This window comes from Brevibacterium sp. UBA7493 (assembly GCF_002479565.1).
GTDB classification, from domain to species: domain Bacteria; phylum Actinomycetota; class Actinomycetes; order Actinomycetales; family Brevibacteriaceae; genus Brevibacterium; species Brevibacterium luteolum.
The window spans coordinates 287,099-390,746 of sequence record NZ_DLOD01000015.1; the positions used below are offsets into that span (position 1 = coordinate 287,099).

A 103,648-nucleotide genomic window follows, 5' to 3' on the forward strand; every position below is an offset into this window, starting at 1 on the left:
CGGATGGCGTCGGCGACCTTGAGCAGCAGCGCGCCGCGCTCGGCGGCCGGCACGCTCGACCACACCTGAGCGTCGAAGGCGCGGCGGGCGGCTTCGATCGCCTTGACGGTGTCGTCCTGGGTGGCTTCGTCGACCACGGCCACGAGCTCGCCGTCGGCCGGGCAGTGGATCTCGCGGGTTCCTCCGGCGGAGGCGGAGACCCATTCGCCGTCGATGTACAGGGTTTTCGGCATGGCACTCCTCATTTCTGCACAGCGCTGAGGTCAGCGGTCGCTGGACTCAGTCCGTGTCTTGTCAGGGGTTTCCTCTTCCCAATCTGTGGTGAGGGCGGTGGTCGATGCTGCGGCGACGTCCGGCGGGGTGCCGTCTGAGATCCGCAGGAACTCCAGGTGTGCCTCGAAGCTGCTGAGGACGTCGGAGATGAGCTGTTCCTTGGTGTACCCGAAAACATCGTATCCACGCGATCCCTCGGTGTTGAAGACTTCGAGGCGGTAGTATGCGTCACTGCCTTCGCGGGCGGTGTTGAGGGCGAACGACGGCATCTGCGCGGCCACCGGGTAGACCTGGTAGACACACGGCTCCGCGTCCTCGAACTCGATCGTCAGCGCTGCCTGCGGCAGCTTGTGGGAGACCACTTCCGAGGTGTCGAGGCGGGCGTCTGAGCCGTTGGCGCGCAGCTCCTCGGCCACCTCGGTCAGCGCCGGGATGACAGTGGACTTGAAGTAGCGGGAGGCGGCCCCGCGGCTGGGGAAGCTCGTGGCGCGGCGCAGGCGCTGCTGCCAGGACAGTCCTGCCTGGCCGGACAGGCGGCCGGGCAGGCTGTTGAACCGGCTGTCGGTGACGTCGAGCTCGACCTGCAGCGCCCGGTACAGCGACAGCATGACGAGATAGAGCACGACCGAGAACGGCAGTCCGATGATGAGAGTGGCTCCCTGCAGGGTGGTGACGCCGTCGACGATGAGCATGCCGAGCGTCAGCACGCCGGTGGCGATCGCCCAGAACACGCGCAGCCCCTTGCGGCCGTCGGTGTTCGGGTCATGGGTGTGGGAGGTGAAGTTCGCCAGCACGAGTGCGCCGGAGTCTGCGGATGTGACGTAGAAGAGCAGTCCGACGATGGTGGCCAGGCCGATGACGGCCGGGGCGCCGGGGTACATCTCCAGCAGCGAGTAGAAGGCACGCTCGGGGGTGTTGGCGGCGACGTCGGCGAATTCCAGGTTGCCGTCGAGCACGAGACGCAGCGTGGAGTTGCCGAAGATCGAGATGAAGATGGCGATGAAGGTGAAGGGGACGATGAGCACCCCGATGACGAACTGGCGGATCGTACGGCCGCGGGAGATGCGGGCGAGGAACAGTCCGACGAACGGCGCCCAGGCCACCCACCAGGCCCAGAAGAACAGCGTCCAGCCGGCCATCCAGTCATCGGGCTGGATGAACGGGAAGACGTCGAGGGTCATCCGCGGCAGCTCGTAGAGGTACTCGCCGATGTTGGTCACGAGTGCGTCGAAGAGGAACCGGGTCTTGCCGGTGATGAGAATGTGGGCCAGCAGCACGATGGCGAGGATGACGTTGAGCTCAGACAGACGGCGGATGCCCTTCTCGACACCGGTGACGGTCGAGATCGTGGCCATGAGCACGGCCAGGGCGATGAGGCCGATCTGGGCGCCGACGCCCTCGGGGACGCCGAACATCAGGTGCAGGCCGTAATTGAGCTGCACGACGCCGATGCCCAGTGAGGTAGCGATGCCGAAGACGGTGCCGAGCACTGCGGCGACGTCGATGGTGGAGCCCAGCCAGCCGTTGATGCGCTTGCCGATCGCCCAGTACAGGATCGAGCGGATTGAGAGCGGCATGTTCTTGCGGTAGGCGAAGTAGGCGAACGCCATGCCCATGAGGGCGTACATCGCCCAGCCGGTGATGCCATAGTGGAACAGCGTCCAGATGACGGCCATGCGCGCCCGGCCGTTCGGATCGGTGTCCGGGTTGAGCGGGTCGTCGACCGCGCCCTCTGGCGGGAACAGGAACTGGGAGGCCGGTTCGGAGACCGAGAAGAACATCAGGTCGATGCCGATGCCGGCAGCGAACAGCATCGCCGTCCAGGTGAACAGGCTGAACTGCGGTCGGGAGTGCTGCGGGCCAAGACGGATCTTGCCGGTGCGGCCGGCGGCCATCATGATGACGAAGACGATGATGAGTGTGGCGGTCAGGATGTAGTACCAGCCGAAGTTCGCTGAGATCCAGCCGACGGCGGTGTTGAGCACGAGGTCGGCGTTCTCCGGGGCGATGATCGCCCACAGGGCGATCGCCAGGATGCTGATGCCGGAGATGAGGAAGACCGGCCAGTTGGGCGGAGGCGGGTCTCCCGGCGAACCGTCAGCCGGTGCACGGTCAACCGGTGCCCCTGCAGCATCGGTGGCTGCTGCAGTGGCACCGGGGCGGGCGTCGTGTGGGGCGTTCGAGTCTGAAGGCTCTATCGGATCTGACGGCTGTTTCGAATCGCTCATCTCTTCGTCTCTGCAGTGGTGTGAGTGCAGGCGCAGGGATCCCTGCGCCTGCCGGGCACTTCACACCATAACAAGGCCGCCAGTCCGCTTACCGGCAGGTAATGGCGACGCTCTGCGCGGTGACGCCGTCACCGCGCGCTGTCGCGCACACCCCAGCTGTCTGTCGAAACCACGAGAGCTGTGTCAGGCCACCTGGTCGAGCGCCGCCTCCAGTCGCGCTGCCGCTGCATCAGCATCAGCCCACTTGTCGAGGCCGAACAAGCCGATGCGGAAGGTCTGAAAACCCTCCGGCTCGTCGACCATGAGCGGGACCCCGCCGGCTACCTGCACGCCTGCCTGCGCAAACGCGGCTACCACCTCGGCGGCGGGTCGCTCGGCCTGCACGACGACGACCGTCGGAGACTGCCAGCCCTCTGCGGCAACTGAGGAGTAACCGCGTGAGCTGAGGAGCTCGCGCACCTTGGTGCCGAGCTCGATCTGGCGCTCACGCAGCTGCGGCAGCCCGAACTCGACAGCCTCCTGCATGAGGGTGAGGTTGTGGGTGATCGAGTCAGTCGGCATCGTGGCGTGGTAGCCGTGCTTGCCTTCGGCGTAGCCCTCACAGATCGTCATCCACTTCTTCAGGTCGAGTGCGAAGCTCGAGCTGGTGGTGTCCTCGATCGCCGTGCGAGCGCGCTCACCGAACATGATGTAGCCGGCGCACGGCGTGCCGCTCCAGCCCTTCTGCGGGGCCGAGAGGAGGATGTCGACACCGATGTCGTCCATGTCAACCCACAGCGGGCCGGAGGCGACGCAGTCGAGGACGAACAGGCCGCCCACCTCGTGCACGGCGTCTGCGATCCGGCGCATGTAGTCATCGCTCAGCAGCACGCCCGAGGCGGTCTCGACGTGCGGAGCGAACACGAGCTCGGTGCGCTGCCGGTGGATCGTCTCGACGACCTCCTCGATGGGAGCAGGAGCGAACCCGGCATCGACGTCGCCGCCGGCGGGGCGGGCCTTGAGCACCTCATGTTCGGCAGGGATCTGGCCGGTGTCGAGGATCTGCGACCAGCGGTAGGAGAACTGGCCGTTGCGCACGATGAGGCAGCGCTTGCCGCCGGCGAACTGGCGGGCGACCGATTCCATGCCGTAGGAGCCGCCGCCGGGCACGAGCACCGCGGTCTTGGCGTTGTAGGTGCTGCGCAGGATCGACAGCGTCTCCTCCATCACGGAGACGAAGCGGGCGGACATGTGGTTGAGGGAGCGGTCCGTGAAGACGACGGAGTACTCCAGCAGGCCGTCGGGATCAATATCGCTGTGTGGAAGTTTCATACCATTATCTTAGCTCCCGCAGGCACATCCGTGAGATCCGGGTCACACAGTGGAACGACAGAGCGCCGCCCAGCTTGGGAGGCTGGGCGGCGCGGGGGCGGGGGTGTGGTTGTGTTAGTGGGGTATTCGAGGGTGATCAGGGCCCGCGGTGGCGGGGGCGCGTCAGACGGCGGCGGCGACTGCGTTCTTGATGCGCTCGAAGTCGACGGTGCCCGGGCACGAGGTGGCGACAACGGCGCTGTGTGGGATGAGCGCGACGTGGGGGTCGAGTCCGTAGTCGCGGCAGATGCGTGCGCACAGTGCGATCGAGGTGTTGTAGGTGAACTCGTCGGGGGCGCGGTTCTGGTCTGCGGAGTGCTCGATGCCGATGCTGCGCTGATTCATCGCGAAGCTGCCGGCATGCCAGGCGGTGTCGCCTTCGTTCACGTACTGATGCAGGGCTCCTTCGCCGATGCCGTAGTGAGCGCTGACCTGGGAGGCCGGGTCCTTGAAGGTGGCATCCGCGGCGGCGAGAGTGCCGACGATGTAATGGATGACGATGCGGTCGATGCCGGAGCCTCCACGGCCGTGGTTGAAGTTCGGGCTGCCGATCCAGATGGGTTCTGCCATGGCTCAGTCCTCCAATCCACGGCCGAGCGCGCAGCCGAGGCGGTTGGCCGGATTCGAGGCCTCACCACCATCGGAGTCGGAGGTGCGGAAGCCGGTGGCTTCGGTGATGGGCCGGTTTTCGGCAGCATGGCCGGGTGCGGCACTGAGCAGTACTGCGGATCCGAGGACTGCTGCGCCGGATGCGAACAGTGAGCGGCGGGAGAACGTATTCGTGTCCATGCACACGACGTTAGACACGGTGAGATTGCCCGACAATCCCGCGTTGGTGCTACGACGATCGTTGTATCTGCGGCGTTTCTGATGGTTTGGCCTGGGCGAATGAAGAGGGTCAGGAAAGGACGGCCAGCATGAGCATTTCCCTGCTGCCCGGATGTCGCATGCGCCTCGCCACGTGCGCGCAGAACATGCTGCAGTCTCATGCGCAGATTGAGCAGCTGATTGCATGACTACTTGCTTTACCGATCACGAACATGCATGCTTTCATCAACACGCTTCGACGACGTTGCTCCACCTGTCTTTCTGCGTGACTGTGTTTCTTTCTGTGTGACTGTGTTCGCGCCCGATTCTTAGGAGACCGCCCATGGATGCGCGGCTGATTCTGGCCCTCTTGCTCGGCATCGCCACAATCGTCTTTCTCGTATTGCGCACTCGGCTGGATGCCTTCATCGCTCTGCTGATAGCAGCGCTGGTCACCGGCCTGGTGGCCGGGCAGGAGATGCTCGGTGTCGTGGACTCCGTGACGACTGGCTTCGGCAACACGCTGGCCAGCATCGGAATCGTCATCGGACTCGGTGTTGCGGTCGGAAAGATCTTGGAGGTCTCAGGGGCCGCCGATGCACTGGCACGAGCCTTCCTTCGGGGATTCGGCAAAGGCAGAGAACCCTGGGCGATGAGCACTGTCGGGTCCCTTGTCTCGGTCCCGGTCTTCTGCGACTCCGGCTTCGTGATCATGAACCCTCTGGCCCGCTCGATTGCACGAGTCAAGCGGGGCGGATATGTCACTCTCTGCCTCGCCCTCGGCTGCGGTATGACACTCACCCACCACATGGTGCCGCCGACACCCGGCCCGCTCGCCGTCACCGGCCTTCTCGGGGCAGACCTCGGTGCGGTCATCCTGACCGGCGGCATCTTCACGATCATCCTTCTGCCCGTCGTGGTGTTCTACGCCAGGTGGATGGGCCCTAAGCTCGAATCGCAGGTCGTCCCCGAGGTCGCTGCAGAGGTCTACGGCGAGAATCACGACGTGAAACTTGCCGAGAACGGCGGAGAAGACGTTGCATCTCACCTCGACGCGATCAAGACCTATCGGTCTGAGGACTACCTCGGTGAGACCCCGGCAGGTCGCAAGCCGCACCGCATCAATGCGGCTCTCGGTTCTCTTCCGCTTCTCGTTCCGCTCCTGCTGATTGTGGCCAACACTGTGACCTCGGCTATCGACAAATCGGCCACGGGTCAGATCAATGCTGAAGAGTATGCTGCCTCCGACTGGGTCAAACCGCTCCTCTTTCTTGGAAATCCTGTGGTCGCGCTGATCATCGGCATCATTTTGGCGGTCTACGTTCTGCTCCCCCGGTGGACGCCGCGGAAGAAGACACACGCCTGGCTGGCTCAGGCCGCCGAATCCGCAGGCCTGATTCTCCTCATCACCGGTGCTGGCGGAGGTTTCGGCCAGGTGCTGAGAGACTCTGGGGTCGGTGACGCTTTAGCCGAGGCCATCGCCGGCATGGCGCTGCCTGCGTTCCTCATCCCGTTCCTTATCGCTTCCATGGTGCGAATCGCTCAGGGCTCCGGAACCGTGGCCATGATCACCGCTGCCTCTGTCACCGCCCCGCTCGTTGATTCCTTGGGAGTCTCTCCTCTCATCGCAGTCATGGCATGTGTCTGCGGTTCGATGGTCTTCTCCTACTTCAACGACTCCTACTTCTGGGTTGTCACACGGTTCACGGGGCTGACCGGCACTGCCGCTCTCAAAGGCTGGTCGGGTATCACCACCGCCGTCTGGCTCGGATCGATCCCACTGCTCTTCCTGGCAAACCTGCTCATCGGGTGACCATGACACGCATACTCGTCGTCGCGGACGACCTCACCGGAGGCAACGGCTGTGCTGCGGGCTTCGCACGCTCGGGCCTGCGCGCCGCAAATGTGCACCTGGGACTGCCTCCGGACGAACTCACTGGCCTGCTTGACACCTACGACGTCCTTGTCGTCACGACAGACTCGCGCCATCTGCCGCCTGCAGATGCTGAAGAGACGGTGCGCGGCGTCGTCGCAGCAGCGTGGCCCGCAGACCTCATCTGCTCACGTGCAGACTCGACGCTGCGCGGCAACTTCGGCGCGGAAGCTCAAGCCGTCCTCGCGGCTGTCCGGGAACGTGGTCGTCAGGCTGTCGGTCTGTGTATGCCGGCGTTTCCTCAAGCCGACAGGCAGACCGTCGACGGGCTGCAACTCATGGCCGGCAAGCGGCTGGAAGACACCGAACTCGCTCATGATGTACGCGCACCCGTCGACAACTCCTCCGTCGAGGCCGCGCTGCAGCGCAGCACTGAGCTGCGCACAGCAGTGATAGGACTGGCCGAGGTCACCGGGTCATGGGACGCGCTAGTCGCACGATTCCGTGCAGTTCTCGACGATGGTGTCGATGTCGTCGTCGCAGACGCACTCACTGATGAACACCTCAAGCGGACAGCCGAAGCGGCGGTGGCAGCAGACCCCCGCGTCATGTGGGTGGGGATCGACCCCGGACCAGGCACCCTCGCCATTGCCCACGCTCTCGAAACCAAGCCGACTGGAGGGAGCCTTCCGCTGCTGGCGATTGCCGGCTCAGCGACTGAACTCACGCAGCTTCAGCTGAGACAGCTGTCTGAAACGCGCCCCGTCCACCTTGTCCGCCCTGTTCTCGACAGCAACCGGCCCGTTCCGGACATCTCGTCCACCATCGCCGAGGTCTCAACAGCACTCGAAAACGCTGGCCCCGGGAACATCGTGCTCCTCGCCTCGGTGCTTGAGGAGTCGGACATCCTAGAGCTGACGGCGGAGGAGGCTGAGGAGGTCCCCAGGCGCATTGGCCGAATCACCGCCGGTGTACTCGCGACTGCCCGCATCTCAGGCGATCCAGCCGCCGGCCCGTGCGTTGGAGGTCTCTACACCACAGGTGGCGACATCACCGCCGCAGTGCTTTCCGCTCTGGGGGCCGCAGGCATTGAAGTCCATGAAGAAGTCGTCCCGCTCGCCGCAGCCGGCGTTGTCATCGGCGGAGAGTTCGCGGGCCTGCCGATCGTCACAAAAGGCGGGCTGGTCGGCGGCCCCGACACCGCTGTCGCATGTCTTGACCATCTATCCGCTATGGTTCGCGCACAAGACCGCTTGTACAAGTCCGGTTCTCGAGAAGATTAGGAAAAACCATGACCTCGAATACCCCCGTTCTCGCTGTCACCGTCGGAGATCCAGTCGGCATCGGGCCTGAGATCACCGCAGCGGTACTGCACGAGTTCTCGACCGACAGCTCTCAGCACGGCATCGCCGTCGCCGACCTTGCCGTCATGGAGAAGGCGGTCAAGGTGCTCAACCTCGATGCCGAGGTCCGGGCGGTGTCGTCATGGGACACCGCTCCGGGCGGCGAAGGCGTCATAGATGTCTTCGACATCGAGGTTCTCGGCTCCCAGATTCCCGAATGGGGCAGAGTAGACGAAAGGGCCGGACGAGCAGCCGTCACCGCAATCGAGGTGGCAACGGAAGCTGCACTGAATCAAGAGGTTTCCGGTATCGTCACCGGCCCCATCAATAAGGAAGCGGTGTGGAAGACAGGGTCCAAGCACCTCGGTCATACCGAAATGCTCGGTGAGCTCACTGGGGTCACCAAGCAGGACACGATGTTCGTTGTCGAGAAAACCCATCAGCCCGGACACAAGATGCAGGTGTTCTTCGCTACCCGCCATATGTCACTGCGCAAAGCTCTCGACGCAATCAACATCGACAACCAGGTCGGCTCAATCATGCGAGCCCATCGTGCACTCGAAGTCTACGGTGTGGCGGAACCTCGTCTGGCGACCGCCGCCATCAATCCTCATGGTGGCGAAAACGGTGCGTTTGGTGATGAAGAGATCGAGATCCTCTCCCCAGCCATTGAAGAGGTCCGCTCACGCGGCTTGGATGTGGCGGGCCCGATCCCAGCCGATTCCGTGTTCCACCATGGGCTGTTGGGTCGCTATGACGGGATTCTCTCTCAGTATCACGATCAAGGTCATATCGCTGCGAAGACGTTCGACTTCGATGGGACCATCAGCGTCACTGTTGGACTCCCCATCCTGCGCACATCTGTCGACCATGGCACCGCTTTCGATATCGCCGGCACCGGAAAAGCCGACCCGGGCACAATGCGGTCTGCGTACCGTGCGGCGATCGGCTATGCACCGCATGTCGAAGCGATCCGCGCCGAGTACTTGCCCCGCTGACGAGCCTGGATGCGGTTTGCGCCATTCGTATGAGAAGAGCGTTGGGAGAACCGATGAATCCACGTGAGGCGACTCGCGACAGACGCATGGAAGTTGTGCGACTAGTCCGTTCGGGAATCAATCGTGTCGAGGCTCTGGCCGAGAGACTGTCGACGTCGACGTCCACTATCCGCCGTGATCTCTCCGCGCTTGAGAGAACCGGACAGCTCGCAAGAACCTACGGCGGTGCTACGAGCCTGGCCCCTTACCAGGAGAGAGCGCTGGCGGAGCGGATGTCGATGAATACCCGTGCCAAGGCGGCAATCGGGTCCGTGGCCGCATCGCTCGTGCCGCCCGGTGCCACAATCTTCGTAGACGCAGGTTCCACGACGGCTCACCTCATCGACAACCTCCGCGGCAGCTCTGGTCTCACCGTGGTCACCAGAGGTCTCGAGATCGCTCTTTCTCTGGCCGAAGAAGACGGCATCGACGTCATCGTGGTCGGGGGGCATCTGTCGCGCAATTCCCACGGCACCGCTGGAGCGCTCGCGTCGGATGCACTCAGGCGCTTCACTTTCGACGTCTCCTTCCTGGGCGCCGACGCGGTCGATCCGCGCGATGGCGTAGGCGAACCGACTGTTGAGGAGGCTCTCACCAAAGAACAGGTGGCGCAGCGATCGAGTCGAACGGCTGTGTTGGCCGACTCCTCAAAGCTCGAAGCCCGTCAGGTACCGGCCTGGGCGACCCTTCCGACCGGGTGGACGCTCATCACAGATGCTCGCGACAAGAAGATCGTGAAAGCCTTCGAGAACGCGGGTGTGTCTGTCACATCGGTGACCTCCCAGCGGAGCTGAGATCCCGCTGGAGGCTACCGGAACGATGACGCGAGCCATCAGCCCCAGAACAAAAAGAAATCTCGGGACATCGAGTGAACGATGTCCCGAGACTTCACAATGGTGGAGGTAAGGGGACTCGAACCCCTAACCCTCTGCTTGCAAAGCAGATGCGCTACCAATTGCGCCATACCCCCAAGCGTGGCTCCATTCTACACCTGGTCAGTGTAGGACGACCACTGTTCGTGCTGCCGGCGGCGGTTGCCCCGGAACACCACCAGCACTCCTGCAAGAGCAGAGAGGACGCCGGTCAGCGTCAACCACTTCTTCACGTCATCTCCCGATGTCCGTTTCGAATGATTGCGTGGGCCTAAGAGGACTTGAACCTCTGACCTCTTCGTTATCAGCGAAGCGCTCTAACCGCCTGAGCTATAGGCCCGTGTGGGATGACCCGAGGAACCAATATACACACTGCCCCCGGTCAGTGCAAAATCGGCTTCTCCCCCGCAATGCAAAGGCCGGCACGACGCTCACTGCGCCGCACCGGCCCGTGCTGAGAAGAGGTGCCGATCAGTCGTCGGTGAGCTTGAGGTGGAAACCGCCGACGAGCGTCGAACCGATGTTGTACAGGAACGCGAACAGCGTCGACAGCGCGGTCATCAGCACCATGTTCACCAGCGCGAGGATGACGGCGAAGGACAGCACGCGCCCAAGGCTGAACATGCCGATGACCTTGTCAGCACCCTCGGTGCCAGCCAGCTCGGTCAGCGTCGACTGGATGCCGCTGAGCGTACCGGTGGCCTGCAGCACCAGCCAGAGAACGAGGGCTGCGATGACGGTGGCGATGCCGATCGCCAGCGACAGCAGGAACGACATCTTCATGACCGACCACGGATCGACGGTGGCGACGGTGAGCCGCACGGTGCGCGGGCCCTTCTTCTTCGTCTTCCCACTCATCCGCACCGGTCCAGCCGAGGCGCGCACGGAGCCGTCGGCCTTGGCCGCCTGCTCCTCCGGGACGCCGGCGATGCGCGCGGTGCCCGAGGGCCCGGAACCGGAGGATTCCGCGCTGCGGGGGCCTGATCCGGTCGTCTGGATCGGACCCGAACCCACTGCCGAGGCGGCGGTCCCGCTGGAATTGCTGCCCGCCTCGGTCCCGGAGCCGGCCTTGAGCCGGGTGGTGCCGGCCTTGACGCTGCGCGGCTTGCCCTCTCCGCTGCCGGGGCGCTTGCCGCCGGAGACGGCGGTGCTCGTCGTCGTCTTCGCCGTGCCCGAGGCGGCGGTCTCGGAGTTCTTGCCCTTGCCGCTGGCAGACAGGCGGGTCGAGCCGGACGAGGCCCGGATCACCTTGGCGGGTTTCTGTTCGCTGTCAGTCATGCTTGTCCTTCATCCTCGCGCGCCACCTCTGCGGCTTCGGCTGCTGCCTCGGCCTCAGCATCGACCGGGGTTTCGGCTTCGTCCTCGACGACCTTCTCCGGGCCGCGGGTGACGGCGATGATGCGATCGTTCTTTCCCGGTTTCGCAAATACTACTCCCATAGTATTGCGTCCCTTGGCCGGAACCTCGTCGATCGAGGACCGGACCACCTTACCGCGCTCCATGACGACGAGCACTTCCTCACCGTCGGAGACGATGAGCCCGCCGACCAGGTCGCCGCGCTGTTCGGTGATCTTGGCGACCTTGATGCCGTAGCCGCCGCGGCCCTGCACGCGGTACTCCTCGATCGGGGTGCGCTTGGCGAATCCGGCTTCGGTGACGACGAAGACGTAGCTGTCCGGGGTCATGACGTCCATGGTCAGCAGCTGGTCGTCGTCCTTGAACTTCATGCCGGTCACACCCGAGGTGGCGCGGCCGATCGGCCGGATCGACTCATCGCTGGCCTTGAACCGGATCGACATGCCCTTCCGCGAGACGAGCAGGAGGTCGTCTTCGGGTGAGACGAGGCGGGCGGAGACGAGCTCATCGGGCACGCCGGGGGTGATCTCGCGCAGGTTGATCGCGATGACCCCGCCGGTGCGGTTGGAGTCGTACTCGGCCAGGCGGGTCTTCTTCACCAGGCCACTCTTCGTAGCCAGGGCGAGGTAGTCTGCCTCATCGTAGTCGCGGATCGACAGCACCTGGGCGATCGTCTCATCCGGTTGCAGCGCCAGCAGGTTCGCCACGTGCTGGCCCTTGGCGTCACGGGATCCCTCGGGCAGCTCGTAGGCCTTCGCACGGTAGACCCGGCCGGTGTTGGTGAAGAACAGCAGCCAGTTGTGCGTCGAGGTGACGAAGAAGTGGTCGACGACGTCGTCGCCGCGCAGCCGCGCACCGGTGATGCCCTTGCCGCCACGATGCTGAGCACGGTAGAGCGCCGACTGGGTGCGCTTGGCGTATCCGCCGCGGGTGATGGTGACGACGACCTCCTCTTCGGGGATGAGGTCCTCCATCGAGACGTCCCCGTCGAAGCCGGCGTGGATCCGGGTGCGGCGGTCATCGCCGTAGCGATCGACGATGTCCTGCAGCTCCTCGGAGACGATCTCGCGCTGCCGGGCCGGGGTGTTGAGGATGTGGTGGTATTCCTTGATGAGCTCCTCGATCTTCTTGGCCTCTTCTTCGATCTTGAGGCGTTCGAGAGCGGCCAGGCGGCGCAGCTGCAGGTCGAGGATCGCGTTGGCCTGGATCTCGTCGACATCGAGCAGCTCCATCAGTCCGCTGCGCGCCTCATCGGACGACGGTGAGCGGCGGATCAGCGCGATGACCTCGTCGAGGGCGTTGAGGGCCTTGAGGTAGCCGCGCAGGATGTGGGCGCGCTCCTCGGCCTTCTTCAGGCGGAACTTGGTGCGCCGGACGATGACGTCGATCTGGTGCTTGACCCACAGGCGCAGGAACGAGTCGATCGACAGGGTGCGCGGCACATTGTCGACCAGGGCGAGCATATTGGCCGAGAAGTTCTCCTGCAGCGAGGTGTGCTTGTACAGGTTATTCAGCACGACCTTGGCCACGGCGTCACGCTTGAGCACGATGACCAGCCGCTGGCCGACACGGCCGGAGGACTCATCGCGCAGGTCGGCGATGCCGGCGACCTTGCCGTCCTTGACGTAGGAGGCGATCTTGGTGGCCAGCGAGTCGGGGTTGACGAGGTAGGGCAGCTCCGTGACGACGAGGCAGGTCCGTCCCTGGATCTCCTCGACCTCGACGACGGCGCGCTGGGTGATCGACCCGCGGCCGGTGCGGTAGGCGTCGTCGATGCCCTTGCGGCCGAGGATGGTCGCGCCGTTGGGGAAGTCGGGACCCTGCACGATGCCGAGGATCGCCTCGAGGGCTTCGTCCTTCTCCGCCTCGGGGTTGGCCAGCAGCCATTGGGCGGCTTTGGCGACCTCGCGCAGATTGTGCGGTGGGATGTTCGTCGCCATGCCCACGGCGATGCCGGCCGAGCCGTTGACGAGCAGGTTGGGGAACCGGGCAGGCAGGTAGACCGGCTCGGTGTTGCGCCCGTCGTAGTTGTCCTGGAAGTCGACGGTGTCCTCTTCGATGTCGCGGACCATCTCCATGGCCAGCGGCGCCATCCGGCACTCGGTGTATCGCGGGGCTGCGGCACCGTCGTCGCCGGCGGAGCCGAAGTTGCCCTGCCCGGAGATGAGCGGGTAGCGCAGCGACCACGGCTGCACGAGGCGCACGAGCGCATCGTAGATCGCCGTGTCGCCGTGCGGGTGGTAGTGGCCCATGACATCGCCGACGACGCGCGAGCACTTGTTGAAGGACCGGTCCGGCCGGTAGCCGCCGTCGTACATCGCGTAGAGCACGCGGCGGTGGACGGGCTTGAGGCCGTCGCGCACATCCGGCAGCGCACGCCCGACGATGACGCTCATCGCGTAGTCGAGGTAGGAGCGCTGCATCTCCAGATTGAGGTCGACCTTCTCGACGCGGGCGGCGACGGGGGTGCCGGTCTCCGGGGAGATCACGGGGCCGTCCTCGGGCTGCTGGTCGCCTGGCTGGGTGTTGTCAGTGTCATCGGCCACGGGGCTGTTTACCTCTTGTATTCGTCAGTCGTGTGCAGAAATTCTTCAGTGGCGTCCGGCCTGCTGCGCCGCTCCCGAGGCGGTGGGCGCCTGGGCTGCCGGCGGCAGGCCGGGCCGGTGGGTCAGATGTCGAGGAACCGGACGTCCTTGGCGTTCTCCTGGATGAACTGGCGGCGGGATTCGACATCCTCACCCATGAGCACGGCGAAGATCTCATCGGCCTTCATCGCGTCATCGAGGGTGACCTGCTTGAGCAGCCGGTAGTCCGGGTTCATCGTCGTGTCCCACAGTTCGCTGTAGTTCATCTCGCCCAGGCCCTTGTAGCGCTGGATCGCCTGATCCTTCGGCAGCCGCTTGCCCGAGGCGCGGCCGTCGGTGAGCAGGGCGTCGCGCTCCCGGTCGGAGTAGGCGTATTCGTGTTCGGCGTTCGACCACTTGATCCGGTACAGCGGCGGGGTCGCCAGGTAGACATAGCCGTGCTCGACCAGCGGGCGCATGTAGCGGAAGATGAGCGTCAGCAGCAGCGTGGCGATGTGCTGGCCGTCGACATCAGCGTCGGCCATCAGCACGATCTTGTGATAGCGCAGCTTGTCGAGGTCGAACTCCTCGCCGATGCCGGTGCCGAAGGCGGTGATGAGCGACTGGACCTCCTGGTTGCCCAGGGCGCGGTCGAGGCGGGCCTTCTCGACGTTGAGGATCTTGCCGCGGATCGGCAGGATCGCCTGGTGGATCGCGTCGCGGCCCTGCAGCGCCGAACCGCCGGCGGAGTCGCCCTCGACGATGAAGATCTCCGAGACCGTCGGGTCCTTCGACTGGCAGTCGCGCAGCTTGCCGGGCATCCCGGAGGATTCGAGCAGGCCCTTGCGGCGGGTGGCCTCGCGAGCCTTGCGGGCGGCCATCCGGGCCTGGGAGGCCTGGATCGCCTTGCGCACGACCTCCTTGGCCTGGGCCGGGTTGGATTCGAGCCAGTGGCCGAGCTCATCGCGGACGATGCGCTGGACGAAGGTCTTGGCTTCGGAGTTGCCCAGCTTCGTCTTCGTCTGGCCTTCGAACTGCGGTTCGCCGAGCTTGACGGACACGATGGCGGTCAGGCCCTCGCGGACGTCGTCGCCGGTGAGGTTGGCGTCCTTCTCGCGCAGCAGCTTCTGCTCGCGGGCATAGGCGTTGATGAGGCTGGTGAGTGCGGTGCGGAAGCCCTCTTCGTGCGTGCCGCCCTCGTGGGTGTTGATGGTGTTGGCATAGGTGTGGACTGACTCGGCATAGGAGCTCGTCCACTGCATGGCCACTTCGAGGGCGATCTGCTGCTCGGTGTCCTCAGCTTCGAAGGCGATGACGTCCTCGTGGACGACTTCGGTCTTCTTCGTCGACGTCAGGTGCTTGACGTAGTCGAGCAGGCCGTTCTCGTAGAAGTAGGTGACGCTGCGCGGCTTGACCTCGGCGGTGTCCTCGGCTTCGAGCTGGACGTCCTCGTCGTCGACCTCCTCAGCCCGCTCATCGGTCAGCGAGATCTTCAGGCCCTTGTTGAGGAAGGCCATCTGCTGGAACCGGGAGCGCAGCACCTCGAAGGAGAACTCGGTGGTGTCGAAGATCTCCGGGTCGGGCCAGAAGGTGATGATGGTGCCGGTCTTGTCGGTCGCCTCCCCTTCGGTGACCTCACCGGTCGGCACGCCGCGGCGGTAGTCCTGGCGCCAGACCTTGCCGTCGCGGTGGACCTCGGCGTCGAGCCGCTCGGACAGGGCGTTGACGACCGAGGATCCCACGCCGTGCAGGCCGCCGGAGACGGCATAGCCGCCGCCGCCGAACTTGCCGCCGGCGTGCAGGATCGTCAGCACGACCTGCAGCGTCGGGATTCCCTCGGTCGGGTGCATGGCCACCGGGATGCCGCGGCCGTTGTCGGTGACCTGAACGGAGCCGTCGGCGCGGATGACGACCTCGATGTGGTCGCAGTATCCGGCGAGTGCCTCATCGACGGAGTTGTCGACGATCTCGTAGACAAGGTGGTGCAGGCCGCGTTCGGAGGTGGAGCCGATGTACATGCCAGGCCGTTTGCGAACCGCTTCGAGTCCCTCGAGAACGGTGATATCACCGGCATCGTATTCCCGGTTCTCCTCAGTAGCCATGAGTCTCCTTGTCGCAGTTGAACAACCCTGTTCATTCTACCTGCTCGCGCGGCGAGATTATGCCCTGCGCGGCCCGCAATCGGCCTTTTTCCATGTTTTCAGGCCTGCAAACGTACTCCGACTCGTCTCAGGGGCTCTCAGCGGCTCTCAACGCGGTCTGCGGACTCGGTCTGGGCGCTCGATTTCAGCTCAGCCCAGGACCTGGAGATGGTGCCACACACCCCAGGCGCTCAGGGCGGTGAATCCGGTCATCGCCAGGAGCATGAGCACGATCCATACGCCTGCCGGCACGCGGGTGGCGCGGGCGAGGATCGCGGCATCGGACTGGCCGCGATCGCCCCGGGCGTGGGCACCGAGCAGGTTGCCGAAGGCCTTCCATGCCCCGAGCAGCAGGAACAGCCCCGCGCCGAGCGCGGCATAGGAGGCGATGACCGGTGGCGCCCAGAACACGAGCAACCCGGCGATCACGGCGGTGAGTGCGGTGACGGCCACGGCGAGGAACCCGCGCATGAAGACCAGCGAGATGATCAGCAGCACGGCAGCTGCTGCCAGGGCTGGGGCGGGATAGCCGAAGAGGGCGGCGAAGATGAGCAGGGAGCCGATGAGTGCCGGTGCCGGATATCCCCAGAAGGTCATCCACGGCGCCGAGGTGCCGGTCCCGCGGGAGAGCGCGAGGCCGGATTGGTCAGGTGAGATGCGGATCGCCAGTGCCCGGCGGCCGAGCATGAGGCCGGCGAAGCCGTGCCCGAGTTCGTGGACGACGGTGACGATGAGGCCGGTGATCCGCCACATGCCGCGCGGGATGACGAGCACGGCGGCGATGATCGCGCCGATGAGCAGGAAGATGAGTGTGCCGTGGGCCGGCGGGGTGTGGGCGCTCAGCCGCTCGAGCAGCTCGCCGGTGCGCGTCTGGGCAAGGAGGATGGTGGCAGGCATATCGGTGTGGAGTCTATCCGTAGGTGTCTCGAGGACCCCGACCTCTGACTGAGCGTCTGCCGTGTTTCCACGACCGCTGCACCGGGCCGATGATCTCGATGTCGTCGATGATGCGGCGGCCGAGTTCGCGTTCGAACCGATCGAGCAGCTGGCTGCGCAGGATCGTCAGCTGAGTCGCCCACGTCGTCGAGGAGGCGCGGATGACGAGCACCGGCGGATCGAACTTCTCCGGAGTGCAGTGGGCGGCGACGTTCTTGCCGACGAGCTCGTCCCAGCGGCCGAGCACCGCGCCCACATCGAGGTTGTTCGTCCAGCCCTGGGTCTTCACCAGCGCCTTGAGGCTGGCATCGAGCGGCTGCGGATCGCGCGGGTCCGGCCGGGCGGAGGTGTAGGCGATCTCGGCTCGCCGCATTCCGGCCAGGCTGCGGCGCGGCCCGCGCGACAGCGGCCGGAACTCGGAATCAGCCATCCGCCTGATCCGGTCGAGGGCCTCCAGGCTCGCGACGGGCACGAGGTGCTCAGGACTGCTCATCGGCTCCCGCCTCGGCGACGTGTGCGGGCAGATCGACGATGCGCCCGCTGAGATTGTCTGGGATGTCGCCAGCGACGGCGGCGGTGATGAGCACCTGTTCGGCCCCGTCGACCCGCTCGGCGAGCCGGCGGCGGCGATCGGCGTCGAGTTCGGCGAAGACGTCATCGAGCACGAGCACCGGCTGATCGTCCGGCGCTCCGTCCTCACCGCTGAGCAGCTCCCAGCCGGCCAGCTGCAGGGCCAGGGCCAGTGACCAGGACTCTCCGTGTGAGGCGTACCCTTTGGCCGGCACTCCCCCGATGAGCAGCTCGACGTCATCGCGCTGGGCTCCGACGAGGGTGAGCCCGCGCTCGATCTCAACGCGGCGGCGCTGGGCGAGCCCGGCGACGACCACCTCGGCGGCGGCACGCGCATCGTCGATGCCGCGGTAGTCGAGTCGTGAGATGTATTCGAGGTCGACCTGCTGGCGGGCCTCGGCGGCACCGGAGGCGATGTGGGCGAAGGCGGCGGTGACCGGTGCGCGCAGCTCTTCGAGCAGCTGCCGGCGGCCGAGGACGAGCTGCGCGTTGGCCTCGGCGAATGCCTCATCCCAGATGTCGAGGGTGGCCTCGAGACCGGGATCGCGGTTGGAGCGCAGGCTCTTGAGCAGCGCGTTGCGCTGACGCAGGGCCCGTTGGTGATCTACGATGACCCCGGCGAAGCGCGGCTGGCGGGCGATGAGCAGGTCATCGAGGTACTGGCGGCGCTCGGCCGGATCGCCCTTGACGAGGGCGAGATTCTCCGGGGCGAAGACGACGGCGTGGACGAGGCCGAGGACATCGCGGGCGCGCACCGGTGAGCGGTTGATGCGGGCAAGGTTGGCACCCTTGGACCGGATCGTGACCTCGAGGGTGACCTGGCGGGGCCCGCGGTGGGCGAGAGCTGAGATCGTCGCCTGCTCGGCACCGGTGCGCACGAGCGGCTGATCGCCGGCGACCCGGTGGGAGCGCAGGGCTGCGAGGTAGCCGATCGATTCGACGAGATTCGTCTTCCCCCAGCCGTTGGGTGCGACGAAGGTCGTCACACCCGGCTGCAGATCAAGGCTGAGCTGCGGGTAGGAGCGGAAGTCGCGGAGAAGAAGTCTCGAAACCCACATCAGAACCGCATGACCGGCATGAGCAGGTAGCGGTAGGAGGTGTCGAGTTCGCTGTCGGCTTCGTCCTGGCCGGAGATGACGACCGGCTTCTTCGGCTCGGTCATGGAGAACCGGACGTAGGGCTTGTCGATGGCGGCCAGGCCCTCGGCGATGAAGTGCGGGTTGAAGCCGGTGGAGATGTCCTCACCGCTGATGTCGACCGGCAGCGATTCGCTGGCCTGGGCGTCGTCGCCGGCGCCGGCGCGCAGGGTGAGTGCACCGTCGGCGAACTCGAACTTGATCGGGGTGTTGCGCTCGGCGACGAGGCTGACGCGGCGCACGGCCTCACGCAGCGTGGCGGTCTCGCACACGGCGGTGATGGCGACGTCCTTGGGGAACAGCGAGCGGACCTTCGGGTAGTCGCCCTCGACGAGCAGAGAGGTGGTGACCCTGCCGTTGGCGGAGAAGGCCAGCATCTCCTTGCCACCGGATTCGGCCAGGGCGATCTCGACGTCCCCGCCCATCGCCTTCGCGGCGTCTGAGAGGGTCCGGCCCCTGACCAGGGCCGTGGCCGAGAAGTCCGGTCGGCGCGGGTTCCAGGTGAATTCGCGCACGGCCAGGCGGTAGCGGTCGGTGGCCAGCAGGGTGATCGTCTCGCCTTCGATCTCGACGCGGACCGAGGTGAGGATCGGCAGCGTGTCGTCCTTGGAGGTGGCGATGGTGGCCTGGGAGACGGCGTGCTGGAAGTCGCTGGAGGCGACCATGCCCGAAGTCTCGGGGATCTCCGGCAGGGCCGGGTACTCCTCGACGGGCATCGTCATGAGTGCGAACCGGGAGGAACCGCAGGTCAGGGACACCTTGTTGTCCTGCTGCTCGAGGATCACCGGCTGGTTCGGCAGCGCCTTGGCGATCTCGGCGAGCAGCCGGCCGGAGACGAGCACGGTGCCGGCGGATTCGACCTCAGCGGCGATCTCGGCACGCGAGGAGACCTCGTAGTCGAAGACGGCCAACTGCACCGAGCCGCTGGCATCGGCGGTGATGAGGATACCGGTGAGGACGGGAACAGCGGGACGCTGTGGGAGGCTCTTGGTCGCCCAGGTGACAGCCTCGGCCAGGACGTCGCGATCGACTTTGAACTTCACGGGCTGCGCTGCGTCGGTGTTCACGGTTCTCCTGCGGTATCGAGGGTGCTGGCCGGTGTGGTGAATGGTCTTCTGCCGTGCCCTGGATGCGGACACGACAGCGCACTGAAACTTTACACCGGGCTATCGGCGTGGGCAATTGCATGGAGGCCGAAATCGTGCTTGACCAGGAGCTTTGTCATTGCTGCCGTGCGAAGCACCATGTCACACCGCAGTCAGCATGTCACTCCCCTGTCCGGTCGTTCGCTCATCCACAGCCCGCCGAGCGATGACCGGTGCGCTTCGGAAGCTCGATGGATGAATAGGCAGTCGTGTCAGTAGCACCTGTGGATCCTGTGTAATCACATCGATGTCATCGAGCATCCAGGCGGTCGAGGTCCGATTCAGCCCGGTGGATGAGCTGTTGACAAACTGCACACGGCGCTCCACACCCTGTAAATCACACCGATGTGCTTCCACACGCGTCCACCGACGACCCGGAATCGTACACCGGTCGCACCCCGGTGTGAACCCCCTTACACACAGACTTTTCCACAGCTGTGAAGATCGTGTTCTGTGTCGTTTCAGAGACGGTGCTGCTGTTTGATGCGGTTTGTCAGTTCGGTGACCTGCGTGTAGAGATTGCGCCGCTCGGCCATCTGCGTGCGGATCTTCTTGTTGGCATGCATGACTGTCGTGTGGTCACGGCCGCCGAACTCCTGGCCGATCTTCGGCAGCGACAGATCAGTGAGCTCACGGCACAGGTACATCGCGATCTGCCGGGCAGTCGTCAGCGTCCGTGACCGGCTCGAGCCGCACAGATCCTCGAGCGTGAGCCCGAAGTACGCCGCGGTCTGGCCCATGATGTCGGTCGCGGTGATCTCCGGGGTGTCCTCATGGGTGATGTAGTCCTTAAGCACCGTCTCAGCCAGGGACATGTCGATCTCCTGGTCGTTGAGATTGGCGAAAGCCGTCAGCCGCACGAGCGCGCCCTCGAGTTCGCGGATGTTCGAGGACACCCGCGAGGCGATGTACTCCAGAACGTTGTCAGGCACCTGCAGGCCCTCGGCGATCGACTTGTTGCGCAGAATCGCAAACCGGGTCTCGAGGTCCGGCGGCTGCACATCGGTCAGCAGCCCCCACTCGAAGCGCGAGCGCAGCCGCTCCTCAAAGCCCTTGAGCATCTTCGGCGGCTGGTCGGAGGTGATGACGACCTGCTTGTGCTCGTTGTGCAGGGCGTTGAAGGTATGGAAGAACTCCTCGACGGTGGCGTCCTTGCCCTGCAGGAACTGGATGTCATCAATCATGAGGATGTCGACTTCGCGGTACCGGCGCTGGAACTTCGGGCGCAGCGAACCAGACGTCGAGGAGCCGATGGTGTTGATGAAGTCGTTGACGAACTCCTCGCTGGAGACGTATTTGACCCGGATATTCGGGTAGAGCTGCGCGGCGTAGTGCCCGATCGCATGCAGCAGGTGGGTTTTGCCCAGTCCCGAATCGCCGTAGATGAACAGCGGGTTGTAGGCCTTGGCCGGCGATTCGGCCACGGCGAAGGCAGCGGCGTGGGCGAAGCGGTTCGACGAGCCGATGACGAAGGTGTCGAAGGTGTACTTCTCATTCAGCTGGCTTACTCCCCCGGCCTGGTCTTCCGGGGCAGGTGTGAGCACCTGTTCGATGGCTGCGTCGTCGATCTCATCGCTGGTCGCAGCGGCAGTCTCCGTGCCCGAGGCGGTGGGCGCGTTGGCAGTCGGAGCGGTTGGGGTGGCCGGCCCCGTGGGTTCGGCAGGGGAAGTCTCAGCTGGGGTTTCGCCGGGGCTCTCGCGGGTGGCCAGCGGCGGATCGAGATCCGGTTCGATCGCAATGGCGAAGCTGACATCGTGACCGAGGACGGAGGAGAACTCGGCCGCCAGCGGCTCGCGGAGGTTCCGCTCGAGGGTGGAGCGGGTGAGGTCATCGCGGACTGAGAGGACCACGAGATTGTCCCCGACCATTGCCTTGGGCACTGCCAGCTGCAGGAAGCCCTTCTGCTGGGCTGTGATCGTCGGGTCGTTCAGCAGATTCGCCAGCACCGTGTGCCAGGTGGTCAGCAGGTGCTCGGTGTCCGTGTTCTCGGGCATGAACACTCCCTCCTCAGCTGTGGATAACAAGGGGACATCACTTCCACATAGTTTTCCACAGACGGTGGAAAAAAACGACAAAGGTGCCGGAATCATCCACATCGGTGGAGAAACGTGTGGAAAATACATCGTTGTGAGTTGTGGACGTGGTTGTTCATGGCACTATGTGGATTCAGGTTGACCGCGGTGTGACGCCGGAATGTCCCGTTCATCCCCCGGTGCAACCGAGTTTGACCCTGCCCAGCAGGCGCTCGTAGACTTGAGTGTCCTGTGTTGCGGGCCCACTTGAGTTGTGATTGAGCGAACTTCCCCGTTTGGCCACTCGGCGCAGGAGCGTCACCACCAGCTGCGCTCGCAAGAGCTGAGACCAGCTGCGTGCGAACCGCCCGCATTCCTGCGGCGGCTGAAAGCAACAACAGATAGACGGAGACACTTGTGAGCAAGCACACCTTCCAGCCCAACAACCGTAAGCGCTCGAAGAAGCACGGCTTCCGCCTGCGCATGCGCACCCGCGCCGGCCGCGCCGTTCTGGCTGCCCGCCGCCGCAAGGGACGCAAGGCCCTCTCGGCCTGAGCGCCACAGTCGACGACCCTGCCGCACCCTCACTCCTGCGCATGCGCAGGTACGGGTTCGGGGATCTGAGGACCCTGTGCTCCCTGCGGTGAACCGTATGCGACTGCCCGATGAGTTTCGGTCGGTCTTCCGTGCGGGCACCAAAGCCGGATCCCGTCAGCTGGTCGTCCACTGCCTGCGGACTTCCGACGACGCCCACGCTCCACGCGTGGGTTTCGTCGTTTCCAAGGCAGTGGGCAACGCTGTGGTCCGCAACCGAGTCAAACGCCGGCTGCGGGAGCTCATGCGCCCGCGGCTGCACCATCTCGGGAACGGCACGCTGCTCGTCATCCGTGCGCTGCCGGCCGCGGCCGACGCGGACTTCGCCGCACTCGAGCGTGCCCTGACCAAGGGCATGGACAGGCTCGGACTGACCAGCGAGGAGAAAAGGCGCAGCCGGCATGAAGCACTCAGCTGAGCACACCCGCTCCTCCCTGCCGCTGGCGCCGGCGGGAACCGGCGCCAGGACCCTGCATTGGCTGCGCATCGCCCCGCGGATGCCGTTCGTGTGGTTCATGCGGCTGTACCGGCTGGCGATCTCGCCGCTGTACGGCCAGGTCTGCCGCTACTACCCCAGCTGCTCGAAGTACGCACTCGATGCCTTCGAGGTCAAGGGAGCCGTGCGCGGCACAGTCATGACGATCTGGCGGCTGCTGCGCTGCAACCCCTTCTCCCCCGGCGGAATCGACTACGTCTCCGGCTCTGTTCTGGAGCAGCAGTCGGAGCTTCTGAATAAGGGAACAGCGGCCGGCCGGGAACGGCACCGCAGCCGATCAGGCGATTGATGGTCGGCGCCACAATAGTGGCACAATATACGAGATATAGAACCAGCAGACCGTGCATCGGCCGCGGTCGAGGAGAGAATGAATGAACTGGATTGACAGTGTTCTATGGCCACTGAAGTGGGTCATAGCCTGGATTCTGACAATCTTCCACCAGATCTTCGAGATGCTCGGCATGCCCTCGGACAGCGGGTGGACCTGGGTGCTGTCGATTGCATGCATGACGATGGTCGTGCGGGCGGTCCTCATTCCTCTCTTCGTCTACCAGATCAAGTCGCAGCGCAAGATGCAGCTGCTGCAGCCGGATGTGCAGCGCCTGCAGGCGAAGTACAAGGGCAAGAAGGATCAGTTCTCCCGCCAGGCCATGGCCGAAGAGCAGATGGCCCTGTTCAAGAAGCACGGCACCAATCCGTGGGCTTCGTGCCTGCCGCTGCTGGCACAGCTGCCGATCTTCTTCTCGCTGTACCGCGTCATCTTCAACATGCCGATGGTTGCCCGCGGTGAGACCGACCCCATCGGCGGTCTCACGCAGTCACTGGCCCAGGAGGCCGAGCGCGCCACCATCTTCGGTGTGCAGCTGTCCGAGACCTTCCTCACCGGTGACATCTCAGTCAAGATCCTCACTGCGATCCTCATCATCATCATGGGCGCGACCCAATTCATCACCCAGAAGCAGATGATGAGCAAGAACATGTCGGAAGCTGCCATGAACAACCCGTTCATGCAGCAGCAGAAGATGCTGCTCTACATCATGCCCGTGGTCTTCGCCGTCGGCGGTGTGTACTTCCCGCTCGGTGTGCTCATCTACTGGCTCGTGTCGAACTCCTGGACGATGGTTCAGCAGTTCATCGTCATCCGCAACATGCCTGCTCCCGGCTCGCGCGCCGAAAAGGAGCTCATGGAGCGCCGCGCCCGCAAGGGCAAGTCTCCGCTGCCGGGCTCAAAGCCGATCAGCGAGGAACCCCAGAACCCCCAGCCTGCCTCAGGCCAGCGCAAGCAGCCGGTCGGCAAGGCACGCCAGAAGAAGAAGAGGAAGAGGTAGAGCCGACGCATGTCCGAAGACTCGATGGTCAACACCGCCGACGAACTCAGCACGACGGACACAGACCAGTCCGTTGACACCGCCAACGGTGGCGACAACGCCGACGGGCAGGTCGAAGAGACCAAGCCGACCCGCGCGGAGCTGCTCGAAGAAGAGGGCGAGATCGCGGCCGACTACCTTGAAGAGCTGCTCGATATCGCCGATATCGACGGGGACATCGACATCGATGTCGCCGACAGCCGTGCAGAGGTCGCCATCGTCTGCGACGAGGGCGACAGCAACCTGTCGACTCTGGTCGGCAAGCAGGGTCGTACGCTCTCGGCGCTGCAGGAGCTCACCCGCTTAGCAGTGCAGACGGCGACGGGACAGCGTTCCTGGCTGATGCTCGATATCGACGGCTACCGCGACCAGCGGAAGGAAGACGTCCGCGAGATCGCTCGCAAGGGCATCGAGAAGGTCAAGCAGTCCGGTGACTCGTTCGAGTGCCAGCCGATGAACTCCTTCGAACGCAAGGTCGTGCACGACGAAGTCGCCAAGGCCGGACTGTACTCCGAATCCGCCGGCGAAGGCGATCGTCGTCGTGTGGTCATCCAGACAGCCTGAGTTGGCACGCTGATGGACAGCACCCACTCCCCCGCCGGCGAAGCGCCGGAACTCGAGAACATCGAGTCCGAACCCCAGGCAGCTGCCGAGATCTTCGGTGACCGCATTGAGCTCGCACGCCGCTTCGCCGGCCACCTGGCGACCACCGGAGTCGAGTGGGGTCTTCTCGGTCCTCGCGAGCTCCCTCGTCTGTGGAGCCGCCATATCCTCAACTGCGCCGTCATGGCCAAACTCCTCGACGACAGCGACGTGGTCGGCGATATCGGCTCCGGCGCCGGCCTGCCCGGCATTGCCCTGGCTATCGCGCGACCCAACACTCGTTTCGTGCTCGTGGAGGCGATGGAGCGGCGCGTGGAATGGCTGCAGATGGTCGTCGACGACTTGGACCTCGACAACGTCAGGATCGTCCGTTCCCGAGTCGAAGAGCTCGTTGACGAGGAGATCTTCACCGTCGCTACGGCACGTGCCGTGAAATCACTGCCGGTGCTCATCGAATGGTGCACCCCAGTCCTCGGCCCGGATGGCCGTCTGCTCGCGATCAAGGGCCAGTCCTACGAAGCCGAGATCAAGAAGGCCGCTAAGCACATCAAGCGCTATCGATTGTCCCAGCCGAAGGTTCACACCCTCGGGACAGAGTTGCTCGAGGTGCCTACTACGGTACTTGAACTGCGGCGCCGATGAACCGCTCGTTCTAATAGCGTTCGAATAGGTGGTGCTCTTCGGTCCGCGGGTGGAGCCGAAGGGCAGTCGTGTTTCACGTGAAACATCGAATTCCAGTTGCTCCGGTGGACGATCGGCGCTTCGCCTAGAGTCGTTCGTTTTGACGCCTGAAGTCGCGTGATTCTTGTCTGCTGATGTCCTTGTGCTTGGGTAGACTTAGAGACGGTTTGCGAGCCAGTCGGCTCTTGTTGATGAACGGAGTTCTGTATGCCCATCATGGATGAGTCGACTCCGTTGGGTGCTCAGATCGCGCGGGACCACCGTCGCGCAGAGCGCCTCGCGGCGACGACATTTCCACCCCCCGATTCGACACGGATCTTCACCGTCGCCAACCAGAAGGGCGGGGTGGGCAAGACAACCACGGCGGTGAATATCGCTGCAGCACTCGCTGCTCAGGGCCTGAAGGTTCTCGTCATCGACATTGATCCCCAGGGCAATGCGAGTACAGCTCTCGGCATTGAGCATTCGACAGAGGTCAACAGTATCTACGACGTCCTGATCGAGGATCTGCCCGTCTCGGAAGCCGTGGCGCAATGTTCCGACATCGAAACTCTCACGTGCGTGCCGGCGACCATCGATCTGGCCGGGGCCGAGATTGAACTCGTCTCTCTTGTTGCGCGCGAGCAGCGTCTCGCCCGAGCGCTTCGGGCGTATCTTAAGGAGCGCGAAGATGCGGGAGATCGGGTCGACTACGTCATCATTGACTGTCCCCCATCGTTGGGCTTGCTGACGGTCAACGCGTTTGTTGCGGCAAATGAGGTGCTCATTCCAATTCAGTGCGAATACTATGCTCTTGAGGGCTTGAGCCAGCTGTTGAAGAATATTCAGCTGATCCAGAAGCATCTGAATCCAGCTCTGGAGATCTCGACGATTCTGCTCACCATGTTTGATGGGCGCACCAATCTCAGCCGTCAGGTTGCTGATGATGTACGGGCGCACTTCCCGAACCAAGTACTTGAGGTGACTATCCCCCGATCTGTCCGAATCTCCGAGGCTCCGAGTTACGGACAAACTGTCATTACCTATGAACCTTCATCGTCCGGCGCTCTGTCCTATCGGGAAGCAGCCGAAGAAATTGCACATCGAGGAGTAACAGATCATGGCTGAGCGTAAACGAGGATTGGGTCGGGGTCTGGGAGCCCTCATCCCGGATGTTGTGACTGATGAGCGTCCGGTAGACGTTTTCTTCGGGCAGCAAGGCGAACAAGAAACCGATGTTTCACGTGAAACACCGCGTTCGAAGGATCCGGCTGAAGGCATGCGGAAGGCGCGGGCTGCGAAGCGGACCTCTGCGAAGCCGGCGAAGAAGGGCTCCTCCCCCGCGGTAAAGAACTCTGCGCCCACAGCTGCGAAGAAGACCCAGCGGGCCGATTCGAAAGGGGCACCGACGAAGAAGTCAACGGTCATTCCAAGTGAGTCCGGAACGGATTCGGTCACCCTCGGCACGTCGGATGTTTCACGTGAAACGGTCCTGCAGGAAGTCCCCGGCACAGCTTTCGGTCTGATCCCCCTGGAGCAGATCAGCCCTAACCCACGGCAGCCGCGCCAGGTATTTGATGAAGACGCCCTTGATGAGCTGGTGCATTCGATCCGTGAAGTCGGTGTGCTTCAGCCTGTCGTGGTGCGCCTTGTCGATGAAAAGAAGCCTTCCTACGAGCTCATCATGGGTGAACGGCGTTTCCGGGCGTCAGAGCTTGCTGGAACCACAACAATTCCGGCGATCATCAGAGCAGTCGAAGACACCGAGCTGCTTCGTGACGCACTTCTCGAGAACCTGCACCGTTCTGACCTCAACCCACTCGAAGAAGCCGCGGCCTATGAGCAGCTGCTGAGCGACTTCCAGTGTACTCAGGAGGAGCTGTCTGAACGGATCGGTCGGTCGCGTCCGCAGATCTCGAATACGCTGCGCCTGTTGCGGTTGCCGCCGCTGGTCCAGAGGAGGGTCGCCGCCGGAGTCATCTCGCAGGGACACGCACGTGCGATCCTCGGAGTCGAGGATCCGGCGAATATCGAAGTTCTGGCTCAGCGCATTGTGGCTGAAGGCCTCTCGGTACGGGCAACTGAAGAAGCTGTCGTGTTGCTGAACCGTGGCGAGAAGCCACGCGTTTCACGTGAAACGAAGCAGCTTTCGCCGGAACTGGCGCAGATCGCAGACCGTGTGGGGGATAAGCTCGATACTCGTGTGAACATCGTCATGGGCAAGCGCAAAGGCAAAATCAGCGTGGAGTTTGCGAATCAAGACGATTTGAAGCGAATCCTCACTGCTCTTGGCATCGAATACGAGGCCTAACACAATACAGCTAGATACACGAAGGGCCCCGGCACATGCCGGGGCCCTTCCGTTTCACGTGAAACATCTTTCGGCTGTCGGCCGCATAGAACGCTGACGAGAACGAGCCGTTTGTATTCCGCTCGACGATGGCAGCGAGGCTAGGGTCATCACGAGCTACATCCACCAGGGATGGGCTTGCACTAACTGCGCGGTCGGTGCATCAGTTCATCGAAGCAACAATGATGGCAGCTCTGATGGGTGTTTCACGTGAAACGAGATCAGTTCGTGATCGACTGGATGTTTAATGCCCCCGTCTCGGGATCGGAATCCCGAGCGAGGTAAAGGCGCTGGAGCGCCGCGGCGATGCCATCTGCAATCCGATCCCGGGTGAGGTCGTCAGCGAGCATTTCGCGATCGCGTTCATGGCTGACGTACCCGGCGACAACGTGGACCTTCGGGCTGCGTACTGCTGCCAGGCTCTGCCAGGTCCGGGCGTGAGTTCGGCAGTCGAGGAAGTCGGTGCGGGCGTTGACTTCCTTCTGAACAAGTTCAGCGAGCCGTTTCCCGACGGGGGAGTAGACCTCGTTGTCATCGGCGCGACCGAAGTAGAAGGTTGCAACTCCATTCGGTGAATCCGATAGTGAGGAGTCTTGTGTGATCGTCACGACTGCGGAGGCTTCGAGCTCGTCTGCAAGTGTCTGATGTGCCTCGGGGGAGCTGACGAGAACGGTCGCCGCTCCGAGGGCGCTCAGTCGCCCGTCGAGCCGGCGGGCGATGTCGATCGAGTACTCTTCTTCGAGTCGTCGCTGCTCGGAGGTATAGGGCGTGGCCTTGAAATCTCGTGCGGACGTTGCAGCTTCGATGACGATGACACGTCCTGCAAGCGAAGGACCCGAGGATGTGACGCGAGCGTGCTCTCTCAGCGCGTAGAGGTTCCCGGTACTGTGATTCCGGTTGATCGAGTCAAGTCCAGAGATGGTGTTCGGACCGACAACGCCGTCGGTGCGCAGACCCAGTCCGCTCTGGATCTCCCGGACGGCGGCATCAGTGCCCTCCGCAAAGACACTGTCGATGCGATCGGTGTAGACCCCGAGCTTCGACAAGCGCTTTTGAAGGGTACCGACGTCGTCTCCGACGAGTGGCCGGACAGGGTCGAAGCGCAGCACGCGATCGCCGAAGCGGTAGCGTGCGAGTTCGATCTGCTCGAATGTCTCCGGGCCTAAGATCCCGTCCGTCGTGATGCCGCGACTCTGCTGGAAAGCGAGAATCGCTAATTCGAACGTGCGATCGAATTCGGGCGACGCCACATCGCCGACCTTGATTCCCAGGCGATCCAGCTGTGCCTTAGTGGCCAGCAAGACTGTGCTGGAGTCGCCCCGTGTGAGCGTGGGGTAGGCAGATGGTGAGGTCATATCGTCTCGCTGGGCTAGGAGTCGGGATTGACTGAGTTGTCGCTGGTAGGCCTAACGGCCACTGGCGCCTGTTGATACTACAACAGGCGCCAGTGTGTTAGCTGATAGGAGAATCAGCCGAGGAATTCCTCGAGCTGCTGCATCAGCATGGGCTTCGGCTGGGCACCGATGATCGTCTTGGCGACCTGGCCGTCCTTGAAGACGTACAGTGCCGGGATCGAGGTGATGCCGTAGGTCGAGGCGGTCTGCATATTTTCGTCGGTGTTGACCTTGACGACCTTGAGCTTGTCGGCGTTTTCCTCACCGATCTCGTCGACGATGGGGGAGACCATGCGGCACGGTCCGCACCACGGCGCCCAGAAGTCGACGAGGACGGGCTTGTCTGCCTGGAGGACCTCGGCCTCAAAGTTTGCGTCAGTGACATCTGCAGTCATTGCTGCTCCTTACGTGATTGGCCGGCCGGCCGGCCGGGGTTGAACGACTTGGTTGGACAGGCTGGGTCGTCGAGTGACAACGTCAGCGGTTGGACAGGTAGTGTTCGGCGTCGATGGCAGCCGAACATCCGGATCCGGCTGCGGTGATCGCCTGGCGATAGACCGGGTCAATGAGGTCGCCGGCTGCGAAGACTCCTTCGACGTTCGTCAGCGAAGCGCGTCCGTCGACCTTGAGGTAGCCGTCGGGGCGCAGTTCGAGCTGATCGGCGAAGAGCTCGGTGCGCGGATCCGATCCGATGGCGATGAACAGGCCGGTGACATCAAGCGGCGACTCTTCACCGGTGACGATGTTGCGGACAGTCACTCCGGTCAGTGCGTCATCTCCATGGATCTCGGAGATCTCCGAATCGAGGATGAACTCGATCTTCGGATCGGCTTTCGCACGGTCCTGCATCGCCTGCGAAGCGCGCAGCTCCTGACGGCGGTGGATGACGGAGACCTTGGATGCGAACTTCGTCAGGAAGGTCGCCTCCTCCATAGCTGAATCTCCGCCGCCGACGACGGCGATGTGCTTGTCCTTAAAGAAGAAGCCGTCACAGGTGGCGCACCAGCTGACACCGTGGCCGGAGAGCTTGTCCTCGTTGGGCAGGCCCAGCTTTCGGTAGGCCGAGCCGGTGGCGAGGATGACCGCCTCGGCGGTGTAGCTCTCGCCGAGAGCCGTGGTGATCTTGTGAGCTCCCGGCTGCAGGACGAGTTCCTGTACGTCGTCGTAGATGACGGTCGCGCCGAAGCGCTCTGCCTGCTGGCGCATGTTCTCCATGAGCTCAGGGCCCTGGATCCCGGCAGGAAATCCGGGGAAGTTCTCAACATCTGTCGTATTCATCAGCTCGCCGCCGGCTGTGACGGAACCGGCGATGACGATCGGTTCCAGGCTGGCACGAGCTGCATACACGGCAGCGGTGTAGCCGGCTGGACCCGATCCGACGATGACGAGTCGCTGAGCTGTCATAAAGCCTCCTCTTGGGGATGTTTCCGTTAACCCGAACACTGGGGTTCGGCAGGTTTATTCCACCCTATGTCCCCGGAGGACACTGGGCAGTTCACGCGGATATCCGATACAGAGGAGCTGCAGACTCAGGACAGTCCGACGTGGCTGACGTACGCGCGGTATCCACCGTCGGCAGAGCCGAGCTCGGTGAACCAGATGATGACGACAGATCCCTCGGCGCCGTCATCGAGGTCGACGGTGGTCTTTCCGTCCTCCGTCGTTCCCTTGCCGACAACCGTGGCGTCCTCCGGGTCATCGGAGTCGCCGATCCGGACCTCGAAGTCGCTTCCCTCGTGATCGGAGGTCAGCTCAACCTCGGAGACGGTGGCTGACTCTTCGAGCTCGAGTGCCAGGCCGACACCCGATTTGAGGTTGCCGAACTTCGAGGAATTGTAGCGGTCGGTCCGCCACGCCGAATCATCGTCATCGAGGACATTCGATGCCGCATCGTCGTTCTCGGTCTCGTCGCCTTCAGGATCAAGGGCGGACACATCGGCGATCACCGGCTTCGGGCCCTGCGGCTCCTCTTCGGTCGGAGGCTGCTCCTCAGTCGGTTCGGTCTCGGCCGTCGGCTCCTCAGCGGTGGGCTCATCATCGCCCTGCGTGCCGACGATGATCCCGACGATGAGCGCGCCGACGACCAGCAGTGCCAGGACGCCGATAAGAATCGGGACCAGGGGCCGAGACGGCTTGTCGGCAGACGCATCATCCTCAGCCGGTGGGCGGGATCCCTTGCCACCGGAGCCACCAGCCGCAGCAGCGGGCGCGGCTGCGGCAGCGGAAGTGGCAGCACCACCCGTGGCATTCGGCTTCCGGCCGGGGCCACTCTTCGGCTTGCTCTCGCTGCCAGCAGCAGCGGGAGCAGGATTCGCGGGCTGCTGGTCGCTCTCGCGTTCGGTGGCATCGGACTGTGCGGTGTCGTCTGCGAGATCGGCGCCCAGGCCGGCGGCAGGCGCTGCAGCGGACTTCCGGCGCGACTGCTCCTGGGCGCGTGCCCGCTCCTCAGCTTCCTGCTGCAGGCGGCGCTCGCGCTCGTACTCGGCGCGCTGGCGTTCGAGCTCTTCCTCGCGGGTGGTGAACATGCCGCCGAGGAACCAGGAACCATCGTCCTCGTCCTCGTCGGCTTCAGGGTCCTCAACGGCTTCCTGGTCGATGCTGATGACCTGCGTATCGTCGGCGCTGAGCTCCTCGTCGCTGGTGAACATGCGCGAACGATCGGCGATGCGCTGGGTTTCGTTCGCGTCGGCCTCGGCATCGGCGTACTGCTCATAGGAGGCGAAAGTGTCCTCGGGCTGCCACTCATCGGTTTCAGCCGAGGCGAGCTGTTCGCAGGAGATCGGGAAGACGGCCGCCTGCCGCATCTGCATCCGGTCGTCATACGGGGTCTCGCTGTCAGCCAACCGGCCGGCTGCCAGGCCCGAGGCGCCGGGCCGGGTGAGGCCGATGCGAGTGAGCGCGGCCCGCAGCTGGGCGGGTGTCGCCCGCTTCTCCGGTGCTGGGGCACCTGCCGCTGCAGGCGGCGTGGCCGGCCGTGGTGGGGTGAGAGCAGCCGCTCCCGAGGCGGTGGCCGGGTCGGCCTTGGTCGTCGGGCGGGCCGAGGACGCGCCGGTGGCCGCCTCGGTGCCGGAGAACTTCTCGTCCTCGGTGCGGCGCAGCTCATCGCCGTCCGGGCGCGGGCTGCCCGTCGAGAGCTGGCGCAGCTGGTGGACGTCCCATTCGTCGAGGAAGCGCACCACCTCGCTGGCTGAGCGCGGGCCGGGCTCGATCTTCATGACGACGCCGGAGACGAACTCCTCCAGGTCACTCGGCACCCCGTCGACGAGCTCGGAGACGCGCACAAAGCGGTTGTTGCGCCGCTGGGCCACCGGCAGGCCGGCGCGCGGCTCATCGCTGGGCCAGTGACCGGTGAGCGCGGCGTAGAAGATGTTCATGAGCGCCAGCGCGTCCTCGCGCTTCTTCGCTGCTGTCGGCATCGCCTCAAGATCGAGGCCGTAGGCGGTGTGGGCGACAGCGGCGTCGATGGCGACTCCGGTGACGGTGGCGTCGAAGTTGTCCTTCAGCCCCACGCACTCGGGGCCGAGGCACAGGTGGTACAGGCCGCGGGAGCTGGCGTGGGCCAGTGCGGTGGCGAGCTCGCCGACGAAGGCGCGTGCCGCCTCGGGAGCCAGCGGGCCGTTGCGCAGGATGGCCGGCAGGGGAGTGGCGAAGGAGCGTTCGAAGACGACGAAGTCGAGTCCGTCAGCGCGTCCGACGTCAAGGACGGTGGGGATCCGCGGATCGGTCAGCAGCGCTGAGCGGCGGGCGGCATCGAGCAGGTCGCCGGAGGTCTCCGAGGGCGCGACGTAGAGGGTGACGGCCATGTCGAGGATGGCGTCGAGGGCGATGCAGACGGTGCCGCTGTCGGGGTGGTCGGCGAACCAGGGGCGGACGATGTCGGAGACCACATAGCGCTCGGCGACAACCGTTCCGCGTTCGATGCCGATCACCAGACCCCCTTGTGAATGCGCTGCACAGGTGAGCTGTGCAGGGCGAATAGTCCTTCGCTTCTCAGTCTAGCGCTTCAATTTCCGCCGGACAGTCTCGGCAAGGCTGCGCAGCTCGCTCACACGGAGGATCCAGCAGACGACCAGATAGACCGCAAGCATGACCGGCCCGACCCACGCGATCGTGATGAACGCGGTCGTCCGGGTGTCCCAGGCATCGGTGCCGATCGCGCGGACGATGAACACGCCGACGATGCCGGCCAGCGCACCGGCGATGACGAACTTCAGGTGGGCCAGCAGGATCCGCTTGGTCCCGAGGTGGTGCAGGCGGCGGCGCAGCAGCCAGGCGCTGATGAGGCAGGCGAGACCGTAGCCCAGGCTCATCGACAGGCCGATGCCGGCGACGATGTAGTGCTTGGGCAGCAGCAGGCCAGACGCGATGACCCCGGCGGAGGTGAGGGCGACCTGCGGGACCTGCACCCAGAACGGGGTGCGGGCGTCCTCATAGGCGTAGAACACCCGCTGTAACAGGTAGTTGGCCGAGAACGGGACGAGTCCGAGGATCATGGCGGCGATGACGACGCTGAGCGAGACGGCCTGCTCGACCGAGCCGCGGGCGAGGACCATCGCTGTCTGGGCGCCGAGTGTCATGAAGGCGACGGTGGCGAAGACGTTGACGAAGCCGACGAGCCGGACGCCGAGGCCGAAGGAGGCGCGCACCGCCTCGGTGTCGCGGTCGGCAGCCGAGGTGCTCATCGAGGTGAACAGTGCGGTCGCCAGCGACACCGCGATGAGCGAATGGGGGAGCATGAAGATGAGGTAGCTGTACGTGTAGGCGGCGTTCGATGGGCTCGGGCCGCTGTCGGCGGTCGCTGAGGCCAGAGAGGCGACCTGCGAGATGACGATGAAGCCGAGCTGGCCGATGAGCACCGCACCGAAGGTCCAGGAGGCGACCTTGCCGGCGGTGCCGAGGCCGACACCGCGGAACCCGAAGGTCGGGGTGAAGCGGAAGCCGATGCGACGCAGCGGCCAGATCAGCACGAGCGCCTGGCAGACGACGCCCAGGGTGGCGGATCCGGCGAGCACGGCGATCTTGGTGACGTCCCAGGTGTCGATCGCGTGCTCACCGTACTCACCGGTGCCGAAGAGGGCGATGAAGATGCCGAGCCCGGCGACGGAGACGAGGTTGTTGATGACCGGCGCCCACATGTACGGCCCGAACGACGAGTGGGCGTTGAGGACTTGCCCGAGCATCGTGTACAGGCCGTAGAAGAAGATCTGCGGCAGGCACCAGAACGCGAACGCCACCGCCAGGGCGGTCTGCTCGCTGCTCCAGGTCGACGAGGAGTACACGCGCACGAGCAGGGGAGCGGCGGCCGTGGCGAGCACGGTGACGCCGAACAGGATGAGGATCGCCAGAGTCAGCAGCCGGTTGGTGAAGTCCCTCCCGCCGTCGGGCCGCCGGGTGGCGCGCACGATCTGGGGGACGAGGACCGCATTGAGGATGCCGCCGGCGAGCAGCATGTACAGGTTGTTCGGCACCTTGTTCGCCACGTCGAAGGCGTCAGCGACCCCGCCGTAGGTGACGCCGATCGCCAAGGCGAGCATGCCGGCTTTGACGAATCCGAGCACCCGCGACACGAGAGTGCCGGCGGTCATGATCGCTGAGGACTTCGCCAGCGAGCTCAGCTTCGCACCCCCGCCCGGCGCCTCGGCGGTGGCTTCGGCTTCCGGGTGCCCGGCCGTCTCCGGAGTCACAGCGCCGGCTGCGGTGCTGCCGGCACCGCCGGCCGCGTGCGCGTCAGCGGCGCGGTCCGGTGCGGTCTCGGAGGGGTCGGTGGAGGACAATGCGGCTCCTTGCCGGTCTCAGGGGCGTTGGCGCGTTGGTCGCGCGCGGGGATCGAATCAGCCCGGGTCGTTCTCGTGCGCTCGCGCGACGGCGGCGTCCAGCTGGCTCTTGGGAATCTTACGCCGTCCGCGGGAGACAGACGAATACAGGCCGATGAGCAGCACGATGACGAGACCGGCCCCGATCACCGCAGCCCCGATGTTCTCCCAGTCGGTGCGCACGCGCACCGTCAGCGAGGTCGTCTCCGGCAGCACGAAATGCCCGGCAGCCGCCGCCGGGCCCGGACCGGTTTCCGTCGTGGCTGTGGAATCGCTGTCGCCGGGCGGGGTGGCGGCGACGAGTTCGATGCGGGTCTGCACATCGGCATTGGCCAATCCTTCGACCGGGACCTCGACGCGGGCCTGCTCACCGGGGCTGACGACGACCGGTTCGGACACCTGCGTGCGCAGCTGCGGGGTCGCCGGCACCACCCGGACCATGACATGGGCGGACTCGGCGGTCGTATTGTCGATGCGCACCGGGATCGTCGTCTTCTCACCGGTCACCAGCAGCACAGCCGAGCCCTCCTCGGGCTTCACCCCGCCGGTGAGTGAGCTGACCTCATCGGCGGCCGCGTCGACACAGGAGGAGAAGCCGCCGTCATTGGCCGTCTCACCCCAGGCCGTCGACGTGCACGTCAGGGTGGCCCGGCTCAGGCGGGTGGCCACCGCCTCGGGATCGGCGAAGGCGGTCGACGCCTCAGCGCCGGTGGAGTGCACCTCGCCGAGGCGGTTCAGACCGGCGGCCCGATCCCCGGCCTCGCGGGTGGGTTCGGTCAGCGGGGCGCGCTGGACCGGTTCGGATTCGCTCAGGTCCGCCAGGCTCTGCAGGTCGATCCACGGTGCTGCCGCGGTCTGCCTGATCGCCTCGGCCCAGTGCGGGTCGGCGGCCCGGCGGGGGAGGGTGATGAGCAGGCTGCGCGGGTCGAACGGCCGCTCGGTGGTGATCGCCGAGCTTTCGGCGATGAGCTCGCTGAGCCCGAGCACGCGTGTGTCGTCATGGCCGGCGAGTTCGGCGGCCTCCGACAGGCCGGTGTCGACGGCCAGGGAGTTGAGGCCGTGCTGATCCTCACCGACCGGCAGGGTGGAGGGGGCTGAGGAGGTGTAGCTGCGCACGCTCGGCTGCTGGATGTCGGAGACGAGCATCGTCTTCGCCCCAGCCTGTGCGGCGCGTTCGGCGAAGTCGGGGGTGAGGCTGCCGGAAGCCGGCCAGGTGATGTCGGTGCGGGCTTCGGGCAGTGTGGCCCGCAGGTCATCGGCGGCGGCTTCGGCCGCGCGTGCGAGTTCCGGCTCTTCGGCGGCGGCCAGCGCGGTGAGGTCGGCATCAGCGTAGGGCAGGGCGATGACGGTGCGCTGTTCGGCGGCGGCGATGAAGGAGGTGTACCACTCATTCAGCTGCGGGTAGCGATCGGCCTGCGGGCTCGGCGCTGGCGCGGTCTGCTCACCGCTGGTGTCTTCACCGGGGGCAGTGGTCTCCTCGCCGTCGTCACCCTCTGGGGCCTCGGTGGCATCAGCGGGCGTCTCGTCCGCCGGTGCTGCGCCCGGTTCGTCCGGATCCGCGCCCTTTTCAGTACTCTCCTCAGTGCCCTCCTCGGTGCCGTCGTCAGCGGGATCGCCGGCTCCATCGTCTGGGCCGGCCTCTGGGCGGTCGACGCCGAGCACGTCCTCGATGCTGCCGATGAGCCGCGGGTCGATGGCGAGGGCCACCTCGTCAGCGGCAGTGACGGCGGCCAATGCCGAGGTGAGCTGCCCCTCGGGACCGGCGGCCTGCTCGAGCGTGTCGGCTGCGACCTGCCCGCTGGGGTCGAAGCCCGGCAGCGTGACCGGCACGAGGAACGTCACCTTGCTCGGCAGCAGCTGCGGATCGGGATACCAGGTGGTGAAGGCGGTGCGGGTCAGTGACAGCGACGGCTGCGCGCTGGCTGCTGCTGCTTCGCTGCTGAGCTTGACGGCCAGCCCGTAGGCCCCCCACGAGGTCAGCGGCTGGCTGCGCGGCAGCCCGAGCGTCTCGGCATCGGCGGTGAGGGTGAACGCCGCCTCGCTCTTGGGCGCGACTGACTCCGGCAGCGTCTCGATGTCCATCCTCGGGGCGTTGTCGGCGTCCTCGGCGCCACCGGCGGTGTCCTGCTGGGCAGCCGCGGAGGCGGTGTCGCCGAGCTGCCGGTAGCGCGCCGGCTGGTCCTTCCACTCGTTGATCGCATCGCGGGAGTCGAGCACCCGACGGCTGATGCGGAAGTCCACGCGCGGCTCGGGGATCTCCACGGCACTGGAGTTGATGATCCGGCCCTTGATCGTCAGCGTGCCCTCGGCTGTGACAACCGGGCTGATCTCGTCGAAGGCCAGCTCCACTCCGGCTGCGGCGGTGTCGCTGGCTCCGGGCGACCCCGCAGTCTCCTCGTCCGTACCGTCTCCGGGTGCTGCCGGGACGGGGGAGGGGAAGCTCGGCTGGGTGCCGGCGGCCGTCGCCGAGGCGGTGGGCACTCCGGTGCCCAGCAGCACCGCGATGAGGGTGCAGACAGCAGCCAGCGCCGCACAGCGGCGCGGGTGGGGCAGGTGGCGGGCGGAGATCACGTCGACTGGATGACGGAGTGGTAGTACGGCAGCACGGAGCGGGCAGCGGCGACGATGCGCCGCTCATTGGCGAAGGACAGGTGCTCCGGCAGCGCATCAAGCGGGATCCAGGCGGCGTCGACGGCCTCCTGGTCCGGGTCGTTCACGACGGTGAGGTAGCCGCCGGTGGCGCGCAGCAGGAAATGGTGGACGAGCTTGTGGATGCGGTAGCCGCCGACGGAGAACCAGTAGTCGACGCTGCCGAGGGTGGTGACGACATCGCCGTGCACGCCGGTCTCCTCAGCGACCTCGCGACGGGCCGCCTGGGCGGGTGTCTCGCCGAGCTCCAGGTGACCCTTCGGCAGACACCATTCGAGCCTGCCGGCCCGGTTGATGCGTGCGATGATCGCCACCTCGAAGGTGGGCGAATCGAAGTCGACCATGACGCCGCCCGCGGAGACCTCCTCCACGGTGTTCGAACGCGCCGGCATGACCCCCGGCTTCGGCAATGGTCGAGGCATACCTTCTACTGTATATCCGCAACCTGACGATAACCTTATGCTGAACTGACCCCCTCGAATGGAGATCACGTGTCCCTGGCCGACGCCCATGCACGCCTGCTCGCCGCCCTTGACGCGCACGAGCACATCCTCGGCCCCCTGGCTGAGATGTTCTCCGCCGCCGGCCGGGAGCTCGCCCTCGTCGGCGGTTCGGTGCGCGACGGGCTGCTCGGCCGGCCGATGCCCGATCTCGACTTCACCACCGATGCCGACCCGGATGCGATCCTGGCGATCGTGAATCCGTGGGCTGATGCGGTGTGGGAGATCGGCCGGGCGTTCGGCACCATCGGCCTGCTCAAGGACGAGCTGCAGATCGAGATCACCACCTACCGCGCCGAGGCCTATGACCCGGATTCTCGCAAGCCGACGGTGGCCTTCGGCGACGACCTCGATGACGACCTCGTCCGCCGGGACTTCACGATCGGGGCGATGGCCGTCCGGCTGCCCGAGCGCGTCTTCGTCGACCCCTTCGGCGGGCTCGCCGACCTGACGAACGGGCTTGTGCGCACGCCGGGCAAGGCCGTCGACAGCTTCTCCGATGACCCGCTGCGCATGATGCGCGCCGCCCGCTTCGTCTCCCAGCTCGGCTTCGGCGTCGACGCTGAGGTGCGTGAGGCGATGACCCAGATGGCTGAGCGCATCGACATCATCTCCGCTGAGCGCGTCCGCGACGAACTCGTCAAGCTCATCTGCGGGATCCGGCCGCGGGCCGGCATCGAACTGCTCGTCGAGACCGGGATCGCCGCGCGGATCCTGCCCGAGGTCACCGACATGCAGCTCGAACGCGACGAGCATCACCGGCACAAGGACGTCTACCAGCACAGCCTTACCGTCCTCGACCAGGCCGTCGACCTCGAGGCTGTCTACGCCGCCCGCCAGGCCGCGGCGGCCGCCGAGAAGACCGCCGCCGAGAAGACCGGCACTGAGAAGACTGCCGAGCAGGCAGAGTCCACGCCGCCGGGCGCCGCGCCCGGGGCGGAGGGCGCCGGGGCACAGGACGCGCCTGCCGGGCCGGTCACTGCGGTCGCCGAGGACACCCAGCGCATCGCCGTGCCTGATTTCATCGTCCGGTTCGCTGCCCTCATGCACGACATCGGCAAGCCCTCGACCCGCCGATTCACCCCTGACGGTGCGGTGACCTTCTACCACCACGATGTCGTCGGAGCGAAGATGACGCGTAAGCGGATGAAGGCGCTGCGCTTCGACAAGGCCACGACGAAGGCCGTCAGCCGGCTCGTCGAACTGCACCTGCGCTTCTACGGTTACGGCGATGCCGGCTGGACCGACTCGGCAGTGCGCCGCTACGTCACCGATGCCGGTGAGCTGCTCACCCGCCTGCACATCCTCACCCGCTCCGATGTCACCACCCGCAACCGGCGCAAGGCCGAACGCCTCGCCCACGCCTACGACGACCTCGAGCACCGGATCGAGAAGCTGGCCGAACGCGAGAAGCTCGACGCCGTGCGCCCGGACCTCGACGGCCGGCAGATCATGGACATCCTCGGCATCAGCCCCGGCCCAGCCGTCGGGCAGGCATATGAGTTCCTGCTCGCCCAGCGGATGGAGCACGGCCCGCTCGGTGCGCAGCGCGCCGAAGAGGTGCTGCGCCAGTGGTGGGCCGAACAGGACACCGACGCCTGAGAGCCGAGCTCGGCAGACGGTGTCCACCGGGCTGCGCGAGCTGATCGAGCTGCGCCAGACGACTGCAATGTGACCCGGTTCACCTGACTGCCACAGGCGCCTGTTACCTTGAGACCAATGAATGGGACACGCCGTGAGGAGGCACCATGACGACCGTGACCGAACAGTATCGGGCGGCACGCGACCGGCTGCTGGAGCTGCGCCTGGACTACGCACAGGCAAAGGACGAATTCCAGTGGCCGCACTTCGAGCACTTCAACTTCGGCCTCGACTGGTTCGACGCCATCGCTGAGAACAACGACAAGCCGGCCCTGTGGATCTGCGAACAGGACGGCACGGAGAACATCTACAGCTTCTCCCAGCTCTCCCGCCGCTCGAACCAGGTGGCCAACATGCTCCGCGCTGCCGGTGTCACCCGCGGCAGCCACGTCATGGTGATGCTCGGCAACCAGGTCGAGCTGTGGGAGTCGATGCTCGCCGGGATCAAGCTCGGCGCCGTGCTGCTGCCGACGACCACCCAGCTGGGCCCCATCGACCTGACCGACCGCGCCGAACGCGGAGAAGCCTCCTTCGTCATCGCCGGTGCCGCCGATGCCGCGAAGTTCGACGAGGTCGACGTCGACCTCACCCGGATCGTCGTCGGCGCCGAGCCGGCCCGCGAGAACGACCTCGCCTACACCTCGGCTGCGGATTTCCCCGAGACCTTCGAACCCGACGGCCCGACCCCGGCCGATGACCTGCTGCTGCTGTACTTCACCTCGGGCACGACCTCGAAAGCGAAGATGGTCGCCCACACCCACACCTCGTACCCGGTCGGCCACCTGTCGACGATGTACTGGATGGGCCTCGAGCCCGGCGACATCCACCTCAACGTCGCCTCACCCGGCTGGGCCAAGCACGCCTGGTCGAACATCTTCACCCCGTGGATCGCCGAAGCCTGCGTGTTCCTGTACAACTACACTCGCTTCGATGCGACAGCGATGATGGAGACGATGGGCCGGGTGGGCGTCACGAGCTTCTGCGCCCCGCCGACGGTGTGGCGGATGCTCATCCAGGCCGACCTGTCCCAGCTGACGAACCCGCCGGTCAAGGCGCTCGGCGCCGGTGAGCCGCTCAACCCCGAGGTCATCGACCGGGTCAAGAAGCACTGGAACGTCGACATCCGCGACGGCTTCGGCCAGACCGAGACGACCCTGCAGATCGGCAACCCGCCCGGGGAGCCGATCGTCTACGGCTCGATGGGCAAGCCGTTGCCCGGCTACGACGTCATCCTGCGTGACCCGGCGACCGGGGAGATCGGTGATGAGGGGGAGATCTGCCTGCAGCTCGATCCCCGTCCAGCCGGCCTGACCCAGGGCTACTGGGGAGACGAGGCCAAGACCGCCGAGGCGTTCGCCGACGGCGTCTACCACACCGGCGACGTCGCCAGCCGCGATGCCGAGGGCTACATCACCTATGTGGGCCGCGCCGATGACGTGTTCAAGGCCAGCGACTACCGGCTCTCGCCCTTCGAACTCGAAAGCGTGCTCATCGAACACGAAGCCGTCGCCGAAGCCGCCGTCGTGCCGTCCCCGGACCCGGTGCGCCTGGCGGTGCCGAAGGCCTATGTCGTGCTCACCGCCGGCTGGCGACCCGATGCCGACACCGCCAAGGACATCCTGCGCTTCTGCCGCGAGAACCTCGCCCCCTACAAGCGGATCCGGCGCATCGAATTCACCGAGCTGCCGAAGACGATCTCGGGCAAGATCCGCCGTGTCGAGCTGCGTGCCCGCGAACGCGAACTCCACCCGTTCGAGGGCGGGACGACGGTCGAGCATCAGGAGTGGGCCGACACTGACTTCCCCGACCTCAAGGGCTGAGGAACCGGCTGCCAGCTGAGCATCCCTGCCCTGCCGACGTGTGATTGCTCACGTCCCGGCGCACCGATCAGATGACCCATGGTCTGGTCGGTGCGTCGGGTTGTGCGCTAAAATTGCAGGTCACATGCAGTGCGATTCGGACAAGCACGCGCATGCGGCCTGCCTGCGCTGTGACCGGCGTCAGGTGATCTTCATCGACTTCCAATCTTTGAATGTTTGGCTGAATCGACACACCGCACACTCACTCTTGGGGGATCTGTGGCCAAAACCGCACCGAAGGCGAGCCGAAGCGCGCGCCGGAACGTGAACAAAGGCCTGCTCAACTATCCGCGCCAGGGCGTGACCGGCTGGACTCGCTGGCTGCCCTCGCTGCGGCTCATCGGCGTCGGCATCCTCACCGCCTGCGTCGTCGTCATCGGCCTCTTCAGCATCGGTTATGCCGTCACCGACGTCCCCGAACCGAACAAGGAAGCCGCCGGACAGACCTCGACGGTGTACTACGACGACGGCGAGACCGTGCTCGGGTCCTTCAAGACCGAGGACCGCAAGAACGTCACGATCGACAAGATCTCGACACCGATGCAGCAGGCGGCCATCGCCGCTGAGGACAACAGCTTCTACGAGAACCGCGGCATCTCCATCAAGGGCCTGTCGCGTGCGGTCATCGGTGTGGCCACTGACAATTACGCCGGCGGCGGTTCGACGATCACCCAGCAGTACGTCAAGAACTTCTACCTCACCAATGAGCGCACCCTCGACCGCAAGGTCAAGGAGATGTTCATCGCGCTCAAGATCGACCAGGAGCTGTCGAAGGACGAGATCCTCGCCAACTACCTCAACACCATCTACCTCGGCCGCCAGTCGTACGGCATCGAGGTCGCTTCGAAGAACTACTTCGACAAGCCGGCCAGCGAACTCGACGTGGCCGAAAGCGCACTGCTGGCTGCGATGATCCAGCGTCCGGGTCTGGCGGACCCGGCTGAGGACCCCGGCAAGTACGAGGACCGCTTCAAGTATGTGCTGGGGAACATGGCCGAACTCGGCTACATCACCGAGGATGAGGCCGCCAGCACTGAGATGCCCGAGGTCCGGGCCGCGCAGACCGACAACCAGTTCGCCGGCCCCAATGGCTATCTGCTCGATGAGGTGCGCAAAGAACTCAAGCGCAACGGCATCGAGGACGAGGTCATCGACCGCGGCGGGCTCGAGATCACCACCACCTTCTCGAAGAAGAAGATGGACGCGGCGATCGAGGCCGTCGAGGACCTGCCGAAGCTCAAGGAGGGCATGCACGTCGGACTCGTGTCGATGGACCCGGAGACCGGCGGCATCGTGGCGATGTACGGCGGCAAGGACTTCCTCGAGCGCCAGCACAGTGCTGCGACCGAGGACATCACCCAGGCCGGTTCGACGTTCAAGCCGTTCACGCTGGTGGCCGGCCTGGAGAACGGCTACCGTCTGACCGACTACCTGACCGGCACCTCGGGCACCCCGATGAACTACGAGGGAACCCGCTGGAGCCCGAAGAACTACGGCGGCGCCAGCTACGGCCCGGTCAGCCTGCTCAAGGCGACCCAGAGCTCGGTCAACACCGCCTACGCGCAGCTGAATATCGAGGTCGGCCCGGAGAAGACGGTCGACGTGGCTGAGCGTGCCGGCCTGCCGAAGGACACCGAGGGCCTGGAGAAGAACGCCGCCAACGTGCTCGGCACCGCCAGCCCGACGGTCAAAGACATGGCCACGGCCTACAACACGTTCGCCTCCAACGGCATCACGCACACGCCGCACACCGTCAAGGCCGCGGTCACCCCGGAGGGTGAGAAGCTCTACGAGCCCGATACTGAGGGCAAACGGAACTTCGACAAGAACGTCATGGCCGAGACCACCTACGCGCTCTCGCGCGTGGTGACCGGTGGTTCGGGCTCGTACGCCTCGACGCTGGGCCGTCCGGCAGCCGGCAAGACCGGTACTTCGCAGGACAACTACTCGGCCTGGTTCGCCGGTTACACCCCGAACCTCACGACCACGGTGTCGATCTTCCGCGATGACGGAGAGGGCAATCCGGTCGAGATCGGTCCCTACGGCGGCCGCGGTTCGATCACCGGTGGTTCGTTCCCGACCCAGACGTGGACGAAGTACATGAAGGACGCGCTCAAGGACGAACCGGTCAAACAGTTCCCCAAGCGTGGCAAGCTGCCGCAGGTGGAGAAGCCGAAGCCGAAGTCCGGCGTGCCGAACCAGCGCCCGAAGCCCAAGCCGTCCCCGAAGCCGAAGACTACGCAGGACAAGCCGAAGGACGACAAGCCCAAGGACGACGACAAGCCGAAGGACGATAAGCCTACGGAGGAGCCGAAGCCGGAGCCGACCAAGGAACCGGAACCGAAGCCCGAGCCGACGAAGAAACCGGACCCGAAGCCGACGAAGAAGCCGGATCCCAACCCGGACCCACCCGGTGACAATGAGGGTGCCGGCAGCGGCAACAACGGGGGCTTCAAAGGGTCAGGCTTCATCATGCCCGGCTTCATCCGCCAGGGAACCGTCAGCATCCTGTGAGGCGCGATAGCCTAGGCGCATGCCAGGTGTGACTCCCCTCAGAGCTGCTGAGCCGCTGCTCGGCGGCAGGCCCGGCGCCCATGCGGCGTCGGGCCCTTCGCCGTTCCGGACGGCGGCCGCACTCATGTGCATGCTGGCCGCCTTCGGCACCGCCGGCATCGGCATCCTGCTGCACGGGGCGTGCATGCCCGGCTACGAACTGCCCGGCGCCTCGGCGCGGATGTGCGCCTCACCGGTGGCCAATGCGCTGACCGGCACCGAATTCCCCGCCGGGCCCGGCCGGGCGTCCGGCGCCCCTGCCGCGCTCGACCCGGTGACCGGATGGTTCGTCGAACTCGGCTTCATGCTCAGTGCCGGCCTGGGTGCGGGGGACATGATGGCCCTCCTGCTCGTCATCAACACCATCGCTGTGGCCGCGATGGCGCTCGGTGCTGCCGTGCTCATGCGCCGACTCGCCTGGCTGCCGGTCGCCTGCATCTCCCCGGCGGTCATCTTCTCGATGGGCCAGTCGCTCGACCCCGTCGGCATCGCCTGCCTCGTGTGGGCACTCGTGCTGCTCAACCCGACCGTGGCCGGCCCCCACTCGAACGCCGGGGCCGGTGTGCTCTTCGCCATCGCCGCACTCATCAACCCGCTCGGCATCCTCGCGCTGCTCACCGTCATGGTGCTGCTGTGGCGCGCCGGGCAGCGCTCCGACCTGCTGTCCATCGGCGGGGCGGCTCTCATCGCCGTCGGCCTCGTGCTCGCCATCGACGGGCTCATCTTCCACCGCCTGTCCGTGTGGTGGCAGCAGCCGATCGACCGCGGCTCGCTCGTCTCCCTGCTCGCCTACGGAGAAGGCGCTGATCCGCAGCTGCTGGCAGGTGTCAGCCTCGCCGCCTGCGCGATCGGCGTCATCGCCGCACTCGCCTTCATCACCCGCCGGCCCCGGCCGAACCTGTACGCCGCACTCACGATGGTGCTCGGACTCGCAGTCGTCACACTGCCCTCAGCGCCGATCACCCACGCGCTGTGGCTGCTGCCGGCTGCCGCACTCGCCATCCGCCGGCTCTGGATCTTCATCGCCTGGGCACTGGCCGAGGCGGCCCTCGTCATCGCCGTCAACCTCTCCGACATCACCGCCTTCGACGCCAGCACGGGACTCTCCCCAGCCTGGCTGCTCATCTTCACCTGCCTGAGGCTGGCAGCCGTCGTCGCCGTCATCACCGCCGCCGCCCTCGAACTCGACCGCAGCCCCCAGCCGGCCCCCGAGCCTGAGGCGAGTCCCGCCTCGGGCACGGAGGCAGGCGCCGCGGGCAGGGATGCCACCGCCTCGGGTACGGAAGCAGGCGCCTCAGCTGGCGAGGCGGGCGTCAAGGCACTAGACTGAACCAGTCTGTGTCCGCTGCGGACCGATTCCGCACCCGGCCAGACGCAACGCATATACCCTCCTGCCATGGACCGACCATGGCCGCTGAGACCAGAGGAGGTGGGTGACACGTGCGTCATTACGAGCTGATGCTCATTCTGGATCCGGAACTCGAAGACCGTTCCGTTGACACCACTGTCGAAAAGCTGCTGAAGGTGGTTCCCGCTGACGGCGGAACCGTCGACAATGTCGATGTGTGGGGCCGTCGCCGCTTCGCCTACGAGATCAACAAGAAGGCCGAAGGCACCTACGTTGTGGTGAACTTCCACGCCAAGCCCGACACGACCAAGGAACTCGACCGCCAGCTCGGCCTCAACGAGACCGTTCTGCGCTCGAAGATCCTGCGTCCCGACGCGAAGTAATCCAGCAGATCCGAGCTCGGAACCGCTGACCCCCACGCTGTAAGGAGCATCATGGCAGGCGACACGATCATCACTGTGGTGGGAAACCTCACCGCCGACCCCGAACTGCGCTACACGCCCAACGGGGCTGCGGTCGCGAACTTCACAGTGGCGTCGACCCCGCGCATGTTCGACCGCAAGACCAACGAATGGAAAGACGGCGAGACCCTGTTCCTGCGCTGCAACGCGTGGCGGGATCTTGCTGAGAACGTCACCGAGACCCTGCAGCGCGGCACCCGCACGATTGTGCAGGGCCGGCTGAAGTCGCGCAGCTTCGAGACGAAGGAAGGCGAACGCCGGACCGTCTTCGAGCTCGACGTCGACGAGATCGGCCCGAGCCTGCGCTACGCCACGGCCAACGTGACGAAGAAGGAGTTCTCCGGCGGCGGCTTCTCAGGAGGCGGCCAGGGAGGATTCTCCGGTGGCGGACAGCAAGGCGGCGGTCAGCAGCAGGGCGGCGGCTGGGGACAGAACCCCGGCGGCTTCGGCGGGCAGCAGGGCGGCCAGGGTCAGTCGAACGACCCGTGGGCCAGCTCGAACCCGCAGGCCAACCCCGGCGGAGGCTGGGGCAGCCCGACCTCGGACGAACCACCATTCTGATCACACCCCGGCAGGCGCGTGCCTGCCGCTGATCAACAGATTTTCTGACAGGAGCACATCATGGCAAAGCCGGATCCCCGGAAGCCCATCAAGAAGAAGGCGAACCCGCTGAAGTTCGGCGAGGCAGCCCAGATCGACTACAAGGACACCGCAACCCTGCGCAAGTTCATCTCCGACCGCGGCAAGATCCGCGCTCGTCGCGTGACTGGTGTCAACGTGCAGGAACAGCGCATCATCGCCAAGGCCGTCAAGAACGCCCGCGAGATGGCGCTGCTGCCCTACTCGGGCTCGACCCGATAAGACGAGGGGAGTAGAACAATGGCTACCAAGAAGGTCATTCTCAACCAGGAAGTCGACGGCCTCGGAGCCGCCGGCGACGTCGTCGAGGTCAAGGCCGGCTACGCCCGGAACCTGCTGATCCCGCGCGGCTGGGCCACCACCTGGTCCGCAGGTGCTGAGAAGCAGATCGAGTCGCTGCGCAAGTCGCGCCAGGCCCGCCAGCTGGCCGACCGCGACGAAGCACTCGCACTCAAGGAGAAGCTCGAGGGCAGCTCGGCGAAGATCGAGATGAAGGCCGGACAGAACAACCGCCTGTTCGGCGCTGTCACCGCCGCACTCGTCGCCGACGCACTCTCCGAGGCACACGGCACCACCTTCGATCGCCGGCAGATCGCCCTGCCCGGCCACGTCAAGGAGCCCGGCAGCTACACCGCCACCGTGCGCGTGCACGACGAGATCACCGCGAACGCGAAGTTCGACGTCATCGGCAAGCGCTGAGCCGCTGGTTGACCCGTCACTGAGCTGACGCAGCTCACACAGGCCCCGGAACCCACGCGGTTCCGGGGCCTGAGTGCGTGTGGGGGGTGGGCTTGGCCGCCAGCGGGCCGGGCGGCCACACCCCTGAATTGACCCTCACGCGACGTCAGGGCCGAACGTGGTGGATGTGGACGATACTGAGGGAATGGTCGAGCACACCCCGGAGCTGACAGTCGGCGCGGCCGCCAGGCTGCTCGACGTCAGCGTCCGCACGCTGCACCACTGGGACGCCATCGGGCTGGCCAGCCCGAGCGAACGCACGTGGGCCGGCTACCGCATCTACACGGCAGCCGATATGCAGCGGCTGCGCCGCGTGCTCATCTTCCGCGAACTCGGCCTGCCGCTGGCAGAGATCGGCCGGATCCTCGACGATCCGAGCATCGACCTGGCAGTCGAGCTGGCTGAGCAGCGCGCATCCCTCCTGACACGTATCGACCAGCTGCGGAGAGTCGTCTCTGCAGTCGAACGGATAATGGAGACCACCACCATGGGAAAGAAGCTCACAGCAGCCGAGCAGGCTGAGATCCTCGGCCCGAACTGGAACCCCGACTGGGAGGCCGAAGCGCAGCAGCGCTGGGGCCAGACCGACGAATGGGCCCAGTCCGAGGCGATCAAGCAGACCATGACCACCGCCGACTGGCAGCGGGTAAAGGACGACACTGAGGCCTTCGAGGCCGAACTCGCCGTTGCGTTCACGCGCGGAGTCGAGCCCGGCAGCCAGGAGGCGAACATGCTGGCCGAGCGGCACCGCGCCTCGATCGGCCAGTGGTTCGACATGACCATCGAGAAGCAGGTGTGCATCTCGCGCCTGTACGTCAGCGACCCGCGCTTCGCCGCGCACTACGACGAGCGGGCAGACGGCTTAGCCGCCTGGCTCGTCGAGGTGATCGCTGCCGGCGCCTTCGCCCGAGGTGTGGACCCGGAGACTGCCGAATGGCAGTGAGTTCCGGCCTCAGCCGGTGGCCGTGACCGTATAGACGGCCCGGCATCGACATCGGTGGTTCTCTCCGCCGATACCCCATCGGATAGGTGTTGGTGAAGCCGGTGGTGACTTCCCTGCCGTCGGCGACGATGAAGTGCGCACCGCCCGAGCCCATGCGTGGCGAGCAGCCAGAACTCCTCAGCTCGAGGGTCATCCAGCATCTGCTGATCGGCGGCAAGCCAGCAGAACTGCCGGCTTGCCGCCGAACTCACCCGGGCTGCACCCGCCCGCCCGGGGGAGAGGTGAGGCCGGTGCGTTCGGAGTCGGCGATCTTCTCACTGAGCGCGCGGGCGGATTCCGAGGCCGCCTGCTGATCTGCACCGGCAGCTGCTGAGGATCCGCCGCTGTGCGAAGGTGCTGAGCAGGCGGTGCCGAGCACCGCGATCGAGGCGGCAAGGGCGAGAGCGGGCAGTCGTGTCTTCCGGGTGGGGAGCCCGGGCCGAGGTGTCAGAATAGGGACATGACTCACTCGCCCACCACCTCGGCGGCGGCCGGATCCACCGGACCGACCGCACCGGCGCGCATCGACGACACCTTCGGCGACCTCGAGCGGGCGCGTGCGCTGAGGAAGATGCGCCAGCTGGCGACCGCGCTGCTCGTGCTGGCGGCGTGCATCTTCGTCCTCACCCATGTCTTCACCGATCTGACCGGCGTGTGGGGGTTCGTCGCTCGCGGCTCCGAGGCGGCGATGATCGGCGCGATCGCCGACTGGTTCGCCGTCACCGCGCTGTTCCGCCACCCGCTCGGGCTGCCGATCCCGCACACGGCGATCATTCCGCGCAAGAAGGACGTGCTGGGCGAGAGCATGTCGAACTTCGTCGCCGCGAACTTCCTCACCTCCGTCACCGTCGCCGCGAAGATCCGCAACGCCCAGGTGACCGCGCGCATCGGCGGCTGGCTCAAGGAGCCGGGCAACCAGGAGATCGTCGTCACCCGCGCCGGGCAGGGCCTGGAGTATGTGCTCAGGCGCGTCGACGATGATGCGATCGAGGCGCTGACCCGCGAGGTGCTGGTGCCCAAGCTCGTCGACACGCACAAGTCGCCGGTGCTCGGCCGGCTCGTCCAGGAGATCGTGCAGGACGGCGCCCACCACCGGCTCGTCGACCTCGTCGTCGGGGAGGCGTACACGTGGCTGACGGCCAACCCGCAGGTCATCGACGAGGTCGTCGCCCAGAAGGCTCCGGACTGGGTGCCGTCCTTCGTCAACGAGGGAGTCGCCCGCCGGCTGCGCCGCGAGGTCCTCGAATGGATCGCCGATGTGCGCGACAACCGCTACCACAAGGCCCGCCAGGCCCTCGACCGGTGGCTGCTCGAACTCGCCGCCAACCTGCGCGAGGACACCTCGATCGCCGAGCGGGCCGAGAACGTCATCGACGACCTGCTGCGCGAAGAGGGCGTCGTCCAAGCTGTGCTCGATGTGTGGGCTTCGCTTAAGCGGTTGCTGCGCGGAGCGGTGCTCGACACCTCCGGCGAGGTGCACCTGCGGCTGCGGGCGCTGCTCGACCAGACCGCGACCCGGATGGTCGAAGACGCCGAGTTCTCCCGCGCGATCGACAACCGGCTCGCCATCACCGTCGGCGACCTCGCCGAGTCCTTCGGTCCCGAGATCGCCAGCGTCATCTCCGATACGATCGCCGGCTGGGACGCCAAGGAAGCCTCCGAGCGCATCGAGCTCTACGTCGGCAAGGACCTGCAGTACATCCGCATCAACGGCACCGTCATCGGTGCGCTCGTCGGCCTGTTCCTGCACGGCGTCATCCTGCTGCTGCCCTAACCAGTGCGCGGCGGCAGGCTCCCCGCACGCGTCGCCGGCCCGCCGGGCAGCGCGAGGACGATGAGCGCGGTCGTCAGCAGCACGAGTGAGGCCGGCAGCCAGATGATCGGCACAGCGAAGTTGATGCCGAGCGGATCGGCGATGTTCATGCTGATCGCCACGCCCGCGGCGATCGCCGCGGCCACCGCGACCCCGGCGACTCCCAGCCGCAGCCAGCGCTCGCCGGCCACCGCCTCGCGAGCGGCGCGCAGACTCAGCATGAGGATGAGACCCGCAGCTGCCGCCACCGCTGCGATCGCAGCGAGGTCGGCTGCGATGAGCCCGGCCCGGCTGGGCAGCGTCCCGCCGAGGAACATGAGCGCCACCGAGGCGGCCACGAGCACCGGCGGCAGGATCCGCACCCCGAGCGGTGCGCCCGCCCGGGGTGCGGATGCCGGTTCGCGTGCGGTCACGAGATCGCAGTCTTTCCGGCCACGGCGACGTAGTAGTGTCCGGCGATCACACGGCAGCCGCGGCGCTTGACGCCGGCATCGTAGTAGCCGTAATCGCAGTTCTGCACGAGGTGGTCGAGGAAGGTGCTGTCGCAGACCTTGCGGCGCTCCTTGCGCTCCGGGCGCGGCAGGTCGAGGTCGACCTCGATGCACATGTCGTGCCGGGCGCACGGTCCGCGGAAATCGGCCTTGCCCCACTCATCGGGCGACCAGGTGCAGTAGTCGTGCAGCGACTTCTGCTCATGATCCGGGTCGTATGTAGTCGCTGGGAACGGTGACCTGCTCCGGGCGCTCGATCGCCTCGGCATACGGGGCCAGGCTCGGCGCGCTGCCGGCAGCCTCTGCCGTGTTCGGTGCCGGGGCGGTGCCGTTGCCGAGCACGAGGCCTGCCAGCATCTCCTTCGAGGCGGTGTCGTCGACATCGAGCCCGGTGGGGCTGAAGAGCGGCACGAGCAGCTCGCCCTCACCGGCCGGTGCTGCGGTCGTGATGATCTCGACCTGGCCGTCGGCGATGGTTACCTCGGGTGCGGTGAACCCCGCATCGGTGGTGATCATCGCCGTGAACGCGAACTCACCCAGCCCGTTATCGCAGGTGACCTGCCCACCGTCGCCGAGGCGGCACTCAGCTGGCAGGTCGAAGTCCAGGCGAGTGCTCGTCGCGCCGGGTGGCAGGGTCACCGGATCGGCGATGAGCATGCCGGCGGCATCGTCCTGGGCGGACATCGCGGTGACCGGGACAGACAGCGGTGGTGCGGCTGCGGCCGGTGAGGTGAACAGCGAACCGGTCAGCAGCAGCGCACCGAGAATGGCAAGCAGCTGGAGAAACGCGCGGGGCAAGCAGCGGAGATGGGGATTCGGGTGCGTCGACGGCATGTCGGCCACGAGTCCTTCGGGGTGGGGATCTGATCCTGGCGGATCTGGACGGCCGGACAGCGGCGTACGGGCGGCCGATGCATGGGAGTGATCTGCTGCACACCCGACCATATAACTGCAGCCGCGTCCTCTCAGGGCGTGCCGGCTGTCGCGTTTCTAGCGTGATTGGGGAGCGTGGGACCGTGTCGAATTGGGCTAGGGGTAGAGACAGCTTTGGAAACGTATTCAAAGATTGTTGGGTTGAATGAGTGAGCACGCAGGTGCGGGTAAGGCGAATGTGAGCTATATCAATATATAGCTGTCTGTTATTGTGAAAAGGTAACGAATTTGTAACTATAGCAATGCGAGCATGGTGCGAGCGCGCATGATGGTTTTATGACTGAAAGCTGAATCGTATTCAGGAAGCGCCCTGATATTGTATTTCAACATGCGGAAAAGAAGCTTGTTCTTTTCCAATAGGCGGAATATAATGATATTAATATGTAACGCCTCTACTCCTCCTGCCGAAGGATCCCCATGAAGAAGTTCGCAGTGCTCGGTGCTGCTATTATTGCCCTTTTCAGTCTTGCCCACCCCGCACCCGCGTCGGCGTTCAATCCTGATGATGCGACGAAGAGCCATATAGAAGCTGCCGAGGTGTTTCTGGCAGAAGCGGGGGCGAGCAAGCACGACACTCGCCAGCTGATCAACAAGATTGAACGCAACGAGCCAATTGGAAGTGCCGCCGGATTGCCGATAGTCGCCAAGTGGACTCAGCGCGATGGTGACTTTTTGGTAACTACGGAAACCTACGCTGATGGATCGATTGAAGTTTCCAGCCTAGAGCAGCCTGCGGCTCCTGATGGACTGACTGACGCAGAGTTCGAAGCTGGACGTCCCGCACAGACTGCTGGAGAGACAACGGCTGCGCAGCACAATGAAAGAGGCGGGCTTACCGTGCCTAGCGGAAGAAATGAAATTCACGGTTCCATCAAAGGGTGCAAGGTAAAGGCTGGAAGCGGGTATCGCTCATATCGAGCATGCACTGTGTTGCGACAATCGGCAACAGCTAACATTAGTTTCACTGCAGCTTACACGTTAGTTCAAAAGGGAAATGACTATATTAGTGGTGTGAGTACGCCGATTCATAGGTGTTATGTAGCTTCATGCACCGATGTTAAAACCAAGATCCTTCGAAAGAAGGAGTCGCGGTCCGGCAAGGCCGTGGCGAGAGGATCTATGAATGTGACTGCTCCAGGTGGCTGGGCCTCCAAGAGCTATTGGGTGGAGCTCCGAGTTGGCGGTAACAAAGCGACTGTTGTCAACGGGGGCTAGGATTATGTGGCTCGGATCAAAACTGGTTGAAACTGGACACCTGAATGAGAATCCCGAATTCTCTCGTGGCTACGACATTGCCTTTGTCGTCGTTCCGATTGCCATTGCCGTGATCACGGTTGCGGCAATTGTATTCATCCTCCGCTCGAAACTGACGAACCTGGAGAAGGTCATCTTGGCAGCTGTCTCGGTTGTCGTTCCGTTGGTGGGAGCCGTCACCGCTCTTGCTGTGACAGTCGTCCTTTCACGCCGTTCCCCGGATGGCTCTGACCGGCACGCACCGAGTCGGAGCTAGCGACGTGCGCGGCTGACCGCCGCCGAGGCGGGGGTTGCCAGTTGCAGAAATGGTGGGGGTTTCCTGACCGCGAAGCCAGGAGAACCGCATTCTTCCCAGCCGTCGAGAGACGAAAAATGGAAGCATGAACACTCCGATCCTCACCGCACACGCACTGACCAAGACCTACCAATCGACCCAGGCGCTGGCCGGCATCGACCTCGATGTCACCGAGGGCGAGGCGCTGGCCGTCATGGGTGCCTCGGGTTCGGGGAAGACGACACTCCTGCACGCCCTGGCCGGCATCATCCCCATCACCAGCGGCGCTGTGACTTTGGCCGGCAGCGGCCGGCAGGCCCGGGAGATCAGCAGCCTCGGTGCCGGCAAGCGCACCGACCTGCGCCGCGGCTCGTTCGGGTTCGTCTTCCAGCAGGGCCTGCTCATGCCGGAGCTGACTGCTAAGGAGAACGTCGCGATCGCCGCGATGCTCAACGGGACACCGCGCCGCGAGGCCGAACGCTCGGCGGCAGCCTGGCTGGAGAGCCTCGGACTCGCAGGCCACCTGGACAAGCGCATCGGCCAGCTCTCCGGCGGCCAGCAGCAGCGCGTGGCGATCGCCCGCTCCCAGATGAACGACCCGCTCGTCACCTTCGCCGATGAACCGACCGGCGCCCTGGACTCCACCACCTCGGCCGAGGTGCTCGACGTGCTCCTGCGCTCGACCGTCAAGCGCGGACGCACCCTCATCATGGTCACCCACGATGCCCAGGTCGCAGCGACCTGCTCGCGGGTCGTCACCCTCTCCGACGGCCGGATCACCCACGACACCGCCCACCCGGCACACGGCCACCCGGACCATGCCCAGCCAGCCACCGCCTCGGGCGCGGTGTCCACCGGCTTCGCACACATCCAGCACTGAACGGGAGGACGACATGCGCACCGCACTCACTGTCATGCCCCTGCTGCTCTCGCGCCAGACCTTCGCCGGGGTCCCGGCGATGCTGACGATGCTGGCGTTCATGGCCAGCGCCAGCCTGTTCCTGCTCGTCACCGGCGGGCTGTGGGCGTTCCTGCACTGGAACCCGCCTGGGGTCGGTGAGCTCGCCGAGGTCTACCGGATCCTCGCCGGCATGGCGACCGTCATGCTCATCATCCCGGCCGCCTCCCTCGGCATGGCCTCGGCGAAGCTCTCCGCTCGCCGGCACGATGAACGGCTCTCGACGCTCTCGCTCATGGGCGCTGGCACGGCGACGATCACGGTTCTGGCGATCGCCGAACCGCTCATCCTCGCTGCCGTCGGGCTCATCGCCGGCATCGGCGGGTACTATCTGCTGCTCGTGCCCGTCAGCCAGATCCCGTTCCAAGGCGCCGGCCTGGGCTTTGAGAACATGATGCTGCCGCTGTGGCTGACCGCCTGCGTGCTCGCCGTGCTGCTGCTCATCTGTCTCATCTCCACGCTCACCGGCCTGCGGCGGGTCTCGATCTCCCCACTCGGCGTGCGCGCTCGGGCGCTCGACCGTCGGTTCCCGGTTGGGCGGATCATCGCCGCCGTCGTCATCGCCGTGATGCTCTTCGCCGGCGTGACCGTGGTGCGAATGGTGAGCCTGAGCCAGGGGGTCGTGATGATCATCCTGCTGAGCGTTGTCGCCGGCGGATTCGTCATCATCAACGTCCTCGGCGTCCTCACCGTCCGCCTCATCGCCCACCTGCGGGCCAAGCGAGCACGGACGGCCGAGAAGCTCATCGCTGCCCGGATGCTCTCCGATGAGCCCAAGCAGTACTGGCGCCGCTCGGCCGGCATCGCGATGACCGCCTTCACCGCCACCTTCGCCGGCACCGGTGTCGCGCTCATGCAGACCGCTGACACCTCACACATGTCGCCGTCGGAGGCCCTGCTCGGCGGGGATGTGCTCACCGGGGTGCTGCTGACCCTGAGCATCTCGTTCGTCCTCATCACCGTCTCCGCGGTGCTCAACCAGGCCGTCGACATCTACGACCGCCGCGACACCTACGAGACCCTCGGCGCTGCCGGCATGCAGCCGGCGACGATGCACCGCATCAACGTCGCCGCCGTCATGACCCCGATCGTGTGGGTCTCAGCGATCGCCGGGACCATCGGGCTGCTGCTCGTGGCACCCCTGGCCGGGATGGCTGCGGTGATGTCGCCGGTCACCATGGGCATGATGCTCGCCTCCGTCGTCATCGGCGCGCTCATCGTCCGCGCGGGCCTCTCACTGACCCGGCCGCTGACGGCGAGGATGGCACTGGCAGCCTGATCTCCGCCTCGCAGAAAGGGACCCGATGCCCCGCCGGGCGATGACAGGCGCTAAAGTCAGGTGTCAGAGTCAACGACCATCAGGCTGTGGAACTTCGGCGGAGGAGACCCTCATGGCAGCAGCGGACAGCAAGAAGAAGCGCAAGAAGAAAAAGAAGAAGAGCGGCGGCACCCCGTTCCGCGAATCGCCGTTCTTCAAGCTCGTCTGGATCGTCCCGATCGCACTCGTTGTGCTGGCGATCGCCGGCGTGCTCTCGCGCATGTTCCTCGGCTCGGCCAGCGGCCAGGAGTTCCTCGCCAAGTATCCCGGCCACTCAGAGCTGCCTGCCGGCACCCCGGAGGGCTTCCCGTGGTGGGCGCAGTGGCAGCACTTCTTCAACATCTTCCTCATGGTCCTCATCATCCGCTCCGGGTGGCTCGTGCGCGTGCAGCAGAAACCGGATGCGTACTGGACCCGGACCGTGAAGAAGCAGAAGAAGGGCGCAGCCGAACCGACGAAGATGAGCATCTACCTGTGGCTGCACCTGAGCCTCGATGTGCTGTGGCTGCTCAACGGCTTCATCTTCGTCATTCTGCTGTTCGCCAGCGGCCACTGGGCGCGCGTCGTGCCGGTCAGCTGGGACATCTTCCCGAACATGATCTCAGCCGGCCTGCAGTACCTGTCGTTCGACTGGCCACAGGAGATGGCCTGGGTCAACTACAACGCCCTGCAGGTGATGGCCTACTTCGTCACGATCTTCATCGCCGCCCCGCTGGCAGCGATCTCCGGTGTGCGGATGTCGCCGATCTGGCAGAACACCTGGCCGATCTCCAAGGCCTACCCGGCTCCGGTCGCGCGTGCCATTCACCTGCCGGTGATGTTCTACTTCGTCGGCTTCATCTTCATCCACGTGCTGCTCGTCTTCACCACCGGCATGCGGCACAACCTCAACATGATGTTCTCGTGGACCGGTGACAACGCCACGAGCTGGTGGGGCTTCATCATGTTCGCCATCGCGATGATCGTCGTGGCCGCCGGTTGGATCGCCGCCCGCCCGATGTTCATGCAGGCGATCGCCGGCATCACCGGCAAGGTCACCACCCGCTGACACCGGGGATCCACAGCCCCGTTCCCGAGGTGCCGGTCGCGTCCACATGCGGCCGGCACCTCGCGTGCGGGGCCATTCACACCCGCCTGCAGACGGGTGTGTCGGCACGTGGCTGAGCGGCTACAGTGGGACAGCAGACAGCGGACGGAAAGGCGGCGATGACAGACGATCAGTGGCAGCGGGCAGAGGCCGGAATGCGGACCCCGCCCCAGGATCTCGATGCCGAGGAGTCGATCCTCGGCGGCATGATGCTGTCGAAAGACGCGATCGCTGACGTCGTCGAGACGCTGCGCGGCGAGGACTTCTACAAGCCGGCCAACGAGACGATCTACGACGTCATCCTCGACCTCTACGCCCGCGGCGAGCCTGCCGATGCGGTCACCGTCGCCAACGCCCTGCAGAAGGCCGGGTCGCTGGCCCGAGTGGGCGGAGCAACCTACCTGCACACGCTCATCGCCTCGGTGCCGACTGCGGCGAACGCCGGCTACTATGCCCAGATCGTGCGCGAACGCGCGATGCTGCGCAAGCTGGTCGAAGCCGGCACCCGGATCGTGCAGATGGGTTACGACGCCGAGGGCGACACCGACGATCTGGTCAACCGCGCACAGACTGAGATCTACCAGGTCACCGAGCGGCGCACCGCTGAGGACTATGTGCGCCTCGGCGAGATCATGGAGAGCACTGCCAACGAGATCGAGCGGATGGGCGAGCACGGCGATGACACCGTGGGCGTGCCGACCGGCTTCACCGAGTTCGATGACCTCACCAACGGTCTGCATCCGGGCCAGATGATCGTCATCGCTGCCCGCCCTGGCGTCGGCAAGTCGACGCTGGCCCTCGATATGGCCCGCTCGGCGGCGATCGCCGCGCGTCAGTGCACCGTGATCTTCTCCCTGGAGATGGGCAAGCAGGAGCTGTCGATGCGCCTGCTCAGCGCCGAATCCGGGGTGCCGCTGCAGAACCTGCGCCGGGGTGAGGTCTCCGAACAGGACTGGACGACGCTGGCGGCGAAGATGTCGCGGATGCACGATGCGCCGCTGTACATCGACGACTCGCCGAACATGGCGCTGACCGAGATCCGCGCGAAGTGCCGCCGGCTCAAACAGCAGCACGATCTGCAGCTCATCGTCATCGACTACCTGCAGCTGATGTCATCCGGCAAACGTGTGGAGTCGCGTCAGCAGGAGGTCTCGGAGTTCTCCCGGTCGCTCAAGCTGCTGGCCAAGGAGCTCGAGGTTCCGGTCATCGCGCTCTCGCAGCTCAACCGGTCCTCTGAGCAGCGCACCGACAAGCGGCCGATGATCTCGGATCTGCGCGAGTCCGGTTCGATCGAGCAGGATGCCGATATGGTGCTGCTGATCCACCGTGAGGACATGTACGATCCGGAGTCCCCGCACGCCGGTGAGGCCGACATCATCGTCGCCAAGCACCGCAACGGCCCGACCGGCGAGATCAAGGTCGCCTTCCAGGGTGCGCGCTCGCGCTTTGCGAACATGCCGCACTGACGGGGCGTTCCGGTCGGCGGGCGAACAGAAGTCGTGAAACGCGTCGTGGATCGCGAAGCCGTCACCGATCTGGCTGCCGTGACGTCAGAACACGAGGCGGCGATATTCGGCTCGTGCCTTCATCGCATGGATGATCTCAATCTCTCCGTCGTCCCATATGAGCACCACAATTTCGAGGAGTCTTCCCTTAGTGTCGAGACCGATGCGCAGTTCCCGTCGCGGGTGCTCGTCATCCAGTGGGCCACCGGCGAGAACTGCCGTCGCGGCGCACAAGGCGTCTTCATCGCTGATCCCGTGCTTTCGAGCCGATGGCGAGACGATCACTTTGCTGACCACTCTCGCACTGCAGTGCGGATTGCGGTCGAGCGGTCCATGCCCTCGCGATCCGCGCGCTCCATCAGCTCTGCCAGCTCGGAGTCGGAAAAGCGTGTCGGAATGACCTGGGAGGCCTTCTCAGCACGGGGTGGCCGTCCCCAGCGCCGTTTCAGCTGATCGACGTCGTAACCGGCTTCTGCTTCGTCTGCCCAGGCCTGTACTTGCTCGTCCGAGACTTCATGTCCATTGATAATGCGCTTCGACATACTTCTTATTGTATTACGTAATACGCTTTGAGGGAAGAGGAATTTCTCTATCTTGAGCGTCGGCAATAGACCCGGGGTAGCGGCTGTGGGTCTTGCCTAGAAGTCGGCGGGTCTCGGGGTGAGTCCCCGGTACGACTGACCATGCGGTCCAGTGAATGCGACGGGTTCGCCGTCGACTGCGAGGACGAACCGTCCCTTGGCCTGCTGGGCGACGCTTTCATCGAATTCCGGGAACGCGCCTGCGCCTTCATTGCTGATCCACACCACTGAGGGCTGCGCGGCCATCGAATCAGCAAACTTTCGGCGGGCTTCTGCATTCACGTAGGCGAGCACCGCCGAGTGGAACACAACGACGGTCGCTTCTGCCGGAGCCTCGGCGATGAGGGAATCGAGGTCGGTGAGCAGATTCCCGGTGACAATTCGCGGCGGGTCTGCGGCGACGATCTGAGCGGCTGCCCGCAGTCGTTGCCTTCGAGCCTCGTGCTCGGGCCAGACGAGCGACTCCAGCCATCGCAGATCCGACTCGCCGGTGACGTCGAGGGGGTTGAGATCGAGGCCAGCTGACCAGACCACCGCAGGAACGGACTCGGGAACCCGAGCACCGGAGATCGTGCACGGTCCTGGCTGCCTCTGCAACGACGGGACCGGACGCTGACGGCATGCTGCCAGACTGCGCCAGGACCACCTCGGCGGCGGGGTACTCAGCCCCTATCCGAGCTCAACCATCAGCACACCGGCTGCCACGAGCACAATGCCCAATCCCATCACCCAGGTGAGCTGCTCGCGGAAGAGCAGGTGGGTCAGCACCGCGGTGAGGGCGACGCCGCCGGCGGCCCAGATGCCGTAGGCGACGGACAGATCCATGCCGCTGGCGAGCGTGAGCGACAGGCATGAGAACGCGATGATATAACCGAGACCGACGGCGGCGTACCAGATGCGGCCGCCGGTGACGGCCATGCGCAGGCACAGGGTGCCGGCGACCTCGGAGACGATCGCAGCGGTGAGGAACACCCAGGCGATCATGCCGGCCCCTCAGCGGTTTCGAGCCCATCGACTGAACGGTTCGCGGCGTGGGCGCCGAGTTCGATGCACAGCACCCCGGCGATGATGACGATGATGCCCGCACTCATGAGCCAAGAAAACGGCTCGGCGTAGATGATGACCGAAAACACCGCGGTGAGTGCGACCCCGAAGGCCGCCCACACGCTGTAGGCGACACCGAGGCTGATCCCGGCGCGCAGCACCCCGGCCAGGCACGTGAAGGCGATGAGGAAGCCGGCCACCACGACGGCGTAGAGCGCCGGGTGGGTCAGAGCGCCCTTGAGCGACAGCGAGCCCGACACCTCGGCGATGATCGCGACGATGAGCAGCATCCAGCCGCGCAGCCGCCGTGGTGCTTCAGCCGTCCCGGCCACCGGAATCCTCCCGTCATGTGCAGCGTCATCTCAGGTGCACAGCCCGGGCATCACGCGACCCCAGGCGGCAGCACCTGGGTCAGTGTAGCGGTTCGGCGACGGCAGCGACGGCGCCTGTCAGACGCCGGCCGACGGGCTGCCGGGTGAGTCCGTCTGGCGCTCGCCGTAGACGAGGACGAACTCGTCGATCGCCTCGCGCGTCAGATGCGCGATGTCGGAATGGAGCTTCTCCTCCAGCAGCAGCCGTTCGGCGAGGAGTTCGGCGTGGGATTCGCGGGCTTCGTCAGCGGCTTCGATGAGGGCTTCGCGTTCATCGCCGTCGAGGTTCGGATCACCGGCCGTGATGCGCAGGCACTGTTCGCAGCGGGCGACTTCGCGCCGGGACTGCTCAGCAGATTCGGTGAGGTCGTTGAGGATGGATTGGTTGTCGAGACAGTCTTCCCATTGGATCTGCGGCGTCATGGCTTTCACCTTTCTCGCTCCCCTGACCCAAGCATAAACAACACCGCTGACATTCGAGCTGAGAATCGCTCATTCCCGCCTGTGAGTATCGGCCCGGCACGCCAGCCGGAATTCCGCGATATCGGACAGCGAACCATGCCCGGGCGCTCATAGCTCAGGTGACGTGCGTTACAGTGAGCGGGAAAGCTCCACTGAACCTCCGCGGAGAACCGACCATGACGGCACGCACCGAACCGAGCTCCCCGACCCGGCCGCGGGGCATCTGGCGCATCTTCGTCTTCTCGGCCATCGGCATCTTCATGTTCTTCGTGCCGATCACCATCGCCGGCACCAACACGATCCCACTCGACCACATCGTCACCGGCATCAAGACCTACGCCGCACCGGTCGTGCCCTTCATCGTGCTGGCTCTCATCCTGCTGGGCACCGTACGCCCGTTCCTGACCGGCAGCTGGCGGGACTCGCCGACCCGCACCGTGTTCTCCTTCCTCAACATCGCAGGTCTTATCGTCGCGATCCTCATCCTCACCTCCCCGCCGGCCTGGCTGGCGGCTGAGGACATCGGGCCGTTCCTGTGGGAGAAGCTCGTCATCTCCGTCGGTCTCATCGTCCCGGTCGGTGCGATCTTCCTGGCGATGCTCGTCGGCTACGGGCTCATGGAGTTCATCGGCGTGCTCGTCCAGCCGATCATGCGCCCGGTCTGGCGCACTCCCGGCCGCTCGGCGATCGACGCGGTCGCCTCCTTCGTCGGGTCCTATTCCCTCGGCCTGCTCATCACCAACCGCGTCTACCACCAGGGCAAGTACACCGGCCGTGAGGCCGCGATCATCGCCACCGGCTTCTCGACGGTGTCAGCGACTTTCATGATCATCGTCGCCAGTGCGCTCGATCTCATGGACCACTGGCTGCTGTACTTCTTCACCACCCTGTTCGTCACCTTCCTCGTCACCGCGATCACCGTGCGCATCCCGCCGCTGTCGACGATCCCGCACGACTACTGGCATGAAGCGACCCCGCAGCCGGAGGAGAAGCCTGCCGGATCCCGCCTGCGCGCGGCCTGGGGTGAAGCCCTTGAGGCGCTCGACCGTGCGCCGAGCTTCGGGCGCAACATCTGGCTGAACTTCCGCGACGGCATCTACATGGCCGCCTCGATCCTGCCCTCGATCCTGTCGGTCGGGCTCATCGGCCTGCTGCTGGCAAAGCACACGCCGCTCTTCGAATGGTTCGGCTACCTGTTCTACCCGTTCACCTGGATCACCCGGATGAGCGAACCGCTGCTGACCGGCCAGGCGCTCTCGCTCGGCCTCGTCGAGATGTTCCTGCCCTCCACCCAGGTCGCCGATGTCGACTCGCTCGTCACCCGCTTCGTCGTCGGCATCATCTCGGTCTCAGGCATCATCTTCTTCTCCGCCATGGTGCCGTCGATCCTCGCCACCGACATCCCGATCAAGCTGTGGCACCTCGTGGTCATCTGGTTCGAACGCGTCGCCCTATCGATCCTCATCGCCGCCCCGCTGGCCCACCTGCTGCTCTGACCAGGCGTGCGACACTGATGCCATGACCGAGTCGCTCACCCGCCTGACCACTCGCGATGGTGCAGAGTTCACCGTCCGTCGCGCCAGCGCAGGAGACCTTCCAGCGATCGTCGCGCTGCTCGCCGACGACCCGCTCGGGCAGTCACGCGAGTCCGCTACTGTCGATGACGCTTACCGGCAGGCCTTCGACGCTGTCGATGCCGACCCCGGTCAGCTCCTCCTCGTGATCGAAACTCCTGGCCCCGCGCCCGAGGTGGTGGGCACCTGCCAGCTGACCTTCATTCCCGGCATCTCCCGGCACGGCATGCTGCGTGCCCAGATCGAAGCCGTGCGCATCCGCGCCGACCACAGGGGACAGGGCCTGGGCACGGCGCTGTTCACGTGGGCGATCGCCCACGCCCGCTCCCGCGGCTGTGGTCTCGTTCAGCTCACCACCGATCGCTCCCGCACCGGCGCCCACCGCTTCTACGACCGCCTCGGCTTCACCGCCAGCCACACCGGTTACAAGCTGCTGCTCACCTGAACCCGGCCATCTCGTCTCCAGACACGACCGCGCCCGAGGCGGGTCCCACCTCGGGCGCGGGTCTCATGCACACAGCGTGCGCGGATATGTGCAGGTTACGGGGTGACCGGCGCATCGGAGCCGGCGTTGACGCCCTTGCGCTTAAGCCAGTCGTGCGGATCGATGAACCCGGTGTTCGTCGCGGACGTCCACTTCGCGCCGTTCGGCTCATCGCTGTTGACCATGACACCGAAGTGCAGGTGCGGGCCGGTGCTGTTGCCGGTGTTGCCGGCCTTGCCGACGACCGAACCGGCCTTGACCTTGTCACCGGGCTTGACGTCGACCTCGCTCAGGTGGCCGTAGTAGCTGTACATCTCATCACCGCCGATCTCGCCGTGTTTGACGACGACACCGTTGCCGGTGTGGTGCTTGAGCGCGGAGCTCGGGCTCGTGTCGCCGACCTTCTTGCCGGTCTCGACGCGCAGCACCTCGCCATCGGTCACCGCGGTGATCGGGGTGCCGGTGGCCACCCCGTAATCGGTGCCGAGGTGGAAGGAGTCGCTGCGTGGGCCGAACACGCTGGTCGGGGCGCCGGCACCGGCCGGCACCGGTGAGCTGTAGGTGCGTTCGGCGGCCTGTTCGGCTGACTGCTCGGCGACCGTTCCCGAGGCGGTGGTCGCCTCGGCGGCGTGGGCGGCGGCAGGGGAGAGCCCACCGGCGAGCAGGCCGATGCCTGCAGCGGTGCCAACTGCTGCGGCGAGAAAGGTGCGGCGGCGCTGGGTCGGCGCCGTGGTCGAGGGGGTTGTGGTCGAGGGGGCGGGGATTGCGGAGGACATGGATCCACCTTTCTGACGACTTGGGATCTGTGCGTTCTCCGACCGGCCGTGGGTGACCGGCCATGACCCACACAAGCAAGCGAAGCTGGAATATCAGTCAGCCGGACCTCAGAGTTCCCTGGCCGGACAGCCTGGTCGGACAGTCTGCCCGGGTTCCTGGCAGCGGCCTAGCCTCAGAGGCATGCGCATCTTCACCGACGCCGATATCCGCACCCACCTGACCCCGCGCCTGGCCGTCGACACGATGTGCGCCGCGCTCGCCGCCGATGGACGAGACGAGCTCGCCTGCCCGCCCCGGCTGCGCGCATCGCTGCAGGCGGCCGGCCTCGATGCTGGCACCCTCGTCATCACAGCCGGTGCGACCACCACGCATCTGGGCTACCGGTCCTATGTGCGCGACCGGCAGCTTCCCGGTGGCGCAGAAGAAGAGCAGCTCGTCACGGCCTTCAACCGGGAGACCGGAGCGCTCGAGGCGATCGCGGTGGGCTCCCTGCTCGGCAACCGCCGCACCGGCGCGCTCGGCGGTGCGGCCGCCCGCTATGTCGCAGGCGATGGCCCGCACCGGGTCGCACTCATCGGCGCCGGCCGGCAGGCCGCCCAGCAGCTGTGGGCGCTGCGCGCAGTCGTCGGGATCGAGGACATGCGCATCTACGCGCCGACCCCGCAGCGCCGCGCAGCTCTGGCCGAGCACGCCGCTACCAGCTACGGCATGACCGTCACCGCCGTTGAGACCGCCGAGGAGGCGGTGCGTGAGGCGAGCATTATCGTCCTCGCCACCCGCGCCACCAGCCCCGTCATCGACACCAGCTGGCTTGCCGAGGACTGTCTCATCTCCACGCTCGGCCCGGCCGCCGCCTCGGGCTCGGAGATCCCTGACGACCTGCTCACCGGCGCCTACGTCGTCACCGACGCACGCGACCAGCACCTGGCCGACCCAGAGGCGCTGCTGCCGCCCGGCGGGGCCGAGGCGATCATCCCGCTCGGCCAGATCGCCAACAACGAGGTCCGCCCGCGCACCGACGGCCGCCGCGTCTACCTCTCCCGCGGCTTAGCCGGCACCGAGGTCGCCCTCCTCACCGCGCTCGCCGACGCCGTCGACGGCTGAGTACCGACTTTCCAGATCGTTCGACGCCCCCGACCACGTCCCCGCGGGGACGCAGGAGCAGCCGGTGACCGAGCATGTGACGCGTGACGTAGGCTGAGGCCGTGAACGTCTCAGTCGCACTGTTCGTCCTGGAGCTCGTGGGCGTCTTCGCCTTCGCGATCTCGGGCAATCTGCTGGCCGCGCGCAAGGACTTCGACATCACCGGCGGGGTGGTGCTCGGCTACCTTGCCAGCCTGGGCGGCGGCATCATCCGCGATGTCGTACTCGGGGAGGTGCCGACCTCCCTGCGCGAGCCGATCTACCTGCTCATCCCGCTGCTGGCCGCCCTCCTCGTCTACTTCATCGGCCGGCACACCGAACGCGCTCGCCTGCCGATCGTCATCTTCGACGCCGCCGGCCTCGCGCTGTTCTGCACCACCGGCACGATCATCGCCTTGGAGCACGGCATGAACGTCTACGGGTCGATCATGCTCGGCATCATCACCGCCGTCGGCGGCGGGCTGATGCGCGATGTCGTCGCCAACGAGATCCCGGCCGTGTTCTCCGGCTCCGAGCTCTACATCATCCCCGCCTTCTGCGGTGCACTGCTGGCAGCACTCGGCCAGCAGACGAGCATCTGGAACGTGTGGGTGACGATTGCCGCCGCCAGCGTCGTCTTCGCCTTTCGGCTCACCGCCTGGCTCCGCGGCTGGCGGGCCCCAGGCAGCATCCGCGGATGGAGCTACCGCGGGGTGGGCGCCGGCATGAAGCGCACCGCCTCAGCCTTCCGCGCACCGGTGCGCCGGGCCAAGGAAACCGCCCGAGAGGTCGCCCGCGAGGTCATCGACGAGGTCACCTCCGAGGACACCACCGCCTCGAAAACGGACACCGCGCCCGAGGCGGGGGAGACCGGCGACGATGGCCGCCCGCCCAGTGCCGGCAGGTGACGTCCCCGCGGGGACGTGTCGCCGGATCAGCTCAGCTCGTCGAGCGTGTCGTCGAGCGCTGTGAAGAACACCTCGGCCTCGGGCTCATCGAAGACCAGCGGCGGGCGGATCTTGAGCACATCGGCGCCCGGTCCCGAGGCGGAGATGAGCACCCGGCGTTGGCGCAGCCCGTTGACGATCGCCGCAGCGGCCTCAGCCGGTGGCCGCGCAGCGGACCCGCGCACATCGACACCGACGAACAGCCCGGCCGCCCGCACATCCCCGAGCAGGTCGGTGCGCCCGGCACGAACGGCTAAGCCGTCGGCGAGCACCTGCCCGAGCTGCTCTGCATGCCGGGCCAGCAGCGACCCGGTGACGACATCGAGGACTGCCTGGGCTGCCGCGATGCACACCGGATTGCCGCCGAAGGTGTTGAAATAGCGCACACTCGCGCCGAACGCATCGGAGATCTCCCGCCGGCTGACGACCGCGGAGATCGGCATCCCGTTGCCCATCGGCTTGCCGAGCACCACGAGATCCGGCTCCATGCCGTGCCGGGAGAACCCCCACATCGTACCGGTGCGCCCGAACCCGTCCTGCACCTCATCGGCGATGACACACCCGCCGAAGGCCCGCACCACATCTGCAGCAGCGGCTAAGCCGCCCACCGGTTCGGGCAGCACCCCATCAGAGGAGAAGATCGAATCGAAGATCACCGCAGCCACCCCGTGCCCGCGCGCCTCCAGATCGGCAGCTGCCGCCCGCACCTCAGCGGCCAGCGTCTCCACGCTCATCCCCGGACGCATGTCGACTATCGCCACCGCCTCGGCGATGGGATTGTTGACCCCCAGGCTCGGCGACAGGCTCGCTGCCAGCGCCGTTGTGCCGTGGTAGGCGTTGGCGGAGATGATGACACCCTCACGACCGGTGGCGAACCGGGCCATCCGGACCGCCAGGTCCACCGCCTCGGACCCGGAGCAGGCATAGGTGACCTGGTCCAGCGCCGCCGGGAAGGTCGCCAGCAGGGCCTCGGAGTAGTCGAGGATCCCCTCGGTCAGATACCGGGTGTGCGTGTTGAGCCGGCCCAGCTGCCGGGTCACCGCCTCGGTCACGGCCGGATGCGCATGCCCGATCGCCGGGACGTTGTTGTACATGTCCAGGTGCGGGCGGCCGTCCGAGTCGTACAGCCACGCGCCCTCGGCGCGCACGACCTCGACCGGCTCCCGGTAGAACAGCCGGTAGCTGGCCGAGAGCACGGCCTCGCGCCGGGTGAGCAGCTCGGCGGTGCGAGCCGGCACCTCGGGGACGGATTCGGGATCGAAGGCGTTGGCCATGTGCATCTGCGCCATGAACCCAGCGTCCCACATCCGCGGCCCGGATGGTGCAGATTCCTCACGCCCGACCCGATACCCTGAGCGTATGAACCGGCCGCTGCACACGCTCACCGCCGCGGAGCTCACCGACATCTGCCGCACGCATTTCGGTCTCGACGCCGAGGTCGGCGAGTTCCTGCCCGGCGAGATCGCCATCAACGTGCGCTTGCGCGCCGCCGGCCGCGACTACGTGCTCAAGGCCGAATACCCCACCCGCACGATGGGCCCAGGCCACATCGACTGGATCACCCGCGTGCAGGAGACCGCTGCCCGGGCCGGCCTGCCGGTCGCCGGCCAGACCCCGGCCCGGACGGACGCCGCCGCCGAGGCGGGGGTCGCCGAGGCGGGACTCACCCGGGCGGGGGAGGAGCACCGGCCGTTCGCCGCCAGCGTCGACGTCCCCGCGGGGACGCAGCCAGCACTCATGCGCATCCAGGAGTACCTGCCCGGCCGGGTCGCTGCCGGCGCGCAGCTGCCCGAGGACTACCCCGCCCAGGTGGGCCGGACGGCAGCCGAGGTGGTCAGCGCACTGGCGGGCATGGCCGGGGAACCCGGCCCCATGGTGCACCCGTGGTCGTTCGAGACCACCGGTGCCAACGTCCTGTTCGCCTGTCAGCGCATCGCCAGCCTCGAAGCCGCCGGCCAGGTTGCAGCCGAGGTCAGCGGCCAGCTCTCCGGCGACCTCGCCCTCGCCCGGGCGGCCGCGCAGCGCTTCGAGACGGACATCGTCCCGCAGCTGGACGGGCTTGAGAGGCAGGTCGTCCACCAGGACCTCAACGACTTCAATCTGCTCGTCGGCGACGGGAAGATCACCGGGATCATCGACTTCGGCGATGCGCGCACCGCCCCACGGGTGGCCGAGCTGGCGATCGCTGCGGCCTATACGATGCTCGGCACGGACCGGCCGCTGACAGCGCTGCGCCAGGCCGTGGCCGCCTATCAGACTGCTGCCGCCGGCACGCCCGCCGAGCTGACGGAAACCGAGCTCGGCCTCATCGAGCACGCCGCGTTCACCCGGCTGTGCCTCAATGCCTGCATCTGGACCTCCCGCACACTCACCGCCCGGGCCGATGATCCGCGCGCCGCCTACGGACGGGAGCGGATGAAGCGCACCTGGCCGGTGCTGCGCGAGGTGCTCTCATGACGCCACCGGACGGCTGGCGGGCAGCGCTGGTCGAGACGCTGGGCATCGAGCTGTGGCGGATCCCGATCGTCATCGCCTCTGCGATCCTCATCTACTTCGTCTTCGTCATCCTGCTGCGGATCTTCGGCGCCCGCATCCTCTCCGGCATCACGAGCTTCGACGCCGTGGTCGTCATCATGATCGGTGCGGTCGCCGGCCGTGTCATCATCGGCCACCCGCCGACGGTGGCAGCCGGGGCGATCGGGCTGGTGACGCTCATGTGCATGGAGGCGCTGTTCGGGTCGCTGCGCGGTCTGCTGCCGATGCACCGGGCGCTGAACAACCAGCCGATCCTCGTCGTCGCCCACGGCGCGATGCTCACCCGGGTCATGCGGCGCGTGCACGTCAGCCCCGATGACGTGCAGATCGCCATCCGCAAGGCAGGGCTGGGCCGGCTGCAGGATGCCCAATGTGTCATCCTGGAGCCGAGCGGAGCGCTCAGCGTCATCCCCGTCGGCACCCCGGTCGACCGGACGATGATGCAGGGAGTGGACGAGGCCAACGAGCTGCGCGGGAACTGGACGAGCCCCGGCGGGCGCAGCCGCCTCGTCGTCGAGGACACCGTCACCCCACAGGGGGAGAGCACGACAGGAGAAGGAAACGCATGAGCAACGAGATGAGCCGCAGGCGCATGGTGCAGCTGTCAGCCCTGGCCGGAGGAGCCGCCAGCATCGGCGGCACCGCAGCGCTGTCAGGCTGCTCGGGCACCGACGACGATGTCGTCGAGCCCTCGACAGTGGCCGCCGCCGAGGTGCCGGTCGGCTCAGGTGTCGTCGTCGACGACCGCTATGTCGTCGCCCAGCCGACGGAGGGCGATTTCCACGCCTTCAACGCGATCTGCCCGCACCAGGGCTGCTTGGTGCAGACGGTGACCGAAGAGGAGATCATCTGCCCGTGCCACAGCTCCCGGTTCGATCCGAAGACCGGCGAGCCGCTCTCCGGGCCGGCCGAAACCGGCTTAGCCGCCGCGCAGATCAAGCAGTCCGGTGACGAGCTGAGGATCAGCATGACCGAAGACGCCTGAGGCACTAGCACGAACCGCTGGTCTTCGAGGCGGCGGCGAGGCCCATCGCCGCACTCACAGGCAGCGCGAAGGCGATGCCGAGCGGGATGCTGAGATCCATGATGACCAGCGCGATGATGAGGCCGACGACCAGGCCGACGACCGCGTTGACGGCGATCGAGAGGTGGGAAGAGGGCCTCTTCTTCTGCGGGGCTGACATGGCACACTCCTTCGTTCTACGGCGACAGGAAATCCTCGCTGGCGGAGGCCGGTTTCCTCGCACGGCGGACCAGCCAGCCGATTGCCACGCCGATGACGGCGCCTGCGATCATCCCGATGACGGCCCCGGCCATGAGGTCCGCGCCCATGAGCTCTGCGATGACGATCCCGAGCACGATGCCGATGCCCTCGCCGATGGCAAACGCGACGAACGGGAACTGCTTCTGCGGTTTCTGCTGCGGTGCGGGCATGGACGACTCCCTTGCTGTGTGGTGACGGTGGGGTTTCAGCGCTGGGCCATGACGACCGAGGCGACCACGGCAGCGATGACGAGCAGCGTGAACGTCACTTCGGTCACGGCTGAGCCGATGTCAGAACGCCGGTGGCCGGGCCTGAGCCACGGCAGCTGCGGGCCGATGCGCGCGGCCTCGAACGCGGCGACCACGACGACCAGCGCCGCTGGAACCCAGACGATAAGCGCCCAGACCGGCATGCTGATGAGCAGCCACTGCATGATGAACACGGTGACCGCAGCGATGATACCGACGACGAGGCCGACCCGCGACACCGGCACCGCGGGAGCTTCCGGCACTAAGGCGCCCACCGCCTCGTGCCCGGTTGCTGCCCCTGTCTGGGAGACCGCCCGGGAGACTGCCCGGCGCGCCTGGAGCACCCGCCACAGGGCCGAACCGGCGTAGGCGACGATGAGGACGAGGAAGAAGACGACGGCGATCGGGTTCATGATGCGTCCTTCCCGCCGATGAGCGTGCTGAGCGCGTCGTCGACGTCGCGGGTGGTGTCGGAGAGGACGATGAGCCCATCGCCCTCGGGCGTGTAGCCGACGATCGCGCTGTATCCGCCGGTGCCGCCGTTGTGGTAGATGACGTGGGGTTCGCTGCCCTCGGGCAGGCGCATCATCCAGCCGAAGCCGATCTCACGGTCCTCCTCCAGCAGCGCCTGCCGGGTGGTGGCCAGTTCGCTGCCGGCCAGATCCGTGCCCATGACCGCCTGCACGTAGCGGGCCATATCGGCAGCCGTTGACCGGATGCCGCCGGCCGGGGCGCTTCCGTTGAGCGTCCACGCCGAGGCGGGCACGCCGCCTGCCGCGTATCCGTGCGGCGCGTCGTCGGCTAAGCCGTCGCGGGTGACGGGCAGATAGGTGTCATCCATGCCGAGCGGATCGAAGATCCGCTCCTCAAGCAGCGTCGCGTAGTCAGTGCCGGCGGCCTCGGCGAGGGCGATGCCGAGCAGCGCGACCCCGTAGTTCGAGTAGGAGGCATCGCCGGCCTCCGGGTCGACCGGGGTCGGGGTGTCGATCTCCCGCAGCCCGGCCAGCAGCTCGGACTCGGACTTGCGGTAGGGGTCGGTGTGCAGCACCCGGCTCACGAGTGAGTCGAGCAGCCCGCCGGGTTCGAGCCGCGGCAGCCCCGAGGTGTGTGTCGACAGCTGCATGAGCGTGACCTCGGTTGCCGCTCCGGCTGCGGAGTCGAGCAGCTCACCCAGCGTCGTCTCGGGTGCCACCTCACCCTTCTCGATCGCCTGGGCGAGCAGCACGCCGGTGAAGCTCTTCGTCACCGAGCCGATCTCGAACTCAGTGTGCTCATCGGCACCGAAACCGGCGAAGCGCGGCTCGGGATCGCCCGCGTTCAGCTGCGCGATCGCGACATGGTGGCGGTTGTGGGAGCCGAGCGCGTCGATGACGTCCTGTCCGAGGGCCGCATCACCGGTCGCGGCCCCGAGGCGCGGGAACAGCGGTGAGAACGCCGTGAGCACGAGCGCGGTCGCCAGCGCTGCTGCCGCCGGCCACAGCCAGCGGCGACACGGGGGAGAGGGGGTGGTCGAGTGAGCCATGGGGCCTCCGTTGCTGCTCAGCCGAGGGCGGCGAGGATGATCGTGAGGACGGGCACGAGTCGGTGGGCGGGGATCCGCCACTGCCCGCGGTGGGGTGATTCGAGCCAGCCGGCGCTCGCCAGCTGCTGCAGGTGGTGGTAGATCTGCCCGGTCGAGCCGAAGACGCCGAGTTCGGACAGCCCCGCGACCGAGGTGGTGCCGCGGTGGATCTCCTGCAGCAGTCCCAGCCGCACCGGGTGCCCGAGCGCGTCGAGACTGCCGGCAGCGGTGGTGAAGTCGAGGCTGTCGAAATGGGCGGCCGGCCGGCCGTACTGCCACGACACGGGACCGGCAGCCGTCTGCGGCAGGTCCCCGGCGAAGACGATCCCGCCACCGGCGCCGGCCTGCTCCTGCAGTCCCTTCAGCGCCCACATCGGGTCAGCGTTCGCAGAATCCTGCGGTGTGCGTGTGCCCTGAGGTACGTCTGCGGTCACCGCGCCCGAGGCGGTGGTCGCCTCTTCCTCGCTGGCCTGCTGGGCTTCGAGGGCGGCGATGCGGTCCTCGAGGGCGCGCAGCCGCTCATCAAGCGTGGGATCGTCCATACCCACAGTTATACAAGAAATACGGAATTATCAAAAGGCCAGAGTTTCGGGTGGTTCAGCGGCGGGTGCTGCGGCGCCACACCCACCACACGACAGCGGCGACGATGATGAGGATGCCGATGGTGGCGAACTGCGTCCACAGCGGCATCCCGCGCACATTCAGCAGCCCGGCCAGCAGCAGCGCACCGACGATGATGAGCACGATCGACCACACAGGGTTCGGGACAAAAGACGGACGGCGAGTCATGCCGCCAGACTAGGCCGGCCGGGCTGGGGCCGATACCGGCACGAGATGAACACCTGGCCACATCTGCGCCTCGAGCGCAGGCGGCTACACTTGTGCGGTGATGTCTGATACCCCCGCAGGAACCCCCGAGCCCGACGAGACTGCCAGCACGGAAGCAACGCAGAGCCCCGCCGAGATCCGCGCCGGCCAGTCCGCTCGCGGCACGTGGATGTTCGCCCGCGGTGCCGCGGCCTTCATCTTCGGCATCGTCACCGTCTTCTTCCCCCGCGAGCAGATCGGCGGGCCCGCTCAGCTCGCCCTGCGCGTCGACACCGCCGACTACCTGCTCATCGGCTACCTCGTCGTCCAGGGTCTGCTCATCCTCGGCTTCGCCCGCGCCGTCACCACCTCCGCCCGCACCCCGGTGCTCGGCCAGGCGGTCATCGTCATCCCGGCGATCATCTTCCTGTTCCTCGCCGAACAGCCCGGCCAGCTGCGCGCCGCCGTCGCAGTGTGGGCGCTGCTGCACGCCGCCTGCGAACTGTGGCTGTGGTCGCTGGTGCGCAGCCTGCCGAGCTCCTCGGACTTCCTCATCGTCGGCGGCATCCACGCCCTCATCGGCATCATCATCGCCTTCGGCGACGATATGGGAGCACTGACCGTCATCGGCTTCACCGGCGCCGGCATGCTCGCCTCCGGCGTGCTCTACATGCTCGGCGGCTACTCCCGCCGCTCCCAGGCCCGCCGCACCACCGCCTCGGGACCGGCCACCGACCCCGCCGCGAACCCCGATGCCTAGACTGGGCACATGAGCGACGCGACCAATCCCCTGCTCGGCACCGACGAATCCACTGCCCGCGACGAGGCCGGCCGCCCGGCGATGAACTTCCACACCCGCAAATGGGTGCGGCCCGAAGACCTCAACGCCAACGGCACCCTGTTCGGCGGCTCGCTGCTGCGCTGGATCGACGACGAAGCCGTCGTCTACGCGATGATCCAGCTGGGCAACCAGCGGATCGTGACGAAGTTCATCTCCGAGATCAACTTCCTCGCCTCCGCCACCCAGGGCGACATCATCGAGATCGGGCTGGTGGCCGTGAAGTTCGGGCGCACCTCCCTGACGATGCGCTGCCAGGTCCGCAACATCATCACCGGGGAGATCATCCTCTCGATCGACAAGATCGTCTTCGTCGGCCTCGACGAGCACGGCCAGCCCGTCGAACACGGCTACGACACCGTCACCTACGAACGCGACCGCTTCCCCGACCATCTGCTCGGCAGGCGCTGAGCCACCGGTCGCAGGCGGCCGTTCGCCTGGGGCCGGGCAAGCCACTACACTGAATGCGCTTTGCCCGCCGGGCGCCCCCGCACCACCTGCACCACGAGGACACCATGACCGCATCTCTCGACCTGCTCGACTCCTGGGATCCCGCAGCCCCGACCTCGGGCCCGCTCGGCGACCTCGCCGAGGCCGCCCGCACCCTTGATGCCGAGCTGTTCGCAGAGATCGTCCGACTGGCCCGGACTCCCAAGCTGCTCATCGCCACCGACTACGACGGCACCATCGCCCCGATCGTCGAGAAGCCCACCCACGCCTACCCGCTGCCCATCAGCCTCATCAGCATGCGTGCGCTCGCCGCCCTGCCCGACACCAACGCTGCCGTCATCTCCGGCCGGTCCCTGCGCGACCTCGCAGCGATGTCGCGGCTGCCGCGCGAGGTCCACCTCGTCGGCTCCCACGGCTCCGAGACCGACATCGACGCGATCGACGCCCTCGACGCTGAGGCCACCGCAGCGCTGAAGGATCTGCAGCAGTCGGTGGCCTCCCTGGCGCGGATGGTGCCCGAGGCGCAGTTCGAGCTCAAACCCACCGGTGTGGCTGTGCACCTGCGCGGCCTCGACCCCGATGCCCGCGCCGTCGTCGAAGCCGGCATCACGCAGATGGCTCGGCACGTCGCCGTGTCCGTCGTCCGCGGCAAAGAGGTCGCCGACCTCACCGTCGTCGAATCCACCAAGGGCGAGGCGCTGAATGGGCTGCGCAAACGCCTCGGAGCGGCCGCGGTCGTCTACATCGGCGACGACACCTCAGATGAGCGGGCTCTGGAGACTCTGACGACCACCGACCTGGGCATCACGGTCGCCCCGCTCGACTGCCGCAAGGCCGTCTCCGGGCGCCCCTGCGTCGACACCGCCGCAGGCTTCCAGCTCGCCGACCCCGAGACCGTTTCGCTCGTGCTCTCGAGCATCTTCGAGCTGCGTCGCTCCTGGCTGTTCGGCCAGACCGCCGTGCCGATCGAACGGCACTCGATACTCGCCAACGGGCAGTCGACCGCGCTCATCGACCCCGGCGGCCGGATCTGCTGGATGCCGCACCCACTGCCCCACTCGGCCTCCCTGTTCTCCGAGATCCTCGGCTCAGCAGCCGCCGGCTACTACTCGGTCGCCCCAGCCACCGCCTCGGGCGCGGATGCCCGCAAGCAGAAGTCGCTGACCCAGCGCTATCAGCGCGACACCACCATCGTCGAGACCCGGTGGGCGGGGCTGACCGCCCGCGACTACCTCGCCCCGGTGTCCGAGGACAGCCTCGACACCGTGCTCGTGCGCGTGCTCACCGGCGACGCCGAGGCAGAGATCCGCTTCGCCCCGCGCCCGGACTTCGGCTCGTACCCGATCCGGCTGGAGAAGGTCGGCGACGGTGTGCGGGTGCTCGGCACCTCGGAGCCGGTGATGCTCCACGCTCCCGGCGTCGACTTCGACATCATCAGCGAAGACGGCTCCGACACCGCCGTGGCCCGCGTCGTGCCGACCACGCAGGAGCGCGCCAAGCTCGTGCTGGTGCTCGTGTGCGGCGGGTCGTTCGCCGATACCGACTACCTGCTCGCCGGCGGGGAGTCCTTCGTGCGTCGGCGCGCGGCCGGCTACTGGCGCAACTGGGTCGCCGGCCTCACCCTGCCCGAACTCAAGACCGACGAGGTCACCCGCTCGGCGATCACCCTGCGCGCCCTGTGCCACGTGCCCACTGGCGGCGTGCTCGCCGCCGCGACCTCCTCCCTGCCTGAGGGGATCGGCGGCATCCGCAACTGGGACTACCGCTACTGCTGGCTGCGCGACGGCTCGATGACCGTGCGCACCTTGCTGAGCCTGGGCTCCACCGCCGAGGCGGAGGGCTTCCTGGCATGGCTGGCCGGGATCCTGGAGATGACGGTCGGGCCAGAGCAGCTGCATCCCCTCTACGCCGTCGACGGCTCAGCGCTCACGACCGAGGCAGTGCTGGAGCATCTGCCCGGCTATGCCGGCTCCCGGCCGGTGCGGGTGGGCAACGCCGCTGAACACCAGGTGCAGCTCGATGTGTTCGGCCCGGTCACCGAGCTGCTCGATGACTTCACCGCGGCCGTCGGCACGCTGTCGGAGGAGAACTGGAAGCTCACCTGCGATATGGTCACCGCCGTTGAGCGCCGCTGGCACGAACCCGACCACGGCATCTGGGAGGCCCGCCGGGCCCCGAAGCACAACGTGTACACCAAGGTGATGTGCTGGGTGACCGTCGACCGCGCGATCCGCATCGCCGAGCGGTTCAGCCGCACGATGCCCGGGGCGTGGCGACGGCTGCGCGAAACCATCGCCGAGGACGTCATCACCCGCGGCTGGAACGAGAAGGTCGGCGCCTACACAGTGGCCTACGGCGAGGACGACCTCGACGCGGCCTGCCTGTTCGTCGGGCTCTCCGGCCTGCTGCCGGCAGACGATGAGCGGTTCATCGCCACCGTCGACGCGATCGAACGCGACCTGCGGGTCGGGCCGACGGTGTTCCGCTACCACTACGACGACGGGCTGCCCGGGCTCGAGGGCGGCTTCCACATCTGCACCACCTGGCTCATCGAGGCCTTCATCAAGGTCGGGCGGATCGCCGATGCCCGTGATCTGTTCCGGCGGCTCGACAACCTCATGGGGCCCACCGGCCTGTTCCCCGAGGAGTACGAGCCGGTCGCCGAACAGCACCTGGGCAACCACCCGCAGGCCTACTCGCACCTGGGCTACATCCGGGTTGCCCAGCAGCTCGACGAGCTGTTCGATGTGGCCTCGGATGCCGAACTCGACGACGGCCTCGACGAAGTCGACATCGACACCACCGCCTCGGGACCGGTATCATCAGTGTCATCATGATGTCAGCAACTGAGGCTATCGTTTGGGGCCGTCTCCGCTTCTGAGTGGCGGACCCTTCTTCGAATTCCCCATTCCCAGGTTTCGCCGCTTAGCTGTGACCAGCCGGGCGGAGACATTGTGCTGCCCGGACGCCAGACTTCTTCGGAGCGTCCCACATCATGCCCACGTATCGTGGCGGCCGTCATGAGCACGGCCAGAACTACCTCATCGACTCACACACCATCACCACCCTCATCGGCGCCGTCGCCGAATCCCGCGGACCGATCATCGAGATCGGGCCCGGGCGCGGCGCCCTGACCCACCGGCTCGCCGCGCTCGGCCGGCCTCTCACTGCCGTGGAGATCGACCCGCGCAACGCCGCCGCGCTGCGCCGCGAGCTCACCGCACCCAGCGGCGGGCCGCCGGTCGAGATCGTCACCGCCGACTTCCTGCGCTGGCATCTGCCGGCCGGCAGATGCGTCATCGTCGGCAATCTGCCGTACCACCTGACGACGGCGATGCTGCGCCACATCCTGCCGATCCCGCACTGGCAGGAGGCGGTGCTCCTCGTGCAGTGGGAGGTCGCCCGGCGCCGGGCCGGGGTGGGCGGTGCCTCGATGATGACCGCCCAATGGTGGCCGTGGATCGACTTCACGCTGCTCGGCCGGGTGCCGCGCAGCGCCTTCCGGCCGATGCCGAGCGTCGACGGCGGGATGCTGCGGATGACTCGGCGCGCTGCGCCCCTGCTCGCCGAAAGCGACCGGCGGGCCTACCGCGGGTTCGTCCACGCGGTGTTCACCGGCCGCGGGCGCGGACTGCCCGAGATCCTCAGCCGGACCGTCGGGCAGCGCGCCCGTCAGGCGGTCAAGGGCTGGCTGGCGCGTGAGGGCCTCGGCGCGAGCACCCTGCCCAAGGACCTGTCGGCTGAGCAGTGGGCTGGCCTCTACGCGCTGGTCGCTGGCTGTGGCTGGTCACCGCGTGGCGGCACCGGTTCCCAAGGCGACCGTTCCCGAGGTGGCCGTTCCCGAGGTGGTGGCCGCCGCTGAGCTGACTGGCCGGCGGGTTCCCCGCTCGCCATCATCGCCCCAGGTCAGCCCACGATGTCAGTGCCGGAGTCTAGCGTGGATGTACGTATCGAATGGGCAGGTGACTGCCCGGTGACAGGGGACCGTGATGGCGATGACGGATATGACCGAGACGGACGAGACCGATACCGCGACCGGCAGAGCAACCGGGGCCGATGAGCTCGGCGCACGGCTGAGCACGATCGAGGGCTTTCCCTCCCTGGGGGTGGCCGGTGAGGATCCGGATGCCCTCGTGCTCGCCGTCAAACAGGCGATTGCGCACGTCTCGCAGTGTCAGGCCAGGCTGCTGGCGCTGCTCGACGAGGTCGAGCGCAGCCGCATCTGGGAAGGCTGGATCGGCATCCGCAGCCTGGCGCACTGGGTGTCATTCGTGTGCGAAGTGCAGGTGCACACCGCACGCGAATACCTGCGCGTCATGCGCGCGCTGCGCAAGCTGCCGGAGGTGGCCTCGCTGTTCGCCGTCGGACGGGTCTCGTATTCGAAGGTCCGGGCGATCACCCGGGTCGCCGATCGCATCGACCGCAGGCGAGCGGCCGAGATCGTCGTCCTCGCCACCGCCGAGCAGCTGTCGAAGATGGTGAGCACGTACTCACTGCTCGTCAAGCACGACGAGCGGCAGGAGCTGATCAGCGGGGACAAGGACCGGTTCACCGTCCTGCCGAACGGGCAGGGGCGGGCACGGATCCTCATCGACGTGCCCGAGACCGAGGCCGCGGAGATCCTCGCTGCGGTCAACGCCGCCCATGACCGGCTCGTCCGCGAGCAGGCCGAAGCCGCCACGGAAGCAGCCGCTGCCGGGGAACCGGAGGCACCGGAGAACCCCAGCAGCGTCCACGCCGACGGCTTCCCCACCCAAGCCGAGGCGCTGATGGAGCTCGTGCGCTGCGGCTCCGATGCAGCCAACGGCTCACGCACCGATGCGGCTCGCGCGACGATGGTCGTCCACGTCTCACCCGACACCCTCGCGCAGGCCCAGGCGCAGGCGCAGATACAGGCGAAGCTGCAGGCACAGCCGGTACCCGACGATGCCGGAGACGTCCCCGCGGGGACGTCTGCAGCAGAGCAGAAGAGCTACGTCGACGGGTACGGGGCGATCTCTGCGGAGTCGTCTGCCCGGCTGGCGTGCACCTCGGCGATCATCGGTGCCGCACTCGACCGATTCGGTGACGTGCTGGTGCTCGGGCGGACGAAGCGGCTGGCGAGCTCTCGACAGCGTCTGGCCCTCAGCGTTCGGGACCTGGGACTGTGCCAGTTCCCCGGCTGCGGCAGACGCCGCCGGTTGGAGGCGCACCACCGCCAGCCTTGGTCGGAAGGAGGGCCGACTGACCTCGACAACCTCATCCTGCTGTGCCGCTCCCACCACATCGCCGTGCATGAGCACCACCTGCGCATCGCCCGCACCGATGCACCGCACTCCGGGGCCCGGCAGGGAAGCACCGGGTTCGTCTTCCTCACCGAAGACGGCCGGGATGTCGGCAAGTTCGAAACCCATCTGCTCCTGGCACCCCCAGGACACACGCAGGACACCATCGACTGGACGCCGTCGGAGCACCCGCCCGACGACCTCGACGAGGTCACCGAGGTCATGTCAGAGCCGCTGAATCTCACGGCCTGCCCGTTCGAGCAGCTCTACGGACCTGATCGCATCAGCACCTTCGGCGGCGGTTACGGCTTCAATCTCGCAGAGTGCGTCTCCTGGCTCTTCGACGTGGAGAAACCACAGGATGACCTCGGCTTAGCCGCCTAGTCAGGATGCTCTCCCACCGCGTCTGCTCTAGGGCTGCGTGTCGTAGGTGACCCAGTTCGTCTGAACTGCCAACTGGTCGTACAGCGACCGGGCAGTAGAGTTGTCTTCGGCGGTGATCCACCGGACGACCGAGCAGCTCTGTGCGCGCGCTTCGGCGCGGATCTGGTCGATGAGCGCGCTGCCGGCGCCGAGCCCGCGGGCCTCGGGAGCGGTGAAGAGATCATCGAGCCACAACCCGACCGAACCCGTCGAAGGGCGGGCGAACCGGCGGAAATGCCCGATCCCCACAATCGACTCACCTCGTCTGCCTGCGGATTCGGCTGAATCGGTGAGAGCCACCAGCCCGCGCAGCTCATGGCCCTCATCGTTGAGCCACGCCCACACCCGGTCGACGACCGACTCATCAGGAGTGAGCCGGTAGAAGTCCCGGTAGGCAGCGAACAGCTGCCGCCACTGCGGCTCGTCCGCCTCAGCCACCTCTCGAACACGCACACGGGGCGCGCGATCGCCATTGGTGTACTCGTCTGCTGTCATGCTCATGGTGCCTCCTCTGTGCTGTCCAGGCGAGACGTCTCCGTGCCGACGCCCCCGCTCAGACGTCCCCGCGGGGACGTCACTGACCCGCCCCGGGCACGGCGCTTCGCCCACCTCGGGCCCGGCGCTTCAGCCCACCTCGGGCAGCGCGCCGGTATGGGTTTTGACGATCTCCTCCTCAACCCGCGCCTCGGGGAAGACGACTTCGGTGACCGCCCCGCCGTCTGGAGCATTGCGGAACAGCAGGTGCATGCCCAGCAGCTTCGCCTGGCCCTGGGCGATGACGAGTCCCAGGCCCATGCCGCCGCCGCCGGAGGAGACGAACCGGGTCGGGCCCGAGGCGAGGATATCGGCCGGATACCCGGATCCGGCATCGCTGACGATGACCGAGCTCTGGGTCGTCCGCACCACGATCGGCGCCTTGCCGTGACGCACGGAGTTGACGATGAGGTTGGAGATGATGCGTTCGAAGCGCCGCTGATCGGTCATCACCGTCCGCCCGTCGGAATCGCAGACCACCTCGATCTCCTGGCCGGTCAGAGCACCGGAGCCCTGCAGCGTCGAGACGAGCGAGCGGATGGAGTTGTCGACGTTCATCGGCGCAATCGACGGGGTCGCCCGCCCCGCATCCAAGCGCGAGACCTCCAGCAGGTCCTCGACGAGCACCTGCAGCCGGCTCACCCGCTCCTTGACGAGTTCAGCAGGACGGGAATCCTCCTCCAGCAGGTTCGCCGCATTCACCAGACCGGTGAGCGGCGTGCGCATCTCATGTGCGAGGTCAGCGGTGAATCGCTGTTCGGAGTCCAGTCGTTCGACCAGCCGTGACACGGCGGTGTCGGCAGCTTCAGCGAAGGCGGCGACCTCATCATCACCAGCCTCGATGACGTCCGAGATCCGCACCGAGGTGTCCCCGCCGGCGATCTTGCGGGCCGCCTGCGCGCCGAGCGTCAGGCGCCTGGAGATCTGCCCGGCAGCCAGCGAACCGATGCCGCCGATGACGACGGCTGCGCCGATCATCCCGAGCAGGATCGCCCGGTCGATCTCGTTGAGCAGGTTCTGTGACTCCTCCGTCGAGTTGCGCACGGATATGACCGCAGTGTGCGATCCGACCTGGATCGGCGCGGCCGCCCACATCGTCTCCTGCCAGTCGACCGTCGAGCGGATCGTGACGCTTTCGCCCTTGCGGGCGGCAGTCTGCGCCTCATCGGGAAGCTCGGGGTCGTCGACGGTGGCGTTGAGGGTCAGCACACCGGTGTCGGAGTAGATCGAGATCGCGTCTTCGAGCTGGTCGGAGACCCGCTGTCGCATCCGGTCGTCCTCGGCAGCCGCCGCGGACGACCGCACGATGACACCGCAGGACAGCACCGCGATGATGACGGAGACGACGATGAGGAGCACGATCTTCCACCTGAGGGACACGCGCGCCCCTACCCGGCGAACCTGTAGCCGAAGCCGCGCACCGTCTCGATCATCCGCGCGCCGATCTTCTTGCGCAGCCGCTGGATGTGGACATCTACAACCCGCGAATCACCGGCCCACTCGTATCCCCACACGGTGTAGGCGATCTTCTCCCGCGAGTACACATGTCCCGGCTCCTCGGTCAGCAGGAGCAGCACCCGCAGCTCGGTCGGCGTCAGATGCACCTCCTTGTCATCGACGAGCACGGTCAGCCGTGCGCTGTCGAGCACCAGCGAACCCAGCCGCGTGCGGTAGTGCCCGCGGTCAGCGGCATCCGTGCCCGAGGCGGGGGTCGCCTGGCCGGTGCGGGACCCGGCTGCAGCGGCCTGGGCGGCAGGTGCGGCAACGGAAGCGGGGGACGATTCGGCAGCTGCGGTGTGCGAACCCGGGTTCGACAGTCCCGGTGAGGGACCGAGCACCTCGGGAATCCCGTCGAGGCCGACGGTCGTGCCGACATCGCTGCCGGCCTTCTCGGCCGGCGGGCCGATCTCGTCGGGGGAGAAGCCCATCGGCTCGTTGCCGGCGGTGATGAACCGGCGCACCACGGCGCGGATGCGGGCGTTGAGGACCTGCATGTCGAAGGGTTTGATGAGGTAGTCATCGGCGCCGGCCTCAAGAGACTGGACGATATCGATCGGCTCAGAGCGGGCGGAGATGATGATGATCGGCACGGTCGACTTCTCGCGGATCGCCCGGCAGATCGACGCGCCGTTCATCGTCGGCAGCATGAGGTCGAGCAGCACCACGTCAGCGCCGTGGGAGGCGACGAACTCGTAGCCGTCGCGGCCGTCTTCGAACGCGCTGACGGTGTAGCCGAAGCGCTCCAGAGAGATCTGTGTGGTCTCGCGGATGACCTCATCGTCTTCGACCAGCACGATATGCATGAGGGACCTCGTTTCGCTGCATATGAATCGCGGTACTGAAGGGGTGTGCAATACAGCTTAACGGGGCGGGCCCCTGACTGCGGGTCTCAGACGGGATGAGTCACTTCCCGCCGTCGCGGCTGATCCGCTGCCCGCCCTCGAACCGGCCGTCATGATACCGGTACACGCGCACCGACCAGCCTGAGGGACAGCAGCGCTTGTCGCCGTCGCGATACAGCGACTCCTGGGCCACGAGCGTACCGCCCTGCCCGGGGGTGAGCGTCAGGTCTGTGCCGGAGACGACGAGCTTGACCGCAGGCTTGCCGTCCTCATTCCCCACGACGAGCCCGGCGAAGCGCTGGTCGTCGCGCGGCGTGGTCACCCGGGCGATCTGGTACTTCGTCTCTCCGACCATGAGCGGTTCGCCCAGGGTCAGGCAGTCGGTGCAGTACAGCAGGGTCTCAAGCACCTGGGCATGCGCGGCGTCGGCGGCCAGTGTGGCGTCATCGACGGCGGCCTCCCGGATCTCATCGGCAGAGAACGGCTCGTCGACAGGCAGGTTCTCCGACGGCCGGGTGGCGCTGGGCACCGGCTGGCCGCTGGGGCTTTCGACGCGCAGCCCACCGTCGGGACTGCAGCCGGTGAGCAGGAAGACACCGGCGCTCAGCACCGCGGCTGCGCGCACGCCGCTGCTGCGCATCCAGGCTGCGGGGCTGGCGGGTGTTCGTCCTGTCATGTCACTAGTGTGCCAGGCTGTGCCCGGCCTCGCCCGCCGCAGGCGCACCGAGTAGAATGGCGGGCACTATGGCTCATCAACAGGACTCCCACTCCCCGGCATACCCGTCGAACACGACCGTGAGCTACAAGGACTCGTTCATGTTCGGCGCCGTCGCCGCTGGCATCGTCCTCATCTCGACGATCTTCTTCACCGCCGCGTGGTCCAGCCTCAAGGCGATCGGCCTCGTCGGCCTCTACACCGTCATCACGTTCATCGTCGTCTTCGGCGTGACCGCGCTGCTCAACTGGATCAGCACCCGCAAGGACGACCGCGATCAGAAGTCCTTCCCGGTTCTGAAGTAGCGCGTGTGCGCACACATCAGGCGTCCACCGGCCCCGAGGCGGTGGGCGCCTGATGCGTGTGACCTCACGTCCGGGAGACCGGATGCGACTCTCGCGCAAGCAGCGACTGCTTGATGTGCGTCCCCCACGCGAACCCGCCCAGACTGCCGCCACCGCGCAGAACGCGGTGGCAGGGGACGAAGAGCGCTGCGGCGTTGCGGGCGCAGACGGATGCAGCTGCGCGCGCCGCGGTCGGCCTGCGCAGTGCTGTCGCGAACTCCGTGTAGCTCATGGTCGCACCGGCAGGAAGGTCCCGCAGCAGCTTCCATCCGCTCTGCTGCAGGGCGGTGCCCGGCTGCAGGACCGGCACCGCCCTCACAGCATCCCAGTCGCCGCTGTAGTACGCCTCGACTGCTGCCGCCGCCCGCGCCAGCCCGGCAGACGCGGCTTGTGTCAGCCGGGCAGATGCGGCCGGTTCGAGCATGGACTCGCCGCGTGCTGCTGGGGCGATGCTGGTCGGTCGCTGATGCGGGCCGATCCGCAGAACGAGTCCGTCGGGATCATCGGTCCAGCCCGAGGCGAGCACGTGTCCGTTGGCAGCGCACACGATTGTGAACAGACCGTCTGGGGTGGCAATGGTCTGCACGGCGGCGGTTCGAGCCGGGGATGTGGGAGGGACTGAAGTCATGAGCTGGTCTCCTTGCTGGTGTGGGGTGTGGGCGAGCTGTGCCGAGCTTCCGGACTCGGCGCATTCCACAGATGCGCGGTGAGGTAGCTGCGCCATGGGGCGAGGGCAGCCGCCCATGCCGAGAGTGCCTGCGGGGCGGTGGGCAGGCCGGCCCTGGCTGCCCCTGCTCGCACCGCACTGTCACCGGGCAGGAAGACATCGGGATCGCCGAGCACGCGCATGCGGACATAGTCTGCCGTCCACGGGCCGATGCCCGGCTGGGCGAGCAGGGCTGTGCGCTGCTCGGCCCCGTCATCGGCGCTGCTGAGCAGCAGCGACCCCTCGGCGAGGGCACCGGCGGCGTGGGTGATGGCGTGGATGCGCGCCCGCGGTCCGCGCAGGATCTCCGCGCCGTGCGCAGCGATCGCCGTCATGGTGGGAAACATCAGGTCCGGCTCCCCAGCCGGAGTGTCGATCCGGTCTCCCAGGTTCGCCACGAGTGCGGTTGTGGCGGTGCGCGCTGAGGCGACGGAGATCTGCTGGCCGATCATCGTGCGGATGAGCATCTCGTGCGCATCAGCGGCGCCGGGACTGCGGATGCCGGGGGTGCGCGTCACAAGTGGGGCCACCTCCGGCTGGCCGGAGAGCGCTGCGTCCACAGCACGCGGGTCGGCATCGAGGTCGAAGAGACGCCGGACCGTCGTCACCAGCAGGCCCAGATCGCCGAATTGCGTCACCTGTGCCCGCATCCGCACGCCGCCGGAGCTGCCGGGCTCTGCGCGGACTTCGAACCACGCCGGTCCGCCGGGCAGCCTGAGCGTGCGGGCATAGCGCGTGGTTCCCGCGCTCTCCATCCCGGCCACCGCGCGGGCGGCCAGCCACCCGAAGACGCCGCGCGCATCGAAGGGCTCGCGTGCCGGCAGCGCGACGTCGATCGACCCGGGCGCCGGCGGATCATCGCGGCGGCGCTTGCGCAGCTGGCCGGGCGTCATGCCGAAGATCTCGCGGATCGTGTCGTTGTACTGGCGGAGGCTGCTGAACCCGGCGGAGAAGGCGACCTCGGAGACGGTGAGGTCGGTGCCGGTGAGCAGCAGCCGGGCGGTGTGAGCGCGCTGCGCTCGGGCCAGCGCGAGCGGTCCGGCTCCGAGCTCAGCTGTGAGCAGACGCGTGAGATGTCGCGTGGAGTAGCCCAGCCGCGTGGCGAGTCCATCGACGCCGTCGCGGTCGACGACGCCGTCGGCGATCAGCCGCATGGCTCGTGCGGCGACATCGCTGCGCAGGTTCCATTCCGGCGAACCGGGGGCCGCCTCGGGAAGGCAGCGCTTGCATGCCCGGAACCCGGCCTCGTGAGCGGCCGCGCTCGTGAGGAAGAACGCGACGTTCGACCGCTTCGGAGTGCGCGCCGGGCACGACGGCCGGCAGTAGATGCCCGTCGTGCGCACCGCGACGATGAACTGGCCGTCGAAGCGGCGGTCCCGCGCGGCGACGGCGCTGTAGCGCTCGTCGAAACCTGTCAGCGAGGTGGTCATGACCTCAGCTTGGCATGGTTCACGGCAGAGAACTCGCGGAAATCGGACATCACCGTGAACCGTCACGCACCGACACCACCACCCGGACATTGAAAGATTCAGGCGAAATCTTTCAATGTCCGGGCAACAGTGCAAGCGGTTTTACATATCCCCGGTGAGTGCGCCCCTCCCCGTAAGTGCGCGCCTCCTCCCTGCGCCCCGGCGGGCATACCCCGGTGGGCGCAGCTCAACGGAAGCGCAGCAGGCGCAGGCTGTTGAGCACGACGAATATCGAGCTCAGCGCCATCGCCGCACCGGCGATCATCGGGTTCAGCAGCCCGAGCGCGGCGATCGGGATCGCAGCGGTGTTGTAGGCGAAGGCCCAGAACAGGTTGCCGCGGATGATCGCCAGGGTCCGCCGGGACAGCCGGATGGCCTGCGGGATCTGTGCGAGGTCATCGCGCACGAGCGTGATGTCCGAGGCCGCGATCGCGGTGTCCGTGCCCGAGCCCATCGCCAAGCCGATATCGGCCTGCGTCAGGGCGGCGGCATCGTTGACGCCATCGCCGACCATCGCCACCGACCGCCCCTCAGCCTGCAGCGCGGAGACCACCTCGACCTTCCCGTCGGGACGGACATCGGCATGCACCTGTTCGATCCCGACCTCGGCGGCGACCGCCTCGGCGACCCGGACGTTGTCGCCGGTGAGCAGGATCGGCTCGAGCCCGAGGCCGCGCAGCTGACTGATTGCAGCGGCCGCAGAGTCCTTGAGCGCATCGGCGACGGCGATGCAGCCGGCGAACCGGCCGTCGATGCCGACGGCGACGATCGTCGCCGGCAGGTCCGGGACCTCGGCGGCGGGCACGTCGATGCCGTGCTCGCGCAGCAGGTCCGGCCGCCCGATGAGCACTGCGTGGGCAGCGCCGGCAGACGCCCCCGTTCCCGAGGCGGTGGTCGCGGTGGCGCGCACCCCGCCGCCGGGAATGTTGGCGAAGTCGGTGACCTCGATCGCCGGAGCGGCCGCAGCAGAGGTGCCGGGCGCACCAGCGGGGGCTGCGTATCCGGCGGCGGCGATGGCCTGGGCGATCGGGTGCTCCGAATGCGCCTCGACAGCCGCGGCGATCGCGTAGTCGTCGTCTGACAGCTGGGACTCGGTCACCTGCATGCGGCCCTCGGTGATCGTGCCGGTCTTGTCGAGCACGATCGTGTCGAGGCTGCGGGTCGATTCCATCACCTCGGGCCCGGAGACGAGGATCCCCAGCTGGGAGCCGCGCCCGGAGGACACCGCGACCGCCGTCGGGGTCGCCAGGCCGAGTGCACACGGGCAGGCGATGATGAGCACCGTCGTCGCGGCGATGAGCCCACCGGACCAGGAGCCTGCCGCCAGGCCCCAGATGAGCAGGGTCGCTGCGGCGATGACGAAGACGATCGGCACGAACACTGCCGAGATCCGGTCGGCCAGCCGCTGCACCGGCGGTTTGCCGGTCTGGGCGCGGGTGACGAGCTCGGCCATCTGCGCCAGCGTCGTCTCCGCACCCACCCGGGTGGCGCGCACCGTGAGCGAGCCGGAGGTGTTGATCGTCGCCCCGGTCACCGTGTCACCGGGACCCACCTCGACGGGCACCGATTCGCCGGTGAGCATCGACTCATCGACCGCCGAATGCCCGCTCACCACCTCACCGTCCGTGGCGACCTTCTCACCCGGGCGGACGCGGAACACCTCGCCGGCGGCAAGCTGCTCGATCGGCACCTCGACCTCACCGTCGGCGCGGATCACCCGCACTTCGCTGGCACCGAGGCTGAGCAGCTCGCGCAGCGCGGCCGTCGCCCGGCCCTTGGCGCGCTCCTCGATGAGCCGGCCGGTGAGCAGGAACACGATGATCGCCACCGCGGCTTCGAACCACACGTGGTAGTCATGCGGGATGTGCCACAGGTGCCCGGCCGCCGCAGCCCGGGCGAGTGCGACGAGTGAGACGACGGTGGCGATGATGACACCGACGCTCACGAGCGTGTCCATCGTCGTCGACCAGCCGCGGGCGGCCTTGTAGGCGGCCGTGTAGAACGGCCACGCACCCCAGGTGACGACCGGCAGGCTCAGGGCGGCGACGAGCCACTGCCAGCCGGGGATCCCCAGGCCCATCCCCATCGAGATGACGACGACGGGCACGCCGAGGATCGCCGAGCCGATGAGCCGCGGGCGCAGGTGCCGCGGATCGTAGTCGATGACCTCCGGGCCGCGGCCGGGTGCGAGCGGGGCCCGCACGCTGGCGCCGTAACCGGCCTTGGCGACGGTGTCGGTCAGCTGCTCGTCGGTCACCGCCGAGTCGACAGTGACGTGGGCGGAGTTGAGCGGCAGATTCACGCTCGCGCTCACCCCGTCGAGCCGGTTGAGCTTCTTCTCGATCCGCGCCGAGCACGCCGCACACGTCATGCCGGTGATGTCGAGGTCGACGGTGCGCGGCTGAACGTCAGCACCGGCGCTCATCAGCGGACCTCGTAACCGGCTTCGTCGACGGCTGATGCGATGGCGAAGGCCGAGAGCTCAGCATCGGATTCGATGCGTACGGTCGAGTCGCCGCCGGCGACCAGGTCGACGTCGACGCTGCGGACGCCGTCGAGTTCGCTGAGCTCGGCCTTCACGGCACGCTCACAGTGCTCGCAGGTCATTCCAGAAACGGTGATGGTGGTGGTGTGCATGGGGTTCTCCCTTCTCAGCTCTTGATGAGCCGGCGGATGGCGGCGGTGGCCTCATCGACTTTGGCGGCCGCTGCCTCCGGGGACTCCTGGGCGGCGGAGACGACGCAGTGGCCCATATGCTCGCGCAGCAGCTCGACCGACACCGAGTGCAGGGCGGCGGTGGCGGCAGAGATCTGCGTGAGGATGTCGATGCAGTAGGTGTCCTCTTCGATCATCCGGCCGATCCCGCGCACCTGCCCTTCGATGCGCTTGACCCGGTTGCGGAAGGCCTGCTTGTCCTTCAGGTAGCCCGGGGGCGCCGAGGTGTCGGCACCGGCTGCCGGGGTGCCCGTGTCCGGGCCCGAGGCGAGGGTTGCGGGGTCCGGGTGCGTCTCTGTCATGCCGCTACTGTATACCCTGCAGGGGTATGTGCTCAAGGGTCGGTGCGGTGTGAGTTCGCTTTCAGCCTCAGCGCATGCGCAGGGCCCGCAGCGCGGCGAGCGCGGTCGTCATCGTGTGCTGGAAGCGCTTCGCCGGCAGCCGGCCGCTGGGGGCCAGCGGGTGCAGCGCCTGCCGCGCGATGGTGCGGGTGCGGGTGAAGGCGAGCAGCGCCTCGGTGCCGTGCCGGTGCCCGAGCCCGGAGTCCTTGATGCCCCCAGACGGTGCTGCGATCGAACCCCACACCGCGGCGAAGGCCTCGTTGATGTTCACCATCCCGGCCTCGACCTGCCGGGCGACCTGCCAGCCGTGGGACGCCGAGGCGGAGATGACGCTGGCATTGAGCCCGACGTCGAGGCTGTTGGCCGCCTCGATCGCCTCGGCATCGGAGGCCACCGGGTAGACGCTGACCACCGGCCCGAAGGTCTCCGCGGCGAAGAGGTCGGCGTCGGATGTGACGTCGGTGAGCACCGTCGGCGCGTACATCCACGGCCCAACCGCCGTGCGCAGGAAGCCGCCGCAGCGCACCGTGGCACCTGCCGCGCGGGCCTGCTCGACATGACCGTGGACCTTCTTCACCTGCGCAGCCGACGTCAGCGAGCCGAGCTCGCGCGAATAGTCGAACGCCGCGCCCTGCCGCAGGGACTCAGCAGCGGAGACGAGCCGATCGACGAACTCCCCGTAGCGTTCGCCGACGACGTAGATCCGCTCGATCGACAGGCACAGCTGCCCGGCAGAGGAGAACGCCCCGCGCACAGCACAGTCCACGGCGGTGTCCATGTCCGCATCGGCGCACACGATCATTGCGTTCTTGCCCCCGAGCTCCTGGACAGCCGGAATGAGCCGGCCGGCCACCGCCTCGGCGACGAAGCGCCCGGCCGCTGTCGACCCGGTGAACGACAGCCCGTCGACCCCGGCCAGCAGCGGTTCGGAGACCTCCTCGACCGCACCGGGCACCAGCTGCCACAGATCGCGCGGCAGGCCCGCTTCAATCGCGAGCCGGCGCACGAGCACCGCTGAGAGCACCGTCTGCGAATCGGGCTTGTGCACCACCGCGTTGCCGGCGATGAGGGAGGCGATGAGGTCGTTGGCGCCCAGGGACAGCGGATAGTTCCACGGTGAGACGAACCCGATGACCCCGAGCGGCGCGTAATCGACCTCGGTGCGGGTCAGCCCGGGCACAGCACCGCGCCGGCGCGTCGCGCGCAGTGTGCGCGGGGCGGCAAGCGCGGTGAATCGGCAGACGTTGTAGGAGTCGAGCACCTCGTCGTAGGCGTGCTGGCGGGCCTTGCCGGTCTCGGCTTGGACGACGTCGAGGAGCAGCTCCTCGCTGCGCCGGATCAGATCGTGCAGGGTGAGGAACACTGCCGCGCGCTCACGCACACTGCGGGCAGCCCACGCCGTCTGCGCGCGTGAGGCGCGGGCGATCGCAGCCTCCACATCAGCGGCGCTCGCCCCGGCGAAAGCCGTCAGCGGCTCACCGGTGAAAGGCAGGTTCGCGATGGTCTGCGCGCCGGTTCCGGCGGCGTCTCGCAGTGGGTCGCCTGCGAGGAATTCACGCAGTCGGGCCGGCAGCTCGATCGGATGGGCAGCCGCCCGGGTGTCGGTCAGCTGGGCGGTCTCCTCGGCGCCTGTGCTCATGTGCCCAGTGTCTCATCCATTTCCGGTGAGGCGGCCGGACTGCGCCCGTGGCCACACCGATCCCAGCCCCAGACTGGGTGACGGTGGCAGGCGGAGGTTGGGTCGCCCCGTATGCGGCCGGCACCGACAGGCTGCCCGCCGTCGTCCGGCCGACCGGCCTCGCCGGCAGCCCCGCTGAGGGACCGAGGAGGTTCAGACCTCGCTGAACGGCTGTGGAGTCCGGGCGCTGCGCCTCGGCTATCACGTGTGCGTCCGGCATGTCAGAGCCGGTGAGCTCGCTGGACACATCGGCCGCATCCACATCGTCGCAGGCGATCAGCTCGCTGGAACCTGAGAGACCTGCCGGGGCTCGGGTGGAACGTCGAAACCGGGATGACCCACCCGGAGCACATCCCTTCTCCGGGGGCTCTCGGCGCCTCAGATGCCTGGCAGCCGTAGGCCGGCATGAGCCCGGGTCAGATGGCACCGTGGCGCGTCTGCTACATCCCTTTTCATGCGTGGCCGATCATCGTGGCGGCCGCGCAGATCGGCTATTGGGTGCGCCGCCGCTGAGGACCGCTGCCGGTCATCGGCGCGGTCGCAGGTAGCGTAGGACCAAGTCGAAGGAGGAAGCAGGTTCATGCACGAGGCTCACATGCTCGTCGACAATCTCCTGTCAATGTGGTGGATCGCGATCGCCGCCGTGTTTGCGCCGATCCTCGCGCTCACTACCAGGCGCGTAGTGCCCGATGTCGTGTGGCTGCTGGTGTTCGGTGTCCTCATCGGGCCGCACGCGCTCGGCCTGGCCGACAGCACCGAGGCGGTTGAATTCCTCCGCGAACTCGGCATCGGATTCCTCTTCCTGCTCGCCGGCTTCGAAGTCAACACCTCGGACATGCGCGGCCGTCAGGGCCGGCACGCGGCAATGACGTGGGGCCTGTGTGCTCTGCTCGGCGTCGGTGCGGGATTCCTCGCGCTCCAGGGTGACTGGCGGGTCGCGATCGTCTTCGGCATCGCCTCCACCTCGACTGCTCTCGGCACGCTGCTGCCGATCCTCAAGGATTCCGGCATGATGGACTCTCCGCTCGGCCGGGCCGCCATGGTCCACGGGGCATACGGCGAGCTGCTGCCGATCGTGGCGATGTCCGTGCTGCTGTCCACCCGCGGCACCTGGCAGGCAGCGCTGGTCCTTCTGTTCTTCGCTGCCGCCGCAGTGGTGACTGTCGCGATCCCGGCGCGGATCTTCCGCCGGATCCCACTGCTCGGACGGGCATTTGGGGCGGCGTCGAACTCGACGATGCAGACAACGCTGCGCGTCACCGTTTGGGTGCTCGTGACCCTCATGCTGCTGACGGCACTGCTGGAACTCGATGTCGCTCTCGGCGCATTTGCCGCCGGGCTCCTCATGAACGCGTCCCTGCGCGCGGCCTCGCCCAGCCACGCCGAGGAGGTCATGCACAAGATCGAAATCGTCGGATTCAGCTTCCTCATCCCGGTCTTCTTCGTCACCAGCGGAATGACCATCGATCTTGCTGCCGTACTCGCTCAGTGGCCGCTTCTCATCGGTTTCGTGATGGTCATCGGATTGGTGCGCGGTTTGCCGGTCTTCCTGCGCGAGCAGCTGACATCGACGCATTCCGAGCTGGGATCGGTCCGTGAGAGGGCAGCACTGGGTTTCTACTCGGCGACCGGTTTGCCCATCATCGTCGCTGTCACCCAGATCGCAGCATCGTCGGGCCTCATTTCCACGACGATGGCCTCGACCATGGTCACCGGAGGAGCGGTGACGGTGCTTGTATTCCCGTTCATCGCCTCTCGTCTCACGCCGCGTCCGGCGGGGTGAGACAGGGGCGGTGAGTCACGGGGTCGTCGTCACCGCGTTCAGCGCGCGACTGCACGCCAGGCGGACACCGCCTCGGCTGCGATCTTGGCGGCCAGGCCGGTGTAGGTCGCCGGGCTGAGCGCAGCGAGGCGGTCCGCGTCCTCCTGCGGCAGCCCGAGGCTGTGGACGAAGGACTGCAGTTCGGCCCGGTCGACGCGGTGCCCGCGGGTGAGGTCCTTGAGTTTCTCGTACGGGTTGTCCATACCCGGCACTCCGGTGAGATAGGCCGCACGCATGACCGACTGGATCGCCTCGGCGAGCACCTCCCAGTTGCTCTCAAGGTCCGCATCGAGGGCGTCGGTGTCGATCGCGAGCTTCTCCAGGCCCTTGACGAGGTTGCCCAGCGCGAGCACCGAGTGGCCGAGCGCCACGCCGATGTTGCGCTGGCTGGTCGAGTCGGTGAGATCGCGCTGCATCCGCGAGGTGACGAGCGTCTCAGCGAGCGTGTCGAGCAGTGAGCAAGAGATCTCGAGGTTCGCCTCGGCGTTTTCGAACCGGATCGGGTTGACCTTGTGCGGCATCGTCGACGAGCCGGTCGCGCCCTCGACGGGGATCTGCTTGAAGTAGTGGATCGAGATGTAGGTCCACAAATCGGTGGCGAGGTTGTGAGCGATCCGGTTGAACCGGGCGATGTCGGCAAACAGCTCCGCCTGCCAGTCATGCGATTCGATCTGCGTGGTCACCGGGTTGAATGTCAGCCCGAGCTTCTCGACGAACTCGCGTGCAAGGGCAGGCCAGTCCGCCTCGGGAACGGTGACCGTGTGCGCAGAATAGGTGCCGGTCGCGCCGTTGATCTTGCCGAGGAACTCGGTGTCGCGGATCCGCTCGTACTGGCGGCGCAGCCGGTGGACGAACACGCCGAGCTCCTTGCCCATCGTCGACGGGGTCGCCGGCTGTCCGTGGGTGTGGGAGAGCATCGGCACCTCGGCCAGCTCGTCGGCCATCGAGGCGAGCTGGTCGATGAGCGCAGCCGCCCGCGGCAGCCAGATGTCCTCGACCGCACCCTTGATGCCGACACCGTAGGAGAGGTTGTTGATGTCCTCGGACGTGCAGCAGAAGTGCACGAGCTCCGAGAGGTCATCAGCACCGATCGACGACAGCGCTTCCTTGATCGTGTATTCGACGGCCTTGACGTCGTGGACGGTGACGGCCTCGAAAGTCGCCAGCTGTTCGATGGTCTCCTGGCCGTAGTTCTCGACGATTCCGCGCAGCTGCGACTTCTCGTCATCGAGGAGTTCGCGCGTGCCGGGCACCACGCGGTTGTCGGCCAGATGGATGAACCATTCGACCTCGACGTGGATGCGGTTGCGGTTGAGCGCGGCCTCCGACAGGTAATCCAGCAGCGGGGCGGCGTCGGCGCGGTAGCGGCCGTCGAGGGGTCCAAGGGCAAGGTCAAGCGAAGAGAGCGATGCGCGAGTCATGGCCCCTATCATCTCATGCGGCGGGTCCGGACGGGACTGCGCGGTGAGCGCGGCGACATCGTCGCTGTCATCGAGACCGTCGCTGAACCGCTGGAGCTGCCCCTCGGGTGTGAAGGCAGCGACGAGACAGCTGATGAGACTGCTGAACGCATCTGCTCCGAGCTGCAGGACAACCTCGCACAGCCGTCGTTCGCGCGGGGTGAGCTGCGCGGCTGACGCCCGGTCCGAGCCGCGTGTGGACGCGCAGGCGTCATCCACACCCCGCGCCCGAGGCGGTGCCCACCATGACAGCGCGGGTGAGACTTCCGGCATGGGTGGACACGCAGGGTACGTCTGGCCGGTGGCCAAGCCGATCGTCGACAAGGCGGTCGGCAAGACCATCGAGGTCGGCAAGGCCGGCAGGGAGTGGGCAGAAGACCAGATCGATGAGCACATCATCGAACCGCATCTCATGCCAGCACTCGAAGGCCTGCTTGCCGATGTCGAACAGTCGCAGGCAGCGTGGATGCGCGTGGCCGAGGAATGCGCCAGAGCCGAGGCGGTGTGCCGGCAATCGGGTTCCGTCGGCTGGGTCTCATCCGCCGCCGAGGTGTTCCGCGAGCGGATCGACGAACACGCCCGTGAGGTCGGGTCACTCGCCACAGAGGCCCAAGCCGTCGTCGAAGCCTACGACCACTACCTCGCTGAGCTGCGCAGCTCACCGGTCGGTCAGGCGCTGGGCCTATGAGCACGCACGCACCCGAGCGCCACGCATGGCTGCCGATCGCCGCTGCAGCTCTCACCTGTCTGGACGCCGCTGACCTGGCACACTGGCCACCGGCCTTCATCCCAGAGCAGCGAGCGCGCACGACTCCGCTCGATGATGCCTCCGCGATCGCTGCCGGTGAGCAGCTGCCGAGCGCAGCGCAGATGGAGGATTGGGTGCGGCAGGCCAGCACCGTGCTGGCCGCCGGACGCCTGCGATGGAGTGTGAGCATCACCCTGGACGAACGAGAGCTCTTCATCGTCGCAGCCCTCCTCGGCCACACCTGTGTGCTGCTGTGCCGCCAGCACACCCCCGATCAACCTGCACCAGCCGGGTTCATCGGCACCACCTGCGCCCCGGCGGAGATCGGCGATGTCATCACGGCTCTCATTCCCGATGACGGGCAGCGCACCGTCACTTGCCTTTTGAGCGATCGCATCGACCCGGTCCGGGCCCGCCGGTGGGTCATCCACGACTGCCCGGACTGCCCGCACGGAGTGAGCGCGCTGCTCGGTGCTGACGTGTGGGAGCAGATGCACGCAGAACTGGGCGGCACCGGATTCCAGCAGTGGATCCGCACCCGCATGGCAGGCGACCTCATCGCCGCCACCGCAGCCCTGGCCGTCGACGAGGAGGAGATCCGGCGATGAGCGACATCCAGGTCAGCGGCGGTGCCGGCGGCATCCACGCCCACCTCAACGACTTCGACCGCACCGCTGAAGTCCTCATCTCCACGGCAGGCGACCTCGGCGCTGTGCTGCGCGGGGCGGCGGCGTCGGACGCCACGATCTCCCGCCTCGTCATCAGCCCACTGGCCATGCCAGCCGCCCTCCAGCTGCAGGGCCGCATCAACGACTTCCTGCTGCGCAGCGGATCGACAGCCGGTTCGCTGCTGCTGACCGCCGGGGCACTGAGCAACAGCGCTGCCGCCTACCGGGCCAGCGAACAGGCAGCAGAGGAGATCTTCTCCCGCGCGGCCACCGCTGCCGGCGTCGCACTCGGCCACATGGCCCGCACCGCCGTCGTCGCCGGAGCCGGGATCGGGCTTGCCGTCGGCGCTGCCGTGCTGACCAACCCCATCACGCTCATCGTCGCCGGAGGTACCGCGCTGCACCTCATCACGACGGGAAAGCACACGGTCCTCGCCGATGCCGCCGGCCGGGAACTGGAGAAGATCGGCACCGCGCTCGCCCACCATCCCGAGTTCGCCCAGCCGCTCATCGAACACGTCCTGCCCGGCTTCATCGGCGGGTTCCTCGGCCTGCCCGGCCCGCTGAGCACCGTCACCGGCCCGCAGTCGACAGAGGATCTCGCCGGGATCATCCTCATCGCCGGCCGTCAGTTCGGTCTGTTCGACTCCACTGACGTCACCGTCACCGGCGGCAAGCACCGGCAGCCGGATCCGCAGCGGGCCACCGCGCCGAAGGACGCCACCGAACTGCTCGAACGCACCCTGGACTCCCACCGCGGCAAGGACAACGGGGATGTGCAGATCGAGAAGATCGTCGACGCAGACGGCGACACCCGCTGGATCATCTACGTCCCAGCCACCACCGACTGGAGCGCGGACCCCAGCCGCAATGGCACAGATATGACGACGAACGTCGAAACCGCAGCCGGATACGACAGCGTCATGCGCGAAACCGTCAGGCAGGCGATCGAGGACGCCGGCATCCCGCCCGGTGACGAGGTGATGATCACCGGGTTCTCCCAAGGCGGCATGACCGCCGCGAGCCTCGCGGCCGACCCGGAGTTCCGCACACGGGTCAACGTCACCGCCGTCATGACCACCGGCAGCCCGGTCGGGGACTTCGACATCCCCGACGGCATCGAGGTGCTCTCCCTCGAACACGCCCAGGACATCGTGCCGACCCTCGACGGCACCGACAACCCGGCCGGGCAGGACAGGACGACGGCCCGGGTCGAACTCGACTACGAGGCGCTGCGCGATCATCCGATGTTCGACGGCAAGACCGATGCGCAGATCGACGCAGCACTCGCCAGCCCCGGATTCGCCCACAACGGGACCCTGTACACCGAGAGCATGGCGAAGCTCCTCGCCTCCGGAGACCCGAGTGTCGACGCGTGGGCCACCGGCAGCGCTGCCGGATTCTTCGCCGGCACGACGACCGCCCGATACTCCTACAAGGGCACGCGAAAGCAGCAGTGACGCACATAACAGAGGGGTTTCTCAGAAGGTTCCCAGCCGACATTTAGTCGGGTGTCCAAGCAATTGTTCGACAACGTCAAAAACCCAGCCCCCACCTCGGCGGCGGCCTACCAGGGACGGGGTGGTGAGCCTACGCTGGAAGCAGGTCGGTGCACGGCCGCGCCACCGCTTCGGAACACCCGTCCGAGGCAATCCGTCAGCTTGGCACACACCATGCGAATCCGTTAGTGTGTGACCACATTGTGAAATGTCTCACTGCCGGGGCTGGGTGCACAACCGCGCCGACCCCACTGGTTCGGACCGCTTCACCGACGAACTCGGTCAGCGGCCACGACGTTAGGAGAACGCCATGACATCGAATATTGCGCAGGGCGCCAGCCCTGATATTGGGTCAGGCCCGCGAATGATCCAGATGCTGACTCCCGAAGGCGAACGTGTCAGCTCGGGAGAATACGACGCTTTCGCTGCAGAGCTCACCGACGAGGATCTGCGCGGTTTCTACAAGGACATGGTGCTCGTGCGCCGCGTCGACGCTGAGGGCAACGCCCTGCAGCGCCAGGGCCAGCTCGGCCTGTGGGCCCCGCTGCTCGGCCAGGAGGCCGCGCAGATCGGCATGGGCCGGGCCAGCCGCCCGCAGGACTTCGTCTTCCCGACCTACCGCGAGCACGGCCTGGCATGGTGCCGTGGCGTGCCGCCGGAGACCCTGCTGGGCATGTTCCGCGGCCAGAACCACTCCGGCTGGGATCCGCAGGCGCTGCGCTTCCACTCCTACACGATCGTCATCGGCTCCCAGACCCTGCACGCCACCGGTTACGCCATGGGCATCCAGATGGACGGCGACGTGGGCACCGGCGACCTGGAGCGCGATGCCGTGTCCATCGCCTGCTTCGGCGACGGGGCGACCAGCCAGGGCGATGTGTCCGAGGCGCTGACCTTCGCCGGCGCTTTCAACGCACCGGTGCTCTTCTTCTGTCAGAACAACCAGTGGGCGATTTCGGAGCCGACCAGCGTGCAGACCCCGGCCCCGCTCTACACCCGCGGTCAGGGCTTCGGCGTGCCCGGCGTGCGCGTCGACGGCAACGACCCGATCGCCATGTACGCCGTCTCCCGCGCCTCGCTCGACTCGGTGCGCGCCGGCCACGGCCCGATGCTCATCGAGGCGTTCACCTACCGGATGGGTGCTCACACCACGGCTGACGACCCGACGAAGTACCGTGACGACGCGGTCACCGAGGAGTGGAAGGCCAAGGATCCGATCAAGCGCCTGCGCATCTACCTGGAGAACGAGACCGACACCGGCGAGGACTTCTTCGCCCAGGTCGACGAGGAAGCTGACGCGCTGGCCGCGCGCATCCGCGAGGCCTGCGTCTCCATGGTCGAGCCGGACGTCTCGGAGATCTTCGACAACGTCTTCGAAGACCCGCACCCGCTCATCGAAGAGGAGAAGGCAGCCTACCTCGACTACCTCGACTCGTTCGCCGACACAGCTGAAGGAGCGCGGTAAATGACGACTCTGGCGCTGTCCAAAGCGATCACCGCAGGCCTGCGCAAGGCGATGGAGGACGACCCGAAGGTCGTCCTCATCGGTGAGGACATCGGAAAGCTCGGCGGCGTCTTCCGCGTCACCGAGGGTCTGCAGAAGGACTTCGGCGAGCACCGGGTCATCGACTCGCCGCTGGCCGAATCCGGCATCGTCGGCACCTCGATCGGCATGGCCGTGCGCGGCTTCCGCCCGGTCGTCGAGATCCAGTTCGATGCCTTCATCTTCCCGGCCTACGACCAGATCGTCACCCAGCTGGCGAAGCTGCACAACCGCACGCTCGGCCAGGAGAACGTCCCGGTCGTCATCCGCGTGCCCTACGGCGGCGGCATCGGCTCCCCGGAGCACCACTCCGAAAGCCCCGAGGCCGTCTTCGCCCACCATGCCGGACTGCGGATCATCTCGCCGTCGACGCCGCATGACGCCTACTGGATGATCCAGGAGGCCATCAAGAGCCCGGACCCGGTCATGTACTTCGAGCCCAAGCGCCGCTACTGGATGCGCGGGGACGTCGACATGGACAACCGCGGCCTCGACGTGCACTCCGCCCAGGTCGTCACCGAGGGCACCGACGTCACGCTCCTCTCCTACGGCCCGCTCATGCCGCCTGCCGCTGATGCGGTCGCTGCTGCGGCCGAGGAGGGCACGAGCATCGAGCTCATCGACCTGCGCTCGCTCAACCCGATCGACTTCGACACCATCGAAGCCTCGGTGAAGAAGACCGGCCGGCTCGTCATCGCGCACGAGGCCCCGGTGTTCCTGGGCCTGGGCTCGGAGATCGCCGCCCGGATCACCGAACGCTGCTTCTTCCACCTCGAAGCGCCCGTGCTGCGGGTCGGCGGATTCCACACCCCGTACCCGGGTTCGAAGCTCGAGCACCACTACCTGCCTGACCTCGATCGCATCCTCGACGGTGTCGATCGCGCCCTCGCCTACTAAGGACCTGCATGTCGAACCTCTTCAACCTCCCCGACGTCGGCGAAGGTCTCACCGAAGCCGATATCGTCTCGTGGAAGGTGGCAGTCGGCGACGCTGTCACCGTCAACCAGATCCTCGTTGAGATCGAGACCGCCAAGTCGCTTGTCGAACTGCCCAGCCCGCAGGCCGGGACCATCTCCGCCCTCCTCGTCGAGGAAGGCCAGACCGTCGAGGTCGGCACCCCGATCATCGAATTCGACGGTGACGGCTCCGGTGCTGGCGGCGGATCCGATGCCGGTGCAGCCGGCGAGCAAGCCGAAGGCGGCCAGGCTGAGAAGTCCGGTGACTCCAGCGATGGCAGCGCCGGCCCGAACCTCGTCGGCTACGGCGTACGTGCGGACTCCTCGAAGCGCCGCCCGCGCAAGACCCAGGCGGCCAAGCCCGCCCAGACCGAGGCACCGTCCCGCGAGGTGCCCGAGGTGCAGGAAGAGCCGGGACAGCCGGCCGAAGCCGCACCGCAGGAGCAGCCCGGCGGTACCGGCGCAGAGCGCCTGAAGGTGCTCGCCAAGCCGCCGGTGCGCAAGCTGGCCAAGAGCAAGGGCATCGACCTGCTCGACGTGACCCCGACCGGTGCCCGCGGTGAAGTCACCCGCGACGACCTGCTGCGCCACATCGAATCCGGCGGATCGGCTGCCCAGCCGGCCACCGCCTCGGCGCCGGCAGCCGGCCAGCAGCCAGCGACCGGAACCGAGGAGCGGATCCCGTTCAAGGGCGTCACGAAGTTCATGGCCCAGGCCATGGTCGACTCCGCCTTCACCGCCCCGCACGTCACCGAGTTCCTCGACGTCGACGTCACTGCGATGATGGAGCTGGTCAAGCGGCTGAAGACGAAGAAGCAGCTCGGCGAGGACGTGCGCGTCTCCCCGCTGCTCATCGTTGCCAAGGCCGTGTGCTGGGCTGCGCTGCGCAACCCGCGGATCAACTCGTGCTTTGACGGTGACGACATCGTCGTCAAGCACTACGTCAACCTCGGCATCGCCGCGGCCACCCCGCGCGGACTCATCGTGCCCAACATCAAGGGCGCCCACGCGATGGGACTGCGCGACCTGGCCCTCGAACTCGGCGAGCTGACCGCCACGGCGCGGGCCGGCAAGACGGCACCGGCCGATCAGGCCGGCGGCACGATCACCATCACCAACGTCGGCGTGTTCGGCGTCGACGCCGGCACCCCGATCATCAACCCGGGAGAGGCGGCGATCCTGGCCTTCGGCCAGGTCCGCAAGCGCCCATGGGTCGTCGATGATGAGATCGTCGCCCGCGACATCACGACACTGGCGGTCTCAGCCGATCACCGGCTCGTCGACGGTGAGGTCATCTCGATGTTCCTCGCCGACGTCGGCCGGGCACTCGAAGACCCGGCGCTCATGCTCATGTGAGTGAGGTGACTCTGCACTGACACAGCGGGCTCGCTCCCTTTTCGGGGCGGGCCCGCTGTCGTGTGTGGGCGCCTGCCGGTCATTGCCGGGGCAGGAAGGTCCAGGGCGCCGGGGACTGAGAAGCTCAGGGCTGCCGGGGGATAGGGAGGCTTACGGGTTCAGCTTCGTTGTGCCCTCGGGGCCTTCGGTGGAGGAGATCTTCTTGGCGAAGCAGTTGTCGCGGTCGATGCCGAGCTCCTGGCACTTGGTAAGTGCGGCCTCCGGGTCGTCATAGGGCTCATTGAGCACGGTGATCCAGTAGGCCTCGAGCCGGAAGCTCGACCACTGCGAGCTGTTGAGCAGCACCGCCTCCGGATGCTGGGCGCGCAGCGCCTCGAACTCCTCCAGGATCGCCTCATCGGTCCACGTCTGCTGCTCGGTCGTCAGGCCCACCTGCTTGGCGCTCAGCTGCACCACCCAGTGCCCGTCGAGTTTCGAGGCGACGGTCGCGTGGTCGTTCTGCGCCAGCTCCTTGAGCTGCTCGGCAGCCGGGACCGAGGTCTCGCCACCGTCGGTGCCCTCTGCGCTGGGCTCCTGGGTCGGCTGGAGGTCCTCATCCGGGCCGAGCAGCGGCAAACCGAGGAACACGGCAACAGCCACGAGCACGGTCGCAGCGATCGCCGCGACAACCGTCATTCCGGTGCGCCGGCGACGGTTGGATGCCGGCGGGCCGGCAGGGCCGGGCGGGCCAGTCGGGGAGTCGTTCTGTGCGATGCGCTGCTCACCGGTGTGGGCGGCGATGTACTCGTAATAGGTCGAGCGGTCATCAGCAGCCGAGGCGCCGGGTGCCGGATGGCCGGCCGAGGCGTCGGCGGGCGTGGTCCCGGCTGGGGGTGCCGACTGTGCCGCTGCGGCCGCGGCTGCTGCGGTGCCTGCCGGCTGCTGGGCCAGCAGCGCGGCCACCGGATAGAACTTCCCGTCCGAGGCCTGATAGTAGTCCTGGCCGTCAGCGGCCCGGTAGTACAGCTGCCCGGCCGGGCTGGACCAGTAGCCCTGCGGCAGGCCCGGATGCGCACCGGCCGCCCCACCGGGGGTGCCGGCCGCCGGTCCGGAGGCGGGCGCGGCGGCGGCCGCGCTGGCAGCCAGGCTCGGCTCGGGTTCGCGATCCCACTTCTCGCTCTGCGCCGGGCGGATGCGCGGGCGCGCCGACTGGGGGGTGGGTTCAGCAGGGTCGGTGCGCGGCGCCTCGGGAGCGGGCGACGGAGGCGGGCTCTGGGGTGAGCCTTCGGGGCGTGGCGGGATGGCCGGCCCGGTCATCGCCGGCCCTTCGAATCACGCCTGCGTGCACCGGATGCAGCATCCTCGCACATGCGAACACTGTCCATGTCCATATACATTGGCAGAGGCTACTATCGAGTTCAACTGAATTTGCCTGCGACGCGCGCGCATCAGTAACATGTTCTCTTGTTGACTCGTCAGACAGCACCGCTGTCCTGATGATCGTGCTCATTGAGCGCTGCACGATAGCTTCGGCCCTCTCTCACAGGCCTCAACGGCTTCAGCGCTGGTGAGACATCACGCCGCTCAAGCGGCGTACACAAACCCTTCACCGGGGTTTCATTCACGCCACCGCAGTGTGTTCCACGGGTGTGCACCGGTCTGACTGCGCAGGCGGTGCATCTGGAATGCAGCACCGGTGACGACGATGTGTTGATGTCTTCGGCGAACCCGCCCCCGCGCCCGCACGGCGCAGCGGATTCCGCCGCTCAAGTGAACTGGAGGAGAGAAATGGCAGCAACCTGCCAGGTGACCGGAGCAGTTCCCGGTTTCGGACACAATGTGTCCCACTCGAACCGCCGCACCAAGCGCCGGTTCAACCCGAACATTCAGAAGAAGCGCTACTACGTGCCCTCGCTGCGCAAGACCGTGACCCTCACCGTGTCCGCCAAGGGCATGAAGGTCATCGACGCACGCGGCATCGACGCTGTGGTGACCGAACTCATTGCTAAGGGAGTGAAGCTCTGATGGCAGCAAAGACCAAGGACATCCGTCCGATCATCAAGCTCAAGTCCACTGCCGGCACGGGCTACACCTACGTCACCCGCAAGAACCGCCGCAACAACCCGGACCGCATCGTGCTGAAGAAGTACGATCCCGTCGTCCGCAAGCACGTAGATTTCCGAGAGGAGCGCTGAGCGCACACAATGGCTAAGAAGTCCAAGATCGCACGCAACAAGCAGCGCGCTGAGATCGTCGAGCGCTACGCCGAGCGCCGCGCAGAGCTCAAGCGCCAGCTTGTCCACCCTGATTCCACCGACGAGCAGCGCGAGGAGGCCCGCCTGGGTCTGCAGAAGCTCCCGCGCGATGCCTCGCCGATCCGCCTGCGCAATCGCGACCAGGTCGACGGTCGTCCGCGCGGCTACCTCCGCAAGTTCGGACTGTCCCGTGTGCGCTTCCGTGAGATGGCACATCGCGGAGAACTGCCCGGAGTTACCAAGTCGAGCTGGTAATCTCTGGTAAGTTCGGTATCGGTGAATCAACCGACCTATGTCCTGAAGGAGGACAACCTTATGGCTAAGAACCGCAGTGAACTCGTTTCCGAGGTGGCCGAGAAGACCGATCTGACCCAGAAGCAGGTGTCGGACGTTCTCGACGGTGTGTTCGAGTCGTTCAGCGAGGTCGTCAAGAACGGCGACAAGCTGACCATCCCGGGCTGGCTGTCCGTCGAGCGCACCGAGCGCGCAGCTCGCAAGGGCCGCAACCCGCGCAGCGGCGAAGAGATCCAGATCCCCGCTGGCTACTCGGTGAAGCTCTCGGCCGGATCGAAGCTCAAGGCAGCTGCCGGCTCGCCCAAGAAGTGACCTCCTCTTCCGGATACGGAACTTCGGGAAGCGCCCGGGACCACGACGGTCCCGGGCGCTTCTGCGTCCACCCCGCCCCGGCTTTGGCCGCCCCGAAGCGCGCGACTACCCTAGAGGGCATGCGAGTTTCTGCGATTCAGCTGGCTTACACCGACCGTGAGGACCAGTCTGCGCGCATCCGCCGGGCCGCCGCCCTGGCCGCCTCCCAGCACGAGGCCGACCTCATCGTGCTGCCCGAACTCTGGTCCGCCGGCGCCTTCGACTACCGCGCCTGGGGCACCCGCGCCGAATCCGTCACCGCCGGACCGACCATCGCCGCGATGGCGGCGATCGCCCGCGAGACTGGCGCCTACATCCACGCCGGATCCATCCTCGAAGCCACCGACGAAGCCCAGGCCCGCCTCGCAGCCGCAGGCGGCGACATCATGGCTCTCGGGGAGATCCCCGAGGGTCAGCGCGGCCTGTACAACACCTCAGTCCTCCTCGACCCCGCCGGCGAGGTGGTCGCCGCCTACCGCAAGATCCACCGGTTCGGGTTCGGTTCAGGCGAGCCGACGCTGCTCGACGCCGGTGAGGACATCGTCACCTGTCCGATCACCGTCGACGGCCGCGAGGTCACCGTCGGCCTGGCGACCTGCTACGACCTGCGCTTCCCGGAGATGTTCCGCGCACTCGTCGACGCCGGGACCGAGGTGGTGGTCGTGCCTGCCGCATGGCCGGCCGCACGTGTCGACCACTGGAGCCTCTTCGCCCGCGCCCGAGCCGCAGAGGACTTCACCGCCCTCATCGCCTGCAACACCTCCGGCTACCACGCCCGCACCCAGATGGGCGGCCGCTCGGTCATCGTCGACGCCGCCGGCGTCGTCCTCGCCGAGGCCGGGCCGGACGCGACCATCCTGTCTGCCCGCATCGACATCGACGCGATCGCCCAGCGCCGCGAGAGCTTCCCGGCGCTGGCCGACCGGCGGCTGAGCTGAAGGCCTGAGCACACACGTGACATCAACGTCTGCACCCTCAACCGGCCGCGCGCACTCCGGCTCCAGCCCGGCCCGCGGATCCGGCCCCGACGTCACTGCAGCCCGCCGGCTGCGACTGGCCGCAATCCCCGGCTTCATCCTCATCGCCGCCGTCTGCGGTGCCTTCGCCCTCGACTTCACCGGTGCGGCCGCACCGCTGCTGCTGAATGACTCCGGTCCGCTCGGCCGGTTCGGCCTGCCGATCGCCGAGTTCCTCTTCA

Annotated in this window: 103 protein-coding genes, 2 tRNA genes and 2 pseudogenes (1 of these 107 only partly in view); 55 read left to right on the top strand and 52 right to left on the bottom strand. The window is 66.7% G+C overall.

Annotation, left to right across the window (positions count from 1 at the left end; translation table 11 throughout):
• From B4E96_RS10130 to B4E96_RS10150, 5 genes are all read right to left on the bottom strand, one after another.
• A protein-coding gene (locus B4E96_RS10130; protein ID WP_170273836.1) for an aldehyde dehydrogenase family protein crosses the window boundary here: on the bottom strand, window positions 1-233 show its 5' end (the start). 1,240 nt of this gene lie to the left of the window's left edge; 233 of the gene's 1,473 nt are visible here — the first part of the coding sequence; it begins with the start codon at window positions 231-233; its stop codon lies off the left edge, out of view.
• 30 nt (window positions 234-263) lie between these two features.
• Window positions 264-2,501: a choline BCCT transporter BetT gene (gene betT, locus B4E96_RS10135; RefSeq protein WP_170273835.1), complete on the bottom strand. Its 2,238-nt coding sequence runs from the start codon at window positions 2,499-2,501 to the stop codon at window positions 264-266.
• Window positions 2,502-2,684: 183 nt separating this feature from the next.
• Entirely contained in the window at window positions 2,685-3,812 is a 1,128-nt protein-coding gene (locus tag B4E96_RS10140; RefSeq protein WP_170273834.1) for an aminotransferase class V-fold PLP-dependent enzyme, read from the bottom strand.
• A 162-nt stretch (window positions 3,813-3,974) separates the two neighbouring features.
• The gene (locus B4E96_RS10145) at window positions 3,975-4,421 is read right to left on the bottom strand and encodes an N-acetylmuramoyl-L-alanine amidase (protein WP_170273833.1); all 447 of its coding nucleotides are present in this window, start codon (window positions 4,419-4,421) and stop codon (window positions 3,975-3,977) included.
• Window positions 4,422-4,424: 3 nt separating this feature from the next.
• Window positions 4,425-4,640, bottom strand: a complete 216-nt coding sequence (locus B4E96_RS10150; protein ID WP_170273832.1) for a hypothetical protein — start codon at window positions 4,638-4,640, stop codon at window positions 4,425-4,427.
• 361 nt (window positions 4,641-5,001) lie between these two features.
• Between B4E96_RS10150 and B4E96_RS10155 the strand changes: the two genes are divergently transcribed.
• From B4E96_RS10155 to B4E96_RS10175, 5 genes and pseudogenes are all read left to right on the top strand, one after another.
• Complete coding sequence (locus tag B4E96_RS10155) at window positions 5,002-6,471, top strand: GntP family permease (protein ID WP_259832511.1); 1,470 nt, start codon at window positions 5,002-5,004, stop codon at window positions 6,469-6,471.
• 2 nt (window positions 6,472-6,473) lie between these two features.
• A complete protein-coding gene (locus B4E96_RS10160) occupies window positions 6,474-7,814 on the top strand; it encodes a four-carbon acid sugar kinase family protein (RefSeq protein WP_170273830.1) in 1,341 nt (446 codons plus the stop codon).
• A gap of 8 nt (window positions 7,815-7,822) precedes the next feature.
• Window positions 7,823-8,872, top strand: a complete 1,050-nt coding sequence (gene pdxA / locus B4E96_RS10165; RefSeq protein WP_170273829.1) for a 4-hydroxythreonine-4-phosphate dehydrogenase PdxA — start codon at window positions 7,823-7,825, stop codon at window positions 8,870-8,872.
• Between the two features lie 86 nt (window positions 8,873-8,958).
• Window positions 8,959-9,099 (top strand): annotated as a pseudogene (locus B4E96_RS10170) (DeoR family transcriptional regulator); the annotation flags it as partial.
• Between the two features lie 45 nt (window positions 9,100-9,144).
• Window positions 9,145-9,705 (top strand): DeoR/GlpR family DNA-binding transcription regulator, encoded by a 561-nt coding sequence (locus B4E96_RS10175; RefSeq protein WP_239557297.1) that lies wholly within the window; start codon window positions 9,145-9,147, stop codon window positions 9,703-9,705.
• Window positions 9,706-9,805: 100 nt separating this feature from the next.
• Here B4E96_RS10175 and B4E96_RS10180 read toward each other — a convergent pair.
• The 10 genes from B4E96_RS10180 to dnaA form a co-directional block, all read right to left on the bottom strand.
• Window positions 9,806-9,881: transfer RNA gene (locus B4E96_RS10180), tRNA-Ala, on the bottom strand.
• A gap of 168 nt (window positions 9,882-10,049) precedes the next feature.
• Window positions 10,050-10,123, bottom strand: a tRNA-Ile gene (locus B4E96_RS10185).
• A gap of 131 nt (window positions 10,124-10,254) precedes the next feature.
• On the bottom strand, window positions 10,255-11,061 hold the full coding sequence (locus tag B4E96_RS10190) for a DUF3566 domain-containing protein (protein ID WP_102162516.1): 807 nt from the start codon (window positions 11,059-11,061) through the stop codon (window positions 10,255-10,257).
• Window positions 11,058-13,625 (bottom strand): DNA gyrase subunit A, encoded by a 2,568-nt coding sequence (gene gyrA, locus B4E96_RS10195; RefSeq protein WP_286957577.1) that lies wholly within the window; start codon window positions 13,623-13,625, stop codon window positions 11,058-11,060. Before gyrA ends, B4E96_RS10190 begins: the two co-directional genes overlap by 4 nt.
• Before the next feature lie 182 nt (window positions 13,626-13,807).
• Window positions 13,808-15,805 (bottom strand): DNA topoisomerase (ATP-hydrolyzing) subunit B, encoded by a 1,998-nt coding sequence (gene gyrB, locus B4E96_RS10200; protein ID WP_286957449.1) that lies wholly within the window; start codon window positions 15,803-15,805, stop codon window positions 13,808-13,810.
• 189 nt (window positions 15,806-15,994) lie between these two features.
• Window positions 15,995-16,741: a M50 family metallopeptidase gene (locus B4E96_RS10205; protein WP_286957450.1), complete on the bottom strand. Its 747-nt coding sequence runs from the start codon at window positions 16,739-16,741 to the stop codon at window positions 15,995-15,997.
• A 13-nt stretch (window positions 16,742-16,754) separates the two neighbouring features.
• A complete protein-coding gene (locus B4E96_RS10210; protein ID WP_286957451.1) occupies window positions 16,755-17,273 on the bottom strand; it encodes a DUF721 domain-containing protein in 519 nt (172 codons plus the stop codon).
• Entirely contained in the window at window positions 17,260-18,408 is a 1,149-nt protein-coding gene (gene recF / locus B4E96_RS10215) for a DNA replication/repair protein RecF (protein WP_286957453.1), read from the bottom strand. Before recF ends, B4E96_RS10210 begins: the two co-directional genes overlap by 14 nt.
• Window positions 18,408-19,553, bottom strand: a complete 1,146-nt coding sequence (dnaN, locus tag B4E96_RS10220; protein WP_243743405.1) for a DNA polymerase III subunit beta — start codon at window positions 19,551-19,553, stop codon at window positions 18,408-18,410. Before dnaN ends, recF begins: the two co-directional genes overlap by 1 nt.
• 539 nt (window positions 19,554-20,092) lie before the next feature.
• On the bottom strand, window positions 20,093-21,625 hold the full coding sequence (gene dnaA, locus B4E96_RS10225) for a chromosomal replication initiator protein DnaA (RefSeq protein WP_102162546.1): 1,533 nt from the start codon (window positions 21,623-21,625) through the stop codon (window positions 20,093-20,095).
• Between the two features lie 435 nt (window positions 21,626-22,060).
• Here dnaA and rpmH point away from each other — a divergent pair, with 435 nt between their 5' ends.
• From rpmH to B4E96_RS10265, 8 genes are all read left to right on the top strand, one after another.
• On the top strand, window positions 22,061-22,198 hold the full coding sequence (gene rpmH, locus B4E96_RS10230) for a 50S ribosomal protein L34 (protein WP_102162510.1): 138 nt from the start codon (window positions 22,061-22,063) through the stop codon (window positions 22,196-22,198).
• Window positions 22,199-22,286: 88 nt separating this feature from the next.
• Window positions 22,287-22,655, top strand: coding sequence for a ribonuclease P protein component (gene rnpA, locus B4E96_RS10235; RefSeq protein WP_375545422.1), 369 nt, complete (start codon window positions 22,287-22,289; stop codon window positions 22,653-22,655).
• Entirely contained in the window at window positions 22,639-23,022 is a 384-nt protein-coding gene (gene yidD, locus B4E96_RS10240; protein WP_102162508.1) for a membrane protein insertion efficiency factor YidD, read from the top strand. The genes rnpA and yidD overlap by 17 nt, the downstream gene beginning before the upstream one ends.
• Window positions 23,023-23,104: 82 nt before the next feature.
• Window positions 23,105-24,061, top strand: coding sequence for a membrane protein insertase YidC (gene yidC / locus B4E96_RS10245; RefSeq protein ID WP_102162507.1), 957 nt, complete (start codon window positions 23,105-23,107; stop codon window positions 24,059-24,061).
• Between the two features lie 9 nt (window positions 24,062-24,070).
• Window positions 24,071-24,664 (top strand): protein jag, encoded by a 594-nt coding sequence (locus B4E96_RS10250; RefSeq protein WP_170273821.1) that lies wholly within the window; start codon window positions 24,071-24,073, stop codon window positions 24,662-24,664.
• Between the two features lie 12 nt (window positions 24,665-24,676).
• Entirely contained in the window at window positions 24,677-25,345 is a 669-nt protein-coding gene (gene rsmG, locus B4E96_RS10255) for a 16S rRNA (guanine(527)-N(7))-methyltransferase RsmG (protein WP_259800160.1), read from the top strand.
• Between the two features lie 246 nt (window positions 25,346-25,591).
• A complete protein-coding gene (locus B4E96_RS10260; protein ID WP_102162504.1) occupies window positions 25,592-26,491 on the top strand; it encodes a ParA family protein in 900 nt (299 codons plus the stop codon).
• On the top strand, window positions 26,484-27,674 hold the full coding sequence (locus B4E96_RS10265; protein WP_286957455.1) for a ParB/RepB/Spo0J family partition protein: 1,191 nt from the start codon (window positions 26,484-26,486) through the stop codon (window positions 27,672-27,674). The genes B4E96_RS10260 and B4E96_RS10265 overlap by 8 nt, the downstream gene beginning before the upstream one ends.
• 260 nt (window positions 27,675-27,934) lie before the next feature.
• On the opposite strand, the gene B4E96_RS10270 is transcribed toward B4E96_RS10265, so the two are convergent.
• The 7 genes from B4E96_RS10270 to B4E96_RS10300 form a co-directional block, all read right to left on the bottom strand.
• Window positions 27,935-29,068 carry an N-acetylmuramoyl-L-alanine amidase gene (locus B4E96_RS10270; RefSeq protein WP_259799409.1) on the bottom strand — a complete coding sequence of 378 codons (1,134 nt, stop codon included), beginning with the start codon at window positions 29,066-29,068 and terminating at the stop codon, window positions 27,935-27,937.
• 113 nt (window positions 29,069-29,181) lie between these two features.
• A complete protein-coding gene (trxA, locus tag B4E96_RS10275; protein ID WP_102162501.1) occupies window positions 29,182-29,502 on the bottom strand; it encodes a thioredoxin in 321 nt (106 codons plus the stop codon).
• An 82-nt stretch (window positions 29,503-29,584) separates the two neighbouring features.
• Window positions 29,585-30,511, bottom strand: coding sequence for a thioredoxin-disulfide reductase (gene trxB, locus B4E96_RS10280; protein WP_102162500.1), 927 nt, complete (start codon window positions 30,509-30,511; stop codon window positions 29,585-29,587).
• Window positions 30,512-30,636: 125 nt separating this feature from the next.
• Entirely contained in the window at window positions 30,637-33,036 is a 2,400-nt protein-coding gene (locus tag B4E96_RS10285) for a virulence factor MviN (protein ID WP_286957456.1), read from the bottom strand.
• 66 nt (window positions 33,037-33,102) lie between these two features.
• The gene (gene murJ, locus B4E96_RS10290) at window positions 33,103-34,881 is read right to left on the bottom strand and encodes a murein biosynthesis integral membrane protein MurJ (protein ID WP_275587849.1); all 1,779 of its coding nucleotides are present in this window, start codon (window positions 34,879-34,881) and stop codon (window positions 33,103-33,105) included.
• 57 nt (window positions 34,882-34,938) lie between these two features.
• Window positions 34,939-37,491, bottom strand: coding sequence for a DUF6049 family protein (locus B4E96_RS10295; protein WP_286957457.1), 2,553 nt, complete (start codon window positions 37,489-37,491; stop codon window positions 34,939-34,941).
• Window positions 37,488-37,991, bottom strand: a complete 504-nt coding sequence (locus tag B4E96_RS10300) for an NUDIX hydrolase (protein WP_259854861.1) — start codon at window positions 37,989-37,991, stop codon at window positions 37,488-37,490. Before B4E96_RS10300 ends, B4E96_RS10295 begins: the two co-directional genes overlap by 4 nt.
• 69 nt (window positions 37,992-38,060) lie before the next feature.
• Here B4E96_RS10300 and B4E96_RS10305 point away from each other — a divergent pair, with 69 nt between their 5' ends.
• The 9 genes from B4E96_RS10305 to B4E96_RS10345 all read left to right on the top strand — a co-directional run bounded on the left by B4E96_RS10305 (window position 38,061) and on the right by B4E96_RS10345 (window position 48,251).
• Window positions 38,061-39,671 (top strand): HDIG domain-containing metalloprotein, encoded by a 1,611-nt coding sequence (locus tag B4E96_RS10305; protein ID WP_414632692.1) that lies wholly within the window; start codon window positions 38,061-38,063, stop codon window positions 39,669-39,671.
• Window positions 39,672-39,817: 146 nt separating this feature from the next.
• Entirely contained in the window at window positions 39,818-41,530 is a 1,713-nt protein-coding gene (locus B4E96_RS10310) for an AMP-binding protein (protein WP_286957458.1), read from the top strand.
• 303 nt (window positions 41,531-41,833) lie between these two features.
• A complete protein-coding gene (locus B4E96_RS10315) occupies window positions 41,834-44,083 on the top strand; it encodes a transglycosylase domain-containing protein (protein WP_259854859.1) in 2,250 nt (749 codons plus the stop codon).
• 19 nt (window positions 44,084-44,102) lie between these two features.
• Window positions 44,103-45,452, top strand: a complete 1,350-nt coding sequence (locus B4E96_RS10320; protein ID WP_286957460.1) for a hypothetical protein — start codon at window positions 44,103-44,105, stop codon at window positions 45,450-45,452.
• Window positions 45,453-45,562: 110 nt separating this feature from the next.
• Window positions 45,563-45,853 (top strand): 30S ribosomal protein S6, encoded by a 291-nt coding sequence (gene rpsF / locus B4E96_RS10325; RefSeq protein ID WP_102162493.1) that lies wholly within the window; start codon window positions 45,563-45,565, stop codon window positions 45,851-45,853.
• A 51-nt stretch (window positions 45,854-45,904) separates the two neighbouring features.
• Window positions 45,905-46,492: a single-stranded DNA-binding protein gene (locus B4E96_RS10330; RefSeq protein WP_102162492.1), complete on the top strand. Its 588-nt coding sequence runs from the start codon at window positions 45,905-45,907 to the stop codon at window positions 46,490-46,492.
• A gap of 60 nt (window positions 46,493-46,552) precedes the next feature.
• Window positions 46,553-46,792, top strand: coding sequence for a 30S ribosomal protein S18 (gene rpsR, locus B4E96_RS10335; RefSeq protein ID WP_102162491.1), 240 nt, complete (start codon window positions 46,553-46,555; stop codon window positions 46,790-46,792).
• An 18-nt stretch (window positions 46,793-46,810) separates the two neighbouring features.
• On the top strand, window positions 46,811-47,269 hold the full coding sequence (gene rplI / locus B4E96_RS10340; RefSeq protein WP_259854856.1) for a 50S ribosomal protein L9: 459 nt from the start codon (window positions 46,811-46,813) through the stop codon (window positions 47,267-47,269).
• Window positions 47,270-47,435: 166 nt separating this feature from the next.
• Window positions 47,436-48,251, top strand: coding sequence for a MerR family transcriptional regulator (locus B4E96_RS10345; protein WP_286957462.1), 816 nt, complete (start codon window positions 47,436-47,438; stop codon window positions 48,249-48,251).
• Window positions 48,252-48,498: 247 nt separating this feature from the next.
• Here the strand turns inward: B4E96_RS10345 and B4E96_RS10350 are convergent, their stop codons facing one another.
• Entirely contained in the window at window positions 48,499-48,759 is a 261-nt protein-coding gene (locus B4E96_RS10350; RefSeq protein ID WP_146004384.1) for a hypothetical protein, read from the bottom strand.
• On the opposite strand from B4E96_RS10350, the gene B4E96_RS10355 reads away from it, so the two are divergent.
• The gene (locus B4E96_RS10355; RefSeq protein WP_286957463.1) at window positions 48,751-50,064 is read left to right on the top strand and encodes a DUF445 domain-containing protein; all 1,314 of its coding nucleotides are present in this window, start codon (window positions 48,751-48,753) and stop codon (window positions 50,062-50,064) included. The genes B4E96_RS10350 and B4E96_RS10355 overlap by 9 nt on opposite strands.
• Here the strand turns inward: B4E96_RS10355 and B4E96_RS10360 are convergent.
• Genes B4E96_RS10360 through B4E96_RS10370 form a run of 3 tightly spaced genes read right to left on the bottom strand, consistent with a single transcriptional unit; the run spans window position 50,061 to window position 51,392 of the window.
• Window positions 50,061-50,516: a hypothetical protein gene (locus B4E96_RS10360; protein WP_286957465.1), complete on the bottom strand. Its 456-nt coding sequence runs from the start codon at window positions 50,514-50,516 to the stop codon at window positions 50,061-50,063. The genes B4E96_RS10355 and B4E96_RS10360 overlap by 4 nt on opposite strands.
• Window positions 50,513-50,863, bottom strand: coding sequence for a phospholipase A2 (locus B4E96_RS10365; protein WP_191725226.1), 351 nt, complete (start codon window positions 50,861-50,863; stop codon window positions 50,513-50,515). Before B4E96_RS10365 ends, B4E96_RS10360 begins: the two co-directional genes overlap by 4 nt.
• Window positions 50,796-51,392: a hypothetical protein gene (locus tag B4E96_RS10370; RefSeq protein ID WP_191725227.1), complete on the bottom strand. Its 597-nt coding sequence runs from the start codon at window positions 51,390-51,392 to the stop codon at window positions 50,796-50,798. Before B4E96_RS10370 ends, B4E96_RS10365 begins: the two co-directional genes overlap by 68 nt.
• A gap of 552 nt (window positions 51,393-51,944) precedes the next feature.
• Between B4E96_RS10370 and B4E96_RS10375 the strand changes: the two genes are divergently transcribed.
• The 5 genes from B4E96_RS10375 (at window position 51,945) to dnaB (ending at window position 57,884) form a co-directional block, all read left to right on the top strand.
• Complete coding sequence (locus tag B4E96_RS10375) at window positions 51,945-52,742, top strand: hypothetical protein (protein WP_286957467.1); 798 nt, start codon at window positions 51,945-51,947, stop codon at window positions 52,740-52,742.
• Window positions 52,743-53,161: 419 nt separating this feature from the next.
• Entirely contained in the window at window positions 53,162-53,935 is a 774-nt protein-coding gene (locus B4E96_RS10380) for an ABC transporter ATP-binding protein (RefSeq protein WP_191725229.1), read from the top strand.
• Window positions 53,936-53,948: 13 nt separating this feature from the next.
• Entirely contained in the window at window positions 53,949-55,292 is a 1,344-nt protein-coding gene (locus B4E96_RS10385) for an FtsX-like permease family protein (protein ID WP_286957468.1), read from the top strand.
• Between the two features lie 112 nt (window positions 55,293-55,404).
• Window positions 55,405-56,379 carry a cytochrome b/b6 domain-containing protein gene (locus B4E96_RS10390; protein WP_286957469.1) on the top strand — a complete coding sequence of 325 codons (975 nt, stop codon included), beginning with the start codon at window positions 55,405-55,407 and terminating at the stop codon, window positions 56,377-56,379.
• Between the two features lie 158 nt (window positions 56,380-56,537).
• Complete coding sequence (gene dnaB / locus B4E96_RS10395) at window positions 56,538-57,884, top strand: replicative DNA helicase (RefSeq protein WP_217007233.1); 1,347 nt, start codon at window positions 56,538-56,540, stop codon at window positions 57,882-57,884.
• Window positions 57,885-57,968: 84 nt separating this feature from the next.
• Here dnaB and B4E96_RS10400 read toward each other — a convergent pair whose 3' ends face one another.
• The 6 genes from B4E96_RS10400 to B4E96_RS10425 all read right to left on the bottom strand — a co-directional run bounded on the left by B4E96_RS10400 (window position 57,969) and on the right by B4E96_RS10425 (window position 60,342).
• Window positions 57,969-58,220: a hypothetical protein gene (locus B4E96_RS10400; RefSeq protein ID WP_259844339.1), complete on the bottom strand. Its 252-nt coding sequence runs from the start codon at window positions 58,218-58,220 to the stop codon at window positions 57,969-57,971.
• Window positions 58,205-58,465, bottom strand: a complete 261-nt coding sequence (locus B4E96_RS10405; protein WP_102162481.1) for a ribbon-helix-helix protein, CopG family — start codon at window positions 58,463-58,465, stop codon at window positions 58,205-58,207. The genes B4E96_RS10400 and B4E96_RS10405 overlap by 16 nt, the downstream gene beginning before the upstream one ends.
• A gap of 96 nt (window positions 58,466-58,561) precedes the next feature.
• On the bottom strand, window positions 58,562-59,101 hold the full coding sequence (locus B4E96_RS10410; protein ID WP_259800412.1) for a DUF2332 domain-containing protein: 540 nt from the start codon (window positions 59,099-59,101) through the stop codon (window positions 58,562-58,564).
• Between the two features lie 72 nt (window positions 59,102-59,173).
• Window positions 59,174-59,485 (bottom strand): DMT family transporter, encoded by a 312-nt coding sequence (locus B4E96_RS10415; protein WP_286957580.1) that lies wholly within the window; start codon window positions 59,483-59,485, stop codon window positions 59,174-59,176.
• Window positions 59,485-59,880 (bottom strand): DMT family transporter, encoded by a 396-nt coding sequence (locus B4E96_RS10420; RefSeq protein WP_338128417.1) that lies wholly within the window; start codon window positions 59,878-59,880, stop codon window positions 59,485-59,487. The genes B4E96_RS10415 and B4E96_RS10420 overlap by 1 nt, the downstream gene beginning before the upstream one ends.
• Before the next feature lie 117 nt (window positions 59,881-59,997).
• Window positions 59,998-60,342 (bottom strand): hypothetical protein, encoded by a 345-nt coding sequence (locus tag B4E96_RS10425; protein WP_217007230.1) that lies wholly within the window; start codon window positions 60,340-60,342, stop codon window positions 59,998-60,000.
• 215 nt (window positions 60,343-60,557) lie between these two features.
• Between B4E96_RS10425 and B4E96_RS10430 the strand changes: the two genes are divergently transcribed.
• A complete protein-coding gene (locus B4E96_RS10430; protein ID WP_286957471.1) occupies window positions 60,558-61,877 on the top strand; it encodes a YjiH family protein in 1,320 nt (439 codons plus the stop codon).
• Between the two features lie 22 nt (window positions 61,878-61,899).
• Window positions 61,900-62,400 carry a GNAT family N-acetyltransferase gene (locus tag B4E96_RS10435; protein ID WP_286957473.1) on the top strand — a complete coding sequence of 167 codons (501 nt, stop codon included), beginning with the start codon at window positions 61,900-61,902 and terminating at the stop codon, window positions 62,398-62,400.
• Window positions 62,401-62,495: 95 nt separating this feature from the next.
• On the opposite strand, the gene B4E96_RS10440 is transcribed toward B4E96_RS10435, so the two are convergent.
• Window positions 62,496-63,215: a M23 family metallopeptidase gene (locus B4E96_RS10440; protein WP_286957474.1), complete on the bottom strand. Its 720-nt coding sequence runs from the start codon at window positions 63,213-63,215 to the stop codon at window positions 62,496-62,498.
• A 181-nt stretch (window positions 63,216-63,396) separates the two neighbouring features.
• Here B4E96_RS10440 and B4E96_RS10445 point away from each other — a divergent pair, with 181 nt between their 5' ends.
• Complete coding sequence (locus B4E96_RS10445) at window positions 63,397-64,320, top strand: hypothetical protein (protein ID WP_286957475.1); 924 nt, start codon at window positions 63,397-63,399, stop codon at window positions 64,318-64,320.
• 101 nt (window positions 64,321-64,421) lie between these two features.
• Window positions 64,422-65,246 carry a trimeric intracellular cation channel family protein gene (locus B4E96_RS10450; RefSeq protein WP_349680657.1) on the top strand — a complete coding sequence of 275 codons (825 nt, stop codon included), beginning with the start codon at window positions 64,422-64,424 and terminating at the stop codon, window positions 65,244-65,246.
• A gap of 26 nt (window positions 65,247-65,272) precedes the next feature.
• On the opposite strand, the gene B4E96_RS10455 is transcribed toward B4E96_RS10450, so the two are convergent.
• Complete coding sequence (locus B4E96_RS10455; protein WP_286957476.1) at window positions 65,273-66,574, bottom strand: aspartate aminotransferase family protein; 1,302 nt, start codon at window positions 66,572-66,574, stop codon at window positions 65,273-65,275.
• Between the two features lie 70 nt (window positions 66,575-66,644).
• On the opposite strand from B4E96_RS10455, the gene B4E96_RS10460 reads away from it, so the two are divergent.
• Genes B4E96_RS10460 through B4E96_RS10470 form a run of 3 tightly spaced genes read left to right on the top strand, consistent with a single transcriptional unit; the run spans window position 66,645 to window position 68,805 of the window.
• Window positions 66,645-67,742 carry a phosphotransferase gene (locus B4E96_RS10460; RefSeq protein WP_286957477.1) on the top strand — a complete coding sequence of 366 codons (1,098 nt, stop codon included), beginning with the start codon at window positions 66,645-66,647 and terminating at the stop codon, window positions 67,740-67,742.
• On the top strand, window positions 67,739-68,389 hold the full coding sequence (locus B4E96_RS10465) for a DUF421 domain-containing protein (RefSeq protein WP_286957478.1): 651 nt from the start codon (window positions 67,739-67,741) through the stop codon (window positions 68,387-68,389). Before B4E96_RS10460 ends, B4E96_RS10465 begins: the two co-directional genes overlap by 4 nt.
• Window positions 68,386-68,805, top strand: a complete 420-nt coding sequence (locus B4E96_RS10470) for a ubiquinol-cytochrome c reductase iron-sulfur subunit (protein WP_286957480.1) — start codon at window positions 68,386-68,388, stop codon at window positions 68,803-68,805. Before B4E96_RS10465 ends, B4E96_RS10470 begins: the two co-directional genes overlap by 4 nt.
• Window positions 68,806-68,809: 4 nt before the next feature.
• Here B4E96_RS10470 and B4E96_RS10475 read toward each other — a convergent pair whose 3' ends face one another.
• From B4E96_RS10475 to B4E96_RS10500, 6 genes are read right to left on the bottom strand one after another with little or no spacing between them, the layout of a single operon-like run.
• Complete coding sequence (locus tag B4E96_RS10475) at window positions 68,810-69,004, bottom strand: hypothetical protein (protein ID WP_259794934.1); 195 nt, start codon at window positions 69,002-69,004, stop codon at window positions 68,810-68,812.
• A gap of 16 nt (window positions 69,005-69,020) precedes the next feature.
• A complete protein-coding gene (locus B4E96_RS10480) occupies window positions 69,021-69,254 on the bottom strand; it encodes a hypothetical protein (protein ID WP_102162470.1) in 234 nt (77 codons plus the stop codon).
• 35 nt (window positions 69,255-69,289) lie between these two features.
• Window positions 69,290-69,745, bottom strand: a complete 456-nt coding sequence (locus tag B4E96_RS10485; protein ID WP_259794945.1) for a hypothetical protein — start codon at window positions 69,743-69,745, stop codon at window positions 69,290-69,292.
• A complete protein-coding gene (locus B4E96_RS10490) occupies window positions 69,742-70,854 on the bottom strand; it encodes a serine hydrolase domain-containing protein (RefSeq protein ID WP_286957481.1) in 1,113 nt (370 codons plus the stop codon). Before B4E96_RS10490 ends, B4E96_RS10485 begins: the two co-directional genes overlap by 4 nt.
• 17 nt (window positions 70,855-70,871) lie before the next feature.
• The gene (locus B4E96_RS10495; RefSeq protein ID WP_102162467.1) at window positions 70,872-71,435 is read right to left on the bottom strand and encodes an ArsR/SmtB family transcription factor; all 564 of its coding nucleotides are present in this window, start codon (window positions 71,433-71,435) and stop codon (window positions 70,872-70,874) included.
• Window positions 71,436-71,490: 55 nt separating this feature from the next.
• Window positions 71,491-71,682, bottom strand: a complete 192-nt coding sequence (locus B4E96_RS10500; RefSeq protein ID WP_146004383.1) for a FeoB-associated Cys-rich membrane protein — start codon at window positions 71,680-71,682, stop codon at window positions 71,491-71,493.
• 100 nt (window positions 71,683-71,782) lie between these two features.
• Here B4E96_RS10500 and B4E96_RS10505 point away from each other — a divergent pair, with 100 nt between their 5' ends.
• From B4E96_RS10505 to B4E96_RS10525, 5 genes are all read left to right on the top strand, one after another.
• Window positions 71,783-72,460, top strand: a complete 678-nt coding sequence (locus B4E96_RS10505; protein ID WP_286957483.1) for a hypothetical protein — start codon at window positions 71,783-71,785, stop codon at window positions 72,458-72,460.
• 81 nt (window positions 72,461-72,541) lie between these two features.
• Window positions 72,542-72,949 carry an acyl-CoA thioesterase gene (locus B4E96_RS10510; protein WP_102162540.1) on the top strand — a complete coding sequence of 136 codons (408 nt, stop codon included), beginning with the start codon at window positions 72,542-72,544 and terminating at the stop codon, window positions 72,947-72,949.
• Between the two features lie 104 nt (window positions 72,950-73,053).
• Complete coding sequence (otsB, locus tag B4E96_RS10515; RefSeq protein ID WP_286957484.1) at window positions 73,054-75,825, top strand: trehalose-phosphatase; 2,772 nt, start codon at window positions 73,054-73,056, stop codon at window positions 75,823-75,825.
• Between the two features lie 158 nt (window positions 75,826-75,983).
• On the top strand, window positions 75,984-76,850 hold the full coding sequence (gene erm, locus B4E96_RS10520) for a 23S ribosomal RNA methyltransferase Erm (RefSeq protein ID WP_259794985.1): 867 nt from the start codon (window positions 75,984-75,986) through the stop codon (window positions 76,848-76,850).
• A 142-nt stretch (window positions 76,851-76,992) separates the two neighbouring features.
• A complete protein-coding gene (locus tag B4E96_RS10525) occupies window positions 76,993-78,636 on the top strand; it encodes an HNH endonuclease (RefSeq protein ID WP_286957485.1) in 1,644 nt (547 codons plus the stop codon).
• A 27-nt stretch (window positions 78,637-78,663) separates the two neighbouring features.
• On the opposite strand, the gene B4E96_RS10530 is transcribed toward B4E96_RS10525, so the two are convergent.
• The 4 genes from B4E96_RS10530 to B4E96_RS10545 form a co-directional block, all read right to left on the bottom strand.
• Complete coding sequence (locus tag B4E96_RS10530; protein WP_259794988.1) at window positions 78,664-79,176, bottom strand: GNAT family N-acetyltransferase; 513 nt, start codon at window positions 79,174-79,176, stop codon at window positions 78,664-78,666.
• Window positions 79,177-79,299: 123 nt separating this feature from the next.
• Window positions 79,300-80,589 carry a sensor histidine kinase gene (locus B4E96_RS10535; RefSeq protein WP_286957486.1) on the bottom strand — a complete coding sequence of 430 codons (1,290 nt, stop codon included), beginning with the start codon at window positions 80,587-80,589 and terminating at the stop codon, window positions 79,300-79,302.
• An 8-nt stretch (window positions 80,590-80,597) separates the two neighbouring features.
• Window positions 80,598-81,512 carry a response regulator transcription factor gene (locus tag B4E96_RS10540; protein WP_286957487.1) on the bottom strand — a complete coding sequence of 305 codons (915 nt, stop codon included), beginning with the start codon at window positions 81,510-81,512 and terminating at the stop codon, window positions 80,598-80,600.
• Window positions 81,513-81,612: 100 nt separating this feature from the next.
• A complete protein-coding gene (locus B4E96_RS10545; protein ID WP_286957489.1) occupies window positions 81,613-82,227 on the bottom strand; it encodes a hypothetical protein in 615 nt (204 codons plus the stop codon).
• Window positions 82,228-82,295: 68 nt separating this feature from the next.
• Here B4E96_RS10545 and B4E96_RS10550 point away from each other — a divergent pair, with 68 nt between their 5' ends.
• The gene (locus B4E96_RS10550) at window positions 82,296-82,571 is read left to right on the top strand and encodes a DUF3021 family protein (protein ID WP_286957490.1); all 276 of its coding nucleotides are present in this window, start codon (window positions 82,296-82,298) and stop codon (window positions 82,569-82,571) included.
• Between the two features lie 64 nt (window positions 82,572-82,635).
• Here B4E96_RS10550 and B4E96_RS10555 read toward each other — a convergent pair whose 3' ends face one another.
• The 6 genes from B4E96_RS10555 to B4E96_RS10580 form a co-directional block, all read right to left on the bottom strand.
• Window positions 82,636-83,238, bottom strand: a complete 603-nt coding sequence (locus B4E96_RS10555) for a methylated-DNA--[protein]-cysteine S-methyltransferase (protein WP_286957491.1) — start codon at window positions 83,236-83,238, stop codon at window positions 82,636-82,638.
• Window positions 83,235-84,746 carry a DNA-3-methyladenine glycosylase 2 family protein gene (locus B4E96_RS10560; protein ID WP_286957492.1) on the bottom strand — a complete coding sequence of 504 codons (1,512 nt, stop codon included), beginning with the start codon at window positions 84,744-84,746 and terminating at the stop codon, window positions 83,235-83,237. Before B4E96_RS10560 ends, B4E96_RS10555 begins: the two co-directional genes overlap by 4 nt.
• Before the next feature lie 226 nt (window positions 84,747-84,972).
• The gene (locus tag B4E96_RS10565) at window positions 84,973-87,210 is read right to left on the bottom strand and encodes a heavy metal translocating P-type ATPase (protein WP_286957493.1); all 2,238 of its coding nucleotides are present in this window, start codon (window positions 87,208-87,210) and stop codon (window positions 84,973-84,975) included.
• Window positions 87,210-87,422 carry a heavy-metal-associated domain-containing protein gene (locus tag B4E96_RS10570; protein WP_286957494.1) on the bottom strand — a complete coding sequence of 71 codons (213 nt, stop codon included), beginning with the start codon at window positions 87,420-87,422 and terminating at the stop codon, window positions 87,210-87,212. Before B4E96_RS10570 ends, B4E96_RS10565 begins: the two co-directional genes overlap by 1 nt.
• Window positions 87,423-87,436: 14 nt before the next feature.
• Window positions 87,437-87,802, bottom strand: coding sequence for a metal-sensitive transcriptional regulator (locus B4E96_RS10575; protein WP_286957495.1), 366 nt, complete (start codon window positions 87,800-87,802; stop codon window positions 87,437-87,439).
• Between the two features lie 67 nt (window positions 87,803-87,869).
• Window positions 87,870-89,480: a succinic semialdehyde dehydrogenase gene (locus B4E96_RS10580; protein ID WP_286957496.1), complete on the bottom strand. Its 1,611-nt coding sequence runs from the start codon at window positions 89,478-89,480 to the stop codon at window positions 87,870-87,872.
• A 619-nt stretch (window positions 89,481-90,099) separates the two neighbouring features.
• Between B4E96_RS10580 and B4E96_RS10585 the strand changes: the two genes are divergently transcribed.
• Window positions 90,100-91,302: a cation:proton antiporter gene (locus B4E96_RS10585; RefSeq protein ID WP_286957497.1), complete on the top strand. Its 1,203-nt coding sequence runs from the start codon at window positions 90,100-90,102 to the stop codon at window positions 91,300-91,302.
• A 38-nt stretch (window positions 91,303-91,340) separates the two neighbouring features.
• On the opposite strand, the gene purB is transcribed toward B4E96_RS10585, so the two are convergent.
• Entirely contained in the window at window positions 91,341-92,762 is a 1,422-nt protein-coding gene (gene purB / locus B4E96_RS10590) for an adenylosuccinate lyase (protein WP_286957498.1), read from the bottom strand.
• Between the two features lie 15 nt (window positions 92,763-92,777).
• On the opposite strand from purB, the gene B4E96_RS10595 reads away from it, so the two are divergent.
• The 7 genes from B4E96_RS10595 (at window position 92,778) to B4E96_RS10625 (ending at window position 99,571) form a co-directional block, all read left to right on the top strand.
• Complete coding sequence (locus B4E96_RS10595; protein WP_259795014.1) at window positions 92,778-92,978, top strand: hypothetical protein; 201 nt, start codon at window positions 92,778-92,780, stop codon at window positions 92,976-92,978.
• Between the two features lie 94 nt (window positions 92,979-93,072).
• On the top strand, window positions 93,073-93,489 hold the full coding sequence (locus tag B4E96_RS10600; protein WP_259844313.1) for a hypothetical protein: 417 nt from the start codon (window positions 93,073-93,075) through the stop codon (window positions 93,487-93,489).
• Window positions 93,486-94,157 (top strand): hypothetical protein, encoded by a 672-nt coding sequence (locus B4E96_RS10605; protein WP_259795017.1) that lies wholly within the window; start codon window positions 93,486-93,488, stop codon window positions 94,155-94,157. The genes B4E96_RS10600 and B4E96_RS10605 overlap by 4 nt, the downstream gene beginning before the upstream one ends.
• Window positions 94,154-95,677, top strand: a complete 1,524-nt coding sequence (locus B4E96_RS10610) for a PE-PPE domain-containing protein (RefSeq protein WP_286957500.1) — start codon at window positions 94,154-94,156, stop codon at window positions 95,675-95,677. Before B4E96_RS10605 ends, B4E96_RS10610 begins: the two co-directional genes overlap by 4 nt.
• A 403-nt stretch (window positions 95,678-96,080) precedes the next feature.
• Complete coding sequence (gene pdhA / locus B4E96_RS10615) at window positions 96,081-97,181, top strand: pyruvate dehydrogenase (acetyl-transferring) E1 component subunit alpha (RefSeq protein ID WP_170273889.1); 1,101 nt, start codon at window positions 96,081-96,083, stop codon at window positions 97,179-97,181.
• Window positions 97,182-98,156 (top strand): alpha-ketoacid dehydrogenase subunit beta, encoded by a 975-nt coding sequence (locus B4E96_RS10620; protein WP_286957501.1) that lies wholly within the window; start codon window positions 97,182-97,184, stop codon window positions 98,154-98,156.
• 8 nt (window positions 98,157-98,164) lie between these two features.
• Window positions 98,165-99,571 (top strand): dihydrolipoamide acetyltransferase family protein, encoded by a 1,407-nt coding sequence (locus B4E96_RS10625; protein WP_286957502.1) that lies wholly within the window; start codon window positions 98,165-98,167, stop codon window positions 99,569-99,571.
• Window positions 99,572-99,721: 150 nt separating this feature from the next.
• Here the strand turns inward: B4E96_RS10625 and B4E96_RS10630 are convergent, their stop codons facing one another.
• Complete coding sequence (locus tag B4E96_RS10630; protein WP_286957503.1) at window positions 99,722-100,867, bottom strand: hypothetical protein; 1,146 nt, start codon at window positions 100,865-100,867, stop codon at window positions 99,722-99,724.
• Between the two features lie 471 nt (window positions 100,868-101,338).
• Here B4E96_RS10630 and rpmB point away from each other — a divergent pair, with 471 nt between their 5' ends.
• The 6 genes and pseudogenes from rpmB to B4E96_RS10660 form a co-directional block, all read left to right on the top strand.
• Window positions 101,339-101,575 (top strand): 50S ribosomal protein L28, encoded by a 237-nt coding sequence (rpmB, locus tag B4E96_RS10635; RefSeq protein ID WP_286957504.1) that lies wholly within the window; start codon window positions 101,339-101,341, stop codon window positions 101,573-101,575.
• Window positions 101,575-101,745: a 50S ribosomal protein L33 gene (gene rpmG, locus B4E96_RS10640; RefSeq protein ID WP_102162444.1), complete on the top strand. Its 171-nt coding sequence runs from the start codon at window positions 101,575-101,577 to the stop codon at window positions 101,743-101,745. Before rpmB ends, rpmG begins: the two co-directional genes overlap by 1 nt.
• Window positions 101,746-101,754: 9 nt before the next feature.
• The gene (gene rpsN / locus B4E96_RS10645; protein ID WP_102162443.1) at window positions 101,755-102,060 is read left to right on the top strand and encodes a 30S ribosomal protein S14; all 306 of its coding nucleotides are present in this window, start codon (window positions 101,755-101,757) and stop codon (window positions 102,058-102,060) included.
• A gap of 60 nt (window positions 102,061-102,120) precedes the next feature.
• Entirely contained in the window at window positions 102,121-102,411 is a 291-nt protein-coding gene (locus B4E96_RS10650; RefSeq protein WP_102162442.1) for an HU family DNA-binding protein, read from the top strand.
• 119 nt (window positions 102,412-102,530) lie between these two features.
• Complete coding sequence (locus B4E96_RS10655; protein ID WP_286957505.1) at window positions 102,531-103,388, top strand: nitrilase-related carbon-nitrogen hydrolase; 858 nt, start codon at window positions 102,531-102,533, stop codon at window positions 103,386-103,388.
• A gap of 16 nt (window positions 103,389-103,404) precedes the next feature.
• Window positions 103,405-103,648 (top strand): annotated as a pseudogene (locus B4E96_RS10660) (hypothetical protein); the annotation flags it as partial.

Coding starts and splice junctions, on each gene's coding strand:
- betT (WP_170273835.1), bottom strand. CDS start 2,501: ATGAGCGATTCGAAACAGCCGTCAGATCCGATAGAGCCTTCAGACTCG.
- B4E96_RS10140 (WP_170273834.1), bottom strand. CDS start 3,812: ATGAAACTTCCACACAGCGATATTGATCCCGACGGCCTGCTGGAGTAC.
- B4E96_RS10145 (WP_170273833.1), bottom strand. CDS start 4,421: ATGGCAGAACCCATCTGGATCGGCAGCCCGAACTTCAACCACGGCCGT.
- B4E96_RS10150 (WP_170273832.1), bottom strand. CDS start 4,640: ATGGACACGAATACGTTCTCCCGCCGCTCACTGTTCGCATCCGGCGCA.
- B4E96_RS10155 (WP_259832511.1), top strand. CDS start 5,002: ATGGATGCGCGGCTGATTCTGGCCCTCTTGCTCGGCATCGCCACAATC.
- B4E96_RS10160 (WP_170273830.1), top strand. CDS start 6,474: ATGACACGCATACTCGTCGTCGCGGACGACCTCACCGGAGGCAACGGC.
- pdxA (WP_170273829.1), top strand. CDS start 7,823: ATGACCTCGAATACCCCCGTTCTCGCTGTCACCGTCGGAGATCCAGTC.
- B4E96_RS10175 (WP_239557297.1), top strand. CDS start 9,145: ATGTCGATGAATACCCGTGCCAAGGCGGCAATCGGGTCCGTGGCCGCA.
- B4E96_RS10190 (WP_102162516.1), bottom strand. CDS start 11,061: ATGACTGACAGCGAACAGAAACCCGCCAAGGTGATCCGGGCCTCGTCC.
- gyrB (WP_286957449.1), bottom strand. CDS start 15,805: ATGGCTACTGAGGAGAACCGGGAATACGATGCCGGTGATATCACCGTT.
- B4E96_RS10205 (WP_286957450.1), bottom strand. CDS start 16,741: ATGCCTGCCACCATCCTCCTTGCCCAGACGCGCACCGGCGAGCTGCTC.
- B4E96_RS10210 (WP_286957451.1), bottom strand. CDS start 17,273: ATGAGCAGTCCTGAGCACCTCGTGCCCGTCGCGAGCCTGGAGGCCCTC.
- recF (WP_286957453.1), bottom strand. CDS start 18,408: ATGTGGGTTTCGAGACTTCTTCTCCGCGACTTCCGCTCCTACCCGCAG.
- dnaA (WP_102162546.1), bottom strand. CDS start 21,625: ATGCCCGAGAACACGGACACCGAGCACCTGCTGACCACCTGGCACACG.
- yidD (WP_102162508.1), top strand. CDS start 22,639: ATGAAGCACTCAGCTGAGCACACCCGCTCCTCCCTGCCGCTGGCGCCG.
- yidC (WP_102162507.1), top strand. CDS start 23,105: ATGAACTGGATTGACAGTGTTCTATGGCCACTGAAGTGGGTCATAGCC.
- B4E96_RS10250 (WP_170273821.1), top strand. CDS start 24,071: ATGTCCGAAGACTCGATGGTCAACACCGCCGACGAACTCAGCACGACG.
- rsmG (WP_259800160.1), top strand. CDS start 24,677: ATGGACAGCACCCACTCCCCCGCCGGCGAAGCGCCGGAACTCGAGAAC.
- B4E96_RS10260 (WP_102162504.1), top strand. CDS start 25,592: ATGCCCATCATGGATGAGTCGACTCCGTTGGGTGCTCAGATCGCGCGG.
- B4E96_RS10265 (WP_286957455.1), top strand. CDS start 26,484: ATGGCTGAGCGTAAACGAGGATTGGGTCGGGGTCTGGGAGCCCTCATC.
- B4E96_RS10270 (WP_259799409.1), bottom strand. CDS start 29,068: ATGACCTCACCATCTGCCTACCCCACGCTCACACGGGGCGACTCCAGC.
- trxA (WP_102162501.1), bottom strand. CDS start 29,502: ATGACTGCAGATGTCACTGACGCAAACTTTGAGGCCGAGGTCCTCCAG.
- trxB (WP_102162500.1), bottom strand. CDS start 30,511: ATGACAGCTCAGCGACTCGTCATCGTCGGATCGGGTCCAGCCGGCTAC.
- B4E96_RS10300 (WP_259854861.1), bottom strand. CDS start 37,991: ATGCCTCGACCATTGCCGAAGCCGGGGGTCATGCCGGCGCGTTCGAAC.
- B4E96_RS10310 (WP_286957458.1), top strand. CDS start 39,818: ATGACGACCGTGACCGAACAGTATCGGGCGGCACGCGACCGGCTGCTG.
- B4E96_RS10320 (WP_286957460.1), top strand. CDS start 44,103: ATGCCAGGTGTGACTCCCCTCAGAGCTGCTGAGCCGCTGCTCGGCGGC.
- B4E96_RS10330 (WP_102162492.1), top strand. CDS start 45,905: ATGGCAGGCGACACGATCATCACTGTGGTGGGAAACCTCACCGCCGAC.
- rpsR (WP_102162491.1), top strand. CDS start 46,553: ATGGCAAAGCCGGATCCCCGGAAGCCCATCAAGAAGAAGGCGAACCCG.
- rplI (WP_259854856.1), top strand. CDS start 46,811: ATGGCTACCAAGAAGGTCATTCTCAACCAGGAAGTCGACGGCCTCGGA.
- B4E96_RS10355 (WP_286957463.1), top strand. CDS start 48,751: ATGACTCACTCGCCCACCACCTCGGCGGCGGCCGGATCCACCGGACCG.
- B4E96_RS10365 (WP_191725226.1), bottom strand. CDS start 50,863: ATGCCGAGGCGATCGAGCGCCCGGAGCAGGTCACCGTTCCCAGCGACT.
- B4E96_RS10375 (WP_286957467.1), top strand. CDS start 51,945: ATGAAGAAGTTCGCAGTGCTCGGTGCTGCTATTATTGCCCTTTTCAGT.
- B4E96_RS10380 (WP_191725229.1), top strand. CDS start 53,162: ATGAACACTCCGATCCTCACCGCACACGCACTGACCAAGACCTACCAA.
- B4E96_RS10385 (WP_286957468.1), top strand. CDS start 53,949: ATGCGCACCGCACTCACTGTCATGCCCCTGCTGCTCTCGCGCCAGACC.
- B4E96_RS10390 (WP_286957469.1), top strand. CDS start 55,405: ATGGCAGCAGCGGACAGCAAGAAGAAGCGCAAGAAGAAAAAGAAGAAG.
- dnaB (WP_217007233.1), top strand. CDS start 56,538: ATGACAGACGATCAGTGGCAGCGGGCAGAGGCCGGAATGCGGACCCCG.
- B4E96_RS10405 (WP_102162481.1), bottom strand. CDS start 58,465: ATGTCGAAGCGCATTATCAATGGACATGAAGTCTCGGACGAGCAAGTA.
- B4E96_RS10425 (WP_217007230.1), bottom strand. CDS start 60,342: ATGACGCCGCAGATCCAATGGGAAGACTGTCTCGACAACCAATCCATC.
- B4E96_RS10430 (WP_286957471.1), top strand. CDS start 60,558: ATGACGGCACGCACCGAACCGAGCTCCCCGACCCGGCCGCGGGGCATC.
- B4E96_RS10435 (WP_286957473.1), top strand. CDS start 61,900: ATGACCGAGTCGCTCACCCGCCTGACCACTCGCGATGGTGCAGAGTTC.
- B4E96_RS10440 (WP_286957474.1), bottom strand. CDS start 63,215: ATGTCCTCCGCAATCCCCGCCCCCTCGACCACAACCCCCTCGACCACG.
- B4E96_RS10445 (WP_286957475.1), top strand. CDS start 63,397: ATGCGCATCTTCACCGACGCCGATATCCGCACCCACCTGACCCCGCGC.
- B4E96_RS10455 (WP_286957476.1), bottom strand. CDS start 66,574: ATGGCGCAGATGCACATGGCCAACGCCTTCGATCCCGAATCCGTCCCC.
- B4E96_RS10460 (WP_286957477.1), top strand. CDS start 66,645: ATGAACCGGCCGCTGCACACGCTCACCGCCGCGGAGCTCACCGACATC.
- B4E96_RS10465 (WP_286957478.1), top strand. CDS start 67,739: ATGACGCCACCGGACGGCTGGCGGGCAGCGCTGGTCGAGACGCTGGGC.
- B4E96_RS10470 (WP_286957480.1), top strand. CDS start 68,386: ATGAGCAACGAGATGAGCCGCAGGCGCATGGTGCAGCTGTCAGCCCTG.
- B4E96_RS10475 (WP_259794934.1), bottom strand. CDS start 69,004: ATGTCAGCCCCGCAGAAGAAGAGGCCCTCTTCCCACCTCTCGATCGCC.
- B4E96_RS10480 (WP_102162470.1), bottom strand. CDS start 69,254: ATGCCCGCACCGCAGCAGAAACCGCAGAAGCAGTTCCCGTTCGTCGCG.
- B4E96_RS10485 (WP_259794945.1), bottom strand. CDS start 69,745: ATGAACCCGATCGCCGTCGTCTTCTTCCTCGTCCTCATCGTCGCCTAC.
- B4E96_RS10490 (WP_286957481.1), bottom strand. CDS start 70,854: ATGGCTCACTCGACCACCCCCTCTCCCCCGTGTCGCCGCTGGCTGTGG.
- B4E96_RS10495 (WP_102162467.1), bottom strand. CDS start 71,435: ATGGACGATCCCACGCTTGATGAGCGGCTGCGCGCCCTCGAGGACCGC.
- B4E96_RS10500 (WP_146004383.1), bottom strand. CDS start 71,682: ATGACTCGCCGTCCGTCTTTTGTCCCGAACCCTGTGTGGTCGATCGTG.
- B4E96_RS10505 (WP_286957483.1), top strand. CDS start 71,783: ATGTCTGATACCCCCGCAGGAACCCCCGAGCCCGACGAGACTGCCAGC.
- B4E96_RS10510 (WP_102162540.1), top strand. CDS start 72,542: ATGAACTTCCACACCCGCAAATGGGTGCGGCCCGAAGACCTCAACGCC.
- otsB (WP_286957484.1), top strand. CDS start 73,054: ATGACCGCATCTCTCGACCTGCTCGACTCCTGGGATCCCGCAGCCCCG.
- erm (WP_259794985.1), top strand. CDS start 75,984: ATGCCCACGTATCGTGGCGGCCGTCATGAGCACGGCCAGAACTACCTC.
- B4E96_RS10525 (WP_286957485.1), top strand. CDS start 76,993: ATGACCGAGACGGACGAGACCGATACCGCGACCGGCAGAGCAACCGGG.
- B4E96_RS10530 (WP_259794988.1), bottom strand. CDS start 79,176: ATGAGCATGACAGCAGACGAGTACACCAATGGCGATCGCGCGCCCCGT.
- B4E96_RS10540 (WP_286957487.1), bottom strand. CDS start 81,512: ATGCATATCGTGCTGGTCGAAGACGATGAGGTCATCCGCGAGACCACA.
- B4E96_RS10545 (WP_286957489.1), bottom strand. CDS start 82,227: ATGACAGGACGAACACCCGCCAGCCCCGCAGCCTGGATGCGCAGCAGC.
- B4E96_RS10550 (WP_286957490.1), top strand. CDS start 82,296: ATGGCTCATCAACAGGACTCCCACTCCCCGGCATACCCGTCGAACACG.
- B4E96_RS10555 (WP_286957491.1), bottom strand. CDS start 83,238: ATGACTTCAGTCCCTCCCACATCCCCGGCTCGAACCGCCGCCGTGCAG.
- B4E96_RS10560 (WP_286957492.1), bottom strand. CDS start 84,746: ATGACCACCTCGCTGACAGGTTTCGACGAGCGCTACAGCGCCGTCGCC.
- B4E96_RS10565 (WP_286957493.1), bottom strand. CDS start 87,210: ATGAGCGCCGGTGCTGACGTTCAGCCGCGCACCGTCGACCTCGACATC.
- B4E96_RS10570 (WP_286957494.1), bottom strand. CDS start 87,422: ATGCACACCACCACCATCACCGTTTCTGGAATGACCTGCGAGCACTGT.
- B4E96_RS10575 (WP_286957495.1), bottom strand. CDS start 87,802: ATGACAGAGACGCACCCGGACCCCGCAACCCTCGCCTCGGGCCCGGAC.
- B4E96_RS10580 (WP_286957496.1), bottom strand. CDS start 89,480: ATGAGCACAGGCGCCGAGGAGACCGCCCAGCTGACCGACACCCGGGCG.
- B4E96_RS10585 (WP_286957497.1), top strand. CDS start 90,100: ATGCACGAGGCTCACATGCTCGTCGACAATCTCCTGTCAATGTGGTGG.
- purB (WP_286957498.1), bottom strand. CDS start 92,762: ATGACTCGCGCATCGCTCTCTTCGCTTGACCTTGCCCTTGGACCCCTC.
- B4E96_RS10595 (WP_259795014.1), top strand. CDS start 92,778: ATGCGGCGGGTCCGGACGGGACTGCGCGGTGAGCGCGGCGACATCGTC.
- B4E96_RS10600 (WP_259844313.1), top strand. CDS start 93,073: ATGGGTGGACACGCAGGGTACGTCTGGCCGGTGGCCAAGCCGATCGTC.
- B4E96_RS10605 (WP_259795017.1), top strand. CDS start 93,486: ATGAGCACGCACGCACCCGAGCGCCACGCATGGCTGCCGATCGCCGCT.
- B4E96_RS10610 (WP_286957500.1), top strand. CDS start 94,154: ATGAGCGACATCCAGGTCAGCGGCGGTGCCGGCGGCATCCACGCCCAC.
- pdhA (WP_170273889.1), top strand. CDS start 96,081: ATGATCCAGATGCTGACTCCCGAAGGCGAACGTGTCAGCTCGGGAGAA.
- B4E96_RS10620 (WP_286957501.1), top strand. CDS start 97,182: ATGACGACTCTGGCGCTGTCCAAAGCGATCACCGCAGGCCTGCGCAAG.
- B4E96_RS10625 (WP_286957502.1), top strand. CDS start 98,165: ATGTCGAACCTCTTCAACCTCCCCGACGTCGGCGAAGGTCTCACCGAA.
- B4E96_RS10630 (WP_286957503.1), bottom strand. CDS start 100,867: ATGACCGGGCCGGCCATCCCGCCACGCCCCGAAGGCTCACCCCAGAGC.
- rpmB (WP_286957504.1), top strand. CDS start 101,339: ATGGCAGCAACCTGCCAGGTGACCGGAGCAGTTCCCGGTTTCGGACAC.
- rpmG (WP_102162444.1), top strand. CDS start 101,575: ATGGCAGCAAAGACCAAGGACATCCGTCCGATCATCAAGCTCAAGTCC.
- rpsN (WP_102162443.1), top strand. CDS start 101,755: ATGGCTAAGAAGTCCAAGATCGCACGCAACAAGCAGCGCGCTGAGATC.
- B4E96_RS10650 (WP_102162442.1), top strand. CDS start 102,121: ATGGCTAAGAACCGCAGTGAACTCGTTTCCGAGGTGGCCGAGAAGACC.
- B4E96_RS10655 (WP_286957505.1), top strand. CDS start 102,531: ATGCGAGTTTCTGCGATTCAGCTGGCTTACACCGACCGTGAGGACCAG.